The organism is Sorangium sp. So ce1504 (genome assembly GCF_051521635.1).
In the GTDB taxonomy this organism is placed as follows: Bacteria; Myxococcota_A; Polyangia; order Polyangiales; family Polyangiaceae; genus Sorangium; species Sorangium cellulosum_B.
In genome coordinates this window covers 11082765-11197730 of the sequence record NZ_CP150365.1, presented here as the reverse complement: position 1 = coordinate 11197730, position 114966 = coordinate 11082765, and the positions used below count along the sequence as shown (strand labels likewise).

Annotated in this window: 94 protein-coding genes and 1 pseudogene (2 of these 95 running past the window's edge); 56 read left to right on the top strand and 39 right to left on the bottom strand. The window is 71.0% G+C overall.

Annotation, left to right across the window (positions count from 1 at the left end):
• A protein-coding gene (locus tag WMF39_RS42225; protein WP_437742100.1) for a hypothetical protein crosses the window boundary here: on the top strand, window positions 1-141 show its 3' portion. It extends 522 nt beyond the left edge of the window; only the last 141 of its 663 coding nucleotides appear in the window; its start codon lies beyond the left edge, outside the window; the stop codon is at window positions 139-141.
• 284 nt (window positions 142-425) lie between these two features.
• Here WMF39_RS42225 and WMF39_RS42220 read toward each other — a convergent pair whose 3' ends face one another.
• On the bottom strand, window positions 426-1961 hold the full coding sequence (locus WMF39_RS42220) for a hypothetical protein (RefSeq protein WP_437742099.1): 1536 nt from the start codon (window positions 1959-1961) through the stop codon (window positions 426-428).
• A gap of 180 nt (window positions 1962-2141) precedes the next feature.
• Window positions 2142-2912, bottom strand: a complete 771-nt coding sequence (locus WMF39_RS42215; RefSeq protein WP_437742098.1) for an SDR family NAD(P)-dependent oxidoreductase — start codon at window positions 2910-2912, stop codon at window positions 2142-2144.
• 141 nt (window positions 2913-3053) lie between these two features.
• Here WMF39_RS42215 and WMF39_RS42210 point away from each other — a divergent pair, with 141 nt between their 5' ends.
• Window positions 3054-3965, top strand: a complete 912-nt coding sequence (locus WMF39_RS42210) for a LysR family transcriptional regulator (RefSeq protein WP_437742097.1) — start codon at window positions 3054-3056, stop codon at window positions 3963-3965.
• Between the two features lie 48 nt (window positions 3966-4013).
• Here the strand turns inward: WMF39_RS42210 and WMF39_RS42205 are convergent, their stop codons facing one another.
• From WMF39_RS42205 to WMF39_RS42185, 5 genes are all read right to left on the bottom strand, one after another.
• On the bottom strand, window positions 4014-4634 hold the full coding sequence (locus tag WMF39_RS42205; RefSeq protein WP_437742096.1) for a DUF1349 domain-containing protein: 621 nt from the start codon (window positions 4632-4634) through the stop codon (window positions 4014-4016).
• Window positions 4635-4751: 117 nt separating this feature from the next.
• A complete protein-coding gene (locus WMF39_RS42200; protein ID WP_437742095.1) occupies window positions 4752-5126 on the bottom strand; it encodes a response regulator in 375 nt (124 codons plus the stop codon).
• A gap of 14 nt (window positions 5127-5140) precedes the next feature.
• On the bottom strand, window positions 5141-6574 hold the full coding sequence (locus tag WMF39_RS42195) for a sensor histidine kinase (protein ID WP_437748104.1): 1434 nt from the start codon (window positions 6572-6574) through the stop codon (window positions 5141-5143).
• Between the two features lie 195 nt (window positions 6575-6769).
• Complete coding sequence (locus tag WMF39_RS42190) at window positions 6770-8056, bottom strand: c-type cytochrome (RefSeq protein ID WP_437742094.1); 1287 nt, start codon at window positions 8054-8056, stop codon at window positions 6770-6772.
• A 5-nt stretch (window positions 8057-8061) separates the two neighbouring features.
• Window positions 8062-8640 carry a hypothetical protein gene (locus WMF39_RS42185; protein ID WP_437742093.1) on the bottom strand — a complete coding sequence of 193 codons (579 nt, stop codon included), beginning with the start codon at window positions 8638-8640 and terminating at the stop codon, window positions 8062-8064.
• A 362-nt stretch (window positions 8641-9002) separates the two neighbouring features.
• On the opposite strand from WMF39_RS42185, the gene WMF39_RS42180 reads away from it, so the two are divergent.
• From WMF39_RS42180 to WMF39_RS42155, 6 genes are all read left to right on the top strand, one after another.
• Complete coding sequence (locus WMF39_RS42180) at window positions 9003-10037, top strand: BMP family lipoprotein (protein ID WP_437742092.1); 1035 nt, start codon at window positions 9003-9005, stop codon at window positions 10035-10037.
• A gap of 19 nt (window positions 10038-10056) precedes the next feature.
• Window positions 10057-11175, top strand: a complete 1119-nt coding sequence (locus tag WMF39_RS42175; protein WP_437742091.1) for an ABC transporter permease — start codon at window positions 10057-10059, stop codon at window positions 11173-11175.
• A 62-nt stretch (window positions 11176-11237) separates the two neighbouring features.
• Entirely contained in the window at window positions 11238-12320 is a 1083-nt protein-coding gene (locus WMF39_RS42170; RefSeq protein ID WP_437742090.1) for an ABC transporter permease, read from the top strand.
• Window positions 12317-13873, top strand: coding sequence for an ABC transporter ATP-binding protein (locus WMF39_RS42165; RefSeq protein WP_437742089.1), 1557 nt, complete (start codon window positions 12317-12319; stop codon window positions 13871-13873). Before WMF39_RS42170 ends, WMF39_RS42165 begins: the two co-directional genes overlap by 4 nt.
• On the top strand, window positions 13870-15879 hold the full coding sequence (locus WMF39_RS42160) for a DUF1585 domain-containing protein (RefSeq protein WP_437742088.1): 2010 nt from the start codon (window positions 13870-13872) through the stop codon (window positions 15877-15879). The genes WMF39_RS42165 and WMF39_RS42160 overlap by 4 nt, the downstream gene beginning before the upstream one ends.
• Window positions 15879-16613 carry a hypothetical protein gene (locus WMF39_RS42155; RefSeq protein ID WP_437742087.1) on the top strand — a complete coding sequence of 245 codons (735 nt, stop codon included), beginning with the start codon at window positions 15879-15881 and terminating at the stop codon, window positions 16611-16613. Before WMF39_RS42160 ends, WMF39_RS42155 begins: the two co-directional genes overlap by 1 nt.
• 66 nt (window positions 16614-16679) lie before the next feature.
• Here WMF39_RS42155 and WMF39_RS42150 read toward each other — a convergent pair whose 3' ends face one another.
• The 3 genes from WMF39_RS42150 to WMF39_RS42140 all read right to left on the bottom strand — a co-directional run bounded on the left by WMF39_RS42150 (window position 16680) and on the right by WMF39_RS42140 (window position 19148).
• Window positions 16680-17165 (bottom strand): hypothetical protein, encoded by a 486-nt coding sequence (locus tag WMF39_RS42150; protein WP_437742086.1) that lies wholly within the window; start codon window positions 17163-17165, stop codon window positions 16680-16682.
• A gap of 11 nt (window positions 17166-17176) precedes the next feature.
• Complete coding sequence (locus WMF39_RS42145) at window positions 17177-17887, bottom strand: hypothetical protein (RefSeq protein ID WP_437742085.1); 711 nt, start codon at window positions 17885-17887, stop codon at window positions 17177-17179.
• 247 nt (window positions 17888-18134) lie between these two features.
• Window positions 18135-19148 carry a tetratricopeptide repeat protein gene (locus WMF39_RS42140; protein WP_437742084.1) on the bottom strand — a complete coding sequence of 338 codons (1014 nt, stop codon included), beginning with the start codon at window positions 19146-19148 and terminating at the stop codon, window positions 18135-18137.
• A gap of 335 nt (window positions 19149-19483) precedes the next feature.
• On the opposite strand from WMF39_RS42140, the gene WMF39_RS42135 reads away from it, so the two are divergent.
• From WMF39_RS42135 to WMF39_RS42085, 11 genes and pseudogenes are all read left to right on the top strand, one after another.
• The gene (locus tag WMF39_RS42135; RefSeq protein ID WP_437742083.1) at window positions 19484-19687 is read left to right on the top strand and encodes a hypothetical protein; all 204 of its coding nucleotides are present in this window, start codon (window positions 19484-19486) and stop codon (window positions 19685-19687) included.
• Between the two features lie 160 nt (window positions 19688-19847).
• Window positions 19848-20120 (top strand): hypothetical protein, encoded by a 273-nt coding sequence (locus tag WMF39_RS42130; protein ID WP_437742082.1) that lies wholly within the window; start codon window positions 19848-19850, stop codon window positions 20118-20120.
• Window positions 20117-20512 (top strand): type II toxin-antitoxin system VapC family toxin, encoded by a 396-nt coding sequence (locus WMF39_RS42125; RefSeq protein ID WP_437742081.1) that lies wholly within the window; start codon window positions 20117-20119, stop codon window positions 20510-20512. The genes WMF39_RS42130 and WMF39_RS42125 overlap by 4 nt, the downstream gene beginning before the upstream one ends.
• 5 nt (window positions 20513-20517) lie before the next feature.
• Window positions 20518-20781 (top strand): annotated as a pseudogene (locus tag WMF39_RS42120) (HAD family hydrolase); the annotation flags it as partial.
• A 228-nt stretch (window positions 20782-21009) separates the two neighbouring features.
• Window positions 21010-22401 carry a DUF1501 domain-containing protein gene (locus WMF39_RS42115; protein WP_437742080.1) on the top strand — a complete coding sequence of 464 codons (1392 nt, stop codon included), beginning with the start codon at window positions 21010-21012 and terminating at the stop codon, window positions 22399-22401.
• Entirely contained in the window at window positions 22398-23609 is a 1212-nt protein-coding gene (locus WMF39_RS42110) for a c-type cytochrome (protein ID WP_437742079.1), read from the top strand. The genes WMF39_RS42115 and WMF39_RS42110 overlap by 4 nt, the downstream gene beginning before the upstream one ends.
• 122 nt (window positions 23610-23731) lie before the next feature.
• Window positions 23732-25420 carry a metallophosphoesterase family protein gene (locus WMF39_RS42105; protein ID WP_437742078.1) on the top strand — a complete coding sequence of 563 codons (1689 nt, stop codon included), beginning with the start codon at window positions 23732-23734 and terminating at the stop codon, window positions 25418-25420.
• Between the two features lie 58 nt (window positions 25421-25478).
• Entirely contained in the window at window positions 25479-26204 is a 726-nt protein-coding gene (locus WMF39_RS42100) for a hypothetical protein (protein WP_437742077.1), read from the top strand.
• A gap of 184 nt (window positions 26205-26388) precedes the next feature.
• On the top strand, window positions 26389-27192 hold the full coding sequence (locus WMF39_RS42095; protein WP_437742076.1) for a BPTI/Kunitz domain-containing protein: 804 nt from the start codon (window positions 26389-26391) through the stop codon (window positions 27190-27192).
• Window positions 27193-27489: 297 nt separating this feature from the next.
• Window positions 27490-29193, top strand: coding sequence for a DUF1592 domain-containing protein (locus WMF39_RS42090; RefSeq protein ID WP_437742075.1), 1704 nt, complete (start codon window positions 27490-27492; stop codon window positions 29191-29193).
• Window positions 29190-30596 (top strand): DUF1552 domain-containing protein, encoded by a 1407-nt coding sequence (locus WMF39_RS42085; protein WP_437742074.1) that lies wholly within the window; start codon window positions 29190-29192, stop codon window positions 30594-30596. Before WMF39_RS42090 ends, WMF39_RS42085 begins: the two co-directional genes overlap by 4 nt.
• 62 nt (window positions 30597-30658) lie before the next feature.
• Here the strand turns inward: WMF39_RS42085 and metH are convergent, their stop codons facing one another.
• Both metH and WMF39_RS42075 read right to left on the bottom strand, forming a co-directional pair.
• The gene (gene metH, locus WMF39_RS42080) at window positions 30659-34498 is read right to left on the bottom strand and encodes a methionine synthase (RefSeq protein ID WP_437742073.1); all 3840 of its coding nucleotides are present in this window, start codon (window positions 34496-34498) and stop codon (window positions 30659-30661) included.
• A gap of 2 nt (window positions 34499-34500) precedes the next feature.
• Complete coding sequence (locus tag WMF39_RS42075; RefSeq protein ID WP_437742072.1) at window positions 34501-35454, bottom strand: ArsR/SmtB family transcription factor; 954 nt, start codon at window positions 35452-35454, stop codon at window positions 34501-34503.
• Between the two features lie 165 nt (window positions 35455-35619).
• Between WMF39_RS42075 and WMF39_RS42070 the strand changes: the two genes are divergently transcribed.
• The gene (locus WMF39_RS42070) at window positions 35620-36720 is read left to right on the top strand and encodes an aldo/keto reductase (RefSeq protein WP_437742071.1); all 1101 of its coding nucleotides are present in this window, start codon (window positions 35620-35622) and stop codon (window positions 36718-36720) included.
• A gap of 564 nt (window positions 36721-37284) precedes the next feature.
• On the opposite strand, the gene WMF39_RS42065 is transcribed toward WMF39_RS42070, so the two are convergent.
• Window positions 37285-37626 carry a hypothetical protein gene (locus WMF39_RS42065; RefSeq protein ID WP_437742070.1) on the bottom strand — a complete coding sequence of 114 codons (342 nt, stop codon included), beginning with the start codon at window positions 37624-37626 and terminating at the stop codon, window positions 37285-37287.
• Window positions 37627-37949: 323 nt separating this feature from the next.
• Here WMF39_RS42065 and WMF39_RS42060 point away from each other — a divergent pair, with 323 nt between their 5' ends.
• Window positions 37950-38648 (top strand): nitroreductase family protein, encoded by a 699-nt coding sequence (locus WMF39_RS42060; protein WP_437742069.1) that lies wholly within the window; start codon window positions 37950-37952, stop codon window positions 38646-38648.
• Here WMF39_RS42060 and WMF39_RS42055 read toward each other — a convergent pair.
• Entirely contained in the window at window positions 38645-40243 is a 1599-nt protein-coding gene (locus WMF39_RS42055; RefSeq protein ID WP_437742068.1) for a serine/threonine-protein kinase, read from the bottom strand. The genes WMF39_RS42060 and WMF39_RS42055 overlap by 4 nt on opposite strands.
• A gap of 693 nt (window positions 40244-40936) precedes the next feature.
• Between WMF39_RS42055 and WMF39_RS42050 the strand changes: the two genes are divergently transcribed.
• Together WMF39_RS42050 and WMF39_RS42045 are read left to right on the top strand one after the other, a co-directional pair.
• Complete coding sequence (locus WMF39_RS42050) at window positions 40937-41965, top strand: hypothetical protein (protein WP_437742067.1); 1029 nt, start codon at window positions 40937-40939, stop codon at window positions 41963-41965.
• A gap of 132 nt (window positions 41966-42097) precedes the next feature.
• Window positions 42098-44416 (top strand): helicase-related protein, encoded by a 2319-nt coding sequence (locus WMF39_RS42045; RefSeq protein ID WP_437742066.1) that lies wholly within the window; start codon window positions 42098-42100, stop codon window positions 44414-44416.
• An 83-nt stretch (window positions 44417-44499) separates the two neighbouring features.
• Here the strand turns inward: WMF39_RS42045 and WMF39_RS42040 are convergent, their stop codons facing one another.
• Window positions 44500-45699: a TIR domain-containing protein gene (locus tag WMF39_RS42040; protein WP_437742065.1), complete on the bottom strand. Its 1200-nt coding sequence runs from the start codon at window positions 45697-45699 to the stop codon at window positions 44500-44502.
• A gap of 154 nt (window positions 45700-45853) precedes the next feature.
• Between WMF39_RS42040 and WMF39_RS42035 the strand changes: the two genes are divergently transcribed.
• The gene (locus WMF39_RS42035) at window positions 45854-46540 is read left to right on the top strand and encodes a queuosine precursor transporter (protein WP_437742064.1); all 687 of its coding nucleotides are present in this window, start codon (window positions 45854-45856) and stop codon (window positions 46538-46540) included.
• An 8-nt stretch (window positions 46541-46548) separates the two neighbouring features.
• On the opposite strand, the gene WMF39_RS42030 is transcribed toward WMF39_RS42035, so the two are convergent.
• Window positions 46549-47463, bottom strand: coding sequence for a hypothetical protein (locus WMF39_RS42030; protein ID WP_437742063.1), 915 nt, complete (start codon window positions 47461-47463; stop codon window positions 46549-46551).
• 479 nt (window positions 47464-47942) lie between these two features.
• Between WMF39_RS42030 and WMF39_RS42025 the strand changes: the two genes are divergently transcribed.
• Window positions 47943-48635, top strand: coding sequence for a hypothetical protein (locus tag WMF39_RS42025; protein ID WP_437742062.1), 693 nt, complete (start codon window positions 47943-47945; stop codon window positions 48633-48635).
• Entirely contained in the window at window positions 48632-49735 is a 1104-nt protein-coding gene (locus WMF39_RS42020; RefSeq protein WP_437742061.1) for a metallophosphoesterase family protein, read from the top strand. The genes WMF39_RS42025 and WMF39_RS42020 overlap by 4 nt, the downstream gene beginning before the upstream one ends.
• 30 nt (window positions 49736-49765) lie before the next feature.
• Here WMF39_RS42020 and WMF39_RS42015 read toward each other — a convergent pair whose 3' ends face one another.
• Window positions 49766-50923, bottom strand: a complete 1158-nt coding sequence (locus WMF39_RS42015; protein WP_437742060.1) for a pyridoxamine 5'-phosphate oxidase family protein — start codon at window positions 50921-50923, stop codon at window positions 49766-49768.
• Between the two features lie 354 nt (window positions 50924-51277).
• Here WMF39_RS42015 and WMF39_RS42010 point away from each other — a divergent pair, with 354 nt between their 5' ends.
• Complete coding sequence (locus WMF39_RS42010) at window positions 51278-52111, top strand: AraC family transcriptional regulator (protein WP_437748103.1); 834 nt, start codon at window positions 51278-51280, stop codon at window positions 52109-52111.
• Here the strand turns inward: WMF39_RS42010 and WMF39_RS42005 are convergent.
• Window positions 52082-53143, bottom strand: coding sequence for a hypothetical protein (locus WMF39_RS42005; protein WP_437742059.1), 1062 nt, complete (start codon window positions 53141-53143; stop codon window positions 52082-52084). The genes WMF39_RS42010 and WMF39_RS42005 overlap by 30 nt on opposite strands.
• Window positions 53144-53435: 292 nt before the next feature.
• Between WMF39_RS42005 and WMF39_RS42000 the strand changes: the two genes are divergently transcribed.
• The 4 genes from WMF39_RS42000 (at window position 53436) to cysW (ending at window position 57375) form a co-directional block, all read left to right on the top strand.
• Complete coding sequence (locus WMF39_RS42000; RefSeq protein WP_437742058.1) at window positions 53436-54053, top strand: helix-turn-helix domain-containing protein; 618 nt, start codon at window positions 53436-53438, stop codon at window positions 54051-54053.
• 409 nt (window positions 54054-54462) lie between these two features.
• Entirely contained in the window at window positions 54463-55521 is a 1059-nt protein-coding gene (locus tag WMF39_RS41995) for a sulfate ABC transporter substrate-binding protein (RefSeq protein ID WP_437742057.1), read from the top strand.
• Entirely contained in the window at window positions 55521-56441 is a 921-nt protein-coding gene (locus tag WMF39_RS41990; RefSeq protein ID WP_437742056.1) for an ABC transporter permease subunit, read from the top strand. Before WMF39_RS41995 ends, WMF39_RS41990 begins: the two co-directional genes overlap by 1 nt.
• Before the next feature lie 31 nt (window positions 56442-56472).
• Complete coding sequence (gene cysW, locus WMF39_RS41985; RefSeq protein WP_437742055.1) at window positions 56473-57375, top strand: sulfate ABC transporter permease subunit CysW; 903 nt, start codon at window positions 56473-56475, stop codon at window positions 57373-57375.
• Here cysW and WMF39_RS41980 read toward each other — a convergent pair.
• The 4 genes from WMF39_RS41980 to WMF39_RS41965 all read right to left on the bottom strand — a co-directional run bounded on the left by WMF39_RS41980 (window position 57341) and on the right by WMF39_RS41965 (window position 61028).
• Window positions 57341-58327 (bottom strand): HvfC/BufC N-terminal domain-containing protein, encoded by a 987-nt coding sequence (locus WMF39_RS41980; RefSeq protein ID WP_437742054.1) that lies wholly within the window; start codon window positions 58325-58327, stop codon window positions 57341-57343. The two genes, cysW and WMF39_RS41980, sit on opposite strands and share 35 nt — an antisense overlap.
• The gene (locus tag WMF39_RS41975; RefSeq protein ID WP_437742053.1) at window positions 58324-59184 is read right to left on the bottom strand and encodes a DUF692 domain-containing protein; all 861 of its coding nucleotides are present in this window, start codon (window positions 59182-59184) and stop codon (window positions 58324-58326) included. Before WMF39_RS41975 ends, WMF39_RS41980 begins: the two co-directional genes overlap by 4 nt.
• Window positions 59185-59191: 7 nt before the next feature.
• Window positions 59192-60178, bottom strand: coding sequence for a c-type cytochrome (locus tag WMF39_RS41970; RefSeq protein WP_437742052.1), 987 nt, complete (start codon window positions 60176-60178; stop codon window positions 59192-59194).
• A 196-nt stretch (window positions 60179-60374) separates the two neighbouring features.
• The gene (locus WMF39_RS41965) at window positions 60375-61028 is read right to left on the bottom strand and encodes a TetR/AcrR family transcriptional regulator (RefSeq protein WP_437742051.1); all 654 of its coding nucleotides are present in this window, start codon (window positions 61026-61028) and stop codon (window positions 60375-60377) included.
• 55 nt (window positions 61029-61083) lie between these two features.
• On the opposite strand from WMF39_RS41965, the gene WMF39_RS41960 reads away from it, so the two are divergent.
• The 3 genes from WMF39_RS41960 to WMF39_RS41950 all read left to right on the top strand — a co-directional run bounded on the left by WMF39_RS41960 (window position 61084) and on the right by WMF39_RS41950 (window position 63549).
• Window positions 61084-61548 carry a methyltransferase family protein gene (locus WMF39_RS41960; RefSeq protein WP_437742050.1) on the top strand — a complete coding sequence of 155 codons (465 nt, stop codon included), beginning with the start codon at window positions 61084-61086 and terminating at the stop codon, window positions 61546-61548.
• Between the two features lie 129 nt (window positions 61549-61677).
• Window positions 61678-62469: a hypothetical protein gene (locus WMF39_RS41955; protein ID WP_437742049.1), complete on the top strand. Its 792-nt coding sequence runs from the start codon at window positions 61678-61680 to the stop codon at window positions 62467-62469.
• A gap of 75 nt (window positions 62470-62544) precedes the next feature.
• Window positions 62545-63549, top strand: coding sequence for a DsbA family protein (locus tag WMF39_RS41950; protein ID WP_437742048.1), 1005 nt, complete (start codon window positions 62545-62547; stop codon window positions 63547-63549).
• A gap of 128 nt (window positions 63550-63677) precedes the next feature.
• Here WMF39_RS41950 and WMF39_RS41945 read toward each other — a convergent pair whose 3' ends face one another.
• The 5 genes from WMF39_RS41945 to WMF39_RS41925 all read right to left on the bottom strand — a co-directional run bounded on the left by WMF39_RS41945 (window position 63678) and on the right by WMF39_RS41925 (window position 72343).
• Window positions 63678-64406 carry an Hsp20/alpha crystallin family protein gene (locus WMF39_RS41945; RefSeq protein WP_437742047.1) on the bottom strand — a complete coding sequence of 243 codons (729 nt, stop codon included), beginning with the start codon at window positions 64404-64406 and terminating at the stop codon, window positions 63678-63680.
• 237 nt (window positions 64407-64643) lie between these two features.
• The gene (locus WMF39_RS41940) at window positions 64644-64952 is read right to left on the bottom strand and encodes a response regulator (RefSeq protein WP_437742046.1); all 309 of its coding nucleotides are present in this window, start codon (window positions 64950-64952) and stop codon (window positions 64644-64646) included.
• Window positions 64953-65017: 65 nt separating this feature from the next.
• Window positions 65018-70456 (bottom strand): AAA family ATPase, encoded by a 5439-nt coding sequence (locus WMF39_RS41935; RefSeq protein WP_437742045.1) that lies wholly within the window; start codon window positions 70454-70456, stop codon window positions 65018-65020.
• 154 nt (window positions 70457-70610) lie between these two features.
• Window positions 70611-71705, bottom strand: coding sequence for a type VI secretion system protein (locus WMF39_RS41930; protein ID WP_437742044.1), 1095 nt, complete (start codon window positions 71703-71705; stop codon window positions 70611-70613).
• Complete coding sequence (locus WMF39_RS41925) at window positions 71702-72343, bottom strand: DotU family type IV/VI secretion system protein (protein ID WP_437742043.1); 642 nt, start codon at window positions 72341-72343, stop codon at window positions 71702-71704. The genes WMF39_RS41930 and WMF39_RS41925 overlap by 4 nt, the downstream gene beginning before the upstream one ends.
• A 240-nt stretch (window positions 72344-72583) precedes the next feature.
• On the opposite strand from WMF39_RS41925, the gene eno reads away from it, so the two are divergent.
• Complete coding sequence (gene eno / locus WMF39_RS41920) at window positions 72584-73879, top strand: phosphopyruvate hydratase (protein ID WP_437295560.1); 1296 nt, start codon at window positions 72584-72586, stop codon at window positions 73877-73879.
• Window positions 73880-74071: 192 nt separating this feature from the next.
• Here the strand turns inward: eno and WMF39_RS41915 are convergent, their stop codons facing one another.
• Window positions 74072-74446, bottom strand: a complete 375-nt coding sequence (locus tag WMF39_RS41915; protein WP_437742042.1) for an RNA recognition motif domain-containing protein — start codon at window positions 74444-74446, stop codon at window positions 74072-74074.
• Between the two features lie 602 nt (window positions 74447-75048).
• Window positions 75049-76176, bottom strand: coding sequence for a S8 family serine peptidase (locus WMF39_RS41910; RefSeq protein ID WP_437742041.1), 1128 nt, complete (start codon window positions 76174-76176; stop codon window positions 75049-75051).
• A gap of 131 nt (window positions 76177-76307) precedes the next feature.
• Between WMF39_RS41910 and WMF39_RS41905 the strand changes: the two genes are divergently transcribed.
• From WMF39_RS41905 to WMF39_RS41895, 3 genes are all read left to right on the top strand, one after another.
• A complete protein-coding gene (locus WMF39_RS41905) occupies window positions 76308-76640 on the top strand; it encodes a hypothetical protein (protein WP_437742040.1) in 333 nt (110 codons plus the stop codon).
• A 72-nt stretch (window positions 76641-76712) separates the two neighbouring features.
• Entirely contained in the window at window positions 76713-76946 is a 234-nt protein-coding gene (locus tag WMF39_RS41900) for a hypothetical protein (protein WP_437742039.1), read from the top strand.
• An 11-nt stretch (window positions 76947-76957) separates the two neighbouring features.
• Window positions 76958-77200 carry a hypothetical protein gene (locus tag WMF39_RS41895; protein ID WP_437742038.1) on the top strand — a complete coding sequence of 81 codons (243 nt, stop codon included), beginning with the start codon at window positions 76958-76960 and terminating at the stop codon, window positions 77198-77200.
• 88 nt (window positions 77201-77288) lie between these two features.
• On the opposite strand, the gene WMF39_RS41890 is transcribed toward WMF39_RS41895, so the two are convergent.
• Window positions 77289-78182, bottom strand: coding sequence for a fibro-slime domain-containing protein (locus tag WMF39_RS41890; RefSeq protein ID WP_437742037.1), 894 nt, complete (start codon window positions 78180-78182; stop codon window positions 77289-77291).
• Window positions 78183-78705: 523 nt separating this feature from the next.
• Here WMF39_RS41890 and WMF39_RS41885 point away from each other — a divergent pair.
• The 9 genes from WMF39_RS41885 to WMF39_RS41845 all read left to right on the top strand — a co-directional run bounded on the left by WMF39_RS41885 (window position 78706) and on the right by WMF39_RS41845 (window position 95676).
• Window positions 78706-80253 (top strand): YncE family protein, encoded by a 1548-nt coding sequence (locus tag WMF39_RS41885; RefSeq protein WP_437742036.1) that lies wholly within the window; start codon window positions 78706-78708, stop codon window positions 80251-80253.
• Entirely contained in the window at window positions 80250-81665 is a 1416-nt protein-coding gene (locus WMF39_RS41880; protein ID WP_437742035.1) for a hypothetical protein, read from the top strand. Before WMF39_RS41885 ends, WMF39_RS41880 begins: the two co-directional genes overlap by 4 nt.
• 287 nt (window positions 81666-81952) lie before the next feature.
• Window positions 81953-82921, top strand: coding sequence for a hypothetical protein (locus tag WMF39_RS41875; RefSeq protein WP_437742034.1), 969 nt, complete (start codon window positions 81953-81955; stop codon window positions 82919-82921).
• A 361-nt stretch (window positions 82922-83282) separates the two neighbouring features.
• Complete coding sequence (locus WMF39_RS41870; RefSeq protein WP_437742033.1) at window positions 83283-89018, top strand: AAA family ATPase; 5736 nt, start codon at window positions 83283-83285, stop codon at window positions 89016-89018.
• A 279-nt stretch (window positions 89019-89297) separates the two neighbouring features.
• Window positions 89298-90212 carry a hypothetical protein gene (locus tag WMF39_RS41865; protein ID WP_437742032.1) on the top strand — a complete coding sequence of 305 codons (915 nt, stop codon included), beginning with the start codon at window positions 89298-89300 and terminating at the stop codon, window positions 90210-90212.
• Window positions 90213-90719: 507 nt separating this feature from the next.
• Complete coding sequence (locus WMF39_RS41860) at window positions 90720-92054, top strand: hypothetical protein (protein WP_437742031.1); 1335 nt, start codon at window positions 90720-90722, stop codon at window positions 92052-92054.
• A gap of 57 nt (window positions 92055-92111) precedes the next feature.
• On the top strand, window positions 92112-93140 hold the full coding sequence (locus tag WMF39_RS41855; RefSeq protein WP_437742030.1) for an expansin EXLX1 family cellulose-binding protein: 1029 nt from the start codon (window positions 92112-92114) through the stop codon (window positions 93138-93140).
• Window positions 93141-93352: 212 nt separating this feature from the next.
• Window positions 93353-94456 carry an alpha-hydroxy acid oxidase gene (locus WMF39_RS41850; RefSeq protein ID WP_437742029.1) on the top strand — a complete coding sequence of 368 codons (1104 nt, stop codon included), beginning with the start codon at window positions 93353-93355 and terminating at the stop codon, window positions 94454-94456.
• Window positions 94457-94758: 302 nt separating this feature from the next.
• Window positions 94759-95676, top strand: a complete 918-nt coding sequence (locus WMF39_RS41845) for a metallophosphoesterase (protein ID WP_437742028.1) — start codon at window positions 94759-94761, stop codon at window positions 95674-95676.
• A gap of 117 nt (window positions 95677-95793) precedes the next feature.
• On the opposite strand, the gene WMF39_RS41840 is transcribed toward WMF39_RS41845, so the two are convergent.
• Window positions 95794-96459 carry a hypothetical protein gene (locus tag WMF39_RS41840; RefSeq protein WP_437742027.1) on the bottom strand — a complete coding sequence of 222 codons (666 nt, stop codon included), beginning with the start codon at window positions 96457-96459 and terminating at the stop codon, window positions 95794-95796.
• Window positions 96456-96797: a hypothetical protein gene (locus tag WMF39_RS41835; RefSeq protein WP_437742026.1), complete on the bottom strand. Its 342-nt coding sequence runs from the start codon at window positions 96795-96797 to the stop codon at window positions 96456-96458. The genes WMF39_RS41840 and WMF39_RS41835 overlap by 4 nt, the downstream gene beginning before the upstream one ends.
• Before the next feature lie 324 nt (window positions 96798-97121).
• Here WMF39_RS41835 and WMF39_RS41830 point away from each other — a divergent pair, with 324 nt between their 5' ends.
• Window positions 97122-97895 carry a hypothetical protein gene (locus WMF39_RS41830; protein WP_437742025.1) on the top strand — a complete coding sequence of 258 codons (774 nt, stop codon included), beginning with the start codon at window positions 97122-97124 and terminating at the stop codon, window positions 97893-97895.
• Between the two features lie 64 nt (window positions 97896-97959).
• On the opposite strand, the gene WMF39_RS41825 is transcribed toward WMF39_RS41830, so the two are convergent.
• Window positions 97960-98655: a Kazal-type serine protease inhibitor domain-containing protein gene (locus WMF39_RS41825; RefSeq protein ID WP_437742024.1), complete on the bottom strand. Its 696-nt coding sequence runs from the start codon at window positions 98653-98655 to the stop codon at window positions 97960-97962.
• Between the two features lie 805 nt (window positions 98656-99460).
• Between WMF39_RS41825 and WMF39_RS41820 the strand changes: the two genes are divergently transcribed.
• Window positions 99461-100687: an ROK family protein gene (locus tag WMF39_RS41820; protein WP_437742023.1), complete on the top strand. Its 1227-nt coding sequence runs from the start codon at window positions 99461-99463 to the stop codon at window positions 100685-100687.
• An 11-nt stretch (window positions 100688-100698) separates the two neighbouring features.
• Here the strand turns inward: WMF39_RS41820 and WMF39_RS41815 are convergent, their stop codons facing one another.
• Window positions 100699-101127: a membrane spanning transport protein gene (locus WMF39_RS41815; RefSeq protein ID WP_437742022.1), complete on the bottom strand. Its 429-nt coding sequence runs from the start codon at window positions 101125-101127 to the stop codon at window positions 100699-100701.
• 15 nt (window positions 101128-101142) lie between these two features.
• Window positions 101143-101922 carry a helix-turn-helix domain-containing protein gene (locus WMF39_RS41810; protein ID WP_437742021.1) on the bottom strand — a complete coding sequence of 260 codons (780 nt, stop codon included), beginning with the start codon at window positions 101920-101922 and terminating at the stop codon, window positions 101143-101145.
• Between the two features lie 85 nt (window positions 101923-102007).
• Between WMF39_RS41810 and WMF39_RS41805 the strand changes: the two genes are divergently transcribed.
• Together WMF39_RS41805 and WMF39_RS41800 are read left to right on the top strand one after the other, a co-directional pair.
• Window positions 102008-102211, top strand: coding sequence for a CopZ family metallochaperone (locus tag WMF39_RS41805; protein ID WP_437742020.1), 204 nt, complete (start codon window positions 102008-102010; stop codon window positions 102209-102211).
• A 47-nt stretch (window positions 102212-102258) separates the two neighbouring features.
• Complete coding sequence (locus WMF39_RS41800) at window positions 102259-103638, top strand: GH1 family beta-glucosidase (protein ID WP_437742019.1); 1380 nt, start codon at window positions 102259-102261, stop codon at window positions 103636-103638.
• 304 nt (window positions 103639-103942) lie between these two features.
• Here WMF39_RS41800 and WMF39_RS41795 read toward each other — a convergent pair whose 3' ends face one another.
• A complete protein-coding gene (locus tag WMF39_RS41795; RefSeq protein WP_437712070.1) occupies window positions 103943-104263 on the bottom strand; it encodes a hypothetical protein in 321 nt (106 codons plus the stop codon).
• A 161-nt stretch (window positions 104264-104424) separates the two neighbouring features.
• Entirely contained in the window at window positions 104425-106587 is a 2163-nt protein-coding gene (locus WMF39_RS41790) for a protein kinase domain-containing protein (protein ID WP_437742018.1), read from the bottom strand.
• A 114-nt stretch (window positions 106588-106701) separates the two neighbouring features.
• Here WMF39_RS41790 and argS point away from each other — a divergent pair, with 114 nt between their 5' ends.
• Entirely contained in the window at window positions 106702-108435 is a 1734-nt protein-coding gene (gene argS / locus WMF39_RS41785) for an arginine--tRNA ligase (RefSeq protein ID WP_437742017.1), read from the top strand.
• Between the two features lie 170 nt (window positions 108436-108605).
• Window positions 108606-109838, top strand: coding sequence for a choice-of-anchor L domain-containing protein (locus WMF39_RS41780; RefSeq protein WP_437742016.1), 1233 nt, complete (start codon window positions 108606-108608; stop codon window positions 109836-109838).
• A gap of 80 nt (window positions 109839-109918) precedes the next feature.
• On the opposite strand, the gene WMF39_RS41775 is transcribed toward WMF39_RS41780, so the two are convergent.
• Window positions 109919-110431 (bottom strand): hypothetical protein, encoded by a 513-nt coding sequence (locus WMF39_RS41775; RefSeq protein ID WP_437742015.1) that lies wholly within the window; start codon window positions 110429-110431, stop codon window positions 109919-109921.
• A gap of 479 nt (window positions 110432-110910) precedes the next feature.
• Window positions 110911-111288 carry a hypothetical protein gene (locus WMF39_RS41770; RefSeq protein WP_437742014.1) on the bottom strand — a complete coding sequence of 126 codons (378 nt, stop codon included), beginning with the start codon at window positions 111286-111288 and terminating at the stop codon, window positions 110911-110913.
• A 193-nt stretch (window positions 111289-111481) separates the two neighbouring features.
• On the opposite strand from WMF39_RS41770, the gene WMF39_RS41765 reads away from it, so the two are divergent.
• From WMF39_RS41765 to WMF39_RS41755, 3 genes are all read left to right on the top strand, one after another.
• Window positions 111482-113293 carry an ABC transporter ATP-binding protein gene (locus WMF39_RS41765; RefSeq protein ID WP_437742013.1) on the top strand — a complete coding sequence of 604 codons (1812 nt, stop codon included), beginning with the start codon at window positions 111482-111484 and terminating at the stop codon, window positions 113291-113293.
• Window positions 113294-113402: 109 nt separating this feature from the next.
• Window positions 113403-113858: a helix-turn-helix domain-containing protein gene (locus tag WMF39_RS41760; protein ID WP_437742012.1), complete on the top strand. Its 456-nt coding sequence runs from the start codon at window positions 113403-113405 to the stop codon at window positions 113856-113858.
• Window positions 113859-114141: 283 nt separating this feature from the next.
• Window positions 114142-114966, top strand: partial view of a serine/threonine protein kinase gene (locus tag WMF39_RS41755; RefSeq protein ID WP_437742011.1) — the 5' portion only. The gene runs 489 nt beyond the window's last position; the window shows 825 of its 1314 coding nt (coding positions 1-825); it begins with the start codon at window positions 114142-114144; its stop codon lies beyond the right edge, outside the window.

Sequence of the window (114966 nt, the reverse complement as noted above, 5' to 3'; positions counted from 1 at the left end):
ATCCCCGGCGCCACCGGCCTCTCCTGTGTCAGCCGACACGGTGGTATCGACCTGGCACCCGAGCGTCACCGACAGGCCGGCGAGCATGCCGGTCCCAAGCATTCGAAGGATGTGTATTTGCAATTTCTGGCGCATGAGTGATCGCCTCCCTGCGATGCGCTGGCACTTAACATCAAACGTGCCAGTCGATCTTCTGCGCAAAAGCCGGCGTCACACGCGATGGCTTGTGTCGTTCTGTGTCAAAATGCGCATTCGGCCCGAGGCACAGCCGTGGTAACCTGTCGAGCTGCCGGAGATCCATCGTGATCTGGAGGGCTCGATCTCCTGTCCTCGCGCCGGCTCCGCCAGCCGTGGCGCGCCCGAATCCGATCCGGCGGCTACGCTCGTGGAGTCGAGGACCGAGGCGTCGATGTGCAGCGCGCGTCTCAGTCGCCTGGCGCCGCAGGCCCGAGGAGCGAGGTGTCGACGCGCAGCACGCGGGCCGTGAAGGGCCCCACGCGTGACGCCTGGGTGCGCATGGCCACGGTGAGCTCCGTGCCGAACGCGGAGACATCGACGAGCGGGTGGCGCTGGTACACATCGCTGAAATGGCTCTCGCCTGCGATCGCGGGGAGCGGCAGCGTCACAGCGACCTCGGGCGCCCCTCCGGCGGCAGGCACGCGCACGAGGCGCAGCTCGCCGCGGCTCGCGTCCGCCGCGATGTTGCCGACGCACGTCGGCAGATCGGCGTTCTGCACCTCGTAGGCGATCGTCCAGTCGATGTGGCTGATCAGGAACGCGATCCACACGTCGCCGTCGCTCGTGCGCGCGGCCGAGAAGGCCGACCATTCGAGCCCGGAGGTCACCTCGTGGCAGTCGGCCGGGCAGCCCGGCGACGGGGAGTCGCCGAAGCCGCGCTGGCAGCTGTACGCCGGCGTCGCGGTGCCGGGGATCGCTACCTCGTCGACGCCGTCGCCCTCGCCGGCGCTCTCCAGCCGCAGCCCGTCGGGGTGCTGCACGACCGCCGCGAAGCGCGGAATCGTTGCTTGACCGGCGGGCTTCGGCGGCGGGACGGGCTCGTAACGGAGCGGCGAGCTCGCGGGGACCGGAGCGCCAAGGCTCCGCTCCGTGGCGCCGTCGAGCACCTCGAGCTGCCAGCTGTCGGAGCCCGCTTGGACCATGCCGAACGAAAGCGGCGCGTCGTCGGGCGCGAGGGCGAAGCGGGGCCAACCGCTGTCGGCCGGCCGGCTCGCCGGCGCGACGTCCCAGGCGCCGCCGGACGTGCGCGTCGCGTGCGCGATGATCTCCGGCGCATCCGTGAGGATCCAGATGTGCGGCTCGCCCTGGGAGTCCACCGCGACATCGAGGACCGGCACGTATTTGTCGTCGCGATCGAACACCATCTGTTTCTCGGCCGCGCTTCCGGCGAGCGGCAGGAACACGGCACCGCCGGGATAGCCGTCAGCGCTGCCCTCCGTCTCATCCACCGCGGCGTAGGCCCTTCCGTCCGGCGAGAGCGCCACGCTCACGCTATTGCTCTGCACGTCGAAGTCGCGTTGCGTCGCCCCGTCGTCGTCGAGCTCGAACAGCCGCGTCGGGGCGTTGCTGCTCGTCACGAGGTACGTCGCGTCCGCCGCCGGAACGGCCCGCACCCCGCCCGCTGCGAAGTCGTGCCCGGTGCACGTCACCTCCACGTCGAGCGTGATCGCGCAAGGCGCGTCCGCGGAACAGGCGTCGCCGTGGTCGCCCCGCTGCGAATCGCACGTCTCCGGGCCGCCGCCCGTGCCGCCCTGACCGCCCGCACCGCCCTGACCGCCTGCGCCGCCTTGACCGCCCGCGCCGCCTTCACCCCCGGCACCGCCGGCCCCTCCTGTGCCAGCTGGCACGCTGGTATCTCCCTGGCACCCGAGCGTCACCGACAGGCCGGCGAGCATGCCGATCCCGAGGATTCGAAGGATATGGTTAGGCAATTCCCTGCTCATGAGCGCTCGCCTCCTTGCGATGCGCTGCCACTCAGCACCAAATGTGCCAGTCGAGCTCCTTCGCAAAAGCCTGGTTACGCTCGATAACCTGTGCCGTTCTGTGTCGGAATGTTCGTGTGTTCGCTGCTCGTTGCAGGCGCGGGCCCGACGACCACGCGCCTGCCGCGAGCTCGGAGCGCCTCAGAGATTCATGCCGCCTGATGCCTCGATGCGCTGGCCGGTGATCCACTGGCCCTCGGGCGAGAGCAGCACGGCGACCGCGCCGCCGATGTCATCGGGGAGGCCGACCCGGCCGAGGGCGGTCTGGGCGGCGATCATCTTGTTCAGCTCGGCGTTGTCGCGCACGACGCCGCCCCCGAAGTCGGTCTCGATCGCGCCCGGCGCGAGCACGTTCACCGCGATCTTCCGCGGCCCGAGCTCCTTCGCCAGGTAGCGGGTGAGCACCTCCACGCCGCCCTTCATCGAGGCGTAGGCGGCGTACCCGGGGAAGCTGAACCGCGTGAGCCCCGACGAGACGTTGAGGATCCGCCCGCCGTCCGCGATGAGCGGGAGGAGCTTCTGCGTGAGGAAGAACGTCCCCTTGAAGTGCACGTTCATGAGCGCGTCGAACTGCTCTTCGGTCGTCTCGGCGAAGCTCGCGTGGCCGCCCATGCCGGCGTTGTTCACCAGGTAATCGAAGCGATCGCGCCCGAAGCGACCGGCGAGCTCCGCCTTCACCGCGGCGGCGAACGCGTCGAATCCGCGGGTGCTCCCCAGATCGAGCGCGATGGCCGCCGCCGTCCTCCCCTTGGCCTCGATCTGCTTCACCACATCTGCCGCCTCCGCCGCGGCGCCGCGGTAGGTGATGATGACGTCCACGCCGCGATCCGCGAGGTGGAGCGCCATGCTCTTTCCCAGCCCGCGGCTTCCGCCGGTGACGAGGGCGACGGGGCTACGCTTGGATGTGCTCATGGTCGGGTCCTTTCGATGGCGACGCGGCTGCTCGCCGCTGTCCGTGGCGGCTGCTCGCCGCTGTCTGCGACTGTGAATAGCGATCCGATCCCGGTTGCGGAAGGCCCGAGGCTCCGACACACTGTTTCGCCAATCGAAACAATGACCGTCGACGTCGGATCGCTGAAGATCTTCGTGAAGGTGGCGGAGCTTGGCAGCTTCACGCGCGCCGGCGAGCACCTCGGCATGCCCAAGGCGCGCGTGTCGCTGCGGCTGAAGGCCCTGGAGGCCGAGCTCGGCACCCGGCTCCTCCAGCGGTCGACGCGCGTCGTGCGCCTCACGCCGGACGGAGAGGAGCTCCTCCCGCGGGCGCGGCGCCTCGCGCTCGAGGCCGACGAGCTCGGAGCGATGTTCCAGGCCGCGCGGGGCCTGCGCGGGCGGGTGCGGATCGATCTGCCGGTGAACTTCGCGCGCGACGTCATCATCCCGCGCCTGCCCGAGCTGCTCGCGCGCCACCCCGAGCTCGAGGTGCTCCTCAGCACGACCGATCGGCGCGTCGAGCCGCTCCGCGAGGGCTTCGACTGCGTCCTGCGCGTCGGCGCCCCGGGGGGCGACGGGCTCGTCGGCCGCAGGCTCGGCGTCCTGCGGATGGTGAACCTCGCGAGCCCGTCCTATCTGCGCGAGTATGGTACGCCTCGTCGCCTCGAGGATCTCGAACGGCACCTCCTCGTGCATTACTCGTCGACGCTCGGCGCCGAAGCGCCGTCGTTCGAGTACCCCCACGACGGCGGCTACCGCGAGTGGCCGATGCGCAGCGTGGTGACGGTCAACAGCGCTGACGCCTATCTCGCGGCGTGTGTGGCGGGCCTGGGCATCATCCAGGCGCCGCGGGTAGGCAAGTTCGCCAGCATCACCGCGGGCGAGCTCGTCGAGGTTTTACCCTCCCTCACCGGCGCGCCGATGCCGGTCTCGCTCCTCCACACGCACGGTCGAAGCGTGCCGCGCCGCGTGCGCGCGGTGATGAGCTGGATCACCGAGGTCCTCTCTCCGCACCTCGAGGCGCTCGACCGCTGATCCACGCGCTCCCGGCCGGCGAGCCCTCCCGCTCGACCCCTCGAGGGCTCACGCCGCGCGCCCCGGCGCGATCCGCAGCAGATCGAACTCCGCCACGAAGCCCTCGCCGAGCGGGCTGCAAGCATAAAGGCCGCACTCCACCTCGCGCGCGCCGTCGTCCTCGTGCAGGTGGGCCATGCGGATCTGCGTCCACGCCGCGCCGTCGTCCGAGCTGTCGACGAGGTAATCCGGCCCCTCCCGCCGGACGCGCAGCCAGATCTCGCGGCGATCCGAGGGAAATGGCTGGGTCGACCAGTCGCTGTAGCCCGCGTTCGTCACCACCGCGCCGAGCCGGCTCGGGCCGTCCGGCTCGAACTCGACCGACGCCTTCAGCCAGCACGACTCCGCGATCCGCACCATGAGCCCTGCCTGGTCGTACTGGTGCGCCGGCCGGAACCGCACATGGCAGGTCATCACGAAGTCGCCTCCGGCGCGGGTGAAGAGGAAAGGCCCGTTGTCGTTGCGAAAGCCGTAGTGCGTCCGCTGCCAGTAGTCCGTCTTCGCGGCGGGCTCGACGACGAGCACGCGCCGCTCGGGCTCCACCACCCAGCGCGCCGGCGGGTTGCGCCACGTGAGCCGCGGGTCGATTCCAGGGTTGGTAAAGCCCTCTTCCAGAAGCTGTCCTGTCATGACGCAGACCTCCGAGCGCCGCGCGGCGTGCGGTCCGCCCGCGCGCGGGCGAGGGTCGGGAGGCTACCACGGAGCGCGCCGCGTTCGGGTGCGCCCCGCTGCGATCGGCCGCGCCGCTCACGCCGAGGGCGCGCGCGGGCCGAGCACCGCGTCGTGGAGCTGGTCGAGATCGAACGGCTTGGCGAGGAACCGCGCGAGCCCGAGCTCCGCGGCCAGCTCCGAGACGTCCACCGCGGCGCTCACGAGCACCACGCGCACCGCCGGATCGACCCGCGCGAGGATCGCCTTCGCGCAGACGCTGGGAGAGAGCCCGGGCATGAAGTAGTCGCACAGCACCGCCCGCAGCACGTCGCGCTCGCGCTCGAGCAGCGGGAGCGCCTCGGCGCAGTCGGCGACCTGGAGGCAATGGAGCCCCCACCCGTCCAGGCTGAGGGCGACGAGCTCCCGGAAATCGGGGTCATCGTCGATGACCAGCACGCGGTTTCGCAGCATGTTCCCTCTGCTAGCTAGCGCCTCAGTTCCAGAGAAAAGACCATGAGGTCACCGGGCCTCCGCTCGATCCAGAACCTCGCGCCGTGGAGCCGGGCGATCCCCTGGACGAGGTGGAGGCCGATGCCCGTGCTGCGCGGCTCGTCACGCCGCCCCTCGAACGCGACGACGGCGAAGGGCTCCAGCAGCTTCTCGAGGTCCTCCGGGAGATCCTTCCCGCCCCGGACCTCGATCGTGATGAGCACGCGCGCGGCGGAGCCGGCGTCGATCGTGATGAGCACCGGATCGCGCTCCAGCGCGACGGACACGGCCTGGACGAGCAGGCTCCAGAGCGCCTGCTCGACGAGCTCTGGATCGCCCAGGAGGTGCGCGTCTCCCCGGGGCACCAGGCGAATGCTGTGATCTTTGGCCACGAGCTCGAGCTCTCCGATCACGCGGCGGGCGAGCTCCTCGACGTCGATCGCCTCGGGCTTGAAGGGGAGCTCGCCTCCGGAGATGCGCGCCGACCACAGGAGATCCTGGACCAGGCGGCCGAGGCGCGTCGCCTGGCGATCGATGATCGTGAGGGCGCGCTCGCGGATGGCCGTGTCGTTCCGGTGGGTGAGCGCGACCTGCGAGAACCCCTTCATGGTGGTGAGCGGCGTCTTCAGCTCGTGCGCGGCGACGGCGAGGAACCGGTCGCGATCCTTGTCGCGCTCGGCGATGGCCTTGAAGCTCGTGTTCAGCGTATGGGCGAGCACGGCGAGCTCGTCGTCCCCCCGGTCCCCGAGCGGCTCGTAGGCGCCGCGCTCGCGAAAGCGTTGGACGGCGGTCACCATCCGGTGGATGCGCGGCGCGATCGCGCGGCGCACCGCGAGGCCGAAGAGCGACGCCGCCGTGACGCCCCCGAGGCCGACGGCCATGAAGACGAGGAGGATGCGCCGCCGGACGCGGTCGAACGCGTCGTAAGCGACCTCCATGTACCGCAGGTTGATCCTGTGCAGCTTGACGAGGGCGTCGCTGAGGTGCTCCACGTCGGCGCGCCGCACGTGCGGCGCGGCGGGCGTCGGACCCACGAGCCCGGTCGTGCGCTCGAGGTGCATCACGACAGCGGCGATGGTGTCCGCCGCCTCGCGCTCTTCCTCCAGGAGCACGAGCTCACCGGCCCGAGCGAGCGCAGCGCGGAGGTGGATGGCCTCCGGGAGGGTCGAGGTCGCCGTCAACCACTCGCGCTGGTACCGATCGATGAAGGAGCGGAGCCGCATCATGGGCTCCCGGACTTCTATCGAGACGTCCGACGGCGGGCGAGCGAGCAGGGCATAGAGAGCGTTCGATGACTCGATGCCGCTGCTGATGACGACGAACGGTTGGAAGACGTAGTGACGCAGGTAGGCTGTCTCGGTGGCCAGCCGTCTGAGCGCGACGATGGACATCGTGATGCCCAGGGCGGCCAGGATCAGCTGACTCAACACGAGCAAGGAAAGACGCCTTCCAATGGACATCCTCCCCGGAGGCCCGTTGCCTCCGCCGCTCGGAGGCGAGCCCGCGTGCTGAGCGCGTTGAGACCACCGAGGCATCGGCCACCTCCTCGGTGTGACCGTGGAAGCAAGGGGGGCACCACGACAAGGCCGGAGCGACCCTGGCGATCGCCCCCTCCCGCTCGTTCGCTACTGCGGCCGGCCCTGCGCGATCCAGCTCTCGACGAGCTGGATCTCCTCCGGCCCGACCGCGGGCAGCCCGAGCGGCATCCCGCGCACCGCCGGAGCCGCGCGGCCCGCCTCCTCCGCCTGCCGCGCCAGCAGCGCGGCGACGAGGCGAGGGGCGCCGTCGGGCCCGCGTGAGAACACGCTCCGCCGCTCGCCCTGATCGTCGACGTAGCCCGCGGCGATCCCCTCGTACGTCGCGAGGTTCAGCCCGCGCGGCTTGAACCCGAAGCCGCCCGTGTTCCCGGGCCCGCCGTCGCCGAGCGCGTAATCCGGCTCGGAGTGGCAGTGCCTGCACGTGACGCGGAACACCCGGCGATCCACCTCGGCGTAGGTCACCCGCCGCGACAGCAGCGGCAGCCGCTCGGGCACGCTCGCCGGCGCCCGCGGCGACAGCTCCGCCGTCACGACGAAGGCCGCGATGTCCCGCGCCTCGGCGGGCGACATCGGCACCTGGGGCATCGGCGTGCCCGGCTTGATCGCCGCGGGGTCGAGCACCCACGCGACGAGATCGGCGGGCTCCATCCGGTCGCGCGCGTGCCTCAGATCCGGCGCCAGGGCGATCGCGGCGCGCGTCTCCTTCTCCATCCCCTTCACGGGCGCGACCGCCGTCACCCCGGCCGCCCCGGAGAAGGCGTGGCACGTCCCGCACCCCTTGGCCTCGTAGAGCTCGCGCCCCCGGGCCGCGCTCGCGCCTTCCAGCGGCGCACTCGGACGTTCGCGCCCTTCGCGGCGATCGCGCGTGAGGTAGGCTGCGATATCGCTCGCCTGCTCGGGCCCGATCGCGAGCCGCGGCATCGTCGCGTGCAGGCGCGGGCGCACGTCGTGCGGCGACAGCAAGAACGCGCGGATCCAGTCGCGGCGCAGCCTGTCGCCGGCGGCGGCGAGCGACGGCACGTCGCGCAGCTGCACGAGGTTCTCGTTCCACCGCTTCATCGCCGCGGCCGGCGCCTGGAACCGCCCCGCCGCGATGTCCTGGTGGCACTGGACGCAGTGGGCGTCGCGCGCCGCGGGCGCCTGCCCGGTCCCGTCGTGGCAGCGGTTGCACTGGAGCTCCGCGACGAGCCGCTCCCCGCGCGCCGGATCGCCGGCCGGCGCCGCGGCCACGGCGGCCGGAGCGGCCGCCCCGGCGCCCTGGTCGCTCGCGCGCGGCGCCGTGGCAGGCGCAGACCCTCGCGCGTCCTCGGAGGTACACCCCGCGGCGCCCGAGGCGAGCGCCGCGAGCAGGGCGAGCAGCGGACGGGCGCGCATCGGCGTCAGCTCTGCGGACCGACCGCGCCCGTCGCCCGGCAGAGCGCCTTGTTCTGCGCCATCGTCTCGCACCGGGTGGCCGCGGCGTCGTGCCCCGCGTTGTCCCCCGAGAGCGCGCGCAGCCGCGCCAGCGTCGCGTACGCCTCGGGGCTCGTCAGGAGGTCCTTCTCGGCCAGATCGCCGAGCAGCTTGAGCGCCTCGCCGCGGTGCTCTGGCGCCCTGGCGAGCGCCTCGCCCAGGTCGGTCTGGAGCGCCGGATCGTTCTTCCGCTGCTCGTTCAGCCGGCGCAGCGCGCGGATCGACCAGTCGATGTTCCCCTTGCGCTCCTCGGCCGACGCCCCGCCCCACGTCTCGAGCAGCTCGCGCGGCAGCTGCGGTCCGACCTGGAGCGCCCCGTCCGCGCGCGCGGTGGCCACCGCGAGCACGCGGAAGGCCCGGTTGATCAGCGGGTCCTTGTCATAGGAGATCCGCCGGATCTCGGGGAACATCCGGATCACGCTCCCCGCCGCCGCGGTGAACCGGCCGTCGTGAAGTGCTTGCTCGGCCTGGGCGATGCCCATCACGCGGTGGTCGATCGCGGGCATGATCTCGACTCCACCGCAGGCCGACGCGTCCGCCGAAGGGACGAGGGCGGACGCGATGAGAGCACAAAAAAGCGTGAATCGAACGGCGGGACCATTCATGGAAGGACCTCCTCGGGAAGGCTGCGCCGGCGCGCCCCGTCGCTCATCGGGCGCTGCCGATCGACTGTGACAACGCTCGAGGAAAAAATGTTGCTCCCCCGATCGCGATCTCGAGGGGAGGCGCGCGGCGCTCCCGCGCAGCCGGCCGTGCTCCCGCGCAGCAGATGAGAGCGCTCGTGTGAGCAAAGGTGTGCCACTGCGATACGGTGGTTGCCTTGGTGCGCGGCCCGGTGTCCAATGCGGGCCTTCCAAGGAGATCCGCCATGTTGAAGAAGCGGCGCGTCGCGATCGCGGTCCTGCTGGCCCTCGCCAGCGCGCTCGCGGGGTGTAACAGCAGCAGCAAGAAGGCCGACTGCGCGAGCCCCGAGGTGTTCTGCGTGGGCCTCGTCACCGACATGGGCAAGATCGACGACAAGTCGTTCAACCAGTCGGCCTGGGAGGCGATCCAGCGGGCGCAGAAGGAGCTCGGCGCCACGACGCAGTACATCGAGACGACGGATCCGAAGGACTACCCCAAGAACATCGCGACGTTCGCCGAGGAGCGCTACGACGTGGTCGTCACGTCGGGCTTCGGGCTCACGGAGGCGACGCGCGCCGCGGCGGATCAGTTCAGCGGCGTCAAGTTCATCGGCATCGACCAGTTCCAGATCGCGAACAAGCCGAACGTCGTGGGCCTGGTCTTCCCCGAGGACCACGGCGGCTTCCTCGTCGGCGCGCTGGCCGCGATGATGACCAAGACGGGGAAGATCGGCGCCGTGCTCGCCACCGACGCCGTCCCGCCCGTGTGGCGCTTCGGTGAGGGTTTCCGCGCGGGGGCGCGCCACGTCAAGCCCGAAATCGAGCTCAGCGTCGTCTACCACAACGACGTCGGCTTCGATAAGACGTTTACCGATCCCGAGTGGGGGAAGACGACCGCCGTCTCGATGATCGACAAGGGGGTCGATATCGTCTTCGGCGGCGGCGGCAAGACGGGCAACGGCGCGCTGCTCGGCGCGGCCACGAAGGGCGTTTACGCCATCGGCGTCGACACCGACCAGTACTTCACGGTGCCCGAGGCCCAGAAGGTCCTCCTCTCCAGCGCCGTCAAGCTCATCTCCGACGGCACCTTCGACCTCATCAAGTCGGCCAAGGAGGGGAAGCTGCCGTCGGGGAACTTCCAGGGCAAGTCGGGGTATGCGCCGTATCACGATCTCGACGCCAAGGTCCCCGCCGAGGTGAAGGCGAAGATGGAGGAGCTCCGGAAAGGGCTCCTCGACGGGACGCTCAAGACGGCGGTGCCGCCGGCCAAGGGGCCGTGATCGCCCTGGGCCCCCGAGGATGCGAGAGAAGCTGATCCGGCGTTTCGAGGGGCTGATCCGGCGCCTCCGGCCGCTGCTCCTGCCGGCCCTCTCGGTGTTCACCGCGATGGTCCTGGGCGGCGTCCTCATCGCCGTGGCCGGGGGCAACCCGCTCGAGGCCTACGCCGGCATGCTCGAGGGCGCGCTCGGGTCGCCGCGGGCGGTGAGCGAGACGCTCGTGTGGGCGACGCCGTACATCCTGGCCGGCCTGTCGGTCTCGCTGGCGCTCAAGGGCGGCCTCTTCAACATCGGCGCGGAGGGGCAGCTCGCGCTCGGGGCGCTCTCCGCGGCCTGGGCGGGCCACTGGCTGCCGCAGCTCGTGGGCGGCGGCCTGCCCGCGGCGCTGCACGTCCCCTTGACGCTGCTCCTCGGCGCGCTCGCGGGCGGGCTGTGGGCCGCGGTGCCCGGCTGGATCAAGGCGCGCGCCGGGGGACACGAGGTGATCAGCACGATCATGCTCAACTACGTCGCCCTCAACGCGGTCAGCTTCCTCTTGAACGGCCCGATGAAGGATCCGGGCGCGTCCAACGTGCTCTCCCGCACGCCGCTCATCGACGAGAGCGCGCGCCTCCCGGCGCTCGTGGAGGGCTTCCGGCTTCACTGGGGCTTCCCGCTCGCCCTGCTCGCGGCGGCGCTCGTCGGGTGGGCGCTCCGGCGGACGACGTTCGGCTTCGAGGTCCGCACGGCCGGGCAGAGCCCGGACGCCGCGCGCTACGCCGGCGTGCGGGTGAGCCGCACCGTGATCGCGACCATGGCGCTCTCGGGCGCCTTCGCCGGGCTGGCAGGGGCCATCGAGGTGAGCGCGCTGCACCACCGGCACGAGCTCGGGTTCTCGCAGGGCTATGGCTTCGACGCGATCGCCATCGCCTTGCTCGGCAAGGCGCACCCCGGCGGGACGGTGCTCGCGGCCCTCTTGTTCAGCGTGATGCGCAGCGGCGCGACCCGGATGCAGTACCTGACGCAGGTGCCGATCGACGTGATCTCCGTCATCCAGGCGCTGATCCTGCTGTTCGTCGCGGCGGACGCCCTGGTCCGGCGCATCTACCGCGTCCGGGGCGAGCACGAGCGGCTCGTGCTCACGCGCGGGTGGGGTGGTTAGCGCGCCGGCTCGGGCGAGGAGCCGGGGACCGGAGCGGGGAACGGGAGCAGGGAAGGACGAAGATGGGCTATCGACGCTACGCATTCATCGCGGTGGTCGTGGGCGTGCTGGTCCTCGTCGTGACGCTGGTCGGCGCGTCGCAGGTGCCGCCGCTGACGATCGTGGCCAGCATGGCGGCCACGACGCTCGCCGTCGCCACCCCGCTCACCCTGGGGGCGCTCTCGGGCGTCTTCTGCGAGCGCTCCGGGGTCGTCAACCTCGGCATCGAGGGCATGATGCTCGCGGCGGCGTTCTCGGGCTGGTTCGGGTCGATCTACGCGAGCTCGATCCTGGGCCTCCCGCCGCTGCCGAGCCTGCTGCTCGGCGTCGTGATCGCGGTCGCCACCGGCGCCGCGCTGGGGCTCCTGCTGGCCGCGCTTGCGGTGACCTTCTCGGTGGACCAGATCCTCGCGGGGACGGTGATCAACTTGCTCGCCGTGGGGCTCACCGGCTTCTTCAACCGCCAGCTCTTCTTCGGGTCGGGCAGCGTGTTCGGCGGGCAGGTGCCTCACGCGCCGGGCGTCCTTCCGCGCCTCGGCGTCCCGCTGCTCGCGGACATCCCGGTCGTGGGCCCCGTGTTCGAGCAGCAGCCGATCGCCGTCGCCGCCGTCGCGCTGGTCGGGCTGACGCACCTCGTGCTCTTCCGCACGCGGTGGGGCCTGCGCGCGCGGGCCGTGGGCGAGCACCCCCGCGCGGCCGCGACGGTCGGGATCGACGTGGCCCGCGTGCGCTACGTGAACGTCGTGATCGGCGGCGCGATCGCCGGGCTCGGCGGGGCGTATTTCACGCTGGAGTCGGTGCCGTCCTTCGAGCCGCTGATGACGAACGGGCGCGGCTTCATCTCCCTCGCGGCGATGATCTTCGGCGACTGGACGCCGTTCGGCTCGTGGGCCGCGGCGCTCGTCTTCGGCGCGGCGCAGGCGTTCCAGATCAACCTGCAGCTCTTCCGCGACCAGATCCCGCCGTCGTGGTCGTTCCTGCAGCAATCGTCGGTCGTCGGGCTGGTGCCGTATCTCCTGACGCTGCTGCTCCTGACCGGCGTCATCGGCAAGACCACGCCGCCGGCCGCCGACGGCCTGCCGTACGAGCGGGAGGGACGGCGGTGACGGCCGTCCTCGAGGCCCGGGGGATCACCCGGCGGTTCTCCGGCGTCCTGGCGAACGACAAGGTCGATCTCGACCTCCGAAAGGGCGAGATCCACGCCCTGCTCGGGGAGAACGGCGCCGGGAAATCGACCCTGATGAACATCCTTTACGGGCTCTTGCGCCCGGACGAGGGGTCGCTCGTCCGGAGCGGGCGCCCGGTCGCGCTGCGCTCGCCGAGCGACGCGATCGCGCTCGGGATCGGCATGGTGCACCAGCACTTCATGCTGATCCCGGTGTTCACGGTCGCCGAGAACGTCGTGCTCGGCGCGGAGCCCGTGCGCGGCGCCCTGCTCGACCGCCGGCGCGCGAGCGCCGAGGTCCGCGAGCTCTCGGCGCGCCACGGGCTGGACGTCGATCCCGACGCCCGGGTGGAGGACCTCCCGGTCGGCGTGCAGCAGCGGGTGGAGATCCTCAAGGCTCTTTACCGGAAGGCGGAGATCCTGATCCTCGACGAGCCCACGGCCGTGCTCACGCCCCAGGAGGCGGACGAGCTGTTCCGCGTGCTGCGGGGGCTGACGGCGCGGGGGGTCTCGGTCCTGTTCATCACGCACAAGCTCAGGGAGGTGCTCGCGGTCGCGGACCGGGTGACGGTCATGCGCGCCGGGCGCGTGGTGGGCGCCGCGATCCCGGCGGAGACGGACGAGCGCGGCCTGGCGGCGATGATGGTGGGCCGCGAGGTGGTGCTCCAGGTGAGCAAGGCCCCGGCGAGCCCCAAGGATATCGTGCTCGACGTGCAGCGCCTCGGCGTCGCGGGCCGCCGCGGATCCGGCGCCGACGTGGTGCGCGAGGTGAGCTTCTCGGTGCGCGCGGGCGAGATCCTGGGGATCGCCGGCGTGCAGGGCAACGGCCAGACCGAGCTCTGCGAGGCCATCACCGGCCTCTCGCCGCCCCGCGCCGGGCGCGTGCTCCTCCGGGGCCGCGACGTCACCGGCGCGCTGCCCCGCGCCCTGATCGAGCGCGGCGTCTCGCACGTGCCCGAGGACCGCCAGCGCCACGGGCTCGTGCTCTCGTACGCGATCGCGGACAACCTCGTGCTGTGCACTTACTACAAGGCTCCGTTCGCCGTGCGCGGCGTGCTCCGCGACGACGCCCGCGAGGAGAACGCGAGGCGGTTGATAAAGACCTTTGACATCCGTGCGCCCGGCCCGGAGACGCCCGTGTCCGCGCTGTCGGGCGGCAACCAGCAGAAGGTGATCCTCGCCCGGGAGATGAGCCGCCCCGTCGAGCTGCTCGTGGCCAGCCAGCCGACCCGGGGCGTGGACGTCGGGTCGATCGAGCACATCCACCGCGAGATCGTGGCGGCGCGCGACGCGGGGGCGGCGGTGCTGCTCGTGTCGGCGGAGCTCGACGAGATCCTGGCGCTGTCGGACAGGATCGCGGTCATGTACCGGGGCGAGATCGTGGCGACGCGGGACGCGGGCGCGGTATCGCGGACGGAGCTCGGGATGCTGATGGCCGGGGTGCTCCCCGGCGAGGAGGCCCCGCCGCCCGCCGCGGAGGAGGTCGACGCATGAGGGGGCGCGCGCTGCGCGCGCTGGCCGTGGCGGCGCCGCTCGCGGCGGCGGCCGCGGCCTCGTTCGCGCCGCCGTCCGCCGCCGCCCCGACGCTGGAGCAGTACCGGTATTTCCGGGCGCTCTCCCTCGATCTGAAGGGGCGGCTCCCGACGCGCGAGGAGCTCGCCGAGCTCGAGTCGCCGGGCTTCGATCTGGACGCCTGGATAGAGCGCCACCTCGACGGCCCGGGGTATGCCGAGCGGCTCACGCGCATCTACATGGATGTCCTGCGGCTAGAGCTCGGCCCGGCGGGGCTGTTCACGCCGCCCGCGACGACGCTCCGCCGGGTGGAGGTGCTCGGCCCGGAGGGCAAGCCGCTCTATGTCTATTACCGCGTCAACCAGCGCCGCCTGAACCCGGTGATCGACGGCGAGTTCTGCTTCTCCGACGCCGAGAGCGGGCTCGGGGTGGCGGCCTACGCGCCCATCAAGGGGACGCCCGCCCGCATCTCCCAGCGGCTGCTCGACGAGCGGACGACGCTCGTGCGCCCCTACTGGCTCTATCGCGATTACCTCTCCGTCGTCCCGACGCAGCGTTATGGCGACGGGTGGAAGGACCCGGACAGCGCCTATGTCCCGCTGCCGCAGCTCCTGGTCGAGCCGGACGGCAAGACGCCGACCGTCGAGGTCCGGGTCTGCAAGGAAGAGGCGCAGACCGCCGACGTCGGCCACATCTACGCGAGCGACATCCCCCCGCCGCCGAAGGGGGCGCCGCCGCCGCCGGGCCGCGCGCGCCCGCCGGTGCGCGAGGATCGTTATGCGAAGGCGCACCGGGGCGAGCCGATCTCGTGCCGGAGCGCGCTCGCGCCCGTGATGAGCGTCGACTGCGGCTGCGGCATCGGCCTCGAGCATTGCTTGCCCGCCGACAGCGCGGGCAGGGATCCGCGCGCCTTCGTGCTGCCGGCGAATACCCCGCTCGGTATCGAGGATCCCATCGGCTCCGCGCCGCACACGATCACCGGCTGGAACAAGTTCTGGTGGTCGCAGGAGGCGATTCATCTCATGAATCACGTCTTCGCGGCGGATCGTGATTTCCGGGAGATCCTCACCGGTCGTTATACGTTCATCAACGGCCCGCTCGCGCAGTTTTACCGGTCGAGCGCGCCCGCGGCGTGCTGCTCGCTGCACCCGTCGTACGGGATGCGCGAGGACGAGGCGCCCCTGTTCTTGCCGGGCGCGGTGCCGCCGGTCGTCGCGCCGCACGACGTCTCGGCCTGGACGTTCATCCCCGATCGCGGGCCGCGCGCGGCGGGGATCCTCACGACGCCGGTGTTCCTCACGAAGTATTCCTCGCGGCGCGCGCGGGCGGCGGCGCTCTACAGCGCGTTCCTGTGCAAGAGCTTCACGGCCGAGCACGCGGAGCTCCCGCCGTCGGAGGAGCCCGACCTCATGGTCCGGCCGGGCTGCGCGAGCTGTCATGCGACGCTGGAGCCGCTAGCGGCGTATTTCACGCGGGTCGAGGAGACGACGTGGACCTATCTGCCCGCCGGGAGGTTCCCGATCGAGAACCCGGTGTGCAAGCTGAACGCGGAGGGGAAGACGGGGCAATCGTGCCAGCGCTTCTACGACCCTGTGTTCTCGAGCCGGGAGCGCGGCGTGCTGCGGGGCGCTTATGCCTCGGCGGATCACGCCGAGCGCGGCCCGGCCGGCGCCGCGGCCGATCTCACGCGTTTGCCGGAGTTCGCGTCGTGCGCCGTCGAGCGCGTGACCGAGTCGTTCCTGGGGCGGCCGCTGCGCGAGGAGGACGAGGCGCTGCTCGGCGCGCTGCGCGAGCGGTTCGTGTCGCGCGGCTACCGGATGCGGCCGCTGGTCGAGGCGATCGTCCGCTCGCCGGCGTATGCGCGCGCGAGCAACGTGCGGCCCGCGCTGGAGCGGGGCGGGGCGGCGAAGGGCGAGGCGGAGCGGGGTGGCGCGGGGAAGGGTGGAGCAGAGCGGGGCGGCGCGACGCGCGGCGAGGGAGCGCGGTGATGCAGGGCCGGGGGAGGGCGCCCGGGCGGACGGGGGCCTTCGCCCTCGCTGGCGTGGCCGCGGTGGCCGCGCTGGCCGGCGCGTGCGGCCCGCCGGAGGCGATCGCGCCGCGGCCTGCAGCGCCGCTCCGGGAGACGGGGCGCGTCGCGCAGAGCCGGGCGCCGAAGGAGGATCTGCGGCTCATCCCGGCCGAGGCGTACCTGAGGACCTATCTCCGGCTCTTCGGCGGCCTCGCGCCCGCCGAGGTCGAGCGCCGCGCGCGGGGGGACGACAAGGCGGCGCTGTTCGACAGCTGGGGCGACTACCTCGCGGCGCTCGGGCTCCCCGATCACGGCCTGGATCTCCCGCGCGCCACGCAGACCAACGCGCTCATGCTGGCGGCGTTCGAGCGGCTCGGGATCGCGCTCTGCGACCGCGCCCTGGAGCACGATCTCAAGGCGAAGGAGCGCGTCCCGATCGAGCGGCGGCTGATCTTCGCGTTCGAGCTGCCCGCGCAGGACCCGGACGAGGCGGCGTTCGCCCCGCGCTTCGACGTGCTGCACCGGACGTTCCTGAGCTACCCGGCGCGGCTCGGGCCGCCGGATCGGCAGGGGAAGTTCTTCGCGCTGTACGAGGGGACGGTCGCGCGGCACCGCGCCAAGGGCGCGGCGAAGTCGCGGTTCTCGCCGGAGGAGGCGGGGTGGGCGGCCGTCTGTTACGGGCTCGTGCGGCACCCGGAGTTCCACCTGTATTAGGGGTACTATCAGCGGGCCCACGGCGCGGCCGGCGTCGCGCGTGGCTCCGGCCGCGCCGGCCGTGACCTACTCGTCGCACTCCTTGACGTGAAACAGAGCGGAGACGAGCAGCGCGGGATGGCCGTCGAGGGCTCGCTGCAGCTCGCAATCACCCGTCGAGAAGTCCACCTCGCGCGGATCGCTGCCGACCGTCGCCACGACGTGGCAAAAGCCATCGTAGAAATCCTCTCCTGTGTGCATCGCGACATTCGGTAGAGGCTTGCCGCCGTCATCCTCGCGCTTGACGAGCAATGCAATTGAGCTGATCGGCGGGTTGTCGTCGCGCGCGCGGTCCAGGTACATCTCCGGCAAGGAGTCTTTCAGGTAGCACCCCGTCGACCACCTCTCCCCTGTTTTCACGAACCTCCGTCCATCATCGCCGGTATCGTAGCTCAGGGTTTCACCGTCGAGGGCGACGACCGCCTTCCCCGCGATGTCCGGATGGTTGGCGCACGCCATCGCTGGCAGCGACAGCACGGCCAGGAGCGTGAGCTGCGCGCTCGACATGGACATCGTCATCCGCCTCACGGGGTGTCCCACCAGATCTCGGAATAGGAACATACGATGTGCGGCTCGCGTCGCTCCAGGGTGCCAAGCACGGCAGCGACGCTCGGGGAGCAGGCGCCTGGCTCTTCCTCCACGAGCGTGGCGCGCATCGCGCTGAGCGGGAGGGGCGAGGTGACGTCCGCGCAGGCCGTCTCCCCGAGGCCGACGGGGAGCCCCGCGTCTATGCGGTCGCTGCATGCGCTGTCCCCATACAAGCCGACGTCGGCGACGCACCTGCCCCCCGCTGGGGGACCACACTCGCACGGAGCGCAGGCGCGGTTGTCGATCAGCTGTTCGAAGAACTCGTGTCGTGTCAGGCCACGCCTGCAGGTCCCCTCGCTGCTGGCCTGCATGCAGGGGATGAACCCCGGCGGTTCCTGCGCCGTGTTGCCGGCGCACACCCGGACGAACCTTGCAGGAACGGGCGGCGGCTCGGGCGTCGCCGAGGGGGTGCACGGCGAGAGTGTCGGCGGCTCGTAGACGACGGACGCGAAATCGTCCGGCTGGACGGGCGACGGGAGCGCAGCGCACGTCCCATCCCATCCCGCTCCGGCGTCGAGCGCGATCGAGGTGCTTCCGCCTGGGCAGGTCATCGCGTTCGCCATGACCGTGGAGGGCAGCTCGCACGCCGCCGGACCGCATTCGCACGCATCACACGTGTCCGGCAGCCCTTCAGGCGCGTCAACCATCCAGCCTTCCCACTTCGGTGGCTGGCCGTCGATACAGGGAGGTGCATCGTCCTCCGGACCTACCCACATCCACAGCACTGGAGCCGAATCGGCCGGCGGCGGAAGCAGCGGCACAAACCACTCGTCTTCGCACGCGAGCAGCGTTATCGCGGAGACGAACAGCAACATCGGACGCCGCATCAGAAAGGCCTCCGTGCCAGCGTCGCCATGCTCACGCGCTGACGGTCCAAAGCGACATCGCCGACGCTCACCATCGAACGCGAACCTCCGCGCCGTGCGCCGTCACTCGAATCTGCGCGTCGTTCGGCAACCAGACGTACACGAGGGTGGCCGCGCCTGCTGCCGCCCCAGCGATCAACGCGCTGGTACCCAGGAGACGCATCAGCTTCCCGCTTGCGGCAGTATCGACCATCTCGTCGTAGTCGGGTTGAAATGCGGGGTCGACCGTGCTCATCAGCTGGGCGTGCTGTCGAGCCGCCTTCGCCTCCTGCTCGTACCCCTGCGCGCTCTGCAGGGACACGGCGCCTGCCACCAAGAACCCGACCGAGGCCACCGCGCCCGTCGTGACGATCCGGAGGTCCGGCCCGGGCCGGCCTGCGCCCTGCGGCGGCCCTTTGGGCGCCGCAGGCCCGGGCGCTCCAGGCCCGGAAGCCCCCTTCGGCGGCTGAGCGCGGTCCTTCGGCGGCTGCGCGTGGTTCTCCGGCGCTTGTGCCGGCTTGTCGAACGTGAGCGGCACCTCCTTCGACTCGCCCGCCTCCACCTTCACACCCGCGCGCGCGACCTGCCCCTCCTGCCCGACGGCCATCACCTCGTGCTGGCCAGGCCTCACGTAGACGCGGCTGCCGTCCTTCACCCCCCGGCCGTTCACGAACATGCCCACGACGCCGGGCGGCGGCATGAGGACCACCTCACCCACGCGCCGCCGGGCCCGGGCGAGGTCGGCGTGCCGGTGATCATACAGGCGCCGCTCCACCTCCGTGCGCGGGGCCGGCATGTGCTCGACGCACTGCGAGAGCTCCACCACGGCCTCCTCCCAGCGGCCCATCCGCAGGTCGAGCTGCCCCATGTTGCACATCGCGACGTTCGACCGCTCGATATCGTACACCTCGCCCCACAGCTCCCGGGCTCGCGCGACGTCGAGCCGATCCAGCGCCGCCCCCGCCTCGCGAATGAGCTCCTTGACGGCTCGCGAGCGCTTCAGAGGCGCCTCCGCACGCGCGGAAGCAGCCGCGAGCAGCACGAGGAGCAACGCCGCCCACAACGGAAGACAGGATGCTGATCGAGGACCTCGCACGCTCCACCTCGGGCGCGCCAACGCACGTGACCGCGCGCCAGCGTCACGCTCGCTCTCTACCATCCTCCGTGTGTGCCTGGCCAGCGTTCCCGGCGCGCGAGCGATGCCGAGAGGCATCTGGCGTTGCATTGCATTTCGGCGACGAAATTTCTCATCTCACCCGCATCGATGGCCGTCTCATCCTTCCGGAATCGCACCCGCGCGGAGGATGGCCGTTGGACGGGACGGTGCGAAGGCGGTCGCAGCGCGCTAAGCTGGGTTGACGAACACCTCCACCGGCGGGCGCTCCGCTGTCCGCGGATGTGCTGGTGTGCAAGGCGGCGCTGTTCGACAGCTGGGGCGACTACCTCGCGGCGCTCGGGCTCCCCGATCACGGCCTGGATCTCCCGCGCGCCACGCAGACCAACGCGCTCATGCTGGCGGCGTTCGAGCGGCTAGGGATCCGCCGGCAGCTTCGGGAACGCGTCCAGCACCGCCGGGGCGTACTCAGCAGCGCCGGAAAGTAGCCCAGCAGCGCCGAGGAGCGTGCCCTCCCGGGCTCGCGTTGGGTTTGCACCCTCAGCAGGCACGCGGGAGGCTGTCCTGTCCGCACGCTCGGGGCGCCGCTGGAGGTTGACGCCGAGGATGGCGCCGGATGGAGCGTCGACGTATGCTCCACGAAGGGCCATGCACGCACACAAGCTCATTGTCCACGTTCCCAAGTCGCGACACGTCGAGATCGACCTTCCAGAGGATGTGCCGGAGGGAGAAGCCGAGGTCATCGTGCTGATTCACGAACAGCGAGACGCGCACTCCATGGAGGGGGGACGCCATGAAAGGCTCTTGGCCGCTTGCCGTGCCGTCGACGCGTGGCGCGAAGAGAACCCGGAGCGACTCTTGTCGAAGGAGCAGGTTGATGCCGCGCTGAGCGCGGAGCGCGACAGCTGGGGAGAACCGTGAGTCGAATCTATCTGGACTCTTGCGTCCTCATCTATCGGGTCGAGGGGGCGGAGTCCTACAGGGGTGCATCGGATCGCGCGCTGCTTTCGCTCGGATCGAGCGATGCGTACATATCGCCTCTTGTTCGACTGGAATGCCTCGTGAAACCCGTTCGGTTGAATGATAGCGGCCTGCGAGCGATGTATGAGGGCATGCTCTCCGCCTTCGGACTGTTGCCGCTCTCCCCGGAAGTCTTCGACCTCGCGACCACGCTTCGAGCGCTACACGGGCTGAAGACCCCCGATGCTCTTCATGCAGCGTGCGCCGTCCACCACGGCTGCGATCAGATCTGGACGAACGACGATCGTTTCCGGCAGCTGAGCAGCAGGATCGCTGTCAGGATCATCGGCTGACCCCCGCCGCCGCGCGCACCTCGTCGTCCGGCGCGCTCGAGGCGTACTGCGCCGAGCACGGCATTGCGGCGGCGCAGGTGATCGCGTTCGGCGACATGCCCAACGACCTGCCGATGCTCGGCTGGGCAGGGCGCGGCGTCGCCGTGGCCAACGCCCATCCCGACGTGCTCGCCGCCGCCGACGAGGTCACGATCTCCAACGATCACGACGGCGTCGCGCTCGTGCTCGAGCAGCTCGCGCACCTCGGCTTCGTTCCGAGCTGGTATTGAGCGCACCTCGGCCTCGCCGCCTCAAGGCGGCATCAGCGCGCACCTCGGCCTCGCCGCCTCAAGGCGGCATCAGCGCGCACCTCGGCCTCGCCGCCTCAAGGCGGCATCACGACCAGATCCCCGATGAGCTCGTCCGTGTAGCGCCGATGCACGCGATGGCGGCCGCGTTCGACGGCAATGTCGTGCGGGCGCGCGCGGCCGCGGAGGGTATCCTGAGAAGCACGCCCGATGCCTCGCCCCGCCCCCCGCCCCCGCCGCCTCGCCGTCCCGCGCCGCGCGCTGCTCGAGGCCGCCGCGGGCGCGGCGCTCGCCGGCGTCCTCGGCCTGCCGGCGCGCGCGCTCGCCGCGCAGGGCAAGGCCGCGGAGGACGAGTTCTTCCTCTTCATCCACGCGTCCGGCGGCTGGGACGTGACGCTCTGGGCCGATCCTCGCAACGAGGCCAGGGGCCTCGTGAGCCCCGCGACGACCGACAACACGGACACCGCGGGGCTCCGCCTGTGGGTCGACGCGCCCGCGGCCGGCGGCGCGAAGAGCTTCGCGCCGGTCACGCCCAAGGGCTCGAGCCTCGTGTTCGGCCCGGGCATCGGCGCCCTCGCGGACATGCATGACCGGCTGTGCATCCTCAACGGCCTGGCGATGAACACCGTGAGCCACCCCGACGGCACGGCGTTCTCGACCACGGGACGGCACCTCAGCGGCGGCCGCACCGTGGCCTCCAGCGTCGACGCGATCTGCGGGAGCGAGCTCGGCGCGAGCCAGACCTTCCCCGTCGTCTCGGTCCAGTTCCCCTCGGCGTTCGTCGGCGACCGCCTCGATCGGCGCGCCGTCCCGCTCATGGTCGGGGAGATCGGCACCCTCAGCCGCTCGCTCTCCCGCGCGCGCCACTACGACACCGACGAGGACCGCGCCGCGGTGACCGCGCTCCTCTCCGAGGAGGCCAGGTCCCTCGCCGCGCGATCCAGCCACACCGACGCCCTGCGCGGCTTCGCCATCCAGGCGGAAGGGCTGGGCAAGATGCTGAGCTCAGGCCTCCAGGAGGTGTTCTCCAGGGGCAAGCTCATCCAGGCGCACCCGGAGTTCAACCACGCGGCCCGCTTCGCCAGGCAAGCGGCCGTCAACGCCGCGTTCGCGATCGAGGCCATGCGGCGGAACGTGGTCCGCTGCGTGAGCTTCTCGAGCAGCGGGTTCGACACGCACACGAGCACCTACCGCCAGCACGCGGCCACCCAGCAGGAGCTCTTCGACCTGATCGCCGCCCTGCTCGGCTCGCTCGACAAGACCCCGCACCCGACCCGGGCCGGCAAGAAGCTCTCGGATCACACCCACATCCTCGTGACGAGCGACTTCTGCCGCACGCCTCAGCTCAACACGGCGATGGGCCGCGACCACTACCCCAACAACTCCGCCATGGTGATCTCCCCGCGCTTCCGCGGGAGCTTCGCGTTCGGCAAGACCGACCCGGAGCAGCTCCTGCCGGCCCCGGCGAAGACGTTCCAGGGCGGGCCGCGGCCGATCGCCCCGCCCGATCTGCTCGCCACCTTCCTGTTCGCCTTCGGCATCTCCCCGCGCGAGCACCTGCGCGACGGCGAGGTGGTGCCGGAGCTGCTCCGGTCGCCGTGACGCTCCTCCGCCGAGCGGCGTCCGCCGCCGCGCTGGCGCTCTCGTCCTCCGCGCTGGCGCTCTCGTCCTCCGTGCTGGCGCTCTCGCTCGCCGGATGCGCGTCGCAGGCCGCGGCGCCCCTCCCGCCGCTCGTCGTGCGCGAGGTCGCGTGGCCGTCCCCGGGGGAGCTCGGCGCGGTGCGCGCGGTCGCCGACGACGGGCGCCGCGTCGTGGTGTTCCACGACGGCGCCGCGGCCGTCTTCGTGAACGGCGCGCTCGCGAGGGTGGAGCGCGCGCCCCACCGCTGGGTGAGCGCCGCGGCCCTGCCCGCGCCCGACGGCCACGGCACGTGGATCGTCGGCGTCGACGCCGAGGGCCGGCTGCTGCGGCTGCCGGGCCAGGGGGCCTTCGAGGCCGTCTCCGACCGCTACGGCCTCGAGCGCGCCGCGGTGCGGTCCGCGATCGGCCTCGGCGAGGGCGGCGCCGCCTTCGCGCTGGACAGCGAGATCGCGGTGGCGGACGGCGAGACCGTCACGCGCTACGCGACGGGCCCGCTCGCGACGTTCGCGGCGCGGGCCGGGCGCGTGGCCTTCGCGGCCGGGGGCGATGGGCTCGGCGCCCTCGACGTCGCCACGAGGGCGCTGCGATCGTACCCGCTCCCGGCGGACGGCGCCGCGCCGCTGCTCGCCCTGACCGGCGCGGGCGCGCTGCTCGCGGCGACGCCCGCGGCGCTCTACGCGGAGGACGGCGCCGGCGTCCTGCGCCTCCGGTTCCGGGCGCGCGCCGCGCTCCACGGGCTCGCCGTCTCCGGCGACCGCGCGTGGTTCGCCGACGGCGACGAGCTCGGCGTGCTCGAGCAGGCCGGCGCGCGCGAGACCCGCGGCGCGCGCCTCCCGCAGGGCGGCAGGCTCGTCGGCTCGCCGAGCGGCGACGTGTGGCTGCTCGCGTCGGGCGCCCTCCGGCGCTTCGCCGCAGAGGACGGCGACGGGACCGCCTGGGGCGAGATCGCGCCCGTGTTCGCCCGCGCGTGCGCGCGCTGCCACCTCCCGCGCGGCGAGGGCGGCGTCGACCTCTCCACGCCCGCGGCGTGGGCTTCGCTCCGCGAGGCCATCGCGCGCCGGGTCGTGGACGAGCGGAATATGCCGCCCCCGGGATACGCGCTCTCCGAGGCCGACCGCGCGCGGATCCGCGCCTTCGTCGGGCGCGCAGGGCCGCCCGCGCGGCCGTGATGTGGGCTCGCCGCCGTGGCCGCGACGCGCGCTCGCCCGCGCGGCCGTGAGGCGCGCTCGCCGCCGCCGCGCGCCCGTCTTGCGCTACCCTGGGGCACCATCGCGAAGAGGAGAGCTGCCTGATGATGTCGTTCAGCCCGGATCCGCGCGTCGCAGAGCAGCAGATGCACGCCATCATCTACTACCTCACGGGGTTCGGGTACATCGACGGCGAGCTCGATCCGACCGAGAAGTCCTTCATCCGCGGCTACATCCACGACCTCGTCCGGCAGCGCGCGCGCGACGCCCTCGCCGGCGAGGCCCAGGAGAACCAGGACGTCGTCGGCCGGTGGACCAGCCACTTCCACGAGGTCTTCTCCGAGATCGACCACCAGATCCAGAGCCATTTCACCGAGAGCGTCGCCGAGGGAGAGGACCCGAAGGACTTCGTCCTCTCCAAGATCAAGCTCCGCTGCTTCGAGCTCCTCGACGGCTTCGACGACGACAACCGGAAGGCGCTGCTCGCGACCGTCGACGAGCTCATGCTCGCCGACGGCGTCGTCCACCCGAACGAGCAGCGGTTCCGCGACGAGCTCTCGTCGCTCCTGTCGGCGTCCCCGATCGAGATCGACGACGTGGACATCGAGACGATCGAGCAGGGCGCGGTGGTGATCGATCCGGCCACGCGCAAGCAGGCGCGCGAGGTCGATCACCCGTTCTTCAAGGCGTTCGAGTGGGACTACGCGAGCGATCCGGCCACGTTCGCGGAGCAGGCCAAGGTCGACATGGACCTGATGCGCAGGTTCGAGGCGAAGCTCGAGGAGCAGCGCGCGCGCGGCGCGGGCCGGCTCGACGGCGCGGCGGATTTCGCGGGCTTCGCCGGGCAGGCGCCCTTCCTCGACGGCCACGTCTACGTCGCCTCGCCCGACCCCGCCGAGGACGTCGAGCTCCTTGTCATCGGCGATCTGCACGGCTGCTACTCGTGCCTCAAGGGGGCGCTGATGCAGGCCGACTTCTTCGCCAAGGTGCAGGCCCACCGCGACGACCCCGCGCACAACCCGCGGATGATGCTGGTGTTCCTTGGCGACTACATCGATCGCGGCAGGTTCAGCTACAACGGCGTCCTGCGCACGGTGATGCAGCTCTTTCTCGCCGCGCCCGACAGCGTCTTCGTGCTGCGCGGCAACCACGAGTACTACGTCGAGCTGAACGGCCGCGTCCTCGCGCCGGTGCGGCCCTCCGAGGCGATGAGCTCGCTCGCGGCCATCGCGCCGAACGAGGTGTTCGCCGCCTACATGCGCCTCTTCGAGGCGCTCCCCAACATGCTGGTCTTCGACAGGATCCTCTTCGTCCACGCGGGGATCCCCCGCGACGAGACCATCGCCGCCCGGTGGACGTCGGTGTCCTCGCTCAACGACCCGGAGATCCGGTTCCAGATGCTCTGGAGCGACCCCAGCGAGGTCGACGCGATCCCCGCGGAGCTCCAGAAGTCCACTGCGCGCTTCCCCTTCGGCAAGCGGCAGTTCAAGAGCTTCATGCAGAAGCTCGGCTGTACCACGCTGATCCGCGGCCACGAGCGCGTCCCGGAGGGCTTCCGCGTCGTGCACGACGACCCCGACGGGGTGCTGCTGACCCTGTTCTCCGCGGGCGGGAAGACCAACGACGACCTGCCGAAGGCCAGCAACTACCGCGAGGTCACGCCGATGGCCCTCACCATCCGGTACAAGGGCGGCGTCAGCCAGCTGACCCCGTTCGTGATCGAGTACGAGCGGTACAACGATCCCAAGTACAACGCGTTCTTCCGCGAGCAGCTGCCGCCGCTCCATCCGTAGGACACGATGGCCTGCCGGCGGGACCTCCTCGCTGCCGCCGCAAGAGACAGGAGGAACCATGAATCGTTCGACTCGCGTCGCGCTCGCGTTGCTCTTCACGGCTGCCTCGCTCGGGAACACCGGCTGTCAGCCGCAGGATCTGCCCATCGGCGGCGATGAGGCCAGCTCCGGCGGCGAGGGATTCGACGCCGCCTCCCTGCTCGTCGCGCACTGGGAGGGATACATCGAGAACTTCGGGTTCCGCTCGGGATCGGACGTGATCCAGATCGACATCGACACCGTGGAGGGCACATCGATCCAGGGGAAGGTGCGCTTCGGCACGGGAGCCTCCCTACCCCCGGCCGTAGATCCGGATGTGGGCTATCCCGAAACCGTCGGGCCGGAGGTCGGCTACAATATCGGCCTGCCCCACGAAGGGTTCGATTTCACCATGCTCGGTGCGCAGCTCACCGACCGCCGGCTGCGTTTCGCCATCGACCCCCGGGAGCTCTGGAAGGGCTGGTGCGAGCTTCAGGCGTCGTCCCCAGGCTCGGGATCCTACGATTGCGTGAACGGGGGGGCGTGGGAAGAAGGGTCCGAGGGCTGCTTCGCGGACGGGCAGCCCGTCGACTGCGGATACCTCGCGCTGTGTGAAAGCGGCGTTTGCAAATGTCAGGAGTCCTGGTGCGCCATCGAGGGGCCCGACGCGATCTCCTTCGATTTTCTCGTCGACCAGCAGACGGCAGACGGCAGCATGGCGCTCAGGAGCGCTACGTACAACGTCCGGCTGACGCGCGACCCCTGACGGCGAGCAGCTCGGGGACCGGTCCCCTCGACGACGCCGTCATGGTGTGCCGCGCCGCCTGGCACACCGAGGCCCAGCGCCCGCGCGATCCGGGCCGAGATAGGCGGGCGCGTCGACCGGACGCCCAGGGCATGCGCGTTGCAATTCGCCCGGCATGCCTCGGCGCTTATCCCTGGGTCTTGGCTTGCTTACCTCCCTTCTGCTCGCCGCAGGCTGCTCCGGGAAGGTGGACCCCGCGGGCTCGGGCGGCGGGGACCCGGGCGGAGGCGGTTCGTCCGCGGAGACCGGCGGCGGCGGCGGTGGCGGCGGCGGCGGGGAATTGCCCGTCCGGTGCCTGCTGCCGGCGGATCCTGGTCGGTGTGACGCGGCGTTCCCGAAATACTGGTACGACCCGGCCGCCGGCGCGTGCAGGGAGTTCACCTACGGCGGCTGCGAGGGCAACGAGAACCGCTTCGATTCCCTCGGCGCGTGCGAGGAGGCCTGTCGGGGCGAGCTGCCCGACATAGGCGTCTGCAACGCGCCGAGCGATTGCATCCTTGTGTCGCGGGGCTGCTGCGGCGCCTGTGACACGGCCGTTGCCGAGAACTTCCGGGCCATCAACCGCGCCGGGACGAAGCTCAACGAGATCATCCAGGGGTGCGGGGGCGTCGCGTGCGGCGCGTGCCCGGAGGTCACCGAGGCGGAGCGCACGACCCAGTACTTCACCGCCACGTGCGAGGCGGGGCGCTGCGTCGTCCTCGACGTGCGCGAGTCGCCGCTGACAGCGTGCACGGTCGACTCGGACTGCGCCCTGCGCGACGGCCTCGGCTGCTGCGAGGGGTGCGACGGGGCAGGCATCGTCGCCCTCAACCAGAGCGCGGAGCTCGATGCCCTGGTCTGTCCCGCCGGCATGGGCGCGTGCCCTCCGTGCGCGCCCGTGTTCCCGGACGGGATGACGGCGGTCTGCTCGTCGGGCAGGTGTCAGCCGCAGATGCCCCCGACGCCTTGAACGCCCAGGAACGACCAGCGCTCCCGGCGTGCGTGGTCAGGCGCTGTCTCGTGAATGGTGGATAAGGCACTTTCCTGGACCCACCTGGGCGCCTTTCGAGGCTCGGCGCGTCAGTGGCGGCGCTGCGCCGATTCCGGTGAACAGCTCTGGCGCATTGGACGGGAAGGACGGCACCGACGGAAACCGACCGCTCCATCGTCGCCTCGCATTGACGCTGAGCGCCTGGCCCCGATAGCCTGATCCATGGAGCGCTCGTAGATTCTTCTTTCTTCGACCTCATTCACGAAGGAGCTGCCCGTGAATCGAAGCACCCCGAGGATGCTGCTCGCGGCCATCGCGCTCTCCAGCGCGGCCGCGTGCTCGGGAACGTCTGGAGACGGCGGATCGGACCCGGGCGACGGCCCCGGCCCTGGCCCCGGCCCAGGTCCCGGCCCCAGCGCGCAGTGCGAGCCCGGCGTCACCGCGCCAGGCCCCACCCCGCGACTGACGCGGCTGACGCACGCGCAGTACGACAACACCATCCGGGACCTCTTCGGCAAGGACATGAAGGCCTCGGCGGCGTTCCTCGCGGACCCGGCGTTCGAGGGGTTCAACAACAACGCCAAGGGGCTCCTCGTCTCCGACCGCCTCGCCCGCGATTACCGCCGCGCCGCGGAGACCATCGCGGCCGACGCCGTCGTCGACCAGGCCGTGCTCGGCAAGATCGTGCCGTGCGCGCCGGAGGGCGACGGCGCGGCCTGCGCCCGGCAGCTCATCCGGGAGCTCGGCAAGCGCGTCTACAGGAGGCCGCTCTCGGCGGAGCAGGAGGAGGCGTACGCCGCCGCCTACGCCCGCGGCGATGGCCTCTTCGACGCGGGCACGCCGTTCGAGCAGGGCGTGCGCCACGTCATCGAGGCGATGCTCCAGTCGCCGCACTTCCTCTACCGCGTCGAGCTCAGCGAGGCGCTCGACGGCGGGGGGATCATCCCGCTCGACGCCTACGAGGTCGCGACGCGGCTCTCGTACCTGCTCTGGAACAGCCTGCCCGACGACGCGCTCCTCGAAGCGGCGGAGGGCGGCGCGCTGGGCACGCCCGAGGGCATCGAGGCCGAGGCGCGGCGCATGCTCGCCGACCCCAGGGCCACGAGCGCCCTGGACGACTTCCACGCCCAGTGGCTCCACATGAGCCGTTACGCGGATCTCTCGAAGGATCCGGCGCTCTACGAGGACTTCGACGCCAGCGTGTCCTCGGCCATGGCGGCCGAGACGAGGCAGTTCATCCGGCACGTCGTCCTCGAGATGGAGGGCGACTTCAGGGCGCTGATGACGGCGCCCGTCGGCTTCGTGAACGACAGGCTCGCCCCGATCTACGGTGTGGAGGGGTCGTTCACGAGCGAGCTCGTGGAGACGCCGCTCGACCCGGCGGAGCGGGCAGGGCTCCTCACGCAGGCCGGCTTCCTGAGCTCGCACGCGTTCTTCAACAAGAGCTCGCCGATCCACCGCGGCGTGTTCATCCAGCGCCAGATCCTGTGCACCGACCTCCCGGACCCGCCGGCGGACATCAACACGACGCTGCCGCCCATTCAGGGCGAGATCAGGACGACGCGCGACCAGGTGGAGGCGCACACGTCGCCGGACGCGTGCAACAAGTGCCATGGCGTGATCAACCCGCCGGGCTTCGCGCTGGAGCACTTCGACGCGGTCGGGCGCTACCGCGCCGACGAGGACGGCGAGACCATCGACGCGACAGGCACGATCGCCGTCGGGGACGGTGAGATCAGCTTCGACGGCGCCGTGGATTTCGCGACGCAGCTCGCGGAGAGCCCCGTCGCGCAGCGGTGTTATCTGACGAACTGGTACCGTTACGGCAATGCCCGCCAGCTCTCGCGGGAGGACGCGTGCACGATCGCCGATCTCGACGCGAAGCTCGGCGCGTCCGGGTACAACATCAAGGAGCTGCTGGTCGCGCTCACGCAGACGAAGACGTTCAGGTACCGGGCCGTGGAAGAGGTGGACCAATGAATCGCAGAACGTTCCTGCGGGGCGCGTGCGGGGTGATGCTCGGCCTCCCGCTCCTCGAGTCGCTGCGCCCGCGCGACGCCAAGGCCGACGCGAGCGCGCCGCGCCGGTTCATCGCCTTCTTCATGTGCAATGGCGTGAACATGGCCAAGTTCTTCCCGAGCACGCAGTACGGCGCGCTGACGGCCGCGTCGTTCGGGTCGGATCGCGCGATAGCGCCGCTCGCCGCGTACCGGGACAAGCTCCTGATCCCGCGGGGCATCCACATGGTGCCGCGCGGCTACGGGTTCGACCCGAGCGCGGGCGATGATCACGCGAAGGGGATGGGCTGCAAGCTCACGGCGCAGCCGCTCGTCCAGGGCAGCCAGTACGCGGCGGGGATCTCGCTCGACCAGTTCATCGCGAACAAGATCAACCCGCCGGGCACGCCCGCGCTCACGCTGATGGTCGGGGCGAAGACGCCGAACGTGCGCGGGCACATCTCGTACACCGGAAGCGAGCAGCCCGTCAGCGGCGAGAACAACCCGTGGCTCGCGTACCGGGACCTGGTCGGCGGGACGGACCTCGAAGAGGAGGCGATCGTGCGGCTCACGAAGCGCCGCGAGAGCGTGCTCGACCTGGTCTCGGTCGAGTACGAGGCCCTGCTCAAGAAGAAGCTCAGCAAGGCCGATCGCGACAAGCTCGAGATGCACTTCCAGACGGTGCGCGACCTCGAGGTGGGCATGGGCGGCTCGGGGATCATCCCGCGCGAGCTCTCGCCGGAGCGAGCGGCGGAGATCGAGGGGATCGACCCGGACACGGTGGGGTTCGACGCGGAGTTCAAGAAGGTCGGGCGGATGCAGATGGACATCCTCGCGCTGGCGATCGCGACCGGCGCGACGCGGTCGGCGACGCTGCAATGGGGCTCGGGCGCGGCAGGGCCCATCTTCAAGTGGGATGGGATGGCCCACGAGTACAACCACCACAAGCTCTCGCACGGGAACACGAGGGACGACGACACCGGGAGCGCCGTCGACGGCTACGAGGAGATGCTCTTCAACATCGATCGCTGGTTCATGGGCGAGTATGTCTATCTGCTCGACCGGCTCGCGGGCTACGAGGAGGGCGGGGCGACGGTGCTCGACAACAGCGCCGTCGTGTTCATGAACGAGCTCTCCGACGGCCTGCGCCACGATTTCCGCGATCTGCCGTACATCATCGCGGGGAGCTGCGGCGGCTACTTCAAGACGGGGCAGTACATCAAGGTGACGCGGCAGTCGAGCACGGTGCAGGACAAGGACGCGCCCCACAACAAGCTGCTCACCACGCTCGCGAACGCGGTCGGCTGCACCGAGGAGGGCGGGGGGCCGATCGCGAACTTCGGCTCCTTCGGCCAGCCCGGCGAGCTCGACGAGCTCAAGGCCTGATCCGGCGCGCCGCCGGTACGGCGGCGCTGCCGTGAGCGCCGAACGAGGGAAGAACTCAGGCGCTAGTTGGAGGCGTCGTAGTTGAGGTTGGGGCCGAGCCAGCGCTCGACCTCCGCGACGGTCATGTCCTTGCGCGCGTGGTAGTCGATCACCTGGTCGCGATCGATCTTTCCCAGGCTGAAGTACCGGGCCTCCGGGTGCGCGAAGTACAGGCCGCTCACGCTCGAACCGGGCCACATCGCGAACGACTCGGTGATCTGGATGCCGGTGCTCTTCTCGACGTCGAGCAGCCGCCAGAGCGTGCCTTTCTCTGTGTGATCCGGGCACGCGGGGTAGCCCGCCGCGGGCCGGATGCCGCGGTACTTCTCCTCGATGAGCTCGGCCTTGGTCAGGTCCTCCTGCCGGCCATAGCCCCACTCGTCGCGCACCCGCTTGTGCAGGCACTCGGCGAACGCCTCGGCCAGGCGATCGGCGATCGCCTCGGCCATGATGGCGTTGTAGTCGTCGTGGCCCGCCCTGAACCGCTCGCACAGCTCCTTCAGGCCGATCCCGGCGGTCACCGCGAAGCCGGCGATGTGGTCCCGGAGGCCGGTCTCCCTGGGCGCGATGAAATCCACGAGCGACCGGTTCGGCTCGCCGCTTTCCTTCGCCGTCTGCTGGCGCAGGAAGTGAAACCGCTCGAGCACCTTCGTGCGCGTCCCGTCCGTGTACACCTCCACGTCGTCGCCCACGGCGTTCGCGGCGAAGAAGCCATACACGCCGCGCGCCGTCAGCAGCTTCTTCTCGATGATCGTGTCGAGCAGCGCGTTCGCCTCGGAGAAGAGCTGGCGCGCTTGCTCGCCGTACTTCTCGTGCTCCAGGATCCGCGGATAGACGCCCTTCAGCTCCCACGTGTGGAAGAACGGCGTCCAGTCGATGTACTCGCGCAAGGTGGCGAGCGGGAAGTCCTCGAGCACGCGCGCGCCCGTGAACTCCGGCACCGGCAGATCCTCGGCGCGCCATTCGATCCGCGTCCGGTTCGCGCGCGCGGCCTCGAGGGAGACGAGCTTGTGCTTCGGCGCCGCGTGGAGCCGCCGGAGCTTCTCGTACTCGGCGCGGTGCTGGGCGACGAACGCCGCCTTGCCCTCCTCGCTCAGGAGGCTCGTCGTGACGGGCACGGCGCGGCTCGCGTCGACCACATGCACGACCGGCTCGCTGTAATGCGGGGCCACCTTCACGGCCGTGTGCGCCTTGCTGGTCGTCGCCCCGCCGATCAGGAGCGGCAGCTTGAAGTTCTGCCGCTCCATCTCGCGGGCGACGTGGATCATCTCGTCGAGCGACGGCGTGATCAGCCCGCTCAGGCCGATCAGATCCGCCTTCTCCTGCCTGGCGCGCTCGAGGATCTTCTCGCACGGGACCATGACGCCCATGTCGATCACCTCGTAATTGTTGCAGGCGAGCACGACGCCCACGATGTTCTTGCCGATGTCGTGGACATCGCCCTTCACCGTGGCAAGGACGATCTTCCCCTGCGTCTTCACCTCCTGTCCAGCGGCGGCCATCGCTGCCTTCTCCTCCTCCATGAACGGCGTGAGGTACGCGACGGCCTTCTTCATCACGCGCGCTGATTTCACCACCTGCGGCAGGAACATCTTGCCGGCGCCGAAGAGATCTCCGACGACGCTCATTCCATCCATCAGCGGGCCCTCGATCACGGAGAGCGGGCGGCCGAGCTTGGCGCGCGCGTCCTCGGTGTCGACATCGATGTACGTGTCGATGCCCTTGACCAGCGCGTGCGACAGCCGCTCCTCGACGGTGCCTTTGCGCCACTCCTCTTCTTTCTTCTCGGTCGCGGCGGCGCCGGCGCTCCTGGCCTTCAGCGCTTCGCCGAAGTCGACGAGCCGCTCCGTGGCGTCCGGACGCCGGTTGAGCAGGACGTCCTCGACGAGCTCGCGGAGCTCGGGCTCGATCTCCTCGTACACCTCGAGCATGCCCGCGTTGACGATGCCCATGTCCATGCCGGCCCGGATGGCATGGTAGAGGAACGCCGAGTGCATGGCCTCGCGCACCCGGTTGTTGCCGCGGAAGCTGAAGGAGATGTTCGACACGCCGCCGCTGACCTTGGCGTGCGGCAAGTTCGCCTTGATCCAGCGGGTGGCCTCGATGAAGTCGACGGCGTAATTGTTGTGCTCCTCCATGCCGGTGGCGACCGTGAGGATGTTCGGATCGAAGATGATGTCCTCGGGAGGAAACCCCACCTCGTCGACGAGGATGCCGTACGCGCGCTTGCAGATCCGGATCTTGTCCTCGTAGGTGGCGGCCTGCCCTTGCTCGTCGAAGGCCATGACCACGACGGCGGCGCCGTACTTGAGGACGGTCTTCGCGGTCTCGCGGAACTTCGCCTCGCCCTCCTTGAGCGAGATGGAGTTCACGATGCCCTTGCCCTGCATGCACCTGAGGCCCGCCTCGATGACCTCCCATTTCGACGAGTCCACCATGAACGGGACCTTCGCCACCTCGGGCTCGCTGGCCAGGAGCAGCAGGAAGCGTGTCATCGCGGAGACGCCGTCGATCATGCCCTCGTCCATGCAGATATCGATGACGTTGGCGCCGTTCTCGACCTGCTGGCGCGCGACGCTCACCGCTTCTTCGAACTTCCCTTCCTTGATGAGCTTCGCGAACTTCGGCGATCCGGCGACGTTGGTGCGCTCGCCCAGGATCATGTAGACGCCGGGCTGCTGCGTGAACGGCTGCGAGCCGGACAGGCGCAGGGGGATCGGCGCGCCGGACGAGGCCTCGCCGCCGGGCGGGGCCTCCGCGGGGGGCCTCGGGTCGAGGGCGCGCGGGGGCTTGCCGGCGAGCGCCTTGGCGATGGCCGCGATGTGCTCGGGCGTGTTGCCGCAGCAGCCGCCGGCGATGTTGAGGAGGCCTGCGTCCGCGAAGCCGCCGATGTGGCGCGCCATGTCCGGCGGCTCCAGATCGAAGCCCGTGGGGGAGAGCGGGTTGGGCAGGCCGGCGTTCGGGTAGCAGGAGATCGCGGCGCTGGACTTCTCCGAGAGGTCGGACAGGAACGGATACATCAGGTCCGGGCCGAGCGAGCAGTTCAGCCCGATGGCGAGCGGGTTCACGTGCTTCACCGCGTTCCAGAACGCCTCGACCGTCTGCGCGGAGATCATCGTCTCTCCTCCGCGCCCGACCGCCGCCGAGATCATCACCGGCAGGGTCTTGCCGTCCTTGTCGAACACCTCTCGAATGGCGACGAGCGCGGCCTTCGCGTTGAGCGAGTCGAAGATCGTCTCGACCAGCAGCACGTCGGAGCCGCCGGCGATCAAGGCGCGGATCTGGTGGACGTACGCCTGTTTCACCTGATCGAACGTCACGACGCGGAAGCCGGGATCGTCGGCGTCCGGGGAGTTGGACAGGGAGACGGTGAGCGGGCCGATGGCGCCCGCGACGAACCGCTGCCGCCCGTCGGCGTTCGCCACGCGATCGGCCCATTCGCGGCACTGCCGCGCGGACTGCTCGTTGATCTCCCAGGCGAGGTCGTTGAGGAACGGGTCGTCGATGATCCCTTGATAGAAGGCTGGATCCTTCCGCCCGCCGTGCTCCCGCGGGTCGTCCACGAAGAACTCGCTCTGGGTGATGCTGGTCGCGCCGAAGGTGTTCGTCTCGATGATGTCGGCGCCGGCCTCGAGGAACCGCCGGTGGATATCGCAGATCATCTCCGGCTGCGTGAGCGAGAACAGATCGCCGTTGTTCAGCAGGTCTTTCTTCGAATCCGCGAATCGCTCGCCCCGGATGTCCGCTTCCTTCATCCCGTAGGTGCGGATGGTCGTCCCCATCGCCCCGTCGATGATGACGATGCGGCTCTGGAGGAGCTTCTGGAGTGGATGAAGGGGAGGCGTGGTGTTGTTGGACGGCATGATCAGCCTCGCTTGGCGCTCTTGGAGGGACCGGGGGTCGGCTTGTCGGCGATGGCGAGCACGACCTGGAAATGGGGTTTCTTTGTCTCGCGGCAGGCGACTTCGGACGCGGCGACATCGAGCTTCACGCGGGTGAGCATGGCGCGGATGTCGGAGGGCGAGAAGCCGGGGTGGCGCTCGCCGTAGGGCACGGTGATCTCGCGCTGCTGGTGCGCGTCGAGCGACAGGATGACCACGCGACCGCCCGGGCGGAGCACGCGGGCGCACTCTTCCAGCGCCCGCGGCGGGTCCTCGGCGTAGGTCAGCGTGTGAAACACGAGGACCGAGTCGAAGGAGGCGTCTCCGAACGGCAGCGCCTGGACATCGGCGACCTGGACGCGGACGTGGGGCTGGGTCGAGAACCGCTCTCTCGCGGCCTCGATCATCCGGCTGCTCGAGTCGATGCAGGTGAGCGAGCGGCAGTAAGGCGCGAGCGCGCTGGCCGCCGCGCCGTCGCCCGATCCGACGTCGAGGACGTCGCCGAGGCGGAGCAAGGCGGCGATGCCGACCGCGAGCGACTGCCATGTGCGGCCCGGGGAGTAGTGCCTCTCCATCTCGCCGGCGAAGGACTCGGGGAGGCCGCCGCGCCGCTCGGCGTCGAGCTCCAGGAGGCGCCGCTGGTCGCCTTCCAGGGTCGGGTCGGGCGATTTCGTTGCCTCATCGAGGAGGGCCTTCGCGGTCCCGGGCAGGGTATCGACCGCGAGCGCATAGAACGACTGCGGCCCCTGGCGCCGATCCCGCACGAACCCCGCCTCGCGGAGCCGCCCGAGGTGCGTCGAGACGCGCGACTGCGCGATGCCCGTCACGCGAACCAGATCCGTCACCCGCAGCTCGCGCTCGCGGAGGAGCACGCAGAGCCGTATCCGGCTCTCGTCCCCGAGGAGGTTCAGCGTCTCGATGTATTCGGAAAGACTCATGTATTCATGTATCTCGATGCGCGAATGTCATAGAGGCCCCGGCTGCCGGAGTCAAGCGCGGCGGTGCCCGAGGAGCGCCGAGGGCTGCGCGCCACGCTCGTGCCTGTGTTCGCATGGCATGTCCCCTGCAGTCGGGCTTCGCCCTGAAAGGAGCGTTGCCCTGTCATGACGAAGCGACCTTCTCGGCGGATCTTCCTCCACGCCGCGGGCGCCAGCCTCGCGCTCGGCGCGTGTGCGGGGAGCGCGCAGCTGCGGCAAAACGCTACATCCCCGGGCGCGGGCGCTCTGGAGCCTCCCGAGGGGCCTTCCTCCGGGGCGCCAGACGAAGAGGACGTCGCGCTGCCGGCGGGCGGCGTGATGCCGACGAGGACCCTCGGGCGGACCGGCGTGAAGGTCAGCCTCCTCGGCCTCGGCGGCTACCACATGGCGGTCCCCACGGACGAGCAGGAGAGCATCCGGCTCGTTCGCTTCGCGATCGATCACGGGGTCACCTTCCTCGACAACTGCTGGGATTACCACGACGGCAAGAGCGAGGAGCGCATGGGCAAGGCGCTCCAGGACGGATACCGCAGCAAGGTCTTCCTGATGACCAAGCTCGACGGCCGCACCCGGGCGACCGCCGAGGCGCAGCTCGAGCAGTCGCTCCGGCGGCTGCGCACCGACGTCATCGATCTCGTGCAGATGCACGAGATCATCCGGATGAGCGATCCCGAGCAGATCTACGGGCCCGGCGGCGCGATGGAGGCGCTCGTGGCCGCGAAGAAGGCCGGCAAGATCCGGTTCATCGGCTTCACGGGGCACAAGGACCCGGACATCCACCTCGCCATGCTGAAGATGGCCGAGCGGCAGGGCGTCCCGCTCGACACCGTGCAGATGCCTCTCAACGTCCTGGATCCCCATTACCGGAGCTTCGAGAAGGCGGTGCTCCCGGTGCTGACGCAGCAGGGCATCGGGGTGCTGGGGATGAAGCCGTTCGCCGGCGGGGAGATCGCGAAGGCGGGCGTGGTCTCGCCGATAACCTGCCTGCACTATCCCATGAGCTTGCCGACGTCGGTGGTCATCACCGGCTGCGACAGCCTGGGTGTCCTCAAGCAGGCGCTCAAGGCGGCTTACACGTTCCAGCCGCTCGGCAGCGAGCGCGTCTCGGCGATCCTCGCGCGCACCGCCGAGCTCGGGGCCAGAGGAGAACACGAGCATTTCAAGACCACGGAGCGCTTCGACGGCACGACGAAGAACCCCCACTGGCTGACGACCGCGAATCTCTGAGCGGGAGCCCGGCGGGGGCTCCCAACGCAAGGGGGGCAAGCCTCGCCACGGACGTCGCCGCGCAGGCGCCCTGCTCCTCCGCCGGCGCCCCGCGCGCGCCAGCCGCTGCACGTGCCCGAGCGTGTGGATTTTCTAGCCCCACAAGAGAGAGCGCCGCCGACGGCATCGATCGATTGTTGAACTACCGTCGCTTTCCCAGGAGAGTGAATGAATCAGGGTTGCATCTCCGACATGGCCGACCGCCTCGCCGCCCAGGCGCGGGCCGATGTCCGATATGCCGGGGCGCCTCGCCGCCCAGGCGCGGGCCGATGTCCGATATGCCGGGGTGCCTGGTCGAGCACGCGCCGGCCATGTCGTCCGGGCATTAGCACTGCTGCGGGAAGTCGGAGGGGGAAGCGAACGGCCATGACGCCAAGGGCGCCAAGAAACCAGGGAACTGGAGTTTCGAGGGGCTGGAAGCGCCGCCCCCAACCATCGCCGGACGTGTCGAGCCCGGGGTAACTCGCTCGTCGTGCAGCCCGGAGCGCACCGGTTCGGAGGACCCGGCGCGCTCCCCGCGGGGCTTCAGTGGTGGAGGAGCCACCGCGCGAGCGGCGCCCGGACCTGGTCGACGGCGTCCGCGGCGTAGAGCGGGTCGCCGTGCCCGAAGTCCTCGTCCTCGCGCGCGGGCGTGAGGCGCCTGACGACATGAGCGGTGACGTTCGTGGAGGCGATGAGCGTGGTGGTGTAAAGGCCGTGATCGCCGAAGCCGCCGGCGGCGCCGAGGTAGAAGAGCGGCTCCTGGATGTCCTCCAGGTGATCGGCCAGCGGGAGGGGGGCGTCGCCGCACCGCCGCGGTCTGGGCGGACACGCCCGCCAGGGCGGGTGATGTCGACACGGTGGGCGCCTCTCGGCGGGTGCGGCCAAACCGCGGGTCCGCGGCCGGCCGCGCGCCAGTTGCTTCGGCTCACCCTGGTGCCATTCGAGCGTGGGGACCCGCCGGCGGTGCACGATGTCCAGTGGTGCGCCATGTCAATGAATCACGAACCTGTTCGACGACTTGCCCAGGATGGTGGATGGCATGTTCTGCCCACTGCGATGTGAGATGAGATGCCCCTTGCCTTCCGGAACCCATTTGCTTTCACTCTCCGCCCGAGTCGGTCCCGCTCCGCCGCGCGGCGATTCGATCCTGGCCAAGTCGTCGATTAGGATTGTGATTTCAATGAGCAGATCGGGAGAGGCAGGCGATCATGGACGTCTATGAGGCAGTCAGGAGCCGACGGGCGGTGCGCGGATTCACCGACCAGCCCGTCTCGAGGGAGGTGCTGGAGCGCGTGTTATCCGCAGCGGCTTGGTCGCCATCCGGATCGAACCTCCAGCCATGGAACACCTACGTGGTGACCGGCGCGCCGCTGGCTGAGCTCAAGAGGCTCGCCGTGGCGCGCGTCGCTGCGGGCGACCCCTGGGACGAGCGGGAGTACGAAATGTACCCGCCGGGACTGAAGTCCCCGTACAGAGAGCGCCGATCCGCCTTCGGCAGGGAGCGCTACGCCTCGCTCGGCATTGCTCGCGAGGACTGGGAGGCGCGGCAGAGGGCCGCGATCGCCAACTGGGACTGTTTCGGCGCGCCCGCCGCCCTGTTCTGCTACATCGACCGTGACCTGGGCCCGGCCCAATGGGCCGACACCGGGATGTATCTGCAGACCGTCATGCTGCTGCTGCGCGCCGAAGGGCTGCACAGTTGCCCGCAGATGGCGTGGTCGCAGGTTCGCAAGACCGTCGCGCAGGTCCTGTCACCCCCGGACGGGCTCATCCTCTTCTGCGGCATGTCGATCGGCTACGAGGACCCCACGGTCGGTTACACCCGTACGGGCCGGGCGCCGCTCGACGAGACGGTCAAGTTCATCGACGGTTCTAGTTCGCGCTCTTCAGAGGAGACGGGATACTAGAAGCCGAAGGTCGGATCCTTCTCGGAAGCGCCCTTGCTGGAGGGCGCCCCCTGAGAGGGCCGCCTGGCCGGGGGAGGCGCCTGCGGGCGCGCAGGCCTTGGCGTGGCCTTTGCGGCGCCAGGTGGGGGGGCGGCCGATGGGGGGGGCGCCGAGGCGGAGGCCGCGCTGGTCGGGGCCGACGATGCCGGCGTGGCGGGGACGGCGCTCGCGTCCGGGGGAGGCAGGGCAGGCACCTCCTCCACCCGTGTCGGCGGTGCAGCGGACGCCGGAGCGTCCGGCGGAGACGTCGACGCGGGGGCAGCGGTGACCTCGGGAGCAGGCGAGCGAAGCAGGACGACGGCGGCGATCCCCAGGCCGACCACGAGCACGCTGGCAGCCACGGCGAGCACCGCCCGCGACGGGGCGCGACGATCCACGGGCGGGGGCAGCGCGCCTCCAACGGCCTCCAGCGTGCCGCTGGCGGTCAGCGTGCCGCCCGCGGCCAGCGTGTCGCCCGGGCCCACCACGCCACCCGGGACCCGCGTGCGGTCCTCGACGACCGTCCCGCCCGCCGCCAGCGTGCCGCCGGCGGTCACCGCGTCGTCCAGGGCCACGGTGCCGCCCCCGAGGACCGGCGCGGCGCCGTGAGCCGGCGGGATGCCGAGAGCCTGCGCGATGCCGAGAGCCGGCGCGGCGCCGTGAGCCTGCGCGACGCCGTGAGCCTGCGCCTCGGTCGAGTCCAGCGAGTCGCGCGAGTCCGGCACCGCCGTGCGCTGCACCGCCGCGGCGAACGCGCGGGCGAGCTCGCTCGCGCTCTGGAAGCGCTCCGCGGGCTCGCGCTTGAGCGCGCGCTCCAGGAAACGATCCAGCTCGGGCCACAGCGCAGGCGCGAGCTGCGAGGCGACCGGAATGTCGCCCGTGCAGATCTCCACGAGCACGTCGCCGAGCTCTTCGCCGGGGAAGGGCAGCTGGCCCGTGAGGCACTGGAAGATGATCACGCCGAGCGACCAGAGATCGCTGCGGAAGTCGATCGTCTTGCTCCGGCGCACCTGCTCGGGGCTCATGTAGTGCGGCGAGCCGATGAGCGTGCCGGTCTTCGTCGCGTCGGCGGCCAGCCCGGTGCCGATCGCCTTGGCGACCCCGAAGTCGAGGATCTTGACGATCTCCTCGCCCTGCCGCGCGAGGAAGATGTTCGCCGGCTTGAGGTCGCGATGGATGAGCCCCACCTCGTGCGCGCGGCGGAGCGCCTTGGACACCTGGCTCACGATGCCGAGCAGCTCCTCCGGCTCGAGGCGCCCGTGGCGCGCGAGGTACGCCGCGAGGTCCTCTCCCTCGAGCAGCTCCATCGCGAGGTAGGGCGTGTCGCCCTCGAGGCCGTAGTCGTAGACGTGGACCACGTGGGGGGTCCGGAGCTGGGCCGAGGCCTTCGCCTCCCGCTCGAACCGCGCGCGCGCGACGGGAGAGTCGGCGTGCTGCGGCATCATGAACTTGAGCGCGACCTCGACGTCCAGCTGGAGGTGCCGGGCCACCCAGAGAAAGCCCATGGCGCCGCCCGCCAGCGGCCGCTCCAGGCGATACTTCCCACCGACGACGCTCCCCGCCTCAAGCGACAGCATGCGATCGAGCCTTCCGCGTCCCAGCGTCGTTCCGTTCGGGCCTCCGCGGTCTAGCAGAGGCCGGGCCCCATGTCGTGCTCCTTACAGCGGCCGGCATCTCGCCCCATCATGCCACGGGCGCGGCGACGCGACGAAGGCCGAGCGCGAGCGGGCTGCTGTCGCATCTTCTCCTCCCCCGCATCGGCAGGCTTTTCGCCCGACCCCATGGGCGCTCCGCGACCTCGAGGCGAGGGGTCGATGTCGCTGAAGAGGGAGGAGCTGCTCTCGCCCAGGTGACCCAGGCTTCGCTCCGTGCACGCAATGATGGTGAAATTTTCCGACTATTCAGGCGTTCGGCACCCGCCGATCGCCGACGCCGATGCAGTCCAGAGATAAGGGCGAGCTGCCGCGCTCGTCCGTGACACGGGCCAGCGCGCTGCGTGCGCAGGAGCTCGATCCCCAGCGTTGAGGCCCACGCCTTCGGCCGCCGCGTCCTTCGCGCTCTCCCCCGGTACGCGCACGCGCACCCCGAACCTCCGCCCGACGAACTACCACTCTCCTATCCATCGATTCGCGCCCCCCAGCGCCGTGGCGGTACAGCGCTGAATACGCGATTTCTGAATGACATCGACGCGGCGCATGTAACAACCCGATTCTCCTCCTCCCCATACGCGATGACGCTCTCCCTCGCTTCGCAAAAACAGCATGCCCCGCGTGAAAATTGGCTTGCTGGCACGTTCGGTAAATCCCATTCTCGTCACCGCACCGATGCGCATCAGATACGACGCGTTCGGCAAGAACGTCCTGCGCGAGACCCTCGCTCTCACCGGCGGCGCCGACACTCAGGTCGAGGTCATCTCAACTTCTCAGACCATGGACATCTGGTACGTGCCCGATCCCGCCCGCGCCGCGTTGCGCGCAGAGCTCGGCCTGCTCGGCGAGCTCGCGGCGGAGCCCTGCCAGTTCGAGCTCTTCCACGACACCCCCGGTCCGGCCGAGCTGCGCGGCTGCGTCCGCAAGCAGCTCCACTGGCACCACGAGCTCGAGCGCCGCGCTGGCGGCGCCGTGCCCTTCCCGCGGCTGTGCGTCCTCAGCAGCGGCCGGCCCGCCACCGTGCTCGACGCGTTCGGCTTCGACCCGGTGCCCGGGCGCCCCGGCCTCTACCGGGCCGCGCCGGGATGGCAGATCGACCTCGTTGCCATCGCCGAGCTGCCGCGCGTCCGAGACACCCTGCTCCTGCGCCTGCTCGGCGCACGCGCCGTGCTCCGCGATGCCATCCGTGAGCTCATCGCCCTGCCCGACGACGCCTGGGAGAGGAGCATTGCCCTGCCTTGGCTGGTACGATTGCGCTTCGAGGTCCCGGCCGAGCCCTCGGCGCGCACGACGGAAGACGCGGAAGAGGAGGAGATCGTGACAGAAGTTCAGCAGTGGTTCGAGCAGCTCAAGCAGTCGCTCCGCGACGAGGCGCGGAAGGAGGCCCTCCAAGAGGGGCGCAAGGAGGGCATCAAGGAGGGCATCAAGGAGGGCATCAAGGAGGGCATCAAGGAGGGCATCAAGGAGGGACAGCTCCGGGTGCTGGCGATGCAGTTCGAGAAGAAGCTGGGCCGACCGCTGACCGAGATGGAGCACTCCGTGTTGGCTGAGCGGTTCGAGCGCCTCGGCGCCGATCGCCTCGACGATGCCAAGCTGGCACTCCCGCCCGAAGCGCTCGCCGCCTGGCTCGCGGACCCGACGGCGCGCTGACACGATAGCCGGCGCCATCAGGCTCGGCGAGCCCGAGGACGAGCCCGCCCGGCCGCAAGGACCCGAGGCGCACGCCCTCGGCGCGTCGCGCGGGGGCGTAGCTGCGGCGTCCGGTACTAAGCTGCGTGCGCCATGGTCGACGCTTCCCCCATCACCGCCGTCCTGGGCCCGACCAACACCGGCAAGACCCACCGCGCCATCGAGCGCATGCTCTCGCACGACTCGGGCATGATCGGCCTGCCGCTGCGCCTGCTCGCGCGCGAGGTCTACGACCGGGTGAGCACCCAAGTCGGCGAGGCCCGCGTCGCGCTCGTGACCGGCGAGGAGAAGCGCGTCCCCAGGCGGCCGGACTACTGGGTGTGCACCGTCGAGGCGATGCCGGTCGATCTGGAGGTCGACTTCCTGGCCATCGACGAGATCCAGCTCGCCGCGCACGACCAGCGCGGCCACGTGTTCACCGAGCGCCTGCTCCTCTCGCGCGGCCGGCGCGAGACCTGGTTCCTCGGCGCCGACACGATGCGGCCGCTCATGGCCGAGCTCGTGCCGACCGCCAGCATCGTCCAGCACCCGCGCCTCTCGCGGCTCGCGAGCGCCGGCGCCGGCAAGCTCTCGCGGCTGCCGCCGCGCAGCGCCGTCGTCGCGTTCTCGACCCCGCAGGTCTACGAGATCGCCGAGCGGCTGCGCGCGCAGCGGGGCGGCGCGGCTGTGGTGCTCGGCGCGCTCTCGCCGCGCACCCGCAACGCGCAGGTCGCCCTCTTCCAGTCGGGCGAGGTCGACTACCTCGTCGCCACCGACGCGATCGGCATGGGCCTCAACCTCGACGTGCGCCACGTCGCGTTCGCGGCGCTCCGCAAGTTCGACGGGCGCGCCGTGCGCGACCTCGACCCCGCCGAGCTCGCGCAGATCGCCGGCCGCGCGGGCAGGCACCTCGCGGACGGGACCTTCGGCACCGTCGCGCCGCTCTCGCTCCCCGACGGCGTGGCCGCCGCGATCGAGGCGCACCGGTTCCCCCCGGTGCGGCGGCTGCTCTGGCGGAGCAGCGAGCTCGACATGAGCTCGATCGACGCGCTCCTCGCGTCGCTCAGGGCGCGCCCGCGCGCCCGCTCGCTGAGGCTCGTCGACGACGCGGAGGACACGGCCGCGCTGGCGAGGCTCGCCGAGGACCCGGAGGTGCGAGCGCGCGCGCGGGGTGAAGAGGCGGTGGGGCTCCTCTGGGAGGTCTGCCGCATCCCCGACTTCCGCAAGCTCCTGTTCGAGTCGCACGTCGCGCTCCTCGCCGAGATCTACGGGCAGCTCTCGGGCCCGAGCGCGGCGCTCGACGCCGGCTGGATGGCCGCCCGGGTGGCCGAGATCGACGAGGTGGCCGGCGACATCGACACGCTGATCACGCGGATCGCGTCGATCAGGACGTGGACGTACATCTCGAACCACCCGCGCTGGGTCCGCGACGCGGCGGCGTGGCAGGAGCGCACGCGGGCGATCGAGGATCGCCTGAGCGACGCGCTCCACGAGCGGCTTGTGCAGCGCTTCGTCGAGCGGGGCGGCGGCGCGGCGCGCCGCTCGCGGTCGTCGTCGGGCGCGCGGTCGTCGCCGGGCGCGCCCTCGACGCAGCGGCGCGCGGAGGCCGAGCCGCCGGCGGTGCCGGCGGGGCACCCGTTCGCGCCGATCGCGGCGCTCAGGGCCCGGCTCGCGCCGGGGCCCGCGGCGCTCGCGCCCGAGGACGATCGGGCGCGCTGGGTCGAGGCGCTCGTCGGGGCGCCGCACGAGCGGTTCTCGGTCGACGTGGGCGGGCGGATCTTCGACGGCGAGCGGCTGCTCGGGCAGCTCGCGCGCGGCCCGACGCTGCTCCTGCCCGACGTGCGGCTCGCCGCGCTCGAGGACCTCGGCGCGGGGGCGCGGTCGCGCGTGCTCCGGCGGCTCGTGGCGTTCGCGCGCGATCTCGTCGAGGCGCTGCTCGCGCCGCTGCGCTCGCCCGAGGTGCGCGCGCTCCCGGCCGCGGCGCGGGGGATCGTCTACCAGCTGGAGCAGGGGCTCGGGACGGCGGCGGCGCGCGACGCGGAGGAGCAGGTCGCGGAGCTCGCGCCGGAGGGCCGGGCGCTGCTCGCGGCGCGCGGCATCGAGGTGGGCGAGCGCGTGCTCTACGTGCAGCCGCTGCTCCGGCGCGGCGCGCTCGAGCGCCGCCTCGCGCTGTGCGCCGCCTGGTTCGACCGCGGCCGGGTGCCCGCGTGCCCGGCGCCCGGCGCGGTGTCGATGGCGGTCGCGCGGGGCGTGGATCCCAAGGCCTACGCGGCGATCGGCTACCCGGTGTTCGGGACGCGGGCGCTCCGCGCGGACGTGGCGGAGCGGGTGCTCCGGGCGCTCGCGAGCGGCGAGCCGGCGGAGCGGCTCTCGGGCTGGATGGGGTGCTCCGCGCGGGAGGCGCCGAGGGTGGCGGCGTCGCTGCTGGGGTAGGGGAGAGGAGAGGGGGCCGGCGACAGCCTCGCGAAACGACGCGCGCGTTGCGACAAGCATTCATCCTTGAGTCCCTCATCCCCTCACAAGCTGATTTCACAGGTAAGCTCGGGGGTATCTCTCGACTCGCCGTGCGTAATAGCCCAGTTGACGTCGCTCGACATAGCGCGTCGCACGATCTCCTCCATGACCCCTACAATCCACAAACGAAGCAGCACCGAAGGGGGCCCGAGATCTCCGATGGTCAGCACCACCTTCCAGGCAAATCCGGTGTCAACACGCCAAGATCCGGACGTAAAGAGGCACGACAAGATGCTGGTCGTATGGTGCAGGACGGGCACGACGTTCACCGTCGGCACCGCGTAAACTGGGCGCACGAACTGGTGCAGGTCGCCGCTGACCGCCAGTCGACCGAAGTCACGCCAGCGCTTGGGATCCCGCAGGACCAGCGACGTGGCGAGATCCATGTAGGTCGTGAGCGTCTCGAGATCGTATCTCGCGAGCAAATCGAGCGACTCATGGCGGAGGTCGTCGCGGCAGTGTTCGGGCATCTGCGCCACGACCAGGTCGCGTGCGCTCCTGCCGCACTCGTCGATGAGCGTCCGATCCATGCTCCGCAGGACAACACCGCTTACTCGAACTTGTCCTGCGGCGCTCGCGCGGCGCGGCTGTCCCGGGGTGACGCTCGGCCGCGTGAGGCGCGTCGCGACGACGGCTTGCTCGATGCGCGCTGCAACGTCGGCCCAGGCGATCTCGGGGTCAGGAGAGCTTGCCAGCGGCTCGCCGTCCGCGGGGAGGGGCGTCAGGAACGCGAACGCCGCAGCGCTCCAGTCGCACGGGCGCAAGATGATCGGAATCACCCGCGCGCCGTCGCTGGTCAGCAGCCGCTGACGCGCCTGCTCGACGTCGGCGCCGCACTCGTCGTCCGCCAGGAAATCGGCGCTTACCAGCAGCAAGATGATACGGGCCTGCGCGAGCCGGGTGGCGGCCGCAGCGCTCCGTTCCTCGTCGGCCCCGATCAGTCCTCTGTGCCAGGGACGGATGAGCCCCTGTCGGACGAGCGGGCCTAGATGGCTATCGAGGCGACTCCTCAGCGCCTCGTCCGCATGCGCATAGGAGATGAAGACGTCGATCGCCAGATCGGCCACGCTCGCGAGCATACCAGGATCGGCGACGAACGCGCAGGAATTCGTGGCGTGCGCGAGGTCGATCCTGCTGGCCCCCGCGCCTGCCGACCGTGGCCGCGCGAGCACGGAAACGGGGGCGGCATTTTCCCCTCTCATTTCCCTGGTTTCTTGGCGCCCTTGGCGTCATGGCGGTTCGCTTCCCCCTCCGACTTCCCGCAGTAGTGCTAGGCTCGCGGAGCCGTGCGATCGACCCACCCGGTCTCACAACTGCGGCGGTCCCCGAACCTGCCTTGAAAACGAGACAATTCTCATGTCCGAATCGTCGTCCAGGAACGCGAGCCAAGATCTGACGAACGCCGTCAGGCCGGCGGCCATCGTCGTCATCTCGTTCTATATCGCGGCGCAGCTCATCAGTCAGATCGCAAGCCTCAAGATCGGCGTCGTCTTCTCATTGGCCGTGGATATGGGGACCTTTATCTATCCCCTCACCTTCACCTTGCGGGACATGGTCCACAAGACCATCGGCAAGCGCGGCGCCCAGACGTTGATCCTTTGCGCCGGCGGGGCCAATCTCCTCATGGCCCTCTATCTTCTTTGGGCCGCACAAGTGCCGTCTGACCCGTCCTGGGGGCTCGGCGATCAGTTCTCGGCGATCCTGAGCCCGGTGTGGCGAATCGTGTTCGCGAGCATCGTCGCGGAGGTCGTGAGCGAGCTGCTGGACACCGAAGTCTTCCATCGGGTCCGCGAGGCCTATTTGAGAAAAGCGGGCCCCAGGCGCCAGTGGCTCGCGGTCCTTGCGAGCAACGCCGTCAGCGTTCCGGTCGACAACCTGCTGTTTTGCTTCGGCGCCTTTGCCTTTGTCCTGCCGTTCGACGTGATCCGGCAGATCTTCGCCATCAATCTGGCGACCAAGCTCGCCATGACCCTGATAAGCCTGCCGGGCATCTATCTCGTGCCCGACAAGAAGAGCGAGGACGCCCCGGGGCCGCAGGCATAGCCCGCTGCTCAGGGCTTGCAGAAATCTTTGGCCGTCTGGACGGCGGCGACGGTGAGCTTCACCGCCTTCGCGCCGCCGGAGACGACGTACTCGGACGCCCCGTAGATGTCCGCGCCCGGCGCCCAGTTGTACGAATAGCCCAGCCTGGTCCAGGGAAAGCCCGTGGGCGTCTGACCCTTCTCCGGCACTTGCCACGACGACATCGCATGGTTCGTGAACCACCTGTAGTAGTCGGCCGGCGCCAGTGAAGGCTGCTTTTCAGGCAGCTTCGTCCCGTCGCAGGAGTCGGTGTCGACGCGGGCGTCCGTGCACGGGCGGAAGATGCTCGCGGCCGGCACCCCCGAGAACGTGACGAACTGCCGCTCCGTCGTGTCCGCGGGGAGCGGCGGCTGCGGGGCTGACATGCCGAGGACCTGGTGGATCTGGAGCACCACATCGCCTGTCCACGTCTTGCACTTGTTCTGGAGCTCGCCGTTGCTCGTGACCCACACGTCCCACTTCACGTTCACGGGCTGCTGCGCCACGTAGGCGCCGCACTTGTTCGGTCCGCCGTCGCCCCGGCAGCCGGCCCAGGTGGTCACGGTGTAGGTGCCGTTCGCGTCGGGCTTGAGCGGCACGAGCTTGCGCGCGGCAGAGGGCGTGACGACGGCGGACTTGAAGATCGCCTCTCTGTAGAGCGCATCGAGATCCACCACCGCGGGGGCCGCCGGGCCCGGCGCGGCTGTCGCCGGCGCGGTGGCGGCTGTCGCCGGCGCGGTCGCGGATGGAGCGGGGCTCGTCGCAGGGGCCGCGGGCTCCGGGCTGGGTGATGGGGCGGTGGCCGCCGCGGGAGGCCGGGCCCCCGACACCGTGACGCACGCTCCGAGCGGGAGCAGGAACAGGCTTGTCATGGCCGCCGTCGCGGCGCGTGAGGATCGGATCATCTTCGCGGCTTCTCCTTGGTTGCCGGACAACACTATCCGACCTGCGGCGACGGCTACAGCGTCACGGGCCCCGTGTGCTGGAGGAGCTGCCCGGTCGGCCACGTCGACTCCGGCGCGACGTGAACGAAGGTCATCTCGACGTGATCGGCGGGCCCTCGGTCGCCGCGAGCTCTTCAGGACCGATGGTCGAGGGCGGCGGGGTCGGATGCTCTCGACGCGTGCAAAGCCGGCACGGCCGTGCCACGGTAGGCGCCCGCCACGCAGAGCTCGATGCTGAGGCCCCCGCGCACCACAGGCCACGTCCTCACCCTGGCGCTCCTCCTCGTGGTCGCGCCGGCCCAGGTCGAGGCGGGTGATGGCGCGCCAATCCCCCCGGCCATGGCCGCGCCAGGCGGGGCGCCGGCGACCGCGGCGCCGCCGACGAAGGATGTCTCCGCCGGGCGCCGCGCCGTCGCTGCGGCCGGCGCGGTGCTTCGTCGTTGCCCTGGGTCGAGACGCAGCTCGGATTCGCCTACGTCCACGACCCCACGTTCGCGTACTGCACGTTTCTCGTGCCAGGCATGGATCTGCGCCTGAGCTCCCTCCGCCTCTCGGGCTCCGGCTGGTTTGCCTTGAACGACGACAATGCGCGCCTCCGCGTCGAGGCCGCGCATCGCTTCATCGGCCCCGGCACGGCGGACGGCCCGCGCGCGGCGGACGGCTCGTTCCTCGAGATCGAGGGCGCGCTCACCCATCACCGCTACACCTCCGACGACTTCTCGATCACCACCGGCGAGGTCAGCCTCGAGGGCCGGCTCGATCTCGCCCACCTCGGGCGCACGCTGCGGGGCTCGTTCGCGGAGATGGGCTGGGGGATCGCGGTCGAGGGCTACCGCCACGGCCGCCGCCCGCTCGAGGGGAACGAGCTCTTGATTCCCCACTTCGCCTTCGGCGCGTACCTCGGGCACGCGGGGTATCCGCGCGGCGAGGCCAAGGTGGTTTACGACCACCGGCACGACGGGTACGTCGGCGGCGCGAAGCTCCCCGGCCTCGGCAGCGGCGTCCCGGGCCATTTCGGCCTGGAGGGCCGGCTCTATGCCTCGCCCCGCTGGGGCCTGCTCGCCGACGTGAAGGCGGGCTCCGCGTACGTCGGGCGCCTCGCGCTGCTCTTTCGCCCTGGAGACTCGCCATGATCCTGAGAGACGCTCTCCTCGCGCTCATCGCCCTCACCGCGCCGCTCGCCCTCTCCTGTCTGGACGTGGCCGAGGGCCGCGCGCGCCGCGACCTGGAGGTGGGAAAGGCCTCACGCGGAAAGGCGCGCGTCGCCGTGGACGAGGGGCTCGCGGCGATCCGCCGCCTCGACGCGGGCGAGCTCGCGCTCTGGGCGAGCGCGCCTGCGCTCTCGATCCGCCTCACCGACGAGGCGGGCGGGCCGTGGAAGATCACGATCGAGAACATGCTCGCCGACGCCGAGCTGTCGGCGCGCGTCGGGGACGAGCGCGTGCCCGTGGAGCTCGTCGAGGCGCCGTTTCCGACCCAGCGCACCTTCCGCCTCTCCCTGCCGCCCGGCGCCGAGGCGACCCTCTCGCTGCGCCCGCCGGACGAGGCGCGGCGCGAGCCGTGGCGGTTCGCGGTCTTCGCCGACGTCCAGGAGGACATCGACCGCGTTCAGGACATCTACGCGAAAATGAACGAGGCGGAGGGCGTCCGCTTCGCGCTCATCAGCGGCGATCTCACGTCGCGGGGCTCGCCCGAGCAGCTCGAGCGATTCCAGCGCGAGATGAAGACGCTCCGTTTTCCCTGCTATGCGACGCTCGGCAACCACGAGCTCGGCACGCGGGACGACCTCTACCACGAGTGGTTTGGCCGCGGGAATTACCGCTTCGCGTTCCGGGGTGTGCAGTTCACGATGCTCGACTCGGCGAGCGCGACGATCGATCCGCTCGCCTACGGGTGGCTCGACGGCTGGCTCACCGAGGGGCAGGATCTCCTGCACGTGGTCACGATGCACCTCGCGCCCCTCGACCCGGTGGGCTCCCGCAACGGCGCATTCGCGAGCCGCGCCGAGGCGAACAAGCTCCTCACGATGCTCGCGGACGGGCGCGTGGATCTCACGTTCTACGGCCACATCCACTCGTTCTATGCGTTCGAGAACGCGGGGATCCCTGCGTACATCTCGGGCGGCGGCGGCGCGATCCCCGAGCGGCTCGACGGCATCGGGCGCCATTTCGTCACGGTCGACGTCGAGCCCCCCGCCAAGATTGCGCAGGTCGCCGTGGTCCGCGTGGATTGAACCGGATCGCTTCGCTGTCCGAGCCGATCGTCATCGCAGGCGACCTTCGCGCTGGTTGTCCGGGTCGTCCGCCCTCGTCGCGCCGCGGTCGTAGCCCTCGTCCGTCAGCCCCTTGCGGTAACCGAGATCGATGAGCCAGCGCAGGAGCCTCGGGAAAGCGCCGGCGCCGCTGCCGAGGAGGCGAATCATCGTCGCCTTCGCGCCGCCGCCCTTGTTGAGCGCAAGGTGCTGAGTCGCCAGCGCCATCAGATCGGGGACGGCGCCCGCGTCGACGTCGGCGGAGCGTTGCCAGATCTTCGACCGCTGCAGGGCCTCGTTCGCCAGGAGCTCCGCGCGCTCCACGCGGATGACGAGCGCGGCCTGCGGTGGCTTTCCCGCGAGCGCCATGGTCGACAAGAGCGCCGGCTCGTCGGTGACGCACGCCGTGCCGCTGACGTGCAGAACGTCGTCGCGCCCTGGAACCACGGCCGCGAGGGAGACCTGGTCGCACGTCACGACGTTGTGGAACGTATCGGTCCGCCGGTTTCCCCGGCGATCGGGGATGACGAGCGTCTCGCGGTCGAGGATCCGCAAGAAGCCCGGGAAATCTCCTCGCGGGCTCGTATCGCCCGAGCCCGCAGCGTCCCACGACGAGAGGACGGCAAAGGGGCTCGATGCGAGGAAGCGAGCAACGCTCGGATCGCCGAGGGGTCCGCCTTCCCTTTCGTGGCGCGCGCCATCACGCGGCAATGGCGGCTCGACAGCGGCCGCGGCGCGAGCGCGCGGCCCCTCCCAGAGGCGGGATCGGAGGATGCTCCTCGCGCAGTGCACGAAGGCCTCTTCGACGGTGACGACGATCCGGCCGCCGCGTCGCTCGGCCACGGAGCCGTTGAGCCGGAGGGTCTCGCCGATCCCCGGCACGAGGAAGACGAACGAGGCGCCGCTGCCGGACTTCGGCGTCGGGTGCCTCGCCGGTAGCTCGAACCGGACGCGCTTCGGCGATTCCACGTGCGCAAAGCCGCGGGCGCCTCCGACGAAGGTGCTGCGCCAGCCTCCCTGTTCGTCACGAAAACCGAAGCCGGCGACCGGAGCATTGGCGAGGACGCGCCGACATCCCTCGTCCAGGGCGCCGATCTGCTTCATGCGCACGGCCGGGATCGGGGCGCCGACGATCGCCTCGATCTGCTGCGCGGTCATCACCTTCCGCATCGAAGAGCCTCTGCCTTCCTGCCCACCGAAGAGCGGTTTCCCGGGCTCCGGCACGGCCGCCGGAGTCCGGCACGGCCGCCAGAGCGCGCAGAGGAACCATCGCAGCCGGCGAACTTGACCGCATTCCGAAATGAGGACATTTTATTTTGCAATCCGGCCATGGGTTCGAAGCGAAGGAAGCGCCCCGCGTCGCCCGTGTCATCAACGGCATCGGCATCGGCATCGCCCTCCGCCGGCTCCACCACGAAAGGCTCGTCAGCCCCGCCCGCGTCGTCGTCGATCGATTCCCCCGGGTGGACCTTTCACGGCGACGTCCAGATCGCGAACGAGCCACGCGCGTCGGCGGCCGAGGCGATGGAGTCGCTCTCGCGTCGCTTCGCGCGCGAGGATCGTGGCCAGTGGCGAAGCACGCTCGCCCGGCCCGCCAACGCCGTCGGCCTGAGCATGGTCACCGGCGGGCTGGAGAGCGAGTTCCACAGCCACCGCGAGTCACAGCTGTTCTTCCTCGAGCGCGGCGAGGTCACGTGCGAGGCGTCGAACGCCCTGTGGATCGTCCCACCGCGCTCGGCGCTGTGGATCCCCGCCGGAGTGCTCCACAAGATACGAGGGCGCGCGCCGCTCGAGGGCTACGGCGTCTTCATGGAGCCGGACGTGGCTCCGAGCCTGCCGGCCGAGTGCTGCGCCGTCTCGGTCACGCCGCTCTTTCGCGAGCTGCTCGTCCGTCTCGCGGCGCGCCCCGCGCTGTACGACCTCGACGGGCCGGATGCGCGGCTCGTGGCCGTCCTGTTCGACGAGCTGGCGGCGGCGACGATCGAGAAACATCGCCTGCCGATGCCGGCCGATCAGCGCCTCCGAAAGCTGGTCGATGCGATGGCGGAGAACCCCGCCGACGGCGCGACGATGGGCACGTGGGCCCGCCGGATCGGCGTCGGCGAACGGACCCTCAACCGGCTGCTCGTCCGGGAGACCGGCCTCAGCTTCGGTCGCTGGCGCCAGCAGCTCCACATCGTCCTGGCCCTCCAGCGGCTCTCGCGCGGAGCGAGCGTGCAGAGCGTCGCGAGCGATCTCGGCTACGAGAGCGCGAGCAGCTTCGTCACCATGTTCCGCAAGGCGCTCGGCGTGTCGCCGGCGCGGTACATGGCCCGTCGTCTCGGCCGGCTAACGCTGGACCAAGGAGCTCAGCCATGACTCGATGTCCCGCGTCGGCGGGTAGCTGTCTTGCTCTCGCTCGCGATCGCCGTCGATCGACAACCGGAACATCGGGCACTCTTCATCCGGCGGAAAGACCTTCTTCTGCACGACGGCCCCGGTCCGCCTATCGAGCACGGTGGCCTCGGTCTCCTTGAACCGGATCGTCAGGTCGGCGAGCGGCTCGCCCGCGCGGTCCTTGTACCCGGTGCACGTCTTTCGGCCCTTGATCTCCGGGAGCCGGCGCGTGATGGCCACCAGATCCACGTCTTGCAGAAGGACCGCCTGGCCGAAGAGCTTCATGGAAGCCGTCTCGAGGAGGAGCACGCTGCTCAGATCGCTCTCCTGCTTCGGCTCGCCTTCGAAGAGGACCGGCCCATTCTTGACGCGATCGAGCACCGACAGGACGGACATGGCGGCGTCGACCTGGCGCAGCTCGATGGAAGCTGCCTGTCCGGAGGGGAGCTCGATCTCGAGCTTCGCCTTGGGTCCTAGCAGGGTATCGCGGTACCTGGCGACTGGAACTCTTCCGAGCTGGCCCTCGACATTGTCGAGCTTGATGATGTCATAGATAGTGCTCTCGATGCGCCCGCTCTTCTCCCCGACCTTCCACCTGGTGCCTTCCGGGAAGCTGTGGAAGGTGATCTGGTAAGTGCCCTCGAAGATGGCGACGTCGCCGTGGAGCGCTTCGTCGGACTTGACGACGAATTTGCGCTCGTTCGACCACTCCAGCTCGAGCGGGCCGCGGAACGGTTCGGGGACCCGCGCGCCCCGCGGGGCCAGCACGGCGATGCTCACGATCATGGCGATCGCGATGGCGACCCCGAGGAGGATCGCCGCCAACGTGCGTCTCGGCGCCGCAGCGGGGCGACGGCTCGGCGCCGCAGCGGGGCGAGGCGCGGCCACGGACGGGATTGGGCGCTGCAGCTCGTTGTGTGTTCCGCAGTAACGGCACACGATCGTGCGGCTGCCCGGCGGGACCTCCAGCGGCGCGATGCATCGCTGGCAGTGGTAAACGTTGACGGGGCTCATCGGCTGCAAGCTCCCCCAGGAACGCGAGGGCACGTGGACACTCCGCGCGCGGGTTCACGCTGGAGCTGACAAGTGAACACAAGTGAACAAGTGAAAAGGACGAGGACGAGCTCGTGGACGATCCCTACATCATCGCCTCTTCCTCGCCCAGGCTCCCCGTTGTTCTGCCTTGACAAATGAACAGTATCGCGCAAAAGTTCGACCTGGCGTGTGTCCACCTTGACAGGTGAGCAGTACTGCGCAAAAGTTCGACCGGGTACGCCTGCGCCCGCACGGAAAAGAGGAGATGACGATGCCCATGATCGGACGACAGTGCACGCGCGACGGCAGGACGGTCTGCCTTCGGATGAGTCAGACCGGGCTACCGGTGAATCAAGAGGAGCGCGGGCTCACGCTCGTGTACGGGTGGGCGAGCGAAGAGCGCCGCGCGCAAGGGATCCCCGCGTCGATCCAGGGAGTCGAGTTCCGCACCGACGCGGGCAAGGTCCTCGCGTTCGACTTCTGCCCGTTTTGCGGCGAGAAGCTCGCGGGGAGCACGAGCAGCGTCCGAGCGCCCGTCGCGCGGCGCACCGCGCCGGAAGGCGCCCGCACGGAGTCGCAGCCGGTGGCGGTCGAGCGCACGCAGCGCGCCGGGCGCGCGGTCGAGGCCGTGCCGCCCACCCGTCCGAGCGCGCCGGCGCGCGCGCAAGCGGCGGCGGGCTCGACGACGCTGAAGGTGCTTCGCGAGAAGCTCGGGCTCTCGCAGGCCGAGCTCGGCGAAAAGCTCGGCCTCGCGCGCAGCTCGGTCGCCAACTACGAAAACGGACGGTCACCGCTGTCGCAGCGGCTCCGCAAGTGGGTCGCAAAGCACGAAGCGAAGCTCAACGACGGGGGAAACGGCGCATCCGGCCGCGGGAGCGCGGCCGCCTAGAGCGACGGTCACCCGCTTCGGATACGGGCCCACCTCGGCGTTTTCGGTGCTCAGCGCACCGGAGTGCGCTTGCGCGCCGAAAACGCCGATCTGGGCCCGTCTCCTGTGCGGGTGACCGTCGCTCTGCTCTGCATGTATGACCGCCGCTCTGCTCTGCATGTATGACCGCCGCTCTGCTCTGCATGTATGACCGCCGCTCTGCTCTGCATGTATGACCGCCGCTCTGCTCTGCATGTATGACCGCCGCTCTGCTCTGCACGTCGCAGAGGTGGGCGGAAACCGCTGTAGATCGACGAGGATGAGCGGCCGGAGGCCGTCGCCCGCGCCTGGATCGCGCGGGCGCACTCGTCGCGACAAGCGCCTTGTTCGGCGGTAGAGTGGCCGCCGTTCCCCCCGGAGGCGACGATCGATGAAGACAGCCCTGCTCCGTTCCGCGCTCGCGCTGGGCACCCTGCTCCTGGCCGCCGCCGGGTGCGAGGAGAAGACGACGGCGACCGCGCCCGACGCGAGCGCGGAAGGCCGGGTCGCGAAGCTCTCGGTCGCATCCTATGACCCCACCCGCGAGCTCTACCAGGAGCTCAATCCGGCGTTCGAGCGGTGGTACAAGCAGACGACCGGCAGGGACGTCGACGTGGAGACCGATCACGGCCCGTCGGGCAAGCAGGCGCGCGACATCGCGGCCGGCAAGGAGACGGACGTCGCCGCCCTGTCGGTCGACTTCGACATCGACACCATCGCCAAGGCGGGCCTGCTCCCCGCGACATGGCGGGAGCGCCTGCCGAACGGCTCGGTGCCGTACACGTCCGCCGTCATCTTCCTGGTCCGCAAGGGCAACCCCAAGCAGGTGAAGGGCTGGGAGGACCTCGCGCGACCCGAGGTCGTGGCGCTGTGCCCGGATCCGAAGACCGGCGGCGGGGCGCGGTGGATTTACCTGTCGACCTGGGCGCACGCCGCGCGCAAGGCGAAGGCCGAGGGCCGGACGGACGCGGAGGCCGCGGCGCGCGAGTTCACGGCGAAGGTCTATGACGACGCCATCCTCGACCCGGCCATGCGCGGCTCGTCGACCCGCTTCATCGTGCAGCGCACGGGCGACGTCCTCTTCGGCTGGGAGAACGAGATCCTCCAGATCGCGGCCGATCCGGCCACGGCCGACCAGTTCGAGGTCGTCGTCCCCTCGGACTCGATCACGATCGAGGTCCCCCTCGCGGTCGTCGACAAGGTCGCCGAGCGGCACGGCGTCAAGGACGTCGCCGAGGCGTACGTCCAGTTCCACTTCTCCGACGAGGGCCAGGAGCTCATCGCGAAGCGCTACAACCGCCCGTACAGCGAGGCGATCGCGAAGAAGCACGCGGAGCGGCTCAGGCCGCTCTCGCTGTTCCGGTTCAAGGACCATTTCAGCGACTGGCCGACCGTGATGAGCGTCCACTTCAGCCAGGGGGCCGAGCTCGACAAGATGCGGAAGAAGTGATGTCGCGCCGCGCGCGCGTGCTCCCTGGGCTCTCGCTCTCGCTGGGCGTCACGGTGCTCTACCTGAGCCTCGTGGTCCTCTTGCCGCTCTCCGCGCTGTTCCTGAAGACGGCGGAGCTCGGGTGGGAGCGGTTCTTCCGGGTGATCACGAGCGGCTGGGTCGCCGCGGCCGTGCGGTTCACGCTGGGCGCCTCGCTCGTCGCCGCGCTCCTCAACGTCGTCGTCGGCCTGCTCATCGCGTGGGTGCTCGGCCGGTACACGTTCCCGTTCGCGCGCGTGATCGACGCGGTGATCGACCTGCCCTTCGCGCTGCCCACGGCCGTGGCTGGCATCGCGCTCTCGACGCTGTATGCCGAGAGCGGTCTGCTCGGCGGGTGGCTCTCCGGGCTGGGTTTCCGGTATCCGTGGCCCGCGTGGCGGGGGTTCGCGCACGGCGGGTGGCGCGAGTTGCCGATCGAGTGGACGGTGTACGACAGGATCTCCCTGGCGCCGCTCGGGGTGGTGATCGCGATGGCCTTCGTCGGGCTGCCGTTCGTCGTGCGCACGGTGCAGCCGGTGATCGAGGACCTGAGCCGGGACGTCGAGGAGGCGGCGGCGACGCTCGGCGCCGGCCGGCTCCAGATCTTCCGCGCCGTCGTCTTGCCCGAGCTCGCGCCGGCGCTCCTCACGGGGTTCGCGCTGGCGCTCGCGCGCGGCCTCGGCGAGTACGGGTCGGTGATCTTCATCTCGGGCAATCGGCCGGACACCGAGATCGCGTCCCAGGTGATCATCAAGATGATCGAGGTGAACGAGACTGGCACCTACGCCGACGCGACGGCGGTCGCGGTCCTGCTCCTCGCGGCGTCCTTCGCGCTCCTCCTCGCGATCAACCTGCTCCAGCGCGCCGCCGCGCGCGCCCACGCAGGCAGGGCGGCGGGCTGACCGCCCGCGGCCGGCGGACCCGAGGCACGAGATGCTCGCCGCGCGCTCCCGGGCAGGCAAGGCATTCTCCGCCGAGGGCGGCGGCGCGCGCCGGCTGCTGATCGGCCTGTGCGTGGCGCTCGTCGGCGTGTTCCTCGTCCTCCCGCTGGGGGTGGTGTTCTGGCACGCCTTCAGCGAGGGGCTGAGGGCCTACGGACAGGCGGTCTTCGACCGCGCGACGTTCCACGCGGTGAAGCTCACGCTCTTCACCACGGCCATCGCGGTGCCGCTCAACACGCTCTTCGGCGTCGCGGCGGCGTGGGCCGTCGCCAAGTTCGAGTTCCGGGGCAAGAGCCTGCTCGTCACGCTGATCGATCTGCCGTTCTCGACCTCACCGGTGGTCGCCGGCCTGTGCTTCGTCCTGCTCTTCGGGGCGAACGGGTTCTTCGGCGCGTTCGTGAACAGGACCTATGCGGTGAGCCTCGGGTTCACGAGCCTCGAGGTCTCCACCCGGGTCATCTTCGCCCTTCCTGGCATCGTGCTCGCCACGGTGTTCATCACGTTCCCGTTCGTCGCGCGAGAGCTCATCCCGCTGATGCAGGCCCAGGGGACCGAGGAGGAGCAGGTCGCCCGCGTCCTCGGCGCGAACGGATGGCAGATCTTCTGGCGCGTCACGCTGCCCAACATCCGCTGGGGCCTCCTGTATGGCGTCATCCTGTGCACCGCCAGGGCGATGGGCGAGTTCGGCGCCGTGTACGTGGTCTCGTCGGGCTCGTCCGATCAGGTGACGCTGCCGCTCCACGTCGAGCGCGTCTACTACGCCAACATGGTCCGCGTCGTGCCCGCGTTCGCCGTCGCCAGCCTCCTCGCCGGCGTGTCGGTGATCACGCTGGGCGTGAAGGCGGCGGTGGAGTGGCGGTTCAAGGGCGAGCTGAAGAAGACGGACCGCGGCTAGCGGTCCCGACGCCGGCGAGGCCCGTCCACCAGCCGCTCGAGAGGGCGAGCGCGATCCAGCCCTGCAGATTTGCCCGCAGCTGCGCTGCTTCCGCCGCCGTACAGCCCTGCTCGACGGCGGCAAGGGCCTGCCCGAACGGCAGCTCCCGGCAGCGCTCGAGCAGGCGGGCGAACAGCGGATCCACCGAGGTCGTGGTCGTGCCGGCGGCGCTCCGGGCGAAGACCCACGCGCGGGTGGACGCGTGGCGACGCCTCGCGTCCAGGGGGCCCTCGTCCAGATCGCCGCCCGCGAGCCGCGAGAAGCGCGCGAGGTCCCAGTCCTCGTGGGTCAGCGTGAAGGAGACCGCGAAGCGCAGCCGCGCCTCGGCCAGCGTGGCGAGCTCCTCCGGCGTCGGCCGCCAGAGGCCCTCGAACGGCGACTCGCAGGCGAGCCGCTCCGCCTCGTCCATGCGCAGCGCCTGGCGGACCATCGCGAGCGGCGCCCTGGAGAGCTCGAGCCGCCGGCGCCACGCGTCCTCGTGCCCGCGCGCCGGGCGCTCCGGTTGGCGACCGCGGCGCGCGCCGTCAGGGCCGCGCAGCGCGCTGCGGAGCCGCTCGGCGAACCCGCACGAGCTCTTGTCGATATCGATGTGACGGGGCGGGCACGCCTCGAGGTGCAGCGCGGCCAGGTGATTGAAGTGCCAGCAGCCGATCGCCCGCGACACGCGCGGGAAGCTCGTCTGCAGGCCGGTGAACAGGCGCATCCAGTACTGACGGTGATAGATCGCGAGCCGCTCCGCCGGCGCGAGGCCCCCGGGGCCGCCCTTCACCTGCGCCACGAGCCCCGCGGGATACCGCTCCTGCCGCTCCCGGAACCGGCCCGCGCTCGAGTCGAGCGGCGCTCGGAGGACGGCGGTGAAGTCGCGCTGGAGCTCCCGCAGCCAGCCCGGAGGATCTCCACCTTTCGGGCTCATGGCGATCGCACCTGCCGCGCTTTGTCGAGCTCCGCGAGCGCGATGTGCAAGGGTGGGATCTCCGCGTCCCACTCGAGGAGCGTCGGGAAAGGGCCGCCCCGGCGCCATGCCTCCTCGTAGAGAGACCATACCTCGTCGCACACCGGACGATCGTGGGTGTCGTGCCGCAGGCCCGAGGGCAAGACCTGGTGGCCGGCCAGGTGCACCTGCAAGACCCGGTGCCAGGGCACGCCGTCGAGGTACTCGCGCGGATTGAACCCGTGGTTCTCGCTGGAGACAAAGACGTTGTTGATGTCCAGCATGCACCAGCAGCCGGACTCCTCGATCACGCGGCGATAGAACTCCCACTCAGGCATCGTGTCGCGCTCCCACCCGACGTAGGAAGACAGGTTCTCGATGCCGAAGGGGACGCCGAGGGCCTCCTGGACCTCGAACGCCCGGCCGGCGGCGTACGGGATCAGCTCCGGATCGTACGGCGCCGGCAGGAGGTCGTGGTGCGTCACGCCCTCGAACGCCGTCCAGCAGAGGTGATCCGTGAAATAGGGGATCCGGAGCTCCTGGATCAGATCCTTGAGCCGGGACAGGTGATCCCGGTCGAGGGGGGCTTCGCCGAGCAGGTTCAGCGAGACGCCGTGGGCGACGATCGGAGTGCGCTCGGCGATGCGCCGGAGCCGCTCCCGGGGCAGCGGCGACGCGCCGAGGTAGTTCTCCGCGATGATCTCGAAGAAGCCCAGCGGGGGCCGGAGCCGCTCGATCGCGTCGTAGTGCGGCGGGCGCAGCCCGAGGCCGAGCGCGCCTCGCGGGAGCGCACGCTCCATGGGCGCCTGGCTGCCGGCCAGGCCTCGCGGCGCGCTCATCGGCGGCTCAGTTGCTCGGCTCGATGGGGTCGGCTGGCGCCATCGGGTCGAAGCTTTTGCCCTCGGGCGTCAGGGTGCGCAGGTAGGCGATCAGCCGATCGATCTCAGCGAGCGAGAGCAGGTGGTAGGAGCCGGGCATGTTCGAGTAGGCGTAGCCTTCGGGGTGGACGCCGTCGATCCCGAACGCGATGATGGACTGCAGGTAGAGATCCGAGCGGCGCTCCCAGAACTCGGCGACGTAGGTGGCCATGTCCTCGGTGGGCCGCACCTTCACGCCGAACGAGCCCGCCGAGCCGGAGTGGCAGTGGTCGCACGTCGCCGCCTTGAACGCCGCGGGGCCGTCTCGATCCTGATCCTCGGCGGTCTCCACGCAGCTCCAGCCCGAGCATCCGTTCATGGCGCGGCAGGTATGCTCGTAAAGCTCGTTCCAGGACTGGTAGACCATGCCGCGGCAGCTGTTCGAGTGGCTGCAGGATGAATTGATCTGGACCACGCCGGGGCGCGCGGGGCCCGTCAGCGACGCGGACCTGGCGCACGCCGCGGCGAACTCGGCGAGCGAGATCTGGCCGTCGCCGTCCTCGTCCATGAGGTCGATCGCGTCCACCAGGTCGGGCTCCGGGCCAGCGTTCCATACGAGCGTCTTGACCGGCGCGTCGGACTTGTCGCAGTTCGAGTCGACGTTATCGAGATTGCGCTCCTCGGCGTCGGGGTGGACGGTGTTGTTGAAGTCGTCGCAGTCGCCCTCGCGCGGGGTGAAGCCGTCCCTGTCGTGGTCGCTGTCCTCGTCATCCACGGGCTCGCCGCCGCCGCCCGCGCCAGAGCCGGTCACGGCGGGCTCCTCGCCGCCGGAGCCGCCGGTCCCGGCGGGAGACTCGCCGCCGCCGCCGCCGGACCCAGCCGGCGTCACAGCGTCGTCGTCGCCGCAGCCTGGAGCAAAGGCGGTGAAGCTGGCGAGCGCCAGCGCAAGCAAGGTGGATCTCGGCGATTGGGTCATGGTGGTCGTCGTGCCTCCGAAGGAACGCGCAGGGCCCCCTTGCTGGCTGCCCGGCGCACGACCTGTGGCACGGCTGCCGTGCGCGGAATATGCGGCAAGTTGTCGCGGGCCCGTCGTCCACCGGACGGATCGTCGCTGTACAAGCTGGCGTCCCGCGTGGCTCCCGCGTCCGCGCCGCGAGGAAGGGGCATCGCGTCTATGGCCGGTCCGCGGGGCTCGCCGCCCGCGCTGATGGTGCGCCGACGGTGAGATAGCCCATGAGCGCGTCGGTGATCGCCCGCCGGAGCGCGCCGTCGTCGACGCCCGCGGGCGGATCGAGGGCCGCTGCGTGGACGAGCTCCTCGAACATGCGCAGGACAACGTAGGTGGCGAGATCGAGATCCGGCTGGACGATCTCCGAACCGTGGCGCGACAGCAGCCGCCGGGTGCAATCGACGACCGCCCGGCTGGCCGCGCTCAGCGTGCGCTGTTGCTCCAGCGTCGGGAGGTCGGCGTGGAGGAGCCGTTGCAGCCGCGGCTCCGACCGGTGGAGCTCGAGGCTCCTCTCGACGAGCGCCTCCGTCGCTCCGCGCAGCGAGACGCCGTCGGCCGCTGCGTCCACCTGCTCGACGAGCCGCAGCATGTGGCGCACGTGGCGCTCGTGCAGCGCGGTGACGAGGGCGTCCTTGTTCGGGAAGTACTGGTACACCGACCCGACGCTCACCCCTGCGACCTTGGCGACCTGGTTCGTGTTCGCCCCGTCGTAGCCGTGCGCGTCGAAAACGCGAGCCGCGGCCTCGACGATGGTCTCCACGAGGAAGCGCGAGCGCGCCTGGCGAGGCTCTTTGCGCGGCTTTTCTGGGCGCTTCATCGTCTCTCCCGAACGCGAGTCTCCGCGTTTTGCCCTGTCGCTAGACTGGTGGGGCATGATCACCTCGAACGCACCCTCGCGCAATCTGCTCCCGCCGGTCCTGCTCCTCCTCGTGGTGGCGGTCATGTGGCTGACTCACGCCGTGCTGCCGTTCCCGCCGGTGCTCCCGGCGTCGACTCGCTGGCTCGGCGCCTTGCCGCTGGCGATCGGCGTCGTCATGGCGGTCGCGGCTCGGGCGCAGTTCGCGCGGGCCGCGACGGAGATCAACACCTTTGCCGAGCCCACGCGGCTCGTGACCGGCGGGCTGTTCCGGTGGTCCAGGAATCCGATGTACCTCGGGATGGGCCTCGCGGCCGCGGGTATGGCGGCGTTGAGCGGCGCGGCGACGTCGTTCCTGCTCGCGGCGGTCTTCGTCGCGATCGTCGACCGCTGGTACATCGCGTTCGAGGAGCGGCGGCTGCGCGCCCGGTTCGGCGCTGCCTACGAGACCTACGCCCGGTCGACGCGGCGCTGGGTCTGACGGCGCGCGCCGCCGAGCAGCCATCCATCGCCGATCGCAGGAATGCGGCGCAGGATTCGAGCGCAGCGGCCGAATGGAAGGAAGCAAAAGAGGTTGCGAGCGCAGAAAGAACGAAGCGAGTATCGCCGGATGACAGGCATGCTTCGCGATGGGCTGCGGATCGTCTGCGCAACGGCCGTGGTGCTCACGGTGGCACCGGCGAGCGCCATGCAGCCTGCGTCCGGGGCCTCACCTGCGCCCGCTGCGCCGCCGAGCGGTCCGGCCGCGGCGCCGCCCGCGCCGGCTCCGGGCGTCGCCGCGGCAGCGCCCCTTCAGCCGCCGACGGCGCCAGGCGACGAAGGCGCGCCACCAGCCGGGGTTGCGCCGACCGGAGCTCCCCAGGCGCCCGCGCGGTGGACGACGAGCCCGGGTCCCTGGCAGCCCGGGAGCGCTCCTGGTCGCGAGCGATCCGAGCCGAAGCGCACCTGGTACGGCTGGCAGCACCTCCTCGTGCTCAGCGGGACCGTCGTGCTCGGGCCCCTCGCCGCCACCACGGAGAACGAGGTGTTCGGCTGGATGGCCACCGGCTCCGTCATGCTCGGCGGCCCGGTCACCCACTGGGCCAACGGCCATCTCGGCATGGGCTTCGTCAGCCTCGGCCTCAACGCCGGCTGCACGATCGGCGGCGGCCTGATCGGCGTGGCCATCGGCAGCGCCTCGGACGCCGGCGACTGGGGCGCGCTCGGGGGCATGTACATCGGCAGCGGCCTCGGGCTGATCACGGCCAACATCCTCGACGTCGCGCTCCTCGAGTACGAGGAGCAGCCCACGGCGGCCGAGACCTACGAGTACATCCGCCTCCGCCCGCCGCGGCTCCGGCTGGCGCCGCACGTCGCCCTCGCGCCGGGCGGCACCACCTTCGGCCTCCGCGGCGCCTTCTGAGGGGGCGGCGCCGGGCGCGCGCCTCGGGCGGCGCTTCGGCCTGGCCCGGCTGCGGCGGGGGTGTAGCATCCGCGCGTGTTCATTCCGAGATCAGGTGCACGACGGCTCGCGCTCGCCGCGCTCCTCGCGCTCGCCGCGCTCCCGGGTTGCGGCGGCGCGGAGCGGCAGGAACCCCAGTTCGCCGATTCTCCCGCGGTCCCGCTCCCCGGGCCCCCGGGCAGCTCCTCCGGCGCGCCGCTGCTCGACGCGCCCGGCGGCGCGCCGGAGCAGCTGCCCGGCGTGGATACGACCGAGCTCGTCCGCCGCGAGCGCGATACCTGGTGGCAGCTCGTCTCGCAGCTCTACGCGCCGTGCCCCGATCAGGCGGTGTCGCTCGCGCAGTGCGTCCGCGAGTCGCGCGCCTGCGCGGCCTGCGCGCCCGCCGCGCAGCTCCTCGCCGACAAGATCCGCGGCGGCGCGAGCGGCGCGGAGGCCCAGGCCGCGTACGGCGTGAGGTTCGGTCCGAACGTGAAGCAGATCGACCTCGCCGACTCGCCCTCTCGCGGGCCGGAGCGCGCGTCGATCCAGATCGTCGTGTGGTCGGACTTCGAGTGCCCCTCCTGCGGGCGGGCGGTCCCGCACCTCGACGAGGTGGTCGAGCGCCACGCGCCGTACGTCAGGCTGATCCACAAGGTGTACCCGCTGCGATCGCACCCGCACGCCGACGCCGCGGCGCGCGCGGCCATCGCGGCGCACCGCCAGGGCCGCTACTGGCCGATGGAGCGCCTCCTGTTCGAGAACCAGCAGCGGCTCGAGGAGAAAGACCTGCTCGGCTACGCGCAGAAGGTCGGCCTCGACATGGCCCGGTTCCAGGCCGACATGGCGGGCGAGCCCGCCGCCCGGGTGGTCGCGCGCGACAAGGCCGAGGCCGACCGCGCCGGGCTCTCGGGGACGCCGTTCATCGTCATCAACGGGCGGGAGTTCGATCTGGCGCTGTTCAGCCTGCAGGGCGAGCTCGACCGGTGGATCGAGACCGAGCTCGCGATCCTCGGAGGGCGCGAGGCGGCGCCCGGGGGCGGCGCGCCGCGCGACGCGAAGTAGGGCGCGCCGCGCGGCGTGGCCGGGGCGCGCGCCTGCGGGTCGCGCTCGGTCGACGATTGACCCCCTCCGCCGGGTGACACCGGGGCGGCGGCGCGCCGCCGCCCCGGTGGGCCCCAGATCGAGATCGGCTAGCTGGGCCGGCTCTTCTCGGACATCTGGCCGCCGCCAGCGCTCGTCCCCTGCGAGGGCCCGCCGCTCTTGATCTCGACCGAGCGGCCGCGCTGCTGCTGCTGCGGCAGCTTCAGACAGACCTCGAGGACGCCGTTCTCGAACCTCGCGTCCACGTCGTCGGCCTGCACGCCCTCGGGCAGCGGGATGGCGCGCGTGAACGACCCGTAGCTGCGCTCGGTGTAGCTCACCCCCTCGCGCTGCTCCTGCTGCTCCTGCCGGCGCTCGCCCTCGATGATCAGGGTGTCGTCGCGGAGCTCCACCCGGATGTCGTCCTTGGTGACGCCGGGGAGATCGGCCTTGACCACGAGCTGACCGTTGCGCTCGCCCAGCTCGATGCGCGGCGACCAGAGGCCGCCCGCGAGGGACGAGAGACCCCGGCCGCCACCAGGCTCACCCATCGTGCGGCCCTGCCTGAACGGCGAGAGCAACCCTCCGAAGCCGAAGTCGTCGAACATGCGATCCATGTCCTCCATCATCCGGCTCATCATCGCGAACGGGTTGAAGACGCCGCCTGCCGCGCCGTACCGCCCCATCTGACCGCCGCCCTGCTGACGCTGCAGCCCGGTGGACTGACCGCCGGCCCCCTGGGAAGGGGTCTGACCTGTCGCCTGGCTGCCGGGCTTGCCTTGCTGCGACTTGCTCACGGACACGTCCTGGCCTGTCGGCTGACGCTGCTGTTCCGCCATGAGAACCTCCTTTCTTGCGAACGTTGCCAACGTCGGACTTGCAAGTGTGGTGCCGTGTCGCGAGCGTGAACCAACGTAGATGACGTGGCCTGTCGACGCCGCGCCCGCTGGCCGTGTCCGCCATGGCGCGCCGCGCAGGCCGGCGCGGAGCGCCACACGGGCGCGCCGTCCTCGGCAGCGCGCGCCGGGGCCGAGCTCGCGCAGGCGCCGCTGCGCCCGGGAGCCCGGTGGAATCGCTCACCGCCACCCCGCCAGGATCTCCTCGAAGCGCTCCAGACTGCACGGCTTCTGCAGCACCGGACGGCTGAGATCGGACTCGCGCAACCCAGCTTTGCCATATCCGGTCAGGAAGACGAACGGGATGCCTCGCTCGCTCAGGATGTCGGCCACCGGATAGACCTTCTCGCCGGCGATGTTGACGTCCAGGCTCGCCCCGTCGATCTCGGCGGCGCGGGCCAGGCGCGTCGCGTCCTTCATGTTCAGCGCCGGGCCGATCACCACACAGCCGAGGTCGGTCAGGGCGTCCTCGAGGGACGAGGCGATCATGGGCTCGTCCTCGACGATGAGGACACGCAGCCCCTCCAGCCCACGTTCGCCTCCTGGGACCGGGTTCATCCTACGCCCACGCGCTCGAGGGGCAGGTCCATCACGCAACGTACGCCGCCAGGCAGGTAGTCGAGGCGCACCTCCGTGGCGAGCTGGCGCCCGAGATCGCGCTCGATCAGGCGTGAGCCGAAGCCCTTGCGGCGCGGCGGCCGGACAGGCGGCCCGTCCGTCTCCTGCCATTCCAGGTGGAGCAGGCGCTCGTGCGCCTGGGTGATCACGTCCCATGTGACCGCGACGTGGCCGGACGGCTGCGATAACGCTCCGTACTTGGCCGCGTTGCTCGCCAGCTCGTGAAAGACCATGCCGAGCGTCACCGCCGCCTCCGGGCGGAGGCGCACGTCCTGGCCGACCAGGCGGACGCGCTCGGCGTCGCCGCTGGCGTGCGGCGCCAGCTCGGAGCGGACGACGTCGTGGAGGTCGGCGCCCTGCCACGCGGTCTGGTTCAGGAGGTTGTGGGTCTGGGACAGGGCGAGCAACCGGGCGAGGAAGGCGCTCGTGAAGGCCTTGGGCGAGTCCGCCATGCGGAGCGTCTGCACGGCGATCGCCTGGACGATCGCCAGCGTGTTCTTCACCCGATGGTTCAGCTCGTTCATCAGGAGCTTCTGGCGCTCCTCCGCCTGCTTGCGCTCGGTCACGTCGAGGACGAACGCCACCCCCTGGCTCTCCGACCCCTCGAACCGCGCGCCGCCGATCACCACCGGGACGCGGCCGCCGTCCTTTCGGAAATACTCCTTCTCCAGCGGCCTGAATTCACCTGTCATGCGGACATGTTCGAGCGTCCGCTGGGTCGTCTCCTTGAACTCCGGCGGCGTGAGATCTGCCCAGCGGATGTTCCCCGAGGTCAGATCTTCACGGCTGTAGCCGAGCATGCACAGGAGCGCGTCGTTCGCGTCGATGACCCTGCCGTCGAGGTCCCAGACGGCGATCCCGATGATGTTGGAGTCCACCAGGCGCCGGATGCGCGCCTCTCTCTCCCGCAGCGCCAGCTCCGCCCGCCTGCGCTCGCCGTTCTCTTGCTGGAGCTGGGTGTAGAGGCGCGCGTTCTCCAGCGAGATGGCGGACTGGGAGGCCAGGAGCTCCAGCACCTCGATCCGATCCGCGGTGAAGGCGCGCGGGGTCAGGTTGTTCTCCAGGTAGAGCACGCCGACCAGCGTGCCCTGCTTCACCAGGGGGAGGCAGAGCACGGAGCGGGGGCGCCGCCCGCGCACGTAGGCGTCTTCCGAGTACAGGTTGGGCACGGCGGCGTCGTCCAGGATCACGCTCTCTCGCGTGCGGATGACGTACTGGAGGATGGCGGTGGGGAGATCGCTCGAGGTGACGGGCGTCTGGCGAAGGGTGACCTCGACCCGGCCGCGCCGGGTGACGACCTCGGCCTCGACGTCGTGCGCGGCGTGCGAGGCGCTCGACGCGCGGATCAGCAGCCCCCGCTCGGCGCCCGCGTGCTCGACCGCGATCGTCAGCAGGGCCTCGATCACCCGGTCGAGGTTCAGCTCGCCAGACACCGCCTGCGAGGCCCTGAGCATGGTCATGAAGTCGAGCCCCGGGCGAGCGCCGTGACCCACGGCGGCGCCGCGGACGCCGGCGCCTCCGTCCCGCGCGAGGTCGGTCCGCCTGCGCAGCGCCTCCGGCCCGAGCGCGTGCGGAAAGTCCCTCTCGAGGCGCAGCATCGGCCGCACGGCGCCCCAGCGCGCATAGAGCCTGTGCGCCTCGGTCATGTAGGCGCGCGCGACGAACGCCCTGCCCAGGTCGAGGTAGTGTCGAGCGCAGAGCTCGTTGGCCAGCGCCTCGTCGTGCAGGAAATGGCCCTCCCGCGCGGCCGCGATCCCCTGGTCGTAGAGGGCGCCCGCGCCCTCTCGCCGCTCGCTCCGGGCGACCTCGGCCTTCAGGATCAAGCTGCGGTGGCGGTGGCTCTCCGGGCCGAGCGCCGCCCACGACTCCACCTTGCGCGCGCAGTCCCCGAGCCTCGCGAGGTACGCCGCCCTGAGCGCGGGGGCGGCGGCGCACGCGGCCCGTGAGAACGAAAGCCCGCCGTAGAAATGATAACAAGGGCTCGCGTGCCACGCGGCGAGCATGCCGAGGCTGGCCGGATCGGTCGAGCCCCAGATCTCGGCCACCTCCTCGTACGCGCCCTGGAACACGCCGGCGTGGACCTTGAAGACGTTCACGAAGTAGAGCGACGCCCGGTTGTCGATGCTGCGGGCGGCCTCGGTGACCGCGTCGATGTCGACCCACGCCCCGCGCTTCCAGTCGCCCTCGTCCGGCGTGCTCAGGTATTCGCAGAGCTGCCCGACGGCCCCGACGATCCACGTGATCGCGTTGAACTTGTCGAGCTTGCAGAGCGGCAGATACAGCGTCGCCTCCTCGATGACGTCGTGGAGGTGCTCCCCCCGGAGGAGGCCGTTCATGCTCGCGTTGCACGCATTGTAGAAGGCCCAGATGTACTGCCCCGTCTCCATGCCGGCGTGGACGCCCTTGCGCAGGGACGCCTTCGAGCTCTCGTAGGTATCCATCCAGTGCTGGACCCACGCTCCCCACATGTTGCACAGCATGGACTCGGACTTCGCGTCCGGGTGGCGCTCGTTCAGGCGGACCGCCGCCCGGCCGAACTCGTACCCCTTCTCGATGTCGAGCCCGGCGCACAGGAGCGTCCCGAAGTTCACGTAGGCGTAGATCGAGTTCCTCGAGATGCCATGGGTCAGCGAGTTCTGGAGCGCCTTCATCACCGTGATGCCGAAGTTGTTCGTGCCGAGCTGGTAGGTCGGCGAGAACATCTCCTGGAGCACGTCCTGCAGGGCGGCGATCTCGGGATCGTCGAGCGCGGGCAGATCGACGAGCGACGCGATCGGGCGGTCGCCGATCATCGCGATCGTCCGCTCCATCTCGGCCATGAGCGCGTCGTCGTCCGGATAAGGCGGCAGGTGGATGTCGTACGCCCCGAGCGCGGCGAGCCCCTCTTCCATGGCGGCGGGCAGGTCGTTCTTCAGGATCTCCACGTTCATCTTCAGGCGGCGCACCTCCGTCTTGTGGAGGCGCCCCACCGCTCTTTCGAAGGTCCCCGAGAGGGTGGAGAGCGCGTCGTCGTGGCGTCCGCAGAGCGACTCCAGGAGCCCCTTCTTCGTGTGGTAGGTGAAGGTCAGCTCGTACCTGGAGGTCCACGCGTCTCCGGGCAGCATGGATATGCCATGTTCCAGGTACCTGAGGGCCGCGGTGAAGGCCGACGACTCCTGGGCGCGCCCGGCCGCCTGGAGGTTGAGCCTGGCCGATTCCATGCGCTCTTCCGGCGCGCGGATCAGACCGCCGGCGCTGTTCAGGTGATTGACGACGTCGAACAGATCGCGCCCCTCGTCGGAGCGCGGCTTGCCGAGCAGGAGCTTCCCGATCCGGTAGTGAAACGCCGCCCTGTCTCCCTCCGGGATCAGCGAGTACGCGGCCTCCTGGATCTTGTCGTGCGCGAATCGAACCTGCTCGTCCGCGCTCACGATCAGGCCCTCGGCGACGGCGTGGTCGAGGCTCGCGTACGTCTCGTCGGGGGGCCGCTCGCTGACGGTGTTCAGGACGTCCATCTCGAACGTGTTGCCGATCGCCGAGGCCAGCCGGAGCACCCGCTGCGTCGCCTGCGGCAGGCGCCGGATGGTCTCCGCCATGAGGCTCAGGACGTTATCGGTGCACTCCAGCCGCTCGATCTGGGGCAGGTCCCAGCGCCAGCCCGCCGGTGGATCGAAGACCAGCGCCTTCGTGTCGTAGAGGTGCCGCATGAACTGCTTCACGAAGAACGGGTTGCCCCCGGTCTTCTTCAGGATCGCGCCCGCGAGCGCCTCTCCGCCGCTTGTCTGCAGGCTGTCGTTGATGAGCTCGGTCAGGTGCGCGAGGCCGAGGGGCGCGAGGACGATGTCGCGCGCCTCCAGGCCGCCCTTCGTGAGCTGCTCCAGGGCGACGAGGAAGGGGTGGGTCGGGCTCACCTCGTTGTCGCGGTAAGCGCCGCAGAAGAAGAGCGACTCCACGTCCTCTCTCGCGAGGACGCTCGTGAGCAGGCTCAGGCTGGCCGAGTCCACCCACTGTAGATCGTCGAGGAAGATGGCCAGCGGGTGGGCGTGCCGGGCGAAGACGGACACGAAGTTGTGGAAGTAGAGGATGAAGCGGTTCTGGGCCTCGACCGGGCCGAGCGCGGGGACGGGCGGCTGCTCGCCGATGAGGTGCTCGAGCGACGGGAGGACGTCGCAGATCACCTGTCCGTTGGTCCCGAGGGCGCCCAGGATGGCGTCCCGCCACCGCGTGATCCGCTCCTCGCTCTCGGAGAGGAGCTGCCTGACGAGCGTGTCGAACGCGTGGACGATGGCGCTGTAGGGCGTGTCGCGGTTGACCTGATCGTACTTCCCGCTGATGTAGTAGCCCTTCTCGCGCACCAGCGGCTTCAAGATCTCCTGGACCAGCGACGACTTGCCGATGCCCGAATAGCCCGAGACGAGGACGATCGTGCGCTTGCCCCGCAGCACGTCGTCGAACGCGTCGACGAGCTTCCGGATGTCTCCTTCGCGGCCGTAGAGCTTCTGGGGGAGCCGGAAGAGGTCTCTCCTGTCGTGGCGGCCAGGGCTGAACGCTGCTATCTGGCCGCCGCGCTGCCATCGCGCTCGGATCTCCTCCAGATCGGCCCTCAGCCCCTCGGCGCACTGGTAGCGGTCCTCGGCGTTCTTGCTGAGGAGCTTCATCGTGACGGCGGAGAGCGCGTCGGGCACCTCCGGGTCGAGCTCCGAGGGGGCGACGGGCGTCACGGCGATGTGGGCGTGCATCAGCTCGAGGGGGTCGAGCGCCTCGAACGGCCTTCGCCCCGCGAGCACCTCGTAGAGGACGACGCCGAACGAGTACATGTCGGTGCGGTAATCCACGCTCCGGTTCATGCGGCCGGTCTGCTCCGGCGATGTATAGGGGAGCACCTTCGAGAGGACGCGGCGGCAATAGATCTCCTCCTTCTCGCGCGTCACGATGGACTCCACGCCGAAGCCCGTGAGCTTCACCTGACCGTCCTCTCCGAGCAGGATGTTCGGAGGCCTCACGTCGCCATGGATGAGGCCATGGCGATGGATGTCGGCCAGGGCCTCGGCCACGGGGATCAAGACGTCCAGCGACGCGCGGACGCCCAGCTTGCAGGCCGTCCTCGCGGACAGCGGGGCGCTCGGGAAATACTCGGTGACGAGCGCCAGCCCGTCCTCGTGCTCCTCGACGGCGTACACCTTGACGACCCTCGCCGAGTCGACCTGCCGTATCGCGCGGTAGGCGTGCCTGAAGCGCATGATATCGCCGGCGCGGGCGTAATCGGTGTGCAGCATCCTGATCGCCACGTCGATGCCGTCGGCGTCCCGATGGGCTCGATACGTGGTGGAGCCCGGGCCCTCGCCGGTCTTCGCGGTGACGTGATACCCCCTGAGCTGGGCTGTGCCTGGTCGCACCGAGAGCGCGCGCCCAGGCTCGACGGAGCGAGCCTCCTGGGCAGCAGGTCGATTCCATGCCTCCGATGAGCCCTGCATCTCGGGGGCGTTTGAGCCCACGAGTTGCCATGTCAACTGGACGGCCGGGGCCGGCGGGGCCGCCCTCGGCGCCCGCTCACATCGCGTAGCGCAGGATGATCTCGGTGAGCCCCGCCGCGAGCAGCAGCAAGAGCCCGCCCACGAAGCAGAGCAGCGTGAACCGGTCGTCCCGCCACCGCTGCCGGAGCGGCACGATGTCCCGCTCCGGCAGCACGACGGCCCTCAGGGTCGCGTGGATCGGCAGCCCCCCCGGCCGCATCGCGACCGCCACGTTCGGCGGCTGCGCCAGCCCCATGTTCATGAACCGCGTCACCCCCGCGCGGAGCCGGTCCCCCATGCCGGGCATCGCGCTGCCGATCGCCACCGCGCGGAGCCACGGCGCCCGCTCGAACGCGTTCGCCATCGCGATCACCCCGAACAGCTGCTGCAGCCGCGGCATCAGCGCCCGCACCTCGGCCAGGTGCTGGAACGCCCGCGTCCGCGCCTCGGGCGCGTCCTCCGAGCTCACCCGCGCAAGGCAAGTCGACTCCAGCCGCGCGTTCAGCCCCTCGAGCTCCTGGAGGATCCGCGGCCCGGCGTGGTCCGGGCTCGTCTCGAGCGGGAGCGTGAAGCCCCACGGCTCCTCGCGCCCGCGCTCGGCGGTCCACTGGAACACCTCGGCGAAGCCCCAGAGCGTGTCGTAGCGCGACAGCACCACGTACGTCGGCACGTCGGCGCGCAGCGCCCGGCCGACCTCGACGAGGTACGCGCGGATGCGGTTCGCGTACGCGTCGAGCCCCTGCTCGTCGAGCTCGACGAACTCCGCGATGCTCAGGACGAGCAGGATGCCGTCGATCGGCTCGCGCTCCCGCGAGCGGCGCAGCTCGTCGCAGAGCCGCGAGAGCTCGGCCGGCTCCCGCCGCGGGCCGAGCACCGACGCCTCCGGCTCGATGAAGAGCGCCTCCTTCGCCAGCCAGTAAGAGCACCGCGCCCCGGGCACGCCGATCGGGAGCTGCCCGCCGCTCACGGGCCACGTCAGGTTCATCGAGCGGATCACCGTGGAGCGGCCCGATCCGGGCTCGCCGAGCACCAGGTAGCAGGGGACCGCGTAGATCCCCTGGTCGTTGCCCAGGTTCGCCTGCTCGACCAGCGTGTGGACGCTCGCCAGCTCGTAAACGAAGGAGCCGCTCATCGGACCCTTTGGGCGATCGTCCACGCGAGCGCGAGCGCGCCGGCGATCGCGACGAGCGACGCCAGCGCCCGCCCGACGAGGACGGACCGCCAGAACGACTGGGTGGGGAGGTGCTGCACCGCGACGCCCTCGACCTGCACCGGCTTGAGCACCCCGCCCTTCCAGTCCCGATCCGGATCCACGCCGAGCTTGAGCGACAGCTCGCGGCGGATCCGCAGCAGCTCGTCGGTGTTCTGCCCCGGCAGCCCGTAGCGCCCGCGGAAGCCGAGCCCGAGCACGCACGCGTACGTCGCCATGACCGGGAGCGGGCCCTTCCGGACGCGCTCCAGCCGCTCGAAGAACTCGACGCCCGCGTTGTTGGTCGTCCACCGCGACGCCTGGAGCGGGCGCTGCGCCCAGACCGGCCGCAGGTCCGGCAGCGACATCGCGAACTCGTCCGCGCACGCGGCGATCGCGAACATCCCGTCGTCGACCGACGCGATCGGCATCCCCTGCGCGAGCCTGGACCCCTTCAGCTCCTCGAGCAGCAGGTTCGCCTGCCGCAGCACGTGATCGGCCGGCGGCCGCCGCGGGGACTGGCGGAGCATGCAGAGCCAGAGGAGCATCTCCTCACCGAAGACGCCGATGGACGTTTCCACGCGGGCGCGAGCTTACGCCAGGCGCGCACCGACCGTCGACCCGGGCGCGCGTCCACCTTGCGCGCCGCGCGTAGGTCGACGGGCGGTCCGCGTCGGTCCGCGTCGGATCCCGCGCCGCGCGCCGCGGGTGCACCGGAGCGTCGACATCCGGGGGGGGCCGTGCCTATGCTCCGGCCGCTTCTCGAGCCCCCTTCGAGAGCAGCCGGGGTCGCGCGAAGGCGATCCCCTTGAGGAGAGGTCATGTCGGAGATCCAGAGCGTCATCGCGCGCGAAGTCATCGATTCGCGCGGCAACCCCACCGTCGAAGCCGAGGTCACCACGCTGAGCGGCACGGGCCGCGCGGCCGTGCCGAGCGGCGCGTCGACCGGCGAGCACGAGGCCGTCGAACTCAGGGACGGCGACAAGAAGCGCTTCCTCGGCAAGGGCGTGCTCACCGCGGTGAAGAACATCGAGACCGTCCTCGGTCCGGCCGTCCTCGGGATGGATGCGCTCGACCAGGCCGAGCTCGACAAGGTGCTCATCCAGGCCGACGGCTCCCCCAACAAGTCGAAGCTCGGCGCCAACGCCATCCTCGCCGTCTCGATGGCCGCCGCCCGCGCCGCCGCGGACACGGTCGACCTGCCGCTCTGGCGCTACCTCGGCGGCGCCGCGGCGCGCGTCCTTCCGACGCCGCTCATGAACATCCTGAACGGCGGCGTGCACGCCGACAACGGCCTCGAGATCCAGGAGTTCATGATCGTCCCCTACGGCGCCGAGTCGTTCGCGGAGGCGCTGCGCACGGGCACCGAGATCTTCCACACCCTGAGGGGCCTGCTCAAGAAGGACGGCATGGTCACGGCCGTCGGCGACGAGGGCGGCTTCGCCCCGCGCCTCCCGTCGAACCGGGCGGCGCTCGAGTACGTCGTGCGCGCCATCGAGGCCGCCGGCCACCGCCCGGGCGAGGACGTCGGCGTCGCGCTCGACTCGGCGCTCAGCGAGTTCTACGACGCGAAGACCGAGCGGTACACCTTCGACAAGCAGCAGAAGACCCGCGAGGAGATCGTCGCGATCTACGACGAGCTCGCCAAGGCGTTCCCGATCGTGTCCATCGAGGATGGCGTCGCCGAGAACGACGAGAAGGGCTGGCGCCTGCTCACGGAGCGGCTCGGCAAGAAGGTCCAGCTCGTCGGCGACGATCTCTTCGTGACGAACCCCGCGCGCCTCGCGAAGGGCATCGAGGACGGCCTCGCCAACGCCATCCTCATCAAGCTGAACCAGATCGGCACGGTCACCGAGACGCTCGAGTGCATCCGCCAGGCGGCCGAGGGCGGCTACCGGTCGATCATCTCGCACCGCTCGGGCGAGACCGAGGACACGTTCATCGCCGACCTCGCGGTCGCGACGAACGCGGGCCAGATCAAGACCGGCTCCGCGTCCCGCTCGGATCGCGTCGCGAAGTACAACCAGCTGCTCCGGATCTCCTACGCGCTCGGCGACGGCCAGGTCTTCGCCGGCCGCGCGCCGTTCCGCCGCCCCGGGGCGAAGCGCTCCAGCTAGCTCTGTTCTACCCGGCCAGGAGTCCGGCCATCGCTGGCCGGGCTCCTGCGCGGGTCGCCGCGCCTTCGCGCTGGCGTTTCTTGCTTTATTTCCTGGAGGATCCCCCTGCGCTCCGCGCCCCGGCGCCCGTGGTCGAGGCGGCGAGAAGCCCCGCGCGGCGCTGACCGCGCCGTCGGGGTCGATCTTGCAGCGCTACCAGCGGTCGCGCCCGCCGCCGCCGCGGCCACCGCCGCGCCCGCCGCCGCCACCTCCACGGCCGCCGCCGCCGCCGCCACCCCCGCGGAAGCCGCCACCGCCGCCGCCGCCGCCGGGGCCGCCGGTGCGCTCGCGCGCCTCGTTGACCGTCAGGGTACGGCCGTCGAGGTCCTTGCCGTGCAGCGCGTTGATGGCCGCCTGCGCCTGGGCATCGCTCACCTCGACGAACCCGAACCCGCGCGACTGCCCGGTCATCCTGTCTGTCATCAACTGAATCGAGAGTACCTCGACGCCGGCCCCTTCGAACGCGGTGCGCAGGCTGTCTTCCGTCGAATGGAACGCCAGGTTCCCCACATAAAGCCGCTTGCTCATGTCTGCCGCCAATCCCGTTGCACGATCCCCGCTTCCCTCGCGAACGGCCCGGATCGTGCCGCGGGCCGCACGCGAAAACGCTCCCCGACGACCGGCCGTCACCCCACGTTCGGACGAGGCAACCACGTTGCAGCAGGCGGCCGGATCAGAGGTCGAGGACGAACGAGCCTTGAGGCGCTCCGGAAGCTACCGGCCGGCGGCGGGGTACGCAAGGTATTCCCCCAGGCTGGCCGCGTCTGCCTGTTCCTGACCACCGCCGCGCGCGGCGAGCCGGACCGTCGGACGGCGGCGGCGACGGCGCGCACCCCCCGTTGGATACGGCGTGCGCCTCGTGCCGCGATGCCCCGTGCGATGTGGACGAACGGGCTCCGGGCCTCCTCGCGCCGTTCGTGCTCGAAGTCCCGGCGAGCCGGCCGTCAGACCGGCGCGGTACCCTGCCTGTCCGGAGCTCGACCTGGAGGTCCGTCGCGCTCGCCCACGGCGAGCCCGCCGCCGTGCAGCTCGCGGCGATCGGCCGCTTCCAGGACGGCTCCGAGCGCGACGTCACGGCGCAGGTCAGCTCGAGCGCCAGCGACCTCTTCGCCGCGTGGACGCCGGCGAGCTCACGCGGCGGCGCGCGCGGCGGCCACCGCGGCGCGGGGCTGCACGACGCCGAAGCCCTGGCGCTCCGGCGCGATGCCGGGCAGCCCGCGCGCGGTCTTCATCAGGATGCGCCGGCATTGCTGCGGGGAGAGGCGCGGGTTCGCCTCGAGCATCTGCGCCACGACGCTGCTCACGATCGGCGCGGCGAAGCTCGTCCCGTCCACGTGTTTGTAATTGCCGGAGATCACCTTCTGGTCGCGCAGCTTGGCCGCCGCGAGCTGGCGCACGAGGTACGGCTCGCGGCCGGCGATGGCGTCGAGGTCCGGATCGACGCACGCGTGCTCGACGAGCAGCCCGGGCAGCTCCTCGTCCCGGGCGCGGTCGAGCAGCGAGAGGAGCTGCGCCTGCGCCGCCGTCGGCGTCCCGGGCAGGATGGGCGCCGCCAGCCAGATCGCCGGCGCGATGAGCTCCGGCTTCTGCAGCCCGTCGAGGGTGAGGCCGTACGAAGAGTGGTAGTTCCACGTCTGCTCTCCTGCGCCGCCGTCGTCGAGCCCCCCGACGGCGATGACGCTCGGCGCGCTGGCCGGCGGCAGGACGCGGTGCCCCGGGTCGTGCCCCGCGTTGCCCGCGGCGGCCACGACCACGATGCCGTGCCGGGTCGCGTCGTCGGCGGCGCGCGACAGGCTCCCGGTCAGGTACGACTCCTCGTAATCGCCGCCGCAGGAGATGTTGAGCACACGGATCCCGTGCTGCTCGCGGTGCGCGATCACCCATTCGATGCCCCGCCGGATGTCGTCGTGGATGATGCGGTGGGCGAAGCCGACCTTGACCAGCACGAGGTTCGCCTCCCAGGCGAGGCCGCGGAAGCGCCCGTCGGAGAGCGCGCCGTTCCCGGCGGCGACCACCGAGGTCATCATGCCGTGCCACGACGAGGCGTCCCCGTGCTCGAGCGCCGAGGGGCCCGCCTCGGGCGCGAAGAGGTCGTGGTAGGCGAGGACGCGGTTCCGGGGTGTGGTGAGGTCCGGGTGGGCGTAAAAGCCGGAGTCGAGGAAGGCGATGGTGACGCCGCGGCCGGCGTAGCCGGGGTCCGCGTGGAGCCGGTCCGCGATCGGCAGGATGCGCCGGGGGTCGAGGTCGCTTGGAGGCATCGGCGCGACACTATTTCACCGTTCCGCCGCCCCTGCCCTCGGGAACTCCGCGCGAGCCCGCCCGCTCGTCCGGCGGACGCGCGCAGCGCGCCGTCTGGACGGGCGCGCGGCGCTCCGGCAGGCTCGGGCGCATGAGGTCGTTCATCGCGACGATGGTGTATGAGCTCCACCCGGACACGCCCCCGGAAGCGAGGAAGCTCCTCCGCGCGCACCTCGTCGGCAGGCGCTGGCAGGACAGGCACGAGGGCGCGGTGATGCCGTCGACCGCGGTCTGGATCCGCCGCTCCGCGGAGGACCACGAGACGACCGACGACCTGCACGCCGCGTGCGCGCGCGACCTCGGCGACGCGGTGGCCGCCGTGGCGCGGGCGGGGCGGCCGATCCAGGTGCTGCGCGCGTGGATCCAGGTGAGCGGCGCGGGGACCTACGGGCTCGTCACGGTGCCGAGGCCGGCGGACGGCTGAGCGCGCGCCCCGGAAAGCCGCGCCCTGTCGTGGCGCTTCGGATAGGCTTGGATGGCTCGAAGGGAGGCTTGGATGGCTCGAAGGCTGGGGATTGGCGCGGCGCTGCTCTCGCTGGTCGCGCTCGCGGGTGGCTGCGGGGGGCTCTCGACGGAGGAGGCGCAGCAGCGCTGTGCCCAGCTGCGCGACGCGGTGCCGTCCTGCTCCACCGACGAGAGCCACGAGGCGTGCGTGAGCTGCTACGAGGAGTGCGGCGACGCCTGCGAGCCGTCGGGGGCGTGCCCGCAGACGTTCACCTGCGCAGAATGAGAGGGAGCTATATGAGCAAGGACAGGAAGAGCTCGCTGTTGGTCGCCGTCCTCGTCGCGGTCGCGGGCGCCGTGTCCGGCTGTGGCGGCTACGACACGGAGAAGGCGAGGGAGGTGTGCGCCGAGCACGTCGGCGAGGTCACCTCGCCCGCGCGGGCCGCCTCGTACGCCGACTGCATGGACTGTTTCGAGGAGTGCGGTTCGGGCTGCGCCGTGATGGAGAGCGATCCGCCGCAGTTCGCCTGCTCTGACTGATCGCCGCGCGCGCGAGCGTCGCAGGGAGGGGGCACCCCGACGAGGCGCTACGGGAGGGCCAGGCGCGCGGCCTCGCCCGTCGCCGGCGTCAGTTGACCTGGATGCCGCAGTTGAGGAACTCGATCGATGTGTCGATCCGGAAGTGAGAGTCGGTCACGTGGCGCTCGGCGAAGAAGAAGTCGAGCTGATACGTCTTCCCGATCTCGAGCCCGAGGTCGTCGAGGTCGACGACCTCGAGCTGCTCGGCGTGGATGCCCCCGAGGTCGACCACCTTCTTCCCGTTGATGTACGTGAAGACGTCGTCGTCGCCGGCGAACGTGAACTGCTCGCCGCCCTTGTACTGGAAGCCCATGTGCATCTCGAAGGTGAAATGGTAGTTGTGCGGCCGCCCCTCGTTGCCGAACAGCGCCTCGTCGACCGGGAAGAACTCCCGGTTGTTGTACGTCCACACGCCGTCGCCTTCGGGGTCCTCGAACTGCAGCGTGAGGTTCATCGGCATGTTCACGCCCTCGGTGTCGCGGAACCACACGTCGAAGTTCTCCTTGCCGGTCGTGGTCGTGGTGCCCTCGGCCCCGCCGGCATAGACGGGTTTCAGGTCCTCTCCGAGGGTGTCCGTGACGATCATGTGATCGTCGCAGTTGATGCACTTGCCCTCGTCCTGCGGCTCCATGTCGGGGTGCGCCTCCTGGAAGTCGCGCACCCGGCCGGTGAACTTGCCGTCGCACGACTTGCCGGTTTCCTGGTCCTCCCCGGGGTTCCCGCCGACACCGCTGCTGCTGACGGTGGGATCGACCGAGCCGAAGCTGTCATCGTAGCCGCCCGTCCCGCTGGGCCCACCGGTGGTCCCGCCGGGCCCGCCTGCGCCCTGCCCCTGCGATGACGCGTCGCCTCCGCTGCTGCTGTTCCCCTGATTCTCTGCGCTACACGCGCCCAGCACGCCCATAAGCGCAAGCGCCGCCACGCACCCAGCCGTCTTTTTCATCGCCAACCTCGTGTTAAGATGCCGTCCCAAGACCCCGCCGGTAAATTAGCATGAGGGTGTCCTCCCGGCGTGCTGACGTGGTGCGTTATCTTGTGGAATTGCACCCGGCAAATGTGCCTATTCTTTTGATGGTGCTGGGATTTTCTTCTGATGGTGTTCGCTCGGCGAGTCATGGCGCGCAAGCGCGCCGGGCGCAGGGAGCACGTCAATTCGGTGATATCGACGCTTCGGCCACCCGGCGGCCGCCGGCCGACTCCCGAGCTGACGCGCAACGGCCGAATGCCGAGCTGACGGCCACAACCATGCTCCCCTCTGCTGCGCCGGCGGCCCTCGCCCCGCCGCGCGAGGCATCTTTCGTGGCGGTGCGATCTCCTGCCACGTCGTTTCGTCCACGGCGCGCGCCGCTCGTGGCTTGGGCCACGTCGCCGGGGCCGCTGCGCCGGCACGAAAGGCTCGACTTCCGGGCACGCTCGGGTTACGCGAGGTCCGCTCGTCACGGACACGGAAGAGACGCAGGTGCGCAGTGGACCACGAGACGCGGAGCGATACCGAGCCCGGCTCCAGCGCCGCTGAGGCGCGGGAGGCTCTCCACGCCGCCGAGGCGAGCCCGGTGCCTGTCCCGTGGACGGAGCCGCCGCCCCGGCGATCGACCGGCGCCGGCGAGGCGACCTGTCCTGTCTGCCTCGAGCGCATCGCCGCCGGGGTCGCCCTCTGCCCCGAGTGCGGGGAGCCGGCCGACGCGCCCAGGCGGACGGCGACGGCGCCTTCGATCCCCGATGCTCCCAAGGACGCGAGCTGGCTCTCCCTCCACTGGCGCCCGCTCGTCACGATCGGCGCGATCCTGGGGCTCATCAGCACCGGCGGCGCGCTCCGTTACCTGGCGCCCCACCGGTTCGCGCCGTCCCGGGCCGCGTCGCCGGTCGCTCCCCCGGCCCCGGTGTGCGGGGCGCCGTGCTGGAGCGGCGAGTCATGCCAGCTCGGCCGCTGCGTCTGGCAGCGCCCGAACGACGTCGGCCACCTGGCCGACACGCACGCGCCCTCGATCGCCGGCCCCTTCTCGCTCCCCAAGGACGCGCTCGACGCGCTCCCGCTCGACCGTGACCGCTTCGTGGTCGCGCTGTCCGCCGGCCTGGAGGTGCGCAGCTCCCGGACCGGCCAGGCGCTGAGCCTCGTCTCCGAGGCGCCCCACGTCCGGCGCCTGCACCGCGTGGGCGACGTCGTCTACGCGACCGCGCCCTCGCGCATCTACGTGATCGACGCCGCCACGACGCGGCTGCTCAAGACGATCGAGCTCGGCGAGGCCGTGGGCGACATCCAGGTAGGCGCCTCGGGCCGGCGCGCGCTCGCCTCGCTGCCGGCGGCGCACGCGGTGGCGATCCTCGCGACCGAGTACCACGCCGAGATCGAGCGCATCCAGTTCGGCGACGACGCCGTGGGCCCGGTGGCCGTGGACGACAGCGGCACCCGCGCGATCACGACGACGGGCCAGCTCCCGCTGCCCGGCAAGGGCGAGCCGTCGGGCGGCGTCGCCTATCCGTTCGACCCGAGCCGGCTCGGCTCGGAGCAGGATCGCGTGCGCACCTCGATGGTGGGCAACCCGGCCAGCGCGCTCATGATCCCCGACGGCTCGGCGGGCTTCGTGGCCCTCCGGGCCGAGAACACCCTGGTGCCGCTCACCTGGCTCCCGTCGGGCGCGGTCCGGCAGGAGGCGCGCATCACGACGTGCCGGGAGCCGGAGCAGATCGCGCTCGTCCGGAGCGACCGGCGCGCGATCGTGCGGTGCAACGAGGGGCGGGCGATCCAGGTCTTCGATCTGTCGAAGCGCGAGCTGCTCCGCGCCGTCACGTTCCCCGGCCGCGCGCTCGACATGGCCATCGCTCCGGACGGGGCGCAGGCGGTCGTCGCGCTGAGCGGCGACGGGGCGGGCTCGGTGGCCCTGGTCGATCTGAAGAGCTACGCGGCGAAGGTCCACCCGCTCGGCGGCGAGCCGACGCGGGTGCGGCTCGCCCCGGACGGCGGCTCGGCGCTCGCGCTCGGCGATCGCGCCAAGGTCGCATGGGTGCTGCAATGAGCGAGCGTCGCGTCCCGTGCCCGAGCTGCGGCGCGCGGATCGTCGAGGGGGCGCGCAAGTGCCGCGCCTGCAAGGGGTGGCTCGGCGAGCGCCACCGCGGCTCCGTGGGGTCGCTCTCCGGCCGCGAGCCGCGCCTGGCGCGGGCCGCGGTGACCGTGGCGAGCGGCGTCGCGGCCGTGATCATCGCCACCCTGACCAGCCTGAAGTCGCCCGTCGGCGAGGCGCCGCCGCTGACCGCGCTCGCGCCGGAGGGCGCCGCCTCGCGCGCCGCGCCGGACGACGCGCCGGACCCCGCGGCGTTCGGCCCCGACGCCGCCGAGCCCGCGCCGCCCCCGGCGGAGCCGAAGGGCCGCTGGCGCGCCCGCGAGTTCCGGATCGGGGACGTGCACCCGCTCGACGTGGTCTTCAACCCGAGCGGCACGTCGATCTACGTCAGCGCCGACGACGCCTCGCTGCGCGAGTACAAGCTCCAGAGCGGCGAGCTCATCCACAAGGCGTCGATGCCGGCGCAGGGCGACCACATCCGGCTCCTGTTCGACCGCTACGTCGCGGTGCTGCGGCACGAGGACGCCGCGCGGATCCCGGTGATGGACACGACCGCGTGGGATCGCGATCCGGTCCTGCTCGACGTCGGCCGCACGCCGGGCGACATCGTGGCGCTGCCGGACGGCAGGACGGTGGTCGCGGCGACGACGGACACGAAGCGCGTGACGAAGTTCGAGCTGCCGACGGGGGTGCGGCTCGCGAACATCACGCTCCCGCACGCCACGGGGCAGCTGTTCCTCGTGCAGGCCGAGGGGCGCCCCTACATCGCGGCGCTCGGCGCGCTGACGCACGCGGGCCGGCCGGGGGGCGCGTGGATCGACCTGTTCGATCCGAGCGAGTCGCCGTTCGGCGCGACCCGGCGGAGCATCGCGGTCGGGCGCGAGCCGCGCGAGGGCGACATCACGCGGGATGGCGGCGCCGTGTTCTTCCCCGATCGGCTGTCCAACACGGCGATCCTGCTGAGCGTCGCCGGGGTGACCGAGACGAGGAAGACGCCCGTCGGCGTCGGCCCGACCGCGGGCTTCTTGCTCGATGAGGACCGGTACGGCATCACGCTCAACGCCGAGGCGCGGACCGCGAGCGTCATCGACCTGTCGACGATGGAAGTGAAGAGCACGCTCCCGCTCCGCGGGGTGCCGCTGACGGGCGTCACGTCGCCCGACCGCAAGACGCTCTTCGTGGCGCTCGGCGGGACCCGGTGGCCTCCGGTCGGCAGCGGCGTCGTGGTCATCGCGGGCGACCCGCCGAGGGTCGTCGCGTCGCTGCCCACGGGCAAGGGCGCGTGCGCCGTGGCGGTCTCGAAGGACGGCGCGCGGGCGGTGGTCGCGTCGTACTGGGACCGCTCGATCACGGTGCTCGAGCGGTAAGGCCCGGCCGCGGCGGCGGATCGGCGCTCCGCGCATCGCTCGCCCGCGGCTCGTCTTGATGGCCGGCAGGTTTCTCCGAGGTTCCGCGGCGCGCAGGTAACGACATCTCCGGCGAACAGAGGTGTCGAACACGCGCCATCATTTCGTCCCTGTCATCTTTGCGAAACCTCTCTGCGCGGAGAGTGGGAGCAGGCTCAGCAGAGCCGACGGCAGTTCCGAAGGCCGTCTCGTTGCGCTGGCGACGAGGCCACAGCGGTTGTCCTCCAGCCCAACCCCCTGCTCTGCCCATGACCAACAAGCATCCATGTCGTCCGTTGTTCCGTGTGCTCTTCGGCGCGAGCCTCCTTTGTCTGCCTGCGTTTCAGGCGTCGGCTCAGCCCGCGACGGAGCCTGCCGCCGCGGAGCCGCCGGCGGACAAGCCCAAGCCGCCTCCGTATTCGTTGCCGTTTCAGCTCCGTCCGGTGGTCGCCGTGTCCGTCGTGCGCTCCGACACCGCGATCGCCTTCTACAGCGCTCCTTCCGCGAGCTCCTCCGGCTCGACAGTCGCGTCCACGCTGCTCTTCAGCTACAAGGTGACCGACGAGCTGGCCCCGCTCGTGCGGCTCGGCGTCGTCTCGAACTCCCCGCCTGCGGGCGACTCGGGCTTCGGGTTCCTGAACCCTGTCGTCGGCGCCACCTACGCGCTGAAGCTCACGCCGGAGCTGCGACTCGCCCTGTTCCTTGGCCTCACGGTGCCCGTGGGCTCCGGCGGCGGCAACACGCCGAGCCCGGAGATGGGCCCCGCGAGGACGGCGGGGATCTACGCCCGCTCGGCGATGGATAACGCGATGTTCGCCGTCAACGACCTCACGGTCTTCCCGGGCGTCGGGCTCGCCTATGTAGCGCACGGCTTCACCGCGCAGATCGAGGCCACGGTGCTCCAGCTCGTGCGCGTCCGCGGGGAGGACGTGCAGCCGGACTCGTCGAAGACGAACTTCACCGCCGGCGTGCACCTCGGCTACTTCGTCGTCCCGATGCTGTCGATCGGCGCCGAGCTCCGGCACCAGCGCTGGCTCTCGACGCCGGTCTCCGTGCAGAAGGACGCCTCCCGCGCGACGCGCGAGACGACGACGGTGGCCGTGGGGCCGCGCGGCCACTTCAAGCTGGGAGAGAAGATGTGGTTGCGCCCCGGGGTCGCGTTCGCGATGGGGCTCGATGATCCGATGACGGCGTCAGAGCACAAGATCCTGCAGATCGACGTGCCATTCGCCTTCTAGATTCCCGATCCTGATCCGACCATCGGTCCAGGCTCGCTCGCCCGTCCGGCGCGACCGGCGGCCCGAGCAGCCGAGCGATCGCTTCGTGAATCCCCTCCTGGGGTCGCCGTCCGTCCAGGGGCGGGCGCAGCGGGGTCCTCGTGGTATCGATAGTGTATCGATACAGGAGGGGTCTGACGATGTCACGATCGCGGGAGCATGGGGCGGGCGGCGCGGTGTTTGGCGGGATCCGTGTGTGCGCGCCGGTTGTATGGCTGAGCCCCCTCGGGGCGGCACACGGGCTCGGCCGCTCCGGGGTCGCCGACGGCCTCGATGTCCCCCCCGGCCGACCGGCGCCAGCGCTTTGCGGCATGTCGTCCTCGTGAGTCTGCCCAAGGAGATGCGCGCTCCCTCCCCGTACACGATCACCGGGACCCTCCACGAGGGCGGAAGAACCCGCCTGCTTCGCGCGGTCCGGAGCGCCGATGGCCGCCCGGTGATCTTGAAGGTCATCGACCCGAGGAGCGGCTGCTCGCAGGACATCGAGCGCCTCCGGCGCGAGTACACGATGGGCAAGGGTCTCCGCCACGAGGCCTTCGTCGAACCGCTCGCCCTCGAGACGTTCGAGGGGCTGCCGGCGCTCGTCATGGAGGATTTCGGCGGCGAGTCGCTCGATCACCTCCTCCTCATCGACGCGCCCATGAGCGCCGGGCGGTTCCTCGATCTCGCGGTACGTCTCGTCACCTGCGTGGCGGAGCTCCACCAGCGGGACATCCTCCACAAGGATCTCAAGCCCCAGAACATCCTCGTCAACGCGACCACGGGCGAGGTGAAGCTCGCCGACTTCGGCCTTGCCTCCCGCCTCCCCCGCGAGCAGCCCCCGGTCGGGACTCCCCGGCTCATCGAAGGCTCCTTGCCGTACCTGTCTCCGGAGCAGACGGGGCGAATGAATCGGGCGATCGACAGCCGCGCAGATCTCTATGCGATCGGCGTCACCTTCTACCAGATGCTCACGGGGCGCCTGCCCTTCGTGGCGCGGGATCCGCTCGAGTGGGTGCACTGCCACGTCGCCCTCGCCCCGCCGCCGCCCTCCGCGATCGTCCCCGGGATGCCCGAGGTCCTCTCGGCGATCGTCCTGAAGCTCCTCGCCAAGATGGCGGAGGATCGCTACCAGACCGCCCGCGGCCTCAGGCACGACCTCGAGCGGTGCCTCTCGCAGCACCGGGCGTGCGGCAGGATCGAGCCGTTCTCCCTGGGCGAGCGCGACATCTCCGGCCGCGTCCAGCTCCCGCAGAAGCTCTATGGCCGCGAGCGCGAGGTGAGCGCCTTCCGGCGCACGTTCGAGCGCGTCGTGGACACGGGGGTCCCCGAGCTCGTCCTGGTCTCTGGCTATTCCGGCAGCGGAAAGTCGGCCCTCGTTCACGAGCTCTACAAACCGATCGTCCGGGAACGAGCCCTGTTTCTTTCGGGGAAGTTCGAACGATCCAACCGCGGCATCCCTCACTTCACGCTCGTCCAGGCCTTCCGGGATGTCGTGTGCGAGATCCTCGCCGAGCCCGAGGACCGGATCGCGGCCCTCCGGCAGCGGCTGCTCGACGCGCTCGGGCCCAACGGACAGCTCATCGTGGACGTCATCCCGCAGGTCGAGCTCGTCATCGGCCGGCAACCGCAGGCCCCTGAGCTCCCGCTGGCCGAGGCGCAGCACCGGTTCCGCGTCGTGTTCCGGAGGTTCATCGGGGCGTTTGCCCGGAAGGAGCACCCGCTCGTGCTCTTCCTCGACGATCTCCAGTGGACCAACCCCGCGAGCCTCGGGCTCCTTCATGATCTGATGACCCACCCGGAGACGCGCCACCTCCTCGTCGTCGGCGCGTACCGCGACAACGAGGTGACGCCCTCGCACCCGCTCATGGCGGCGCTCGACAAGGTGCGAAAGGACGGCGCGCGCGTCTCGGACATCGTGCTCGGCCCGCTCTCCCGGGAGCACCTCGGCGCGCTCGTCGGCGACGCGCTCCGCTGCCGCAGCGAGGACGCCGCGCAGCTCTCGGCCCTCGTCCACGAGAAGACGGCCGGCAACCCCTTCTTCGCGATCCAGTTCCTCACCGCGCTGCACGAGGAGCGGCTCATCGAGCTCGACGAGCGCGCCGAGAGCTTCCGGTGGGACGTCGCGAAGATCCGCGAAAAGGGCTTCACGGACAACGTGATCGACCTGATGGTCGGCAAGCTCGTGCGGCTCCCTCCGGGCACCCAGGAGGCGCTGAAGCACCTCGCCTGTCTCGGGAGCACCGCCGGCGTCGACCGCCTCGCGATGGTCCGCGGCAGCTCGGTGGAGGAGACGCACGCGGACCTCTGGGATGCCGTCCGCGTGGGGCTGGTCCTGCGCAGGGACGCCTCGTACAGGTTCGTCCATGACCGGGTCCAGGAGGCCGCCTATTCGCTCATCCCCGAAGGCGAGCGGCCGGCGATGCACCTCGGGATCGGCCGGCTGCTCGCGTCGCGCGCGGCGCCGGAGGCGCTCGAGGAGAAGATCTTCGAGATCGTCAATCAGCTCGACCGAGGCGCTCCGCTGATCACATCACGGGCGGAGCGCGAGCGGGTGGCTGAGCTCAACCTCATCGCGGGCAAGCGCGCCAGGGGGTCGAACGCCTGCGTCCTGGCGCTGAGGTATCTGGCCGCCGGCAGGGCGCTGCTCCCGGAGGATCGCTGGGAGCGACGGTACGAGCTCACCTTCGAGCTCGAGCTCCATCGGGCCGAGTGCGAGTACCTCACCGGCGATCTCTCGGCGGCCGAGGAGCGGCTCTCGGCGCTCTCGCGCCGCGCCGCGAGCCTCGTCGATCTGGCCGCCGTCACGTGCGTGCGCCTCGGCCTCTACACGACCATGGACCGCAGCGATCGCGGCGTCGACGTCGGCCTCGACTACCTCCGCCGCGTCGGCGTCACGTGGTCGCCGCACCCCACGGACGAGGAGGTACGGAAGGAATACGAGCGCGTCTGGGAGCTGCTCGGGAGCCGTTCGGTCGAGGACCTCATCGACTCACCCCGGATGACGGACCCGGAGTGCCGCGCGACCCTCGAGGTCCTGACCCACGCGCAGTCGCCGGCGCTGTTCACCGACGCGAACCTGAATTGCCTCGTCGTGACGCGCATGACGACCCTCAGCCTCGAGCGCGGCAACTGCGATGCATCGTGCCTCGCCTACACCTGGTTCGGCATGCTCCTCGGGCCGCGCTTCGGCGATTACCGCATGGCCTACCGGTTCGCCAGGCTCGGCCTCGAGCTCCTGGAGCGCCGCGGGGCCCTGCGCCTCAAATCCCGCGTCTACTTGGGCTTCGGGCACCGGGTCAACCCGTGGGTGAGGCACATGCGCGCCGGCGTCGAGCTCCTGCGACGGGGCTTCGAGGCGGGGCAGGAGACCGGGGACATCACGTATGCTTCGTACAACAAGAACTGCCTGATCACGATCCTCCTCGCCGCGGGAGAGCCCCTCGGCGAGGTGCAGCGCGAGGCCGAGCGCGCGCTCGACTTCGTGCGGCGGGCGCGGTTCGGCCTCGAGGTCGACATCGTCACCGCGCAGCTCAGGCTCATCCGGGCCCTCCGGGGCCTCTTGCCCGCTCTCTCCTCCTTCAGCGACTCCGACTTCGACGAGCGCCGGTTCGAGCAGCGCCTGGAGGGTGACCCGCGCCTCGCGATCGCGACCTGCTGGTACTGGATACGCAAGCTGCAAGCGCGCTTCCTCGCGGGCGATCTCGACGGCTCGCTCGAGGCCGCGGAGAAGGCGCGGCCGCTCCTCTGGACGTCGGGCTCGTTCTTCGAGGTGGCCGAGTACCATTTCTATGGAGCGCTCGTGCGGGCGGCGCGCTGCCTCGCGGCGGACGCCGCCGAGCGGCGCCGGCACCTCGAGGCGCTCGCCGCCCACCAGCGGCAGATCGACACCTGGGCGGAGAGCTGCCCCGAGAACTTCGGCGACCGGGCGGCGCTGATCGGCGCCGAGATCGCGCGGCTCCGCGGCGCATGGGACGACGCTGCCCAGCTCTACGAGCAGGCGATTCGCTCGGCGCGCGCGAGCGGCTTCGTGCACAACGAGGCGCTGGCCTACGAGATCGCGTCGGGGTTCTACCGGGAGCGAGGGTTCGAGTTGATCGCCGACACCTACCTCCGCGAGGCCCGCGCCTGCTATGTCCGCTGGGGGGCGGACGGCAAGGTCCGGCACATCGATCAGCGGAATCCGCGTTTCTGGGACGCGAGGCCGCTCGCCCCGACCGCCTCCTTCGCGGCGCGGTTCGAGCAGCTCGACCAGCTCTCGGTGGTCAAGGCGTCGCAGACCATCTCGAGCGAGATCGTCCTCGACAAGCTCCTGCGGACGCTGCTCACGGTCGTCCTCGAGCAGGGCGGCGCGCAGCGAGCTTGTCTCGTCCTGCACCAGGACGAGCGCCTCTCCATCGGAGCCGAGGCCATCCTGGAGGAGAGCGGGGAGGTGAGGACCGTCCTCCCGCGCTCCGGGGAGGGCGCTTCACAGCGCGTCCCCATGACGCTCGTCCGCTACGTGCAACGGACGAAGGAGCGCGTCATCCTGAGCCCTACCGAGGCTCTCGCCGGCAAGTTCTCCGGCGACGCGTACTTCGCGGGGCGCAAGCCCAGGTCGGTCCTCTGCATGCCCATCCTGAGGCAGGCGGAGGTGGCGGGCCTGCTCTATCTGGAGAACGACCTCCTCGCCGGCGCGTTCCCGCCGGAGCGGCTCACCGCCCTGTCGCTGCTCGCCGCGCAGGCCGCGATCTCCCTGGAGAACGCGCGGCTCCTCTCCAAGGAGCATGCCGCGAGGACCGGGGCCGAGGCGGCGGAGCGGCGCGCCGCCTTCCTGGCCGAGGCCGGGGAGATCCTCTCCGGGTCGCTCGATTACGAGGAGACGCTGGCGCGCGTCGCGCGGCTCGCGGTGCAATCGCTCTGCGACTGGTGCATCACCGATGTCGCCGAAGGCGAGCAGATCCGGCGAAGCATCTGGGCGCACAGGGATTCCGCCAAGGAGTCGCTGCTCGAGCAGCTGCGGCGTCGGTATTCTCCTGCCCTGGATTCGCCCCATCCGGCGGCCAGGGCGCTGCGGTGTGGTGAGCCGTTGCTGGTCTCCGGGTGCTCCGAGGAAGAGCTCCGGCACTACTGCGAGGACGACGAGCATGCGAGGCTCATCCGCGAGCTCGGCGTGCAGAGCCTCATCGCGGTGCCGCTCATGGCGCGGGGGCGGCCGATCGGGGCGCTGAGCGTCGTCTCGTCCGCGCCGGGGCGCTGCTACGGGGAGGCCGACCTGGAGATCGTCCAGCACGTGGCGCACAGGGCCGCGCTCGCGATCGACAATGCGCGGCTGTACCGCGCTACCCAGGAGGCCATCCGCATGCGGGACGAGTTCCTCACCGTGGCGACGCACGAGCTCAATACGCCGATGACGTCGCTCACGCTCTCGCTCGAGGCCATGGATAGGAGCCTTCGCTCGGGTCGGCCCTGCGATCCGCCGGCGATGGGCAGGCAGGTCGAGCGCGCGCTGCGGCAGGCGATGCGCCTCGCCCGCCTGAACCGCGAGCTCGTCGAGGTCTCGAGGATCGACACGGATCGGGCCTCGCTCGACCTCGCGGAGGTCGACCTCGGCGGCGTCGTGCGCGACGTGATCGCGCGGTTCGAGCTGGATCTGGCGCGCGCCGGCTGCTCGGTATCGCTGAGGATCAGCGGCCGGAACGTGGGCTCCTGGGATCGCTCCCGCGTCGACCAGATCGTCACGAACCTCGTCGCCAACGCGATCAAGTTCGGCGCGGGCAAGCCCATCGAGATCGTCCTCGGCGAGGAGGCCGGGACGACGCGGCTCTCGGTGAAGGATCACGGGATCGGCGTCGACCCGGCGCGCCAGGAGCGGATCTTCGATCGCTTCGAGCGCGCCGTGTCCGACCGGCACTACGGCGGGCTGGGGCTCGGCCTGTACATCAGCCGCCAGATCGCGCAGGCGCACGGCGGCTCGATCCGTGTCGAGAGCGCGCCCGGGGCCGGCGCCACGTTCACCGTCGAGCTCCCCGGCGCCGGACCGCCGGTGTCGCCGCGCGCGCCGGTCTTCTCGAACGATTCGATAGGATCGATTCGATAGGAGGGCGCTCCTTCACATCATGATCGCGAGCGACCATGGCGCCCTGTACGCGCGCGTCTGCGCTCCCTGAGGTTCCCTGCCCATCACGGGGTTACGGTGTGTGTGGCGATCGATGACGATTTTACACAATTAGTTTCCCATGTCCGTAAGTGTTTGTTGTTCGGTGAGGCGTTACGTTTGTCGCGCGCTGTTCGCGGTCATTTCTGGATCGTTGAATTCGTCCCCCCGCGTCGATTCCTGGTGGTTCATGCTGTCTGCATGGATTAGAGTCGCGCTCCGATGCATAATCGCTCCGACCAGTTCTCCAAGAACTTGCTGCGAGACGGGCTGAGCCTCGTCTCGGCGGCGGAGACTGAGGTCGAGGTCCTGGCAGCGACACAGAAAATCGATGTCTACAGCGTGCCTGATCCAGCGCGGCACGCCGAGCGCGCCGGCATGGGCCTGCTCGGCGAGCTCTCGGCGGAGCCGAGCCTGTTCGAGCCGTTTCACCGCACGCCGAGCCTTCGTCTGATCCGCCAGTGCTTGCGCAAGCAGCTCACGTGGCACCACGAGCTCGAGCGCCGCGCCCGCTCGGCGGCCGGTTCCGTCGCGCCGGACGAGGACGTCGACGCGTCGCCGCAGCCGGGGGTGGACTTCCCTGCGCTGGTCGTCATCGGCCCGGGGCGCCCTGAGACGGTGCTCGACGCCTACCGCTGCGAGCCGGTGCAGCCAGGCGTCTACCACGCCGTGCCGGGCCTGGCGATGCGTGTCGTGGTGCTCGCCGAGCTGCCCCGGACGCGTGCGACGCTGCTCCTGCGGCTGCTCGGTTCGGGCCGCCTCCTGCGCGAGGCGCTGGCGGATCTGGCGGCGCTTCCGGACGATGCGTGGGAGAAGAGCATCGCCAAGCCGTTGCTGGTACACTTCCGGCTCGGAAGACAGGAGCCGGCGATCGGCGAGGAGGACGATGTGAGCGCAGAGATCCGGGCGTGGTTCGAGGATTACGAGAGGAATCTCCGGGCCGAGGAGCGAAAGGAAGGCCGTGCCGAGGAGGCGGCGCGTGCTGTGCTGATCGCGCTCCGGGCTCGAGGCATCGCCGTTCCGGACGTGGCGCGGGAGCGCATCCTGGCCGAGAAGAACCCGGAAACTCTGGAACGATGGCTTGAGCGGGCCGTCATCGCCGCGTCGCTCGCCGAGGTGCTCGACGACCCCAGCTGAGCGGTGCCGGTCAAGCAAGGGTCTCTCCGGAGACGCTGCCCGCTGCGGTGTACCGGTGGTGCGAGTAGCGGCACATCTTCAGGCATAGCGCACATCTACTTCGCGCGACCGACTCGCCAGAGGTGGCGAGAAAACAACCTTCGCCCTTCGCGTGGACTTCCCCTTCGTTCCACGGGCAGCGGGCATGATCAGGTGCCGAGGCGCCGAAGGACGCCATGAGGCGGAGTTCTCTCGGTTTCTCTCGCGTCTGATGGTTCAATCTTCTTCGCCATGGGCCGTGATGGTTCAGGCAGGTTGCACCGGATAGGCAGAGAGACTGCCGAGCGGAAAGCGGTGCTGTGTTCTCTGGGCCTCCCTCGCCGAGCCCTGGATCTCGACTCGGTGCGACGCGCTCGACGTGACGGCATCCGGCGATGTTTCCCGGGTTGACGCTACACGCCGTTCGCCCGATAGCTTTCGCATGCGTTCGGGGAACATCCAGGCCCTGCTCGGAGTCGGGCCGCGGTGGTGAGCTATCCCCCCCTGGGCGCGCGCGTGCTCGTGTTGGCGGCGCTCGCCGCCTGCCGTGACGGCTCGGGTACGCCGGGCGCCGGGCCGGCGCCCGACGCGGGTGCTGCAACGCCGGCGCCCTCCGTTGCGCCCACCGCGAGCGCGGCCAGCGCCCTGAGTGCGCCGTCGCTGGACGCGGGGGTGGCGGACGCAGCGGCACCGGACGCAGCAGCGCCAGACGCGGCAGCTCCGGACTCCGCCGCGCCGGGCGCAGGCTGCACGCTGCGCCGAGGGCCGCTCTCGCTCTCGCTCCGGGGGCCGGCGCTGCTCTGGTCTCCCGACGAGGCGGAGCGCGCCGACTTCCGGGTGATATTCAACCGCGACGGCGTGGCGCAGCACGTCGCGCCGTCGTTCGGTGGGCTCACCGCGCCAGGCTCTCCGCCCGCGGAGGCCGCGCCCGACGCCGGGGATGGCAGCGGTGATCCAGCGCGCGCCTCGTGGCCGGCGTGCGCGGTGGCCTCCCGGTTCGTGTACTGCATGGATCACGGCGGCACGATCCGGAGGACCCCGCTCGGCGGCGGCGAGGGGCCGCCCATCGGCGCCGGGCGCCGAGGCACGGGGATCTCCGCCGTCGCGCTGCCCGGAGGGCACACGCTGCTCGCCTTTCTCTCGGATCGGAAGACGAGCGAGGGCGCCGTGACGCAGGCCTTCGCGGTGCTCGACGACGGGGCCGCCGTGCCGCTCTCCGAGGAGGGCAGCGGCGCCACCTTCGTCGCGCTGTCGCCCTGGAAGGGAGGCGCGCTGGCGATGTACATCGACGCGCGGTCGGCGCTGACGCCGGTGCACGCCCGCACGCTGGGGCTCACGGCGGAAGGCAAGCTCGAGCTCGGCCCTGACGCTGTCGTCTTCGTCGGCGACGCGGGGGAATCGCGGATGGGCGGCGCGCTCGCCATCGGCGCCGCAGGGCCTGCGTACGTGCTCCTGCCGGCGGCGAAGGACATCTCGGCGTTCGGCATGGCGGCGATCCGCGTCGACGAGGCGCCGCGCGACGACATGCCCGCGGTCTGGTCGCTCTACCCGAACGGGCTCAGCCCCGCGCCGATCGCGGCCACGCAGGGCGTCTCGCCGATCCACGTGGCCCGGGTCCGGCCGGTCTCGCGCGAGCCCGGGGCGCGCCACGCGCTCGAGCTCGGGCAGCTCGACGGCGAAGGGCGGTTTCACGCGCGCTGCGTCGCCGTGGAGGGCAAGTCGTTCAAGCACGTGGCGATCGAGGCGGATCGCGGCGGCACGCTGTGGATCGCGTACACGACGGCGGCCGGCACCTTCATCGAGCAGCGCGCCGCGGGGCCGTGATAAGCCAATCGAGTGGATTTGCGAATCCATTCCTATCGTAAATCTTAAGGAGTCGAGATGAAGCTAGGTTATCTGCCCAGGGGCATTTCATGGCCGCTCGCGTCGCTGATCGCGCTCGGCGTCGCTGGCTGCAGCGACGGCGGCGGCGGTGACGCCGGCAGCGCGGAGAGCGCCTCGTCCGCCGCCGGCGGGCCGGGGGGCGCGGGCGCGGTCGGCGCCAGCACCGGTACAGGCGCAGGGGGCGGGGACGGCGTCACGACGGGCGCGGGCGCTGGTCCGGGCAGCTCCACGACGGCCGGCTCCACCTCCTCGACGAGCGGCGGCGGCGATCCCAGCGCCACGAGCACCGGCGCGACCACCTCGACGGGAACGGGCAGCGAGCCGGTGAGCTGCGACTATCCCGCGGAGTACGCGAACGGATCCATCACCTTCTACACGCTCGACATGGGCTCGACCGAGGTGAACTGCAGCTACCCGATCGTCGGGCGCAACCCGGACGTCGTCGGGCACGTCCCGTTCGGCGGAGGCCAGTACTTCGCCGCCATGAACACCACCGACTACGACGCGGCGGCGATGTGCGGCGCGTGCGTCGAGGTCTCCCGGGACGACGGGCGCAAGGTGCAGGCCATGGTCGTGGACCAGTGCCCGATCGCCACGAACCCGAAGTGCACCGCGGGCCACATCGATCTCAGCAAGAGCGCTTTTCTCAAGATCGGCGAAGAGCGCGAGGGGTATCTGGGGACCACCCACGGCGGCGCGGCGGGGAAGATCTCCTGGCAGTACATCCCCTGTCCGACGACGAGCGCCGTCTCCTTCCGCCTCAAGGACGCGAGCAACAAGTACTGGAACGAGATCCTCGTCGAGGGGCATGCGCACCCGATCGAGAAGCTGGAGGTGGAGATCAACGGCACGTGGCAGACGGCCACGCGGCAGTCGTACAACTATTTCGTCGTCGGCGACGGGAACATGGGGAATGCGCCCTATCACGTCCGCGCCACCGACATCAACGGTTCCACCGTGGAAGCGATGCTGGACCTCAAGGCCGGAAACCAGCCCGCGAGCGGGCAGTTCGCCGCCTGCAACTGAGACCGAGGCCTGCGCCCCCTGCTCGAGGGCGGCCGCCCGGAGGCCCGGTGGTGGACGCGCCCCTCGCCCGGCGCGGCCGAGGTCCCACGGGCGCCGCGGCCGCGCCGGGCTGCGGGGAAGCGCGCTCGCCAGCCGGCTGGTCCCGGGGCCAGCTGGTAGGATGGGCGCCCCCTGCGGTCGGGACGCGCCGCCGGGATCTCCAGGAGAACACCGTGCAAGACCCTCGCCCCGCTCCGTCGCTGCTCACCGTCGACGACTTCGAGCGCGCAGCGCGCGCCCGGCTGTCGAAGATGGCCTATGACTACTACCGATCAGGCGCCGACGAGGGCCGCACGCTCCGCGAGAACCGGCGCGCATTCCGCCGCCTCGAGATCCATTACCGCGTCCTCGTCGACGTGGCCGAGCGGGACATGAGCACGACGGTGCTCGGCACGAGGGTGCCGTTCCCCATCCTCGTGGCGCCGACGGCGTATCAGCGCCTCGCGCACCCCGACGGTGAGATCGCCTCCTCGCGGGCGGCCTCCGAGCTCGGCACCATCTTCACGCTCTCCACCCTCTCGACGACGAGCCTCGAGGCGGTGGCGGGCTCGTCTCCAGGGCCGAAGTGGTTCCAGCTCTACGTCCACAAGGATCGCGGCCTCACGCGCGCCCTCGTCGAGCGGGCCGAGTCCTCCGGCTACCGGGCGCTGATGCTGACCGTCGACACACCGGTCCTCGGCCGCCGGATAGCGGACGTGCGCAACGGCTTCGCGCTGCCCGAGGGGCTCGTGATGGCGAACCTCGTCGACGCCACGGCGGCCGCGCCGGCCGAGGAGCGGGGCTCTCTGCTCGCGTCCTACGTCGCCTCCCGACATGACGCCTCGCTGACGTGGCGCGACGTCGGGTGGCTCGCCTCGCTCACGAGGCTCCCTATTCTGCTCAAGGGCATCGTCAGGCCGGACGACGCGGTCCGCGCGCTCGAGGCGGGCGCCGCCGGCGTCGTCGTCTCCAACCACGGCGCGCGGCAGCTCGACGGCGCCCCCGCGACGATCGAGGCCCTCCCGGCGATCGCCGACGCGGTCGCCGGGAGGTGCCCGGTGCTGATGGACGGCGGTATCCGGTGGGGTACCGACGTGCTGAAGGCGATCGCGCTCGGCGCCCGCGCGGTGCTGGTCGGACGCCCGGTCCTGTGGGGGCTCGCCGCGCTCGGCGGCGAGGGCGTCGCGCGTGTGCTCGCGGGGTTGCGCGATGAGCTCTCGATCGCCATGGCGCTCGCCGGCTGTCCTACCCTGGCATCCATCGATCGCGACCTGATCCGACGAGCTCAGGCGCGATGATGGATGCCTGAGTCGCACGAGCGCGGAGTTTTCCAAGATCGGCGCTGTCCCGCGTGCGGCCAGGCGGCGGACGGCGACGATCGCGACGCGCACGTGCGCACGTCGACGCATTGCTGCGCTCCGCTGAATCGAGGTGTCAAGGCGTCTTCGACGAAAGAAAAGGTGGCGGCCATTCAGCCTCACCCGTACACTCGGCCATCGTGAGCAGCGCAGTACCTGCGAGGGAGCGGTGGCGGAGGCTCTTTGCGCGAGGCGCTGGCGCCTCCGGGGGGGAGCCCGCGCCTGAGGGAGCGGACCCGGCCATGGGGATTCGGCTCCGGCGTTTTGCGGGGCCGGCGGCCTACCTCGATCAGATGTCGTCGCTCCGGATTGCCCACCTGACCGATCAGCATGTCGGTCGCGTGACGTCGGTGCGGGTGCAGCGCGCGGCCGTCGCGCTGACGAACCTGCAGCGGCCCGACCTCGTCGTGCTCACGGGCGATTTCGTGTGTCACAGCCAGCTCTACCTCGATCAGCTGGAAGAGGTGGTGCGCGGCTTCGAGGCGCCGGTGATCGCCGTGCTCGGGAATCACGATCACTGGTCGGGCGCCGACGCGGTGAAGCGCGCGCTCGAGCGGGGCGGCGCCGCGGTGCTCTGCAACGCGAGCACGGTGATCACGCTGGGCCATGAGCGGCTCCAGGTGGTGGGGCTCGACGACGCGTATACGGGCCACGCGTCGCTCGAGAAGGCGGTGAAGGGGATGCGGCGCGACCTGCCGACGCTGGGCCTCTCGCACATCGCCGAGGAGGCGGACGGGCTCTGGCGCCATGGCATCCCGCTTGTGCTGTCGGGCCACACGCACGCGGGCCAGGTGACGGTCGCGCGCCTGAACGAGCTCTCGATCGGCAAGATCGCGGGGCACCGGTACATTCACGGGCTCTACGGCACGCGCAAGCGGGGGGAGCCTGGCCAGGGAGCGGTCTACGTCGGGGCGGGGATCGGCGCGGCGGTGATGCCGTTGCGCCTCGGCGAGCGGGGCCAGCGGGAGGTGGCGATCTTCGAGCTCGGCAGCGAGCCGGGGTCGTTCGACGAGCACCACGCGGAGCAGGAGCCGCACCTGGGGCGCAAGCCGTCTCCGGAGCTCATGGCGAGCCGCGCGGCGAAGGTGGCGAGGAACCGGGAGCGGCGGGCGCGGGGGCACCGGCACGGCGAGGGGAGCGTCGGCGGCGGAGAGCCGTAGCGCTGCAGCGCCCAAGGCCGTCTCTGCTTGCGCAGGTCAGAGATCCGTCTTCGCGCCTTTGCGTCTTTGCGTTGAAATCTCTCCCTGGATCCCTGGCCGGACTCCTGGTGAGTAGAATTAGTAGCGAAAGCCCAGGGCTCCCGAGGGCCCCCAGAGGATCGCCGAGGCGAGATCGACGTTCATCCGAGCCTCGAGGTAGATCGCGTGCTGATCGAGGGTGACGAGGTCGTAGCTCAGGTGCCCGCTGAACCCGAACGCCGTGGAGGTCATGGACGACGTTGACGTCGCGCGGGTCACCGCGAGCAGGAGCAGGCCCGCGCCTCCGCCGAGCCGGAAATCGCCGAGGTGGGTCTCCACCGCGAAGCTCGGGCGGAACATGCGCGCGGGGAGGCCGAACTCGGTGACGCCGACGAAGCCCTCGAACCCTCCCCAGAGCGCGACGTGCTCGAGCGTGCCCCCGGCGGCGGCGCCGAAGCTCGCTCCATAGATGGCGAGGGAATAGAAGCTTTGCCACGAGCCCCCGGCGTGGAGCTTGACGCCGAAGCCGCGCTTCCACCCCTCCGGGCCCTCGGGTGCGGGCGCACCAGGCGGCGCGGTCGACGGCGCCTCTGCGGTCGTGGGCGTCGCGGGCGTCGCGGGCGGCGGCGAGGGGAGGGGCGCCAGAGCGGGCGGCCCCGGAGGAGGCTGCGGCTCCTGCGCGCTGGCGAGGGCGGGGGCGAGGAGCCCGGAGAGCACGGCCGCGCCGCCCCATCGCCGCCTCGACGAGCGGATACGCCGCTTCATCGACACACCACCGGGCGCGCGACGCCTGCGCTCCCCCCCTCGGCGAGCTTCATGCGCGCGGCCGCCTGCTCGCAGACGTTGCTCGCGACGAGGTCGCCGCACTCCCTGTCCTGGATGCACCGGCTCTCGTCGGCCGTGAGCCACAGCTCCTCGTTCCCGTTACAGCCGACGTTCTGCTGGCAGAGCCCGGGAGTCGCGGCGAACGACGGACAGCACTCCTCGAGATGCGCAGCCGCGTTTTCGCACAGGAACTCCTGCTCGCTGATGCCCATCCCGAGGGCGAGCGGCGCGAGCAGGAGGACGCACAGGATTCGACGGGCAGAGATCCAGGATCTCACGTTCAACCTCGCTGCAAAGCGTGAATGCGGCGCGACGGAGCCCGGCGCCCCGGGCGCCATGGCATCCTACCGCGAGCGCAGGCCCATGTCCTCGGCCCCGCCCCCCCGCACGCTCGAGGAACCCCGCGGGTCGGTCGATTCGCATTGACGCCCGTCATGTGAACGTTCACATTGTCGGCCGCACGTCCTCCTTTGGCTTCGTCCGGTAGTGCACCGGGCCGCTCACGAACCTGACATGGTCACGCGAACGAGCCGTGATATCAAGGCAACGACGTTTCGCGTCCCCAGCCTCTACTGCCGGCGCCCTCGCCGGACTGGTGTAAAATGAGAATCTCTTTGATCGTGGTCCCTGCGATGATGGTCCTTCTCGCCTGCGGCTCCGATTCCGACCCGCCTGCGGACGATCAGGCCAGCTCCAGCACGACGAGCGCTGCGGGTTCGGGCGGGGGAGCCTCGACGGCCGCCAGCACGAGCGCCTCCAGCAGCGTGAGCTCCAGCAGCAGCAGCGGCGGGGCCGGCGGCAGCGGCGGGGCCGGCGGCAGCGGCGGGGCCGGCGGCAGCGGCGGCGAAGAAGAAAACCTGCTCGCCGCGGCCGACAGCATCGACGGCTTCCGCTGGGAGATGCCGTGCGACCGGGACCCGGGCAACAGCGACGAGTGTGCGTGTTCGGCGCTGGTCGACGAGAAGAAGACGTTCGGCGGCTCGCCCGACACGGTCTATCTGGTGACCGTCCGGCTCCGCGGCGTCGTCGAGCCGGAGACCTACAAGGGCGGCACGCCCGACGGCATGCACTTCCGCGTGGGCGGTACACCCGACAACGCGACGTACAACCGCTACAGCATCTCTGTCTCCGACCCGGCCGAGGTCTACTGGCTCAACGATAGCCCGACCGTCGGGCACGACACGTTCATCATCGACCACACGAAGACCATTCCGATCCGGGGCGGATCCACGGTGTCCTTCAAGGGCGAGGATCCGAATCACACCAGCATCGCCAACTTCAAGCATCTGGTCGTGGAAGGCGTCCCCCCGGCGCCCGAGCCGTACGTCGGTCAATTCATCCAGCTCGACGTGCAATCCGTCGAGAAGCAGCCGTGAACGCGCGCCGCGCCGCCCGCGCTCTTCGCGCTCGATCAGCCGCGGAGCGGGGCGGCGATCTCGCTCACTCGATCGGCGCGTCCGCGCACGCGCCCCGCGCGTCGACGGAGGTGCCGCTCGCTGCCGCCGTGCAAGCGTTGGCGTACGTCTGGCCGTCACAGCCGCACACGGGAGCGAGCTCCTTCGTGCAAACATCGGGCTTCTCCGCGCAGGTGCCGGACGCGTCCGCGCGCCCGCAGATCGCGGACGGCGCGTACTTGCAGTAGAGCCCCTCGCCGCACACGCGCGGCCCGCCGAGGGTGAAGCCGCCACAGCTCTCGCCGATCCCCACGATCGTGGGGCCGCACTCCCCCGCGCTCCTCACCGAGACGCCGGCCGTGGCCGCGACGCAGCCGTTGCTGTAGGTGCGGCCATCGCAGCCGCACACCGGATCGTAGTCCTGCGGGCACGCGTCGGGCATGAGCTCGCACGTGCCGCTCCGGTCGTACGCGCCGCAGTTCGCCTCGGGGGCGAAGTCGCAATATAGGCCCGCCGCGCAGCGTATGCCGGCGATGCCCCCGCACATGCCGCCGGGCCGCGCGAGGGTGAAGCGGCTCTCGTGCTCGAAATACGCCGGTGCTGCCGCCACGTCGCTCACCGCGAGCGCGCCCTCGGCGGCCCCGGTCTCCTCCGCATCCGCGACCTCGGCATCATCGGATGTCGCCGTGCAGGCGGCGAGCGTCACAGCGAACACTGCACCCAGAACATGTGTCATCTTCATGATCGTGAAAACTCCTCGTGAGGAAGCGCCCCGGCGCTCCGGGCGTCTCCTCGGCCATGCGCATCGCGCGCGAGCTGGGCAAAGCGTCGCTGTGCGATGTCGCCGTGTCCTCCAACCCGTCGAGCCCTGGCTCGACCTGGGGTGACAGTGCGTCGGCATGTCAGGACTCCAGCGCCTTGACGATCGCTCCCCTTCACGCCCCGCGGCGTCTGCGCTCATCGATCCGGTGTTTGCTCGCTTCCCGCGTTTGCCGTTTGTCGTTCATTGAGCGTCGATTGCCGATGAGCGCCTGCCGTCTGTCATCCACCGCTTCTCGTTCGTTGCCGTCTGCAATCGGTGTTCCCTTGGAGAAGAGATGAGCCCGCCCGCCGGGGAGCTTCGCGGCGTCGCGGGAACGGGGAGCGGGGCGATCGCCAGGTCCGGGCGGGTCGGACGCCGAGAGGGCCGCGCGCTCCCTGTTTCCACCTCACATGCGGCGATGCGGCGTTCCGCCACACGGGGGTGCGGGCTGTAGGAGCCCATCCCCCGAAGCGGGGCAGTTTGCTACGTGGAGGGCGGCAGGGGCGCTGCGCCGGTGGCCGTCCGGGCAGCGACGATTGTGATGCTGACATAAACAGCTGACGCGCCGCGGGGTGGGGGGCGTCGAGGCAGCGACGCGCGGGAGAGCGCGGGAGAGCGCGGGAGAGCGCGGGAGAGCGCGGGAGAGCGCGGGGGACCACGCTCGCCGCGCGCGCTTTCGTGACAGCTCGGCTGCGACGCCCCTTGCTTTTGCTGCACGAGGACGGCTAAGTCTGGTTTTGCTCGAATGGTCCGTGCCAACGACAAGACGGCGAACAACCGTACCCCTCGGGAGCTGAACCGCTCCCTCGTCCTCGACCTCGTGCAAGAGCACGGTCCGATCTCCCGCACGAACCTCGCGCGGTTGAGCGGGCTGACCAAGCCGACGGTCTCGGCCATCATCGAGGAGCTCCTCGACAGCGGCAGCGTCCGCGATGTCGGGACCGAATCGCGCGGCGGGCGCCCGGCGCGGCTCCTCGAGTTCAACGACGACAGCGCGGCCTTCCTCGGCATCGAGATCGGTGTCGAGAAGACGGCCGTGGCCGTGGCCGACGCCCGCGGGCGGCTGCGGGCGCGGCTGGAGCAGCCCACCGTCCTGCGCGATCCGCACCGGACGGTCCGCGATATCGTCGAGCTCTTGCCGAAGGTGCTGCAGCTGAGTGGGGTGCCGCGGAAGCGGCTGCGCGGCGCCTGCGCGGTCTTGCCTGGGCTCATCGAGCGGCCGAGCGGCGTCTGCGTGCTTGCGCCCAACCTGGGCTGGGAGCGGTTCCCTGTGCGCGCGGAGCTCAGCCGCGCGCTTCGCATGCAGGTGCCTGTGTATAACCTGCCTCAGGCAGCGGCGGTGGCGGAAGGGGAGCTCGGCGCGGCGCGGGGGCAGGCGTCGTATGTGTGGATCTACGTCGGGCTCGGCGTCGGCGCGGGCCTCGTCGCCGATGGACGCCTGTTCTTCGGGATGCAGGGGTACAGCGGGGAGATCGGCCACTGCCGCGTTGCGGACGACGGCCCTCCTTGCGGCTGCGGGCGCCGCGGATGTCTGGAGACGTTCGCCTCGGTCATGGCGCTCCGGCGCGCCGCCGAGGCGGCGTCGGCGCGCTCACCCCAGCTCGCCGCGCTCGCTCGCCCGCACGCCGTCAGCGCCGTCGCGAGCGCGGCGCTCGCCGGCGACGAGAGCGCCCGCGCGATCTTCCACGAGGCGGGCACGCAGCTCGCGCGCGGCATCGCGGTCCTGCTGAACCTGCTCAACCCCCAGCTCATCGTGCTGGGCGGCGAGCTGCTGGCGGCGCCCGACATCCTCCTTGCCGGCGTGCGCGAGGAGCTGCCGCGCCACGCCGTCCGCGGCGCGGACGTGCCGGTCGTCGCCTCTCCGCTGGGCGACGAGGCCGGCGTGCTCGGCGCCCTCCTGCTCGCGCGCGAGGGCGCGGTTCGCTCGCTCCGCCTCGTGCCCGACGGCGTGCTCCAGGACAGCGCGCCGTAGGTGATCGGGTTCTAGGCGAGCGAGGCGCGCTCTCCGCGCGCCGGGTCGCCCTTCGGGTCGGGCGACCCGGACCGCCCCTCGGCGAGGAGCGGCGCGAACGCGTGGCGATCATGCCAGGTGAGGGCGCCGAGCAGGCCGAGGAGGACGACGGCGTTGATGCCGGCGCGGGGGTCCAGCAGAAGGTGGAACAGGGCGATGTTCACCACGACCGGCCATAACAGCGCGAGCGCGAGGGGGCGGCGGCGGTCGAGGAGGAGCAGGACCGCGGCGGCGATCTCGACGACCTTGACGGCGTGGATGTAGCCGCTGTCGACAAGCAGCTGGATGAACGGGTGGAGCGGCTCGGGGACCGGCACGATGCGCACGAATCCGTTGATGCCGCCGAGCAGGACGATGAGGCCGAGGGCGACGCGGGCTGCGCCGACAGCGCGGGGGGGCATGGATCCTCCTTGGGTTCAGGGGATCACCATGGCCCCGGCCGTGGCCTCGGCTTGTACGAAGCGGCTGCGAGCGACCGAGCCCGGCGTGCGGCCCAGCGTGGCGACGATCGCGCGGGCCAGGTGGGCCTGGTCGTGGAAGCCGCCGGCGAGCGCCGCCTGCGCCAGCGGGGCGCCGTCCATGAGCGCCCGGATGGCCGTCCGCACGCGCAGGAACGTCACGTAATCGCGCAGCGGGTGGCCGAAGGCGCCGTGAAACAGGTGGGAGAGCCGCGAGCGAGAGAGGCCCTCCGCGGCGGCGAGCGGGCCCAGCGCGGGGCGGCCCGGCGCCTGCTCCGCCAGGCGGCGCATGGCGCGGAGCACGCGGCGATCGACCGGCGGGCCGCCCGGCGCGAACGCACCGGCGCACGCCCTCATGAGCTCGTGCGTCGCCGCGTGATCGAGCCGGCCTCGGAGCGCGTCGCGCGCCGCCGAGCGCGCCCGCTCGGCCTGCGCGCCTTCGAGGACGAGCACCCGCCCGCGGGCGGCCGCCTGCGCGCCGGCGCCGAGCCCCTCGGGCGCAAGAAAGGTCGTCACCGTCGCGCCGGGAGAGCCGATGGAATGGGCGACCCCGGCGCCGGTGAGCACGGGCGCGCGCACCTCGAACGGCCGCCCGACCTCGGCCTCGATCTCGAGAGGACCCTCGACCGGCACCACCAGCTTGACCAGGTGGAGCGCATGACGGCGCGTCCCCCCGGCGCCCTCGATGATGTGCACGCCGCCGTGGCCGACAAGCGCCGTGTGCTCGAGAGCCGTCACGCTCGAGAGCAGATCACGCGGACGCGGGCGCCGCAACCGGCGTGCCCTCGTTGACGCTGCTGCCTCGAGCGGGCATAGGGGGGAGATGCGCAGAATCGCTATCGAAGGGATGACCTGCGGCCACTGCGTCCAGGCGGTCTCGAAGGCGCTCGCGAAGGTCCCTGGCGTGACGCGGGTGAGCGAGGTGAGCCTCGAGCGCGGAGAGGCGGTCGTCGAGGGGAGCGCGGCGGCGGAGGCCCTCCTCGCGGCCGTGCGCGAGGCCGGCTACGAGGCGCGCGACGCTGGCTGACGCCGCGGTGCCGGAGCTCGGCCGCCTTTGGTATGGTGGCGGCCACCATGACGCGACAGCAGAGCGAAGAGCGCTTTCCGGAAGGGTTCCTGTGGGGCGCCGCCGCGGCGTCGTACCAGATCGAGGGCGCCGCGCACGAGGACGGCAAGGGGCCGTCCGTGTGGGACATGTTCTGCAAGAAGCCGGACGCTGTGTGGAACGGCCAGACGGGCGACGTCGCGTGCGACCACTACCACCGGTACCAGGAGGACGTCGCCCTCATGCGCGACATCGGCCTCCGCGCCTATCGACTCAGCACCTCGTGGCCGCGTGTCCTCCCGGAGGGCACGGGCGCCGTCAACGAGCGCGGGCTCGCGTTCTACGATCGCCTCGTGGACGCGCTGCTCGAGGCGGGCGTCGAGCCCCACATCACGCTGTTCCACTGGGACTTTCCTCTCGCGCTCTACCACAAGGGCGGGTGGCTGAACCGCGACAGCGCCGACTGGTTCGCCGAGTACACGAGCGTCGTGGTCAGGAAGCTCGGCGATCGGGTGAAGGACTGGATGACGCTCAACGAGCCTCAGGTGTTCGCCGGCGCTGGCCACTACGAGGGGCGCCACGCCCCCGGCGACCGGCTGCGCTTCGCCGAGGTGCTCCGGGTCTGCCACCACGTCTTGCTCGCGCACGGCAAGTCGGTGCAGGCCATCCGCGCGGCGAGCCCCGGGAGGTGCAACGTCTATTATGCGCCCGTCGCGCAGGTGAAATACCCCGCGACCTCGTCGCCGGAGGATCTGGAGGCGGCGCGCGCGGCCACGTGGTCGGTGAACGCGCGGACCACGTGGACCAACACGTGGTGGATGGATCCCGTGTTCTTCGGCAGGTACCCCGAGGACGGGCTCCGCCTGTTCGCGAACGAGCTGCCCGAGGTCCGGAGCGGCGACATGGAGATCATCGCGCAGCCGGTCGATTTCTGCGGCGTGAACGTCTACTGGGGAGTCCCGGTGCGCGCCGGGGCGAACGGCGCAGCCGAGGTGGTGCCCCACCCGGTGGGACACCCGATCACCGCGTTCGAGTGGTCGGTCACCCCCGAGTGCCTCTACTGGGGGCCCAGGTTCTTCTACGAGCGGTACAAGCGGCCCATCGTGATCACCGAGAACGGGCTGTCGACCCGGGACTGGATCTCGCTCGACGGGAAGGTGCACGACCCCCAGCGCATCGATTTCATGGCGCGCCACCTGATCGAGCTCCGCCGGGCGATCGCCGATGGCGCGGCCGTGAACGGTTACTTCCACTGGTCGATCATGGACAACTTCGAGTGGGCCCACGGCTACAAACACCGCTTCGGCCTCGTCTTCGTCGACTACCCGACGGGCAGGCGCGTCCTCAAGGACTCGGCGCACTGGTATCGTGAGGTCATCGCCTCGAACGGCGCGACCCTCGGGGGGTGAGCGGCGCCGCGTCACGCGCAGCGACTCGATAATCTGCGGCGTTAACCAGGCTCGTTCGGTCACGCTCAGGGCATGAGGCCCGCCCCCACCACCGATCACCAACGTGAACGTGAACGTAAACGTTCGTATGTAGGAGAACGCGGCGCGAAGCGTTGGTTAACGCCGAGGGGATGGGCGTGATCGCTGCCGACTGCAGAGCGAAGGCGGTGTGAGGAACGGCCATTCGCCCGTGATCGCCGGGCGAATGGCCGTGTCGCCGGCGCGCGCTGCGCGGCCCGCTCCTCGATAAAGCGCCTCGGGCGGCTCAGGAGGCGATCGGCTCGTCGCCGTCTTCGTCCTCGTCGTCTTCTTCGTCGTCTTCGAGCGACTCGTCGCCTCCGCCCGCCAGGTCGTACCCGTGCGGATCGAACTCATCGAACATCGCCTGCAGGCGCTCGCTCAGGGAATCCCACGTGTCCGGCGGCTCGCTCGCGTGGCGGTCGCGCTCGGCGAGGGCGAGCGCGGCGGCGACCACCGCCGTCAGCGGGCGCGCGTCCTGGAGCACCGCGACCTTCGAGGCGTCGCCGCTGCACGCGTAAGCCAGCAGATACGCCCTGTAGATCTCCTCATTCGTCTTGTCGCTCATTCCTGATCCTTCGTCCTTGTCGTCCGCGCGCCGCCCGTCGCCCCGTCGCCGTGCTCTGGCCTCCTGGGCGCCGTGGAACCCGGGGGCGCGAGCCTAGCCCATCTCGGCGGCCCTCGGGGCCGCGTCGCGCCGGGAGCCCGCGCCACGCGGGCGCGGTCGGCTCAGTAGCGCAGCCGGTCCCGCAGGGCGCGCACCGCGCGCTCGAGCCCCTCGTGGTGGTGGAAGCAGCACTGCCCGATGCGCGGCTGGCACTGCGACGAGCGGAGCATCTCCAGGAACACGAGCGCGCGCGCGTCCCCCTCGAGCGCCGCGCGCTCGAAGAGCGCCTCCTTGCGCCGGCAGGGGGCCTCGCGCAGCGCCACGGCGATGCGCAGCGGGACGCTCGCGCGCTTCAGCACCTCGGGGCGGCGGAGCAGCGCCGCCGCGCGCTTTCCGCCCTGCGTGCCCCCGTAGCCGCTCCAGATCTCGTAGGCGATGTCGAGGCCCTCCGGGCCCAGGCGGCTCTCCAGCGCGTCGAAGATCGCGTCCGCGCGGCCGTCGGTCCGGTACGAGCTCTTCACGGCGACGGCGGCCGCGGCCGTCATCACGTCGCGTTGCTCGAAGGCGGCGCGATCCTTCTCGAGCAGCGTGAGCAGCGCGCTCTCCGCGTCGCCCCACCGCTTCGCCCGGACCGCCGCCACGAGGCGCTCGCGCTCGGCCGGGAGGCCCGCGCCCTCGAGCGGCTCCGGGCCGGCGAGCGCCGCGCCCGCGTCCGGCGCGTCCGCGTCCGGCGCCGCCGCACCCGCGTCCAGCGCCGCCGCGACGTCGGCCGACCCGGGGGCCGAGGCGCTCGCGACGGGCGCCGCGGAGGGGGCTTGTAGAGGGGGGCCGAGGGCATCCTGCGCCTGGGCGGCCGGCGCCCCGGCGGGGGCCGTCTGCGCCGCTGCGGGCGCCGCCTGGAGCTCCGGGCCGGCGGCCGCCGGGGCGCCCGCGCGCAGCCAGCCTGCGCCCGCGGGCAGCCGGCCGAGGAGCAGCGCTCCCGCCGCTCCCATCACGGCCACGGCGGCCACCCCGAGCATCCAGCCCCACGCGCGCCCTCGCGCTCGCGGCCGGCCCCCTGCCGCTCCGCGCGCTGCCTTCCCGCGCGCCTCGCCGTCAGCCCCGGCGGCCCCGAGCTGCAGGCCGAGCGCGTCGGCCTCGGCGCTGCCGGTCGCCGCTCCGCCAGCCGCGCCGCCCCTGGCCGCAGCGCCGCCGGCCGCGCCCGCGCGGTCTTGCCCTGCCGGCAGCTCGGGCGGCATGGCGTGCGGGATCGCGCGCAGCGGGTCGCTGAGCCGCCACGTCCCGCTCGAGAGCGGCTCCTTCCAGGGGAGGAGGCCGAGCGCCTCGGACCTCGGCACGGCCGCGTCGAGCGCCGCGAGCAGCGCGCGGGCGTTCGCGGGGCGCTCCGCCGGGTCCTTGCGCAGGATGCGCATCACGAGCGCCTCGAGCTCGCGCGGCGCCGCCGTGCCCGGGGCGCGCAGCCGGAGCGGCGGCGGCGCCGTGTGGAGCTGCTCGCGGAAGATCTCGACGGGCAGGATCGCGTCGAACGGGTGCTTCCCGGCGAGCATCTCGTAGAGGATGAGCCCGAGCGCGTAGAGATCGGAGCGCTCGTCGACGTGATCCATGCCCTGCGCCGCCTCGGGCGCCATGTACGCGAGCGTGCCGAAGACCATGCCGCTCAGCGTGATCCGGCCGGCGTCGGGCCGCGCCTCGCTGCTGTGCGCGTCCGTCGTGGAGAGGCGCTCGATCGGCACCTTCGCCAGGCCGAAATCGATGAGCTTCACGGCGTCGGTGCCGTCCTCGACCATGACGTTGCGCGGCTTCAGATCGCGGTGGATGACGCCGCGCTCGTGGGCCGCGGCGAGCGCCGCCGCGATCTGCCGCGCGATCTCCGCGGCGCGCGGGGCGGGCAAGGGGCCCCTCTTGATGATGCGATCGAGCGTCGTGCCGCGGACGTGCTCCAGCACGAGGAACCGGGAGCCGTCGGGGAGGGTGCCGAAGTCGGTCGCCGAGGCGATGTTCGGGTGCTGGATGTGCGCGCCCGCGATCGCCTCGCGCTCGAAGCGCGCCGTGAGCTCCGGGGAGCCCTTCGCCGCGGGCAGGAGGAGCTTCACGGCCAGCCACTTGCGCAGGAGCAGGTGCTCGGCCTTGTACACCGCGCCCATCCCGCCCGTAGCGACGAGCTCCACGATCCGGTACCGGTCCGAGAGGACCGTCCCGACCAGCTGGGCCGCCGCGCTCTCCGCGAGCGCGTTGCTCGCGACGGGCGGCGGATCGCCGGGGGCAGGGGGCGGGGAAGCGCTCACGTGAGGCGTGAACTGTCCGGCCTACCCCGATTTTTGTCAAAGGTGCGCTGATGTGGCGGTGCCGCTCCGGCTTGTCTATTGAATTGGCCGGGCGCTCGGGCCAAAGGATACGCCATGGCCGATCCCGTCCACGCCCTCGCCCGCGCATTCAAGGCGGCGATCACCGCCGCGTTCGGCGCCGAGCACGCCGCGGTTGATCCTTCCCTGCGCCGCTCCACCCACGCCGACTACCAGGCGAACGCCGCCATGGCGCTCGGCAAGCGCCTCGGCAGGCCGCCGCGCGAGGTCGCGGCGGCGATCGTGGCGGCGCTAGAGCTCGACGGGATCTGCCGGAAGGTCGAGATCGCGGGCCCCGGGTTCGTGAACCTGACGCTCGAGGACGCGTACCTCACGCGCGAGCTCGCCGAGACGGCGGGCGGCGGGCGGCTCGGGATCGCGCTCGCGGCCGAGCCTGAGACGGTGATCGTCGACTACTCGGGCCCCAACGCCGCGAAGGAGATGCACGTCGGCCACCTCCGCAGCACGATCATCGGCGACGCCCTCGCGCGCGTGCTCGAGGCGCTCGGCCACCGCGTGATCCGCCAGAACCACCTCGGCGACTGGGGCACGCCGTTCGGCATGCTGATCGAGCACATGCTCGACCTCGGCGAGGCCGCGGCCTCGCAGGAGCTCTCGGTCGGCGATCTCAACGAGTTCTACCGGCAGGCGCGCGCCAAGTTCGACGGCGACGCGGCGTTCGCCGAGCGCTCGCGCCGGCGGGTCGTGCGGCTGCAGGGCGGCGACGAGCAGACCCTCGCGCTCTGGCGGCAGCTCGTGCGCGAGTCGACGCGCTACTTCGACTCGGTCTACCGCCGCCTCGGCGTGACCTTGACCGACGCGGATTTTGCCGGCGAGAGCTTCTACAACCCGATGCTGCCCGACGTCGTCGAGGAGCTCGGTCGCAAGGGGCTGGCGCGCGAGAGCGAGGGCGCCCTCTGCGTCTTCCCGGCCGGCTTCACCGGCAAGGGCGGCGAGCCGCTGCCGCTCATCGTGCGCAAGCAGGACGGCGGCTACGGCTACGCCACGACGGATCTCGCGGCGATCCGCCACCGCCTCACGACGGTCGGCGCGCGCCGGATCGTCTATGTCGTCGGCGCGCCGCAGAGCCAGCACTTCGCGATGGTCTTCGCGACCGCGCGCGAGGCGGGCTGGCTCACCCCGCCGGCCCGGGCCGAGCACGTGGCGTTCGGCTCGGTGCTCGGGGCCGACAAGAAGATGTTCAAGACGAGGCGCAGCGAGACCGTGAAGCTCTCGGACCTGCTCGACGAGGCCCTGGAGCGCGCGGCGAAGGTGGTGCGGGAGAAGAACCCCGAGCTCGACGCCGAGGCCGGAGGCGCCGTGGCGCGGGCGGTCGGCGTGGGCGCGGTGAAGTACGCCGATCTCTCGAGCGACCGGATCAAGGACTACGTGTTCGACTGGGATCGCATGCTGGCGTTCGAGGGGAACACGGCGCCCTACCTGATGTACGCGCACGCCCGCATCCGCTCGATCTTCCGGAAGGCCGGCGTCGAGTCGCCGCGCGAGGCCGGGATCGTGCTGGGCGAGCCGGCGGAGCGGGCGCTCGTGCTGGAGCTGCTCCGGTTCGGCGCCGTGCTGGAGGACGTGGCGGCCACGCTCGAGCCGCACCGCCTGTGCGGTTACCTGTTCGAGCTCGCCGGGTCGTTCACGAGCTTCTACGAGCGCTGCCCGGTGCTCCGGGCCGAGAGCGACGACGTGCGCCGCTCGCGCCTCGCGCTCTGCGATCTGACGGCGGAGGTGCTGGCGAAGGGCCTCGGCCTGCTCGGGATCGAGGCGCCGGAGCGGATGTAGAGCGTCCGGCAGCGGCGCCCGACCCTGCCTGCGTCCGGCGATCGCGCATCCGCCTGAGGATGCGCCTCTGCCTGAGCTGCGCGTGCCTGCCCGCGCATTCGAACCGAGGTTGCGCTCGCCCGCTCGAGGTTGCGCGCGACGTCGGTCCGTTCTCTCTGGCAAAGTGCGGCATGATCGAACAACGGTTGGCTCTCCCCTGCGCCGGCATGGCCGTGATGGCGGTGCTCGCCGTCGCATTCGGGTGCTCCGCGGTGGGCGGCGCGTCCGCGCCGGGGGGCGGGGGAGACGGGCGCGAGGAGCCCTCGGGGACCATCGGCGAGGACGGCCCCGGCGGGCTCGATGAGCCGGGCGAGCCAGAGCTGGGCTCCGGTGACGCAATCCCCATCACCGATCCCAACGTGGACGGCGACGGGGACGGGTTCACGCCCGCGGAGGGCGACTGCAACGATGTTGATGGAAATGTGAATCCAGGCGCGATCGAGGTCGAGGTCACTGAGCCTGACGCGAACGGCCAGATCCCCGCGCCGGCGGACGAGGATTGCGACGGGGTGATCGACGACGTGCCGCCACCGTGCGACGAGGGCCTCTCGCTGGAGGACTTCGATCCGGCGAACGGGGCCAAGGCGATCGACCTTTGCGCCGTGGCGTCCCGCGAGGACAGGCGGTGGGGTGTGCTCTCCGCGAGGTATGTCCGCGGGGACGGCTCGCCTGCAGAGCGGTCGCCCGCGGTTGGCCTCTTCGATGGGTTCGGCCCCAACGTGCACGTGCAGGGCGGCGCGCGCCTGCTCGCGCTCTCGACGGGGAGCGCACGCCTTCCTGGCCACCCCGACGCCTGCTGGTCCGGGAGCTGCTCGAGCTACGGTCCCGGCACCGCGCCGCCCGGGTTCCCTCAGGACAACCCTTCCTGTCCTCCGTCCAGCTTCATCAACGACGACGTCGGCCTCGAGGTCGTCCTCCGCGCGCCGACGAACGCGACCGGCTACGAGTTCCTCTTCAAGTTCTATACGTTCGAATACCCGGAGTGGGTCTGCGAGGACTTCAACGATCAATTCGTCGCGCTGGCGACGCCCGCGCCTCCCGGATCGTACAACGGCAATCTCTCGTTCGACGGGGAGGGAAGGCCGGTCAGCGTCAATATCGCGTTCTTCGATGTCTGCGACGGATGTCCGCTCGGCTCGGGTGAGCTCGTGGGGACGGGGTTCAGCCCGCGCCGCGACGGCGGCACCCGGTGGCTCAAGACCCGCGCGCCGGTGCATGGCGGCGAGGAGATCTCGCTCCGGTTCATCCTGTTCGACACAGGCGACGATCGCTTCGACTCGACCGCGCTCATCGATGGCTTCCGCTGGATCGCGACCGGCGGCACGGTCAGCCTGGAGACGGTGCCCGCGGTCCAGTTCCTCTGAGGCGAGGGGCGCTCCTCCCCGCGCCGACGCCTCGTCGGCGTGCGGTAGCGAGGCCTGGTCGCCTCGCTGGGCGCTTCGGGCTACCGGCACGTCCGGCAGTCCCCCCCGCAATCCACGGCGAGCTCGCTTCCATTCAGGACCCCGTCGTCGCACGAGGGCGCCTGGCAGACACGCTCCCTGCACACGCCGGACCCGCAGTTCTCGCCGGTGAGGCACGCCTCGCCCGCGGGGCAGAGCGGGCACGAGCGCGTGCCGCAGTCGACGCCGGTCTCGAAGCCGTTCGCGACGCCGTCGACGCAGGTCGGAGCCTGGCAAACCCCCAGGCGACACACGCCCTCCTTGCAGTCGATGCCCGTCTCGCACGAGGCGCCGAAGCCGCAAGGCTTGCACGAGCCGCCGCAGTCGCGGTCGGTCTCTCCTTCGTCTCCATCGGTGACGTCATTGTTGCAGTGCGGGGGGATGCAGGCGTCCGCCGTGCAGGTCCAGCCCTTGAGGCACTCCTCGCAATTCCAGATCTGGATGACACCACCACTCCCCTCGCAGGAAAGGAAAAAAGGCGCCGTCAGCCCCAATGCAATGACGCGTCGAAGCATGGTGCTCGCTCTTCTCGTAGTTGATGGTCTGGTGACGATGACAGTACATCATGCACGGGCATCGAGGGCACCGATCTGGCTTTTTGCGCGCGGATTTATAGCATTCCGGACTGGTGGTCCGGATTGTCAAATAATCGACATGAAGAGGTGCTCGGCGTGCGAGCGCCCTGATCCGACGCGCGGAGATCGGACACGCAGAGATGGGACGTGCAGAGTAAGGCGGGTGAGGAGAGGGGAGGGGGGCTCATCCACCACGCGCCGCGCGAGAGGGGCCGCAGCGGCCGTTCTCTACGGATCGGCAGGAGCGCGCCGTTCGATGGCTCTCGCGCCCGACAGGACCGCACCGAGCGCGCCGGCTGGACGGCGATGGGAAGAAGGGGCTGTGATGGCGCCTGGGCTCCTTGATGGGGCGGCGCGCTCCGAGCGCGCGCCGCGTGGCGGGGCGGCGCGCTCCGAGCGCGAGGCGGCGCGCGTCGCGCTCAGGTGCGGGCGGCGGCGCGGCGCGCCGCGATGAAGGATCGCACGCAGAGGGCGACGTAGCCCGCCGAGAGGACGGCCATCACGGACTGGGCGATGACGGCCGGGGGGCGCGCCACGTCGCCGCCGGAGAGCAGCGTCGGCAGCTGGGTCAGGCCGCGGGCGGAGCCGAGGAAGCCGAGGACGCCGACCATGGCCGACGCGTGCATGGCGTGCATGCGGTACCTCTCCTGTCGCGCGAGCAGGCCGAGCCCGATCGCGACGACCCCGAAGCCGGCCGGGATGAGCGCCGTCGGCGCGCTCGTCGCCGCGAATCCGCCGACGCCGAGCGCTGTGAGCAGCGCTCCGTAGCCCATGGTCAACGTGGACATGCTCGACATGAAGAGCCTCCTTTTCTTTCGGAGGCCCGGGATACCGCGCCGGGCGCGCGTCCGCCACAGCATCCGCCCGCCCGCCCGCCCGCCCGACCGCGACCGCGGCCGCCCGTGGTCGTCGCGCTCGCGTCCCTCAGCCCTCGCGCCCTCGCGGGTCTTCGCGGGCGGAGCGCCGCGGCGTGGTTAGAATCCGCCGTCCATGCTCGGCCTCTCCCGCCTGCGGGACAGCTTTGCCTACACACCACGGACGCTCCAGCTCGTCTGGCGCTCGTCGAAGGCGGCGAGCGTCGCCCTCGGCGCGCTCACGCTCGCCGCGGCGGCGCTGCCGCTCGGGGTGGCCTACGTGGGAAAGGCGATCACGGACGCGGTGGTCGCCCGCGACGAGCGCGCGGCGCTCGTGTGGGTCTCGGTCGAGCTCGGCCTCGTGGCCGCGCTCGCGCTCGCGCAGCGCGGGCTCTCGCTGACGCGGCAGCTGCTCGGCGCGCGGCTCTCGATCGACATCCACGGGATGATCCTCGAGAAGGCGCTCTCGCTCTCGCTGGTCCATTTCGAGGACCCCGAGTTCTACGACCAGCTCACCCGCGCGCGCCGCGAGGCGTCGTCTCGCCCCGCCGCCGTCGTGACCGAGAGCTTCTCCCTCGTGCAGAACCTGATCACGCTCGCGGGGTACGCCGCGCTGCTCCTCGGGTTCAGCGCCCTCGCGGTGCTCGCGCTCGTGCTCGCGGCCGTCCCCGCCACGGTCGCCGAGGCGCGCTTCTCCGGCGCGGCGTTCCGCCTCCGGAACTGGCGCTCTCCCGAGGCCCGCCGGCTCAACTACCTGGAGTACGTGCTCGCCAACGACGGCCACGCCAAGGAGGTGAAGCTCTTCGGGCTCGGGCCGACCTTCCTCGAGCGGTACAAGGCGCTCGCGGCGTCGTTCTACCGGGAGGACAGCGCCCTCGCGGTCCGCCGCGCCGGGTGGTCCTATGGCCTGTCGCTCCTCGGCACCGCGGCGTTCTACGGCTGCTATGGCGCCATGGCGGCCGGCGCCGCGGCGGGGCGCCTCTCGCTCGGCGAGATGGTCCTTTACGTCGCCGCCTTCCGGCAAGGCCAGCAGGCGTTCCAGGCCGTGCTCGCCGGCGTCGGCGGCATGTACGAGCACAACCTCTACATGTCGAATCTCTTTCAGTATTTGTCCATCCCGACCGGCGAGCCGCCCGCGCCGCCGGCCGGCCGCGCAGACGCGCCTGCGCCCCTGCCGGCCGACGGCGCGCGCGACCGGGGCGTGCGGTTCGAGGGGGTCGGCTACCGGTATCCTGGACAGTCGCGCTGGGCGCTCCGGGGGATCGATCTCCACATCCCGAGCGGTCAGAGCCTGGCGCTCGTCGGGCACAACGGCGCCGGAAAGACCACGTTCATCAAGCTGCTCGCGCGCTTGTACGAGCCCACCGAGGGGCGAATCCTGCTCGACGGCAAGGATCTCCGCGCCTGGGAGCCCGACGCGCTCCGCCGGAGGATCGGTGTCGTCTTTCAGGACTTCAACCAATACCAGCTCACGCTGCGCGAGAACGTCGGGCTGGGCAGCGTCGAGCACCTCGCGGACGAGCCGCGCGTCGCGCGCGCGGTCGCCGAGGGCGGCGCCGACGAGGTCGTGACGGTCGTGCCCGGGGGCCTCGACGCGCAGCTCGGGCGCTGGTTCAAGGGCGGCGTCGAGCTGAGCGGCGGGCAGTGGCAGAAGGTTGCGCTCGCGCGCGCCTTCATGCGCGAGCAGGCCGACATCCTCGTGCTCGACGAGCCGACCGCGGCGCTCGACGCCGAGGCCGAGCACGCGGTCTTCCAGCGGTTCAGGTCCTTGTCCAAGGGGCGGACGACCATCGTCATCTCTCACCGCTTCCCGACCGTGCGCATGGCCGACCGCATCGTCGTGCTCGACGGCGGGCGCATCGTCGAGGAGGGCACCCACGACGAGCTCGTCGCCCGTGGCCAGCGCTATGCCCGCATGTTCGCGCTGCAGGCCGAAGGGTACCTGTAGCGCCGCCGGCGCGGCGCGTTCGGTACGCCGGCGAGCGGGCGCGCTCCTCACGCGGGGCGGCCTGCCTTCTCGGGGGCTCGGGCGAGCTCTGCCTGCTAGGCTCGCGCTCATGCGCGACACGCTCCCCAAGGAGGTCGGCCAGGCGGTCCACATCCTCCGGTTGCTCCGTGGGCTCAGCATGCAGGAGTTCGCGGAGCGGGCGCAGCTCTCGGCCACGTACCTGCGGCAGGTCGAGCGCGGCGAGCGGGATCTCGGGCTCGGCGCCCTCGGCCTGATCGCCCAGGGGCTCCAGTGCGAGCCGCGCCTCCTGCTCCCGGGCGACGGGCGCAGCCCTGTCGCGTCCATCGTGGCAGAGCGCTTTGACCAGGCCGAGGAGGCGCTCCAGAGCGCGATCCTCTTTCTGCTCATGGAGCCTGACGACTCACCGAGAAAGCAAGCAATGCTCGCCCTCGCCAGCGAAGATCCGGAGCGCGCACGCCCGGCAGCTCCGCCCAAGTCGCCCCGCCCGGAGCGCGCTTTTTCAGGGCGTATTACTCCGCCGTCGAGCCGTCGTTCCGGAAAGTGATAGACCCGCCTCGCGCGCTCCGTGGCGCCGGTCCGCGCTGGCGACGGCTTCCGCGCGCCTGAGACCTCTGTTACTGTCTCCGCCAACCGATGTTCCCCGCGCCGTGTCCGGGGGTGTCATGGACTCGAACCTCGTGCCGGAGGTCCGACGCAGTGAGCAGAATCTTTTGGGCTGATCCAACACCGCAGCCAACATCGAAGAACGCGCGCCGCGCCGTCCTCTCCTTCCAGCGCGCGAGGCCTGAATCCTCCGTGCCCGTCGCGCGGATCGAGGCGGAGGGGCCATGGTGATCCTCGGGCAGGAGTTCGCGGGGTACACCATCGTCGCGAGCCTCGACTCTCCCGCTCCGGCGGAGGCGTATCGCGCGCTCGACGCCGATGGCCGCGAGGTGACGCTCTATGTCCAGGAGGGCATGGGCATCGACGCCGATGCGTTCCGCGGCGCGCTGGAGAGGCTCCTCTCGCTGTCTGCGCGGGTGCACGGCATCGTGCCTGTGATCGCGGGCGGGATGGAGGGAGATGCGGGGTGGATCGCTGCCCGGCAGAGCGACGATCCCTCGGTGGAAGATCTGCTGCCCCGGCTTCGCTCCGTCGCGTACGAGCTCGTCGTCGACGTCGCGCGGACGCTGGGCGCCGCGCACGCGCTGGGGCTCTCGCACGGGGATCTCGGCCCGCACACGGTGGTGATCACCGGTCAGGGCGCCGCTGTCCTGAGGGCGTTCGGGCTGCACCTGCCGTTCGGGGCGCCCGAGGACGCCATGGCGGATGCGGCGCGGTACCGGGCGCCGGAGCTCTTCAACGATCCGCATGCTCGCGCGATCGATGAACGAACCGACGTCTACGGGCTCGGGATGCTGCTGTACTGCCTCCTCGGGGGGCAGCGCCCGTTCGACGGCCGCGACGATCTGGATGTGTGCGCGCTCGACGAGGTGCCGCCGCCGCTCGAGGGGGTGTCGGCCCAGGTGAACGAGGCGCTGACCCGGGCGCTCGCGAAGGACCCTGACGCGCGGTTCCAGACGGTCCACGAGCTCATGGCCGCCGTGCGGCCGCTGCTCGTGGGCGCGGCGCCGCTCGCGGGGGGCGCTCCGCCGCCGAGGGGGCCGCGCCCG

What these genes read in the sequence shown, in the direction of transcription:
- cysW (WP_437742055.1), top strand. Translation starts at nt 56,473, where the DNA reads ATGCTCGCCGCGCGCTCCCGGGCAGGCAAGGCATTCTCCGCCGAGGGC.
- WMF39_RS42010 (WP_437748103.1), top strand. Translation starts at nt 51,278, where the DNA reads ATGGAGTCGCTCTCGCGTCGCTTCGCGCGCGAGGATCGTGGCCAGTGG.
- WMF39_RS41970 (WP_437742052.1), bottom strand. Translation starts at nt 60,178, where the DNA reads ATGACCCAATCGCCGAGATCCACCTTGCTTGCGCTGGCGCTCGCCAGC.
- WMF39_RS42015 (WP_437742060.1), bottom strand. Translation starts at nt 50,923, where the DNA reads ATGCGGAAGGTGATGACCGCGCAGCAGATCGAGGCGATCGTCGGCGCC.
- WMF39_RS41855 (WP_437742030.1), top strand. Translation starts at nt 92,112, where the DNA reads ATGAAGCTAGGTTATCTGCCCAGGGGCATTTCATGGCCGCTCGCGTCG.
- WMF39_RS41875 (WP_437742034.1), top strand. Translation starts at nt 81,953, where the DNA reads ATGACCAACAAGCATCCATGTCGTCCGTTGTTCCGTGTGCTCTTCGGC.
- WMF39_RS41805 (WP_437742020.1), top strand. Translation starts at nt 102,008, where the DNA reads ATGCGCAGAATCGCTATCGAAGGGATGACCTGCGGCCACTGCGTCCAG.
- WMF39_RS41910 (WP_437742041.1), bottom strand. Translation starts at nt 76,176, where the DNA reads ATGCCTCCAAGCGACCTCGACCCCCGGCGCATCCTGCCGATCGCGGAC.
- WMF39_RS42030 (WP_437742063.1), bottom strand. Translation starts at nt 47,463, where the DNA reads ATGATCCGATCCTCACGCGCCGCGACGGCGGCCATGACAAGCCTGTTC.
- WMF39_RS42180 (WP_437742092.1), top strand. Translation starts at nt 9,003, where the DNA reads ATGTTGAAGAAGCGGCGCGTCGCGATCGCGGTCCTGCTGGCCCTCGCC.
- WMF39_RS41815 (WP_437742022.1), bottom strand. Translation starts at nt 101,127, where the DNA reads ATGCCCCCCCGCGCTGTCGGCGCAGCCCGCGTCGCCCTCGGCCTCATC.
- WMF39_RS41960 (WP_437742050.1), top strand. Translation starts at nt 61,084, where the DNA reads ATGATCACCTCGAACGCACCCTCGCGCAATCTGCTCCCGCCGGTCCTG.
- WMF39_RS42205 (WP_437742096.1), bottom strand. Translation starts at nt 4,634, where the DNA reads ATGACAGGACAGCTTCTGGAAGAGGGCTTTACCAACCCTGGAATCGAC.
- WMF39_RS41780 (WP_437742016.1), top strand. Translation starts at nt 108,606, where the DNA reads ATGATCGAACAACGGTTGGCTCTCCCCTGCGCCGGCATGGCCGTGATG.
- WMF39_RS41770 (WP_437742014.1), bottom strand. Translation starts at nt 111,288, where the DNA reads ATGTCGAGCATGTCCACGTTGACCATGGGCTACGGAGCGCTGCTCACA.
- WMF39_RS42145 (WP_437742085.1), bottom strand. Translation starts at nt 17,887, where the DNA reads ATGGTTGACGCGCCTGAAGGGCTGCCGGACACGTGTGATGCGTGCGAA.
- WMF39_RS41840 (WP_437742027.1), bottom strand. Translation starts at nt 96,459, where the DNA reads ATGAAGCGGCGTATCCGCTCGTCGAGGCGGCGATGGGGCGGCGCGGCC.
- WMF39_RS42020 (WP_437742061.1), top strand. Translation starts at nt 48,632, where the DNA reads ATGATCCTGAGAGACGCTCTCCTCGCGCTCATCGCCCTCACCGCGCCG.
- WMF39_RS41980 (WP_437742054.1), bottom strand. Translation starts at nt 58,327, where the DNA reads ATGAGCCCGAAAGGTGGAGATCCTCCGGGCTGGCTGCGGGAGCTCCAG.
- WMF39_RS42115 (WP_437742080.1), top strand. Translation starts at nt 21,010, where the DNA reads ATGCCTCGCCCCGCCCCCCGCCCCCGCCGCCTCGCCGTCCCGCGCCGC.
- WMF39_RS42185 (WP_437742093.1), bottom strand. Translation starts at nt 8,640, where the DNA reads ATGCCCGCGATCGACCACCGCGTGATGGGCATCGCCCAGGCCGAGCAA.
- WMF39_RS42005 (WP_437742059.1), bottom strand. Translation starts at nt 53,143, where the DNA reads ATGAGCCCCGTCAACGTTTACCACTGCCAGCGATGCATCGCGCCGCTG.
- WMF39_RS41990 (WP_437742056.1), top strand. Translation starts at nt 55,521, where the DNA reads ATGTCGCGCCGCGCGCGCGTGCTCCCTGGGCTCTCGCTCTCGCTGGGC.
- WMF39_RS42130 (WP_437742082.1), top strand. Translation starts at nt 19,848, where the DNA reads ATGCACGCACACAAGCTCATTGTCCACGTTCCCAAGTCGCGACACGTC.
- WMF39_RS41825 (WP_437742024.1), bottom strand. Translation starts at nt 98,655, where the DNA reads ATGAAGATGACACATGTTCTGGGTGCAGTGTTCGCTGTGACGCTCGCC.
- WMF39_RS41765 (WP_437742013.1), top strand. Translation starts at nt 111,482, where the DNA reads ATGCTCGGCCTCTCCCGCCTGCGGGACAGCTTTGCCTACACACCACGG.
- WMF39_RS41995 (WP_437742057.1), top strand. Translation starts at nt 54,463, where the DNA reads ATGAAGACAGCCCTGCTCCGTTCCGCGCTCGCGCTGGGCACCCTGCTC.
- metH (WP_437742073.1), bottom strand. Translation starts at nt 34,498, where the DNA reads ATGCCGTCCAACAACACCACGCCTCCCCTTCATCCACTCCAGAAGCTC.
- WMF39_RS42190 (WP_437742094.1), bottom strand. Translation starts at nt 8,056, where the DNA reads ATGCGCGCCCGTCCGCTGCTCGCCCTGCTCGCGGCGCTCGCCTCGGGC.
- WMF39_RS41930 (WP_437742044.1), bottom strand. Translation starts at nt 71,705, where the DNA reads ATGAGCGGCTCCTTCGTTTACGAGCTGGCGAGCGTCCACACGCTGGTC.
- WMF39_RS42075 (WP_437742072.1), bottom strand. Translation starts at nt 35,454, where the DNA reads ATGAGTCTTTCCGAATACATCGAGACGCTGAACCTCCTCGGGGACGAG.
- WMF39_RS41845 (WP_437742028.1), top strand. Translation starts at nt 94,759, where the DNA reads ATGGGGATTCGGCTCCGGCGTTTTGCGGGGCCGGCGGCCTACCTCGAT.
- WMF39_RS41965 (WP_437742051.1), bottom strand. Translation starts at nt 61,028, where the DNA reads ATGAAGCGCCCAGAAAAGCCGCGCAAAGAGCCTCGCCAGGCGCGCTCG.
- WMF39_RS42220 (WP_437742099.1), bottom strand. Translation starts at nt 1,961, where the DNA reads ATGAGCAGGGAATTGCCTAACCATATCCTTCGAATCCTCGGGATCGGC.
- WMF39_RS41955 (WP_437742049.1), top strand. Translation starts at nt 61,678, where the DNA reads ATGACAGGCATGCTTCGCGATGGGCTGCGGATCGTCTGCGCAACGGCC.
- WMF39_RS41915 (WP_437742042.1), bottom strand. Translation starts at nt 74,446, where the DNA reads ATGAGCAAGCGGCTTTATGTGGGGAACCTGGCGTTCCATTCGACGGAA.
- WMF39_RS41905 (WP_437742040.1), top strand. Translation starts at nt 76,308, where the DNA reads ATGAGGTCGTTCATCGCGACGATGGTGTATGAGCTCCACCCGGACACG.
- WMF39_RS42085 (WP_437742074.1), top strand. Translation starts at nt 29,190, where the DNA reads ATGAATCGCAGAACGTTCCTGCGGGGCGCGTGCGGGGTGATGCTCGGC.
- WMF39_RS42210 (WP_437742097.1), top strand. Translation starts at nt 3,054, where the DNA reads ATGACCGTCGACGTCGGATCGCTGAAGATCTTCGTGAAGGTGGCGGAG.
- WMF39_RS41800 (WP_437742019.1), top strand. Translation starts at nt 102,259, where the DNA reads ATGACGCGACAGCAGAGCGAAGAGCGCTTTCCGGAAGGGTTCCTGTGG.
- WMF39_RS42150 (WP_437742086.1), bottom strand. Translation starts at nt 17,165, where the DNA reads ATGTCCATGTCGAGCGCGCAGCTCACGCTCCTGGCCGTGCTGTCGCTG.
- WMF39_RS42045 (WP_437742066.1), top strand. Translation starts at nt 42,098, where the DNA reads ATGGTCGACGCTTCCCCCATCACCGCCGTCCTGGGCCCGACCAACACC.
- WMF39_RS42000 (WP_437742058.1), top strand. Translation starts at nt 53,436, where the DNA reads ATGCCCATGATCGGACGACAGTGCACGCGCGACGGCAGGACGGTCTGC.
- WMF39_RS42040 (WP_437742065.1), bottom strand. Translation starts at nt 45,699, where the DNA reads ATGAGAGGGGAAAATGCCGCCCCCGTTTCCGTGCTCGCGCGGCCACGG.
- WMF39_RS42155 (WP_437742087.1), top strand. Translation starts at nt 15,879, where the DNA reads ATGCAGGGCCGGGGGAGGGCGCCCGGGCGGACGGGGGCCTTCGCCCTC.
- WMF39_RS41880 (WP_437742035.1), top strand. Translation starts at nt 80,250, where the DNA reads ATGAGCGAGCGTCGCGTCCCGTGCCCGAGCTGCGGCGCGCGGATCGTC.
- WMF39_RS41940 (WP_437742046.1), bottom strand. Translation starts at nt 64,952, where the DNA reads ATGATCGCCTCGTCCCTCGAGGACGCCCTGACCGACCTCGGCTGTGTG.
- WMF39_RS41830 (WP_437742025.1), top strand. Translation starts at nt 97,122, where the DNA reads ATGAGAATCTCTTTGATCGTGGTCCCTGCGATGATGGTCCTTCTCGCC.
- WMF39_RS42215 (WP_437742098.1), bottom strand. Translation starts at nt 2,912, where the DNA reads ATGAGCACATCCAAGCGTAGCCCCGTCGCCCTCGTCACCGGCGGAAGC.
- WMF39_RS41760 (WP_437742012.1), top strand. Translation starts at nt 113,403, where the DNA reads ATGCGCGACACGCTCCCCAAGGAGGTCGGCCAGGCGGTCCACATCCTC.
- WMF39_RS41820 (WP_437742023.1), top strand. Translation starts at nt 99,461, where the DNA reads ATGGTCCGTGCCAACGACAAGACGGCGAACAACCGTACCCCTCGGGAG.
- WMF39_RS41865 (WP_437742032.1), top strand. Translation starts at nt 89,298, where the DNA reads ATGCATAATCGCTCCGACCAGTTCTCCAAGAACTTGCTGCGAGACGGG.
- WMF39_RS41895 (WP_437742038.1), top strand. Translation starts at nt 76,958, where the DNA reads ATGAGCAAGGACAGGAAGAGCTCGCTGTTGGTCGCCGTCCTCGTCGCG.
- argS (WP_437742017.1), top strand. Translation starts at nt 106,702, where the DNA reads ATGGCCGATCCCGTCCACGCCCTCGCCCGCGCATTCAAGGCGGCGATC.
- WMF39_RS41795 (WP_437712070.1), bottom strand. Translation starts at nt 104,263, where the DNA reads ATGAGCGACAAGACGAATGAGGAGATCTACAGGGCGTATCTGCTGGCT.
- WMF39_RS42170 (WP_437742090.1), top strand. Translation starts at nt 11,238, where the DNA reads ATGGGCTATCGACGCTACGCATTCATCGCGGTGGTCGTGGGCGTGCTG.
- WMF39_RS42175 (WP_437742091.1), top strand. Translation starts at nt 10,057, where the DNA reads ATGCGAGAGAAGCTGATCCGGCGTTTCGAGGGGCTGATCCGGCGCCTC.
- WMF39_RS41945 (WP_437742047.1), bottom strand. Translation starts at nt 64,406, where the DNA reads ATGGCGGAACAGCAGCGTCAGCCGACAGGCCAGGACGTGTCCGTGAGC.
- WMF39_RS42105 (WP_437742078.1), top strand. Translation starts at nt 23,732, where the DNA reads ATGATGTCGTTCAGCCCGGATCCGCGCGTCGCAGAGCAGCAGATGCAC.
- WMF39_RS42055 (WP_437742068.1), bottom strand. Translation starts at nt 40,243, where the DNA reads ATGCTGTCGCTTGAGGCGGGGAGCGTCGTCGGTGGGAAGTATCGCCTG.
- WMF39_RS42200 (WP_437742095.1), bottom strand. Translation starts at nt 5,126, where the DNA reads ATGCTGCGAAACCGCGTGCTGGTCATCGACGATGACCCCGATTTCCGG.
- WMF39_RS42060 (WP_437742069.1), top strand. Translation starts at nt 37,950, where the DNA reads ATGGACGTCTATGAGGCAGTCAGGAGCCGACGGGCGGTGCGCGGATTC.
- WMF39_RS42160 (WP_437742088.1), top strand. Translation starts at nt 13,870, where the DNA reads ATGAGGGGGCGCGCGCTGCGCGCGCTGGCCGTGGCGGCGCCGCTCGCG.
- WMF39_RS41900 (WP_437742039.1), top strand. Translation starts at nt 76,713, where the DNA reads ATGGCTCGAAGGCTGGGGATTGGCGCGGCGCTGCTCTCGCTGGTCGCG.
- WMF39_RS42100 (WP_437742077.1), top strand. Translation starts at nt 25,479, where the DNA reads ATGAATCGTTCGACTCGCGTCGCGCTCGCGTTGCTCTTCACGGCTGCC.
- WMF39_RS42070 (WP_437742071.1), top strand. Translation starts at nt 35,620, where the DNA reads ATGACGAAGCGACCTTCTCGGCGGATCTTCCTCCACGCCGCGGGCGCC.
- eno (WP_437295560.1), top strand. Translation starts at nt 72,584, where the DNA reads ATGTCGGAGATCCAGAGCGTCATCGCGCGCGAAGTCATCGATTCGCGC.
- WMF39_RS41890 (WP_437742037.1), bottom strand. Translation starts at nt 78,182, where the DNA reads ATGAAAAAGACGGCTGGGTGCGTGGCGGCGCTTGCGCTTATGGGCGTG.
- WMF39_RS41975 (WP_437742053.1), bottom strand. Translation starts at nt 59,184, where the DNA reads ATGAGCGCGCCGCGAGGCCTGGCCGGCAGCCAGGCGCCCATGGAGCGT.
- WMF39_RS42035 (WP_437742064.1), top strand. Translation starts at nt 45,854, where the DNA reads ATGTCCGAATCGTCGTCCAGGAACGCGAGCCAAGATCTGACGAACGCC.
- WMF39_RS41775 (WP_437742015.1), bottom strand. Translation starts at nt 110,431, where the DNA reads ATGCTTCGACGCGTCATTGCATTGGGGCTGACGGCGCCTTTTTTCCTT.